The following is a 101,494-nucleotide window of genomic DNA, read 5'->3' on the forward strand; positions in this document are numbered from 1 at the left end:
TTGCGCCGAGCGAAGCGAGACAACGTTGCGAAGGCAACGGCCCGAAGGGCGCGTCCCGCAGGGGCGCGTAATCCTCTCTCGCCGACCATTTTTAAGAAACCTGTCTGAAAAGACAGGTTTTTTTTCGCCTGAATAAAATGAGGATGAGAACCTCCGAAGGCCGTTTGCGCCGGGCGAAGCGAGACAACGTTGCGAAGGCAACGGCCTGCGCCTCATCCCATCCCTTTAGTAAACCGACCCAGGCAACGCCACCGATAGCGGGGTTTTTGCCTGCGCGAGCAGCTAATCGGCCTGGCAAAAGGCGTTCATCTCAACACAGGCAGGGTGAAAAACGCTTTTCAGGCTTTATTGCCCCGCTCTGCTATTAGAATATCTCATGCCAGATTTTTCCAAAAAACCAATAATTCTTCCTTGAAATCAATTTCACCGACAGACAGCCGTTTTTCGGTTTAATCCCGACACAGCCCTTCTCGCCTGAGGGATGTCGGCGGATCAAAGATAAGTTTTGGTTATGCCACAAAAAGAATAATTGTTAATTTTTCACTCAAAAATGACAGCATTTTTCGCTAGATGAACGTCATAACGCACGGGTAATCGTTCAGATATCCAACATTTGGCGCTAAATGATGCACGATTTTTTTTAGCGCGAATCACTACTGTCTGCCGCCTCTCACAGCAGAATAGATGGCGAATAAACCCGTCCCGCTATGCAATGTATGGCATAACGTCAGTAAGGGTTTTTTTTATCGTTGCTTGCTATTCCTCACACTCTGTGTAAATAACTAACCGTTGTATTGACGTTCTTTGCAACTGTTGACAAATTGATGCGTCAATAACAGTGCAGATACAGATTTTTCTGATGGGTACTTATCAATCAGCATTATCAAAAGAAAACTATCTCACTCTTATCACACCCGCTGGGTGGACCGCCTGAACCGCATAAAAAAACCAGAGGTCAGGCAATGCACACAACAACACATCACAATGGAGCAAAAGCATGATCAACTCCCTGGCTAAATCCAGGATGCTGAAGGTCGGTCTGAGCCTGATAGCCATGACCATAGCCGCAAGTGTTCAAGCGAAAACCCTGGTTTATTGTTCTGAAGGTTCTCCGGAAGGGTTCAACCCGCAGCTCTTTACCTCTGGTACGACATACGATGCCAGCTCTGTGCCTATCTATAACCGTCTGGTTGAATTCAAAACCGGTACCACCGAACTGGTGCCGGGCCTGGCAGAAAAGTGGGACGTCAGCGCTGACGGCAAAACCTACACCTTCCATTTACGCAATGGCGTGAAATGGCAAACCACTAAAGATTTTAAGCCTACGCGTGAATTCAATGCTGATGACGTGGTGTTCTCTTTCGAGCGCCAGTTAGATAAAAGCAACAAGTACCACAATGTCTCTGGCGGCAGCTATGAGTACTTTGAAGGTATGGATATGCCGAAGCTGATCAGCAAAATCGAAAAAGTGGACGATCACACGGTACGCTTTGTGCTGACGCGCCCTGAAGCGCCTTTCCTGGCCGATCTGGGTATGGATTTCGCTTCCATCCTGTCCAAAGAATATGCCGACAACATGCTGAAGGCCGGTACGCCAGAGAAAGTTGACCTGAACCCTGTCGGTACCGGGCCATTTGTGCTCCAGCAGTACCAGAAAGACTCGCGTATTCTGTATAAAGCTAACCCGGATTTCTGGGGAACCAAGCCAAAAATTGATCGCCTGGTCTTCTCTATCACGCCAGATGCGTCAGTTCGCTATGCCAAGTTGCAGAAAGGCGAATGTCAGATCATGCCGTATCCAAATCCGGCCGATATCGCCAGCATGAAAAAAGACAGCAAAATTAACCTGATGGAACAGCCTGGTCTGAACGTCGGTTACCTGTCATTTAATACCGAGAAAAAACCGCTGGATAACGTGAAAGTGCGTCAGGCGCTGACCATGGCGGTTAACAAGCAAGCCATTATCGATGCGGTATATCAGGGCGCTGGCCAGCCGGCGAAAAACCTGATCCCACCAACAATGTGGGGCTATAACAAGGACGTTAAAGACTATGCTTACGATCCTGAAAAAGCTAAAGCCCTGCTGAAAGAAGCGGGTATGGCGGACGGTTTCTCTATCGATCTGTGGGCAATGCCGGTTCAGCGTCCTTACAACCCGAACGCGCGCCGTATGGCGGAGATGATTCAGTCTGACTGGGCAAAAATTGGCGTGAAAGCCAAAATCGTGACCTATGAGTGGGGCGAGTACCTGAAACGCGCCAAAGCGGGCGAACATCAAACTGTGATGATGGGCTGGACCGGTGATAACGGGGACCCAGATAACTTCTTCGCCACGCTGTTCAGCTGTGCGGCGGCCAAAGATGGTTCGAACTATTCCCGCTGGTGCTATAAGCCGTTTGAAGATTTGATTCAGCCAGCACGTGCAGAATCCGATCACAACAAACGTATTGAGTATTACAAGCAAGCTCAGGTAGTGATGCATGACCAGGCGCCTGCGCTGATCATTGCTCACTCAACCGTTTACGAGCCTGTCAGTAAGAAAGTCACTGGCTATGTCGTCGATCCATTAGGTAAACATCACTTCGATACCGTCGATATTCAGGAATAACCTTTCGGATTATTGCAGTAAGGGCCGGTTTTGCCGGCCCTCAGGCGATCTCCTCCGATCGCCTGTTATCTGCTCTTTTTTTCCGGCTATTTACTTTTACCTAAGAAGCGCTTCTTGCGTCGCGTCCGGCTTTCGTTGGATGCGGTTAATGAGCAATGTTATCTCTGGCCAGGGCCAGGGGAAAACGACTGAGAATTACGCCTATGCTGCAGTTCATACTCCGGCGTCTGGGGCTTGTCATCCCAACGTTCATCGGTATTACATTATTGACCTTCGCGTTTGTTCATATGATTCCGGGCGATCCGGTGCTTATCATGGCAGGCGAGCGCGGTATTTCCCCAGAGCGTCATGCTGAATTGATGGCGATGATGGGGCTCGATCAGCCGCTGTGGAAACAGTATCTGCACTATATCTATGGCGTGCTGCATGGTGATTTAGGCATTTCACTGAAAAGCCGCATTCCCGTCTGGACCGAATTCGTCCCGCGCTTTAAAGCCACGCTTGAGCTGGGGATGTGCGCAATGCTGTTTGCGGTCTGCGTCGGGATTCCGGTCGGCGTTATGGCTGCGGTGAAACGTGGCTCGGTGTTTGATCACACCGCCGTCGGTATTTCCCTCACCGGCTACTCCATGCCGATTTTCTGGTGGGGCATCATGCTGATTATGCTGGTTTCGGTGCAGCTTAACCTTACCCCGGTTTCTGGCCGTGTTGCGGATACCGTGTTCCTGGACGACAGCCATCCACTGACCGGTTTCATGCTGATTGATACATTGATCTGGGGTGAGCCTGGCGACTTCAAAGATGCGGTCATGCACATGATTTTACCCGCTATCGTGCTGGGTACGATTCCGCTGGCGGTCATCGTGCGTATGACGCGTTCTTCCATGCTGGAAGTGCTGGGAGAAGATTATATCCGCACGGCGCGTGCGAAAGGCCTGACGCGTATGCGCGTCATTGTCATCCACGCTCTGCGTAATGCGATGTTGCCGGTTGTCACCGTGATTGGCCTGCAGGTCGGCACCTTGCTGGCAGGCGCTATCCTGACCGAAACCATCTTTTCCTGGCCGGGCCTGGGACGCTGGTTAATCGAAGCGCTGCAACGCCGTGACTATCCGGTTGTGCAGGGCGGTGTGCTGCTGACGGCAATACTGATTATCCTGGTCAATCTGCTGGTTGATCTGCTGTATGGCGTGGTGAATCCGCGCATACGTCATAAGAAATAAGGGGGCATCATGTCTGTTGTTGATCCCGCAAGCGTAAATATTGCACCCAAGCCGATGACCCCGATTCAGGAATTCTGGCACTACTTCAAACGTAATAAAGGTGCGGTAACCGGCCTGGTTTACATCGTGTTAATGCTGTTGATCGCCATCTTTGCTGATGTACTGGCACCGCACGGCCCAGCCGAACAGTTTCGTGATGCTCTGCTGCATCCTCCTGTCTGGCAGGAAGGCGGAAACTGGAGCTACATCCTGGGCACCGACGATGTCGGCCGCGATATTTTATCGCGCCTGATGTATGGCGCGCGCCTGTCGTTACTGGTGGGCTGCATGGTGGTGGTGCTGTCGCTGATTTTTGGCGTCATTTTTGGTTTGCTGGCCGGTTATATCGGCGGGGCGGTTGATGCCACGATTATGCGCCTGGTGGATATTATGCTGGCGTTGCCAAGCCTGCTGTTAGCGCTGGTGCTGGTAGCCATTTTTGGCCCGTCGATCGTCAACGCTTCTATCGCGCTGACGTTTGTCGCGCTGCCCCACTATATCCGTCTGACGCGCGCGGCGGTGCTGGTTGAAGTCAACCGGGACTACGTGACCGCTTCTGGTGTGGCGGGGGCCGGTATGCTGCGCCAGATGTTTGTGAATATTTTACCTAACTGTCTGGCACCGCTGATCGTTCAGGCTTCGTTAGGCTTTTCCAACGCCATTCTCGACATGGCGGCGTTGGGCTTTCTCGGTATGGGTGCGCAGCCGCCAACGCCGGAGTGGGGCACCATGCTCTCCGACGTATTGCAGTATGCGCAAAGTGCCTGGTGGGTGGTGACTTTCCCTGGGTTAGTCATTCTGCTTACCGTGCTGGCATTTAACCTGATGGGCGATGGTTTGCGTGATGCACTCGACCCGAAACTCAAGCAGTAAAGAGGCACCGAGATGGCGTTATTAAATATAGACAAATTGTCGGTGCATTTCGGCGACGAGAAGGCACCGTTCCGGGCAGTCGATCGCATCAGTTATCAGGTTGAGCAGGGCCAGGTCGTGGGCATTGTCGGCGAGTCTGGCTCGGGTAAATCCGTCAGTTCTCTGGCCATCATGGGATTGATCGATTTTCCCGGCAAAGTGATGGCAGAAAAACTCGAATTCAATCAACGGGATTTGCAGCGCATTTCTGAAAAAGAGCGTCGCCAGTTAGTGGGCGCTGAAGTCGCGATGATTTTTCAGGACCCGATGACCAGCCTGAACCCGTGCTACACCGTGGGCTATCAGATTATGGAAGCCATTAAGGTGCACCAGGGCGGTAATAAAAGTACCCGCCGTCAGCGGGCAATCGACTTACTGGATCAAGTGGGCATTCCCGATCCTGCCTCGCGTCTGGATGTTTATCCTCACCAGCTCTCAGGCGGGATGAGCCAGCGCGTAATGATTGCGATGGCGATTGCCTGTCGTCCAAAGCTGCTGATTGCTGATGAGCCCACCACCGCGCTGGACGTAACGATTCAGGCGCAGATCATTGAGCTGTTGCTGGATCTGCAACAGCAGGAAAACATGGCGCTGATCCTGATCACGCACGATCTGGCGCTGGTGGCAGAAGCCGCACATCACATTATTGTGATGTACGCCGGGCAGGTTGTGGAGAGCGGCAAAGCGACCGACATTTTTAAAGCACCACGTCATCCTTATACGCAGGCTCTGCTCCGGGCGTTGCCGGAATTCGCGGCGGATAAAGCGCGGCTGGCCTCCTTACCCGGTGTTGTGCCTGGAAAATACGATCGTCCGTTAGGCTGCCTGCTTAATCCACGCTGTCCTTATGCCAACGATCGTTGCCGTAAAGAAGAACCTGAACTGCGGACGATTCCGGGACGTCAGTCCAAATGTCACTATCCGCTGGACGATGCCGGGAGACCAACTTATGAGTCCTGATAATACTAAGCACGAGTATCTGCTACAGGCCATTGACCTGAAAAAACACTATCCGGTGAAGAAAGGATTGTTTGGTCAGGAGCGGCTGGTAAAAGCGCTGGATGGCGTCTCTTTTAATCTGGAACGCGGTAAAACCCTGGCGGTTGTCGGTGAGTCGGGTTGTGGCAAGTCTACGCTGGGCCGTTTACTGACCATGATAGAAACACCGACAGAAGGGCAGCTCTATTGGCACGGCCAGGATTTGTTAAAACACGATCCTCAGGCGCAGAAGCTGCGTCGGCAGAAAATTCAGATCGTGTTTCAGAATCCGTACGGCTCGCTGAATCCGCGCAAAAAAGTCAGTCAGATCCTGGAAGAACCTCTGGTGATTAATACCTCACTCAGCAAAGCGGAACGTCGCGAAAAAACGCTGGAGATGATGGCCAAAGTGGGGCTGAAAACCGAGCATTACGATCGTTATCCGCATATGTTTTCGGGTGGTCAACGTCAGCGTATTGCGATTGCCCGTGGCCTGATGCTTGAGCCAGACGTGCTGATTGCCGATGAGCCGGTTTCAGCACTGGACGTGTCGGTACGTGCACAAGTGCTTAACCTGATGATGGATCTACAGCAAGAGATGGGGCTGTCCTATGTTTTCATCTCTCATGATCTTTCCGTGGTAGAGCATATTGCCGATGAAGTGATGGTGATGTATCTGGGTCGTTGTGTTGAAAAGGGCAGCAAAGAGGCGATTTTTGCCAATCCGCGCCATCCTTACACACAAGCGCTTCTCTCTGCCACGCCGCGGCTCAATCCTGACGAGCGCCGCGAACGTATCAAGCTGACCGGCGAACTGCCCAGCCCGCTCAATCCGCCTCCGGGCTGCGCATTTAACGCGCGCTGCCGGCGTCGCTTTGGCACCTGCGTTCAGCTGCAGCCTAAGCTCAAGCAGTACGGTGATCAGCAGATCGCCTGCTTCGCAGTTGATCAGGATGAAAACCAGTTGATTGAATCAGGTGAAACTGCCAGTCAGCCTTAACATACTGGCGGGCGGAATCCTTGCGGGTAGAAACGGCCAGGATTCCGCCATCAAGATGACAGGTTACAGCTACGCTTTCATCGTATTACCCGGCCCGATAACATTACGGGCCTTCCCCTTCTGCCCCGCCTGTCTGTAAGCGCCCCGATAATGCCTGGTGTTTTGTTCAATGCGACAGCTCATCCAGTGAAAAACACCCTGTGACGTATTCGAATGGGGTCATGCCTGGCGCGCTGCGTTAACGCAACCTTTGCGACAAGCCGAATCATTAGCCTCACTGTCCAGAATGGAGATGAAGCGGGTTGGATTAAATGGTCAAACAAACAGCGTTTTTCTCTGTGCTTTTTCAGACTTTGAGTTCCATTCATTTACGAGAGAATAACCTCTCAATTTTTTTAATTTTCTGATGGAAGAAAAAAAGTCACTGTTCCGAAAAGGCGTAAAAGGCAACGTTTTCAACATTGAACGGTTTTTATCCGGTGATAATTAGCACAGTAATACTTTACTAACCATAATTCGATAACGTAAAAGTCTCTCCAGACGGGCACAAAAAGGCCTGTAAAACCCGAAAGCGAATGAGGTTTTTTTTTACCAGTAAATACAAAAGGTTGTAACAGCAGCTATCCTGATGTTAGCGATCGCTAAGATGTTAATCATTTGTGATGATATTTAACTTAAAGTTGTCTCAACAATTTTTAGTGATATATGTGAAAAGGTACTCATTTATTGCTAAAGAATGGCTATTAGCATTAAGCTTTCTTATTGAATATGTCGGTTTTGTAATCAGAATTATCTCACTGTGTTTAAATTATTATGATATATTCCTGGAAAAATCCTCCCTCTGTTGTAGGCCATGGTCTATGAAAAATTACGACGACTTACAGCGTTTTAAGGAAAAGACAAAAACGCTCGACATCGCCTTTCAGGATATGTCAGGCCAATCGCAGGAAGCGGCGGATAAAAGTAAATGGTCTCTCATTCGTCAACTGGCGTGTGAAGAGACGCAAATGCCTTTCAGTGGTGGCCAACGCATTGATCTGCCACAGCCACAACCGATTCAGGGTGATGAATTCAGCACGACTGCTGTGGCCGCGTTATCTCCGAATGTGACCAAGCCCGCAGCGGCGTCTTCCAGCTCCATCATGAGCAGCCTGAACGGCAATGAACCTCATGTTGAAGTGGTGGTGCCCGTTTCAACCTCCTCCACTTCATCTCTGTTCCCGGCACCCACAGCGCAATCCGTCTCTGCAGAGGTGCAGAAAACAGCAGAGGCTTCTCCCGTACAGGAGAACGCAATACCGACACCGCCTGTCACGGCGCAGCCGAATCGTGACGCGCCTGCCGAGACGGACAATGGCCGCTTTAGCGGACTGTTCCGCGCGCGCAACAGTGGATCAGAAAATTTACCGAAAGAAACGTTATTAAAACCGCTACTGGAGAAGATTGCCTTATGCCGTTAGTTTGTGTGTGCTCGCCCAAAGGTGGGGTGGGGAAAACTACGTTGGCAGCCAATCTGGCCTGGAGTCTGGCCCGCTCGGGTAGCAAAGTGTTGGCAATCGATTTTGATGTACAGAATGCATTGCGCCTCCATTTTGGCGTGCCGCTGCATGATGGGCGGGGCTTTGTTGCACGTTCTGAGGAACAGGCGGACTGGAGCCAGTCTATTCTGACCACCGGCGGGAATATTTTTGTTCTCCCCTATGGCAATGTCACTGAATCCCAGCGTGAACGGTTTGAAGAGAACCTGGCGAAAGATCCTCACTTTATCAAGCGAGGTCTCGACACCTTACTGAACTATCCGGGTCTGGTCATGGTTGCGGATTTTCCTCCAGGCCCCGGGCCAGCGCTTAAAGCAATCAAGGCATTAGCCGATATGCATTTGGTGGTGATGTTAGCCGATACCGCCTCAGTGTCGTTATTGCCCCATATTGAGGAAAATCGCCTGATTGGTCAGCCGCTGAATAGTAAACATGGGCATTATTTTGTTCTGAATCAGTGTGACAATCGTCGAAATATTAATCGTGATGTGACCGCTTTTATTCAGCAACGTCTCGGCGATAATCTTTTGGGCCAGATTCATCGCGATGAAAGCGTGGGCGAAGCCAATGCATCACAGCAGTCTGTTTATGATTTTAGCCCTTCATCCGCCGCTGCCTTTGATATTGAACTGATCGCCAAACGTGTCGCCAGTACGCTGAATATCACTGTAGGTAATGGCGAAGTTCAGGCTCAGATTCACACCAGCAACTACTAAATGTAATGACCTGGCTTGCCAGGTTTAAAAAAACAGCTCTTTTCAGGGTGGGACATGAGTAAAATCGGGTTTTACCTGCTGCTGCTGGTGCTTGCACCTGTTGCCGCGGTGATCATTATCACGCCGATGGATAGCCAAAAGCAGTATATTTTTGGCTTGATCAGCATTGGTATGGTGTTTTTGTTAGGGGTAAGCAAAAGCCGTAAAATAACGGTGGTAATGGTTATTCTGTCCGCCCTGATGTCATCCCGGTATATATGGTGGCGAACGACTGAAACCCTGTATTTTAATTCGGAAATCGAAGCGATTCTTGGCATCGGCTTATATATTGCCGAGCTGTACGTCTGGCTGATTTTAATCCTGGGTTTCCTGCAAACCACATGGCCCTTAAAACGTACTATTGAACCCTTGCCGGAAGACACCAGCTTATGGCCGACGGTTGATGTCTATGTCCCGACCTATAACGAAAGCCTCGACGTCGTGCGTGATACGGTGCTGGCGGCTCAGTGCATCGACTATCCACGCGATAAAATAAAGGTTTACCTGCTTGATGACGGTAAACGCAGAGAATTTGCCGTTTTCGCTGCCGATGTCGGCGTGGGTTATATCACGCGTGACGATAACAGCCATGCTAAAGCCGGTAATCTGAATCACGCGATGAAGATCACCAAAGGTGAGCTGATCTGCGTGTTTGACTGTGACCACGTCGCGACCCGCACTTTCCTGCAGGCCACGGTTGGCCCGTTTCTGACCGATCCTAAGCTGGCTCTGTTGCAGACGCCGCACTACTTTTATTCTCCCGACCCTTTTGAGCGCAATCTGCGTGCGGCTCGCAGTATCCCAAATGAGGGATCGCTGTTTTATGGCCCGGTTCAGCAGGGCAACGACAACTGGAATGCGACTTTCTTCTGTGGTTCCTGTGCCGTGATTCGTCGTTCAGCGCTGGAAGAGATCGGTGGTTTCGCTGTAGAAACGGTCACCGAAGATGCGCACACTGCGCTGAAAATGCAGCGTCTGGGCTGGGGCTCGGCGTTTCTGGCGATTCCGCTGGCTGCGGGGCTGGCCACAGAGCGCCTTGGGCTGCATGTGATTCAACGCACCCGCTGGGCACGCGGTATGACGCAGATTTTTCGCGTGGATAACCCATTGTTGGGACGAGGCTTAAAATGGCAGCAGCGACTGTGTTACCTGAATGCTATGTTGCATTTCCAGTTCGGTCTGCCGCGAGTGGCCTTCCTGACCGCGCCGCTGGCCTATCTGTTGTTTAATCTGAATATCATCCATTCGTCGGCGTCGCTGATTTTCGCCTACGTTTTGCCGCATCTGGTGCTGTCTCTGTACGTTAACTCACGCATGAATGGCCGTTTCCGCTACACCTTCTGGGGCGAAATTTATGAAACGGTGATGTGCTTCCATCTGGTTATCCCAACGCTTATCACGCTGCTTTCACCCAAACATGGGAAATTTAACGTGACGGATAAGGGCGGAGTACTGGATCAGGGCTTCTTCGATTTCCATATCGTACGTCCACACGTGATTGTCGCCATTTTGCTTAGCATTGGCATTGTTGCGGGCGTTGTACGTGCCACGATGCATGACTATTTTGGCGTTGACCCCTACGTGATTGCGCTCAATGTAGGCTGGGCTGTCTTCAGCTTGATCATTTTAATGGCGGCGATTGCTGTGGCACGCGAAACCAAGCAGGTACGAAAAACGATTCGTATTGAAGTGCAGATTCCGGCCATTATCCATTACGCCAGCGGTATCTCATCCCGCACCATGACCAGCGACCTGTCGATGGGCGGTGCGAATCTGGATGCACCGGATAACCGTCATGAGCAGGATACGATTGAAGAGATCGATCTGTTACTGAAGTCAGGCACCATTACTATCCCGGCGACTAAAATCTCGGGCGATGAAGAAAGCATTCGTCTGAGCTTTGGCGCGATGCCGCTGGCGCGTCGCCGTGAACTGGTCCGTGTGGTGCTGGCACGTGCTGATGCATGGATCCAGCCTGAATATAAGCAAGACAACCCGTTAACTTCTCTGGGAACCATCATTCGTACGGTTTTCGAACTGTTCTGGCTGACCTGGATAGATCGTCGTGAGAAACGTAAGAGCGGCCCGGACGTTGCGGCGAAAGAGGACAGCGCAGTATGAGGATCTTGATACAGTCGATGCTGGCGGGTTCTCTGTCGGCTGTGCTGTGGGTCATGCCGGCCTCGGCTGAAACGCCTCTTCCAGAGAGCAGCGTAGTGCCGAATAACAGCGCGGCACCGAATAGCAGTGCTGCGCCGAATAACAGTGCCGCACCGAATAGCAGTGATGCGCCGATTAACAGTGCCGCACCGAATAGCAGTGCTGCGCCGATTAACAGTGCCGTACCGAATAATAGTGCTGCACCGAATAGCAGTGATGCGCCGAATAACAGTGCCGCCCCGAACAGCAGTGCTGCGCCGAATAACAGCGCGGCACCGGGCAGCGATCCTGCTCTGACTCGCCACACTGACGGTACGACAGGTAACCCGGCGGCACCGGTTGGCAGTTCGGGTTTGACTGAGAACAGTACGGCACCCGCCAGTAGCACCGCGCCCGTTAATGAAGTGACTTCGGGCGCAACCGCCTCGGATACGCCAAAACCGAACGGCGAAGGGGCACCCGCCTCCGTAGAGACATCGTCCGACAGTAGCCGTTCGCCCGTTACCCAGGACAGCAGCGCGTTATCACATGTTCCACCGCCAGCCGGTCTCGATAATGCGGAACCGGGTCTGGAGGCCGCCGCTGGCGCCACGCCTTACAGGCCAGGCGAGGCCGTTACCGCTGTCGGCACGACATCCTTCGCCAGCAGCATGCTCAACCAACCGGTGAGCAGCACGCTGAACGTGGCACAGATGGGACAGCGCCAGGGCATTACGCTGACCGGCGGTCAGCTACAGTCAGGCATTATTTTTACGCTGCCAGGCGATGAGGTGGTAACCAACGCCCGTCTTAACCTGTCACTGCGCGTCTCTCAGGCGCTGGCTGCGCGCAACACCTCACTGCAGTTGATGTTAAACGGACAACCGCTTGGCACGCTGCCGCTGGGGTCGGGTGACAGCGATGAAAGCGATTATCAGCTAGACATTCCGGCGGCGATGATTGTGTCTAACAACAATTTGAGCTTCAAAATTAACGACGCCGATAAGCTGCTGTGTGAAAAAGACAGTGCAGAGCAGTATCAGGTGACCATTCTGCCTAAAACAATGTTGAGCCTTGAGGGCCAGCAGTTAAACATTGGTACCAGCCTGCGTAATTTCCCGCGGCCATTTGTCGATCCGCAGCGTATGACCGCAGCGGAGGTGACGTTTGGCTTTACCAGCAATGTCGCGCCAGATGCGGTGACGGCGGCGGTGCTGGTGGCTTCCTGGTTGGGCATCCAGAGTGATTACCGTGGCATTAATTTCCCTGTGGTGCGCGGTAATCTGCCGGAAAAAAACGGCATTCTGTTTGGTCACCCCGGTGACAAGATTGGCACGTTAACCTTTCCTGCCAGCAGTGGCCCATCTTTGCAAATGGTCGATAACCCGGGTAATCCGGTTTATAAGCTCTTGCTGGTCAGTGGTGAGGATGAAAGTCAGCTGCGGCAGGCCGCCAATCGTCTGACTATCCAGCCTCTTACCACTGACGGCAACAGCTTGCAGGTCAAACCGCAATCCATAGCCAGCCGTACGCCTTACGATGCACCGCACTGGATCAACACGGCGCATCCGGTACGACTGAGTGAGCTGCTGCGGAAAGATCAAAGCCTTACGGCGACCGGTATCTGGCACGATGCGATGCGGGTGAATTTCCGGGCAGCACCCGACCTGTTCCTGTGGGATGGTGATTCGGTTCCGCTGTATCTGCACTACCGTTTTCCGTCAGAAAACTGGATTGACGAGAAAAACTCGCTGCTTAACGTTACGTTAAACGGCACTTTCCTGCGTAATCTGACGGTCAATAAAGTGGGGTTGCTGGAGAGCGCGTGGCACCGCTTAGGCGGTGATGCGCGTCAGGAGCACTATCAAATCAACCTTGATCCCTATCTGATTTATGGCGACAACCAACTGGCGCTCTACTTCAATATCAAGCCAAAAGCCGATGCGCCCTGCGGTGTATTGTTGAACAACAACATCAAAAGCCGTATTGAAGACGACTCATGGATTGATTTAAGCCATACGCGGCACTTCAGTATGTTGCCGAATCTCTCATACTTTGTCGGTGCCTCCTTTCCGTTTTCCCGACTTGCTGACTTTTCACAGACCACGCTGCTCCTGCCTGCGAATCCCAGTGATGCGGAGATATCAACACTATTAAATCTGTCCGCCAGGGCCGGTAATGCCACGGGCGTGGCGCTGGCACAAAACCAGGTACTCTTTGGCTTGCCAAATGGGGGCAATAATCTGGCCCGCGTTCAGCAAAGCGACTTACTGGCAGTGAGTACCACAGGCAACAGCGCGTTTAACCAGGCAATGCTGGCAAACTCACCCTATGACGCCAGCGGCAGTGCGATAGGGGTGAAAGAACCCACGACGCTCGAAAAGTTACGCAGCTGGCTGATGGGTGACTGGAATCGTCAACCGCTGGATGCCGATCGCTATTTCTCTTCGAATGAGTCCTGGCGTGGCTTTTTAAGCTATCGCTCAATGTGGAATCCGGATCGCCTGGTGGTGATGGCAGTGGCGACTAGCGATGATCAACTGCTGCGTCTGCATGATGATTTGGGCTCCGCCCGCATCAACGCCGCGGTGCGGGGTGATACCGCGATTATGACTGATGAGAACGGTATCCGGAGCTTCCGGGTAGGTCCGCAGTTCCCCAGCGGTGAAATGCCGTGGTACATGATGGTGGTGTGGTATGCCAACCAGCACTCGGTATTGATGGCGCTGACGGCGCTGTTGCTTTCCGCCGTCGTAGGGAGTGCTGCGTGGGTTATGCTGAAACGACATGCTTCGCGGCGACTACAGCCAAAACACGATCGCGATGCCGGTAAGAAGTAAGGGCCATAATAATGAATAAAAACCAAATCAGTGCCGGTATCTGTCGTGCGTTGTTACTGGGTAGCGCGCTCTCACTGTCTCTGCCGCTGCAGGCGGCGGAGAGCAGCAATCCAGCGTTACAGGCGCTCTTTGATCAGGCGGCTTACTGGCATCAAAAAGCCCATGACGATCTGGCAAAAGCGTCGCTGCAAAAAGTGTTAATGGTTGAGCCGAACAATAGCCAGGCGCTTTATCTGCTGGCGCTCTATTCACAGCAAAGCGGTGACAGCGCAGGGGCGATGCAGTATCGCACGCGTCTGAGTCAGGTTTCGCCTGACGATCCGCACCTGTCTGAACTGGATAATGCCCGTCAGTTGCAGACCATTCCTCAGGCGCAGCTCTCTTTGGCTCGCCAGCAGGCAAGAAGCGGGAATATCGCGGCTGCCTTACAGACCTGGCGTAATACGTTCAGCGGCAATGAACCGCCACCCAGCGTTGCCGCCGAATATTACCTCACCATGGCCGGTGACCGCACGCTGCTGCCGCAGGCTATTGAAGCGTTACGTGCTTTTTCAGCGCAGCATCCGCAGGATACGGGTGCCAAACTGGCGTTGGGTAAGGCGCTGACTTATCAGGACGCTACCCGGCGTGAAGGCATTGACTTGCTCAGTACGCTGGCAAGCGGCAATCAGGATGCCGATCGTTCTCTTCGTCAGGCGCTGTTGTGGCTCGGCCCGCAGACGTCGGACGCGCCGCTCTATCAGACCTGGCAGCAGCGGCACCCCCAGGATAATGCGGTAATGGACTATTACCGTAAAAACGTGGGAGGGGCAGAAAAAGGCGCAGGTTTTAGCGCGCTAAACAGCGGCGACGTGAACAGCGCGCAAAGCAATTTTGGAAAGGTGTTACAGGCCAACCCTCAGGACGCGGATGCGCTTGCCGGAATGGGATATGTGGCACAACGAGAAGGTCGTTACCAGGACGCAGCGGATTATCTGGAGCGTGCGGCGCAACTGGGCGGCGATCAAAGCGCCGATCGCCAGAAGCAGGCAGCCGATGCCCGTTTTTATGCACAGTTAGCCAGCGCCCAGCAAGCATTGAAAAATGGCGACAGGGCACAGGCACTGGCGATCAGCGAACCGCTTACGCATGCAGAAGGCGAGAAGGGCGTGGCGGCGGGCTTATTCCGCGCCGACATTTTGCGCCGCAGTAATCAACCCGACCAGGCGGAGCAGGCTTACCGCGCGATACTGAAAAACGATCCCGATAACCGCAGCGCGCGCGAAGGGTTGTTCTATGTACTGCGCCAGCAGAACCGCAGCGCTGAAGCCAATACGTTACTGGCTTCGCTGCCCGAAAGCGTCAGGCAAAGTGTGGCACCGCGAGGCAGCAGCGTTGACCCGATTCGCCAGCAGGCGAAACGTCAGGTTGCGGCAGGTAATATCAGTGCCGCTATTGCAACACTGCAGCAGGGCATTCAACGTTATCCGCAGGACGGCTGGTTGCGTCTCGACCTGGCGCGTCTTTACCGCCAGCAAGGGAATACCATGCTGGCTGCGGGCGTCATGCAGCCGGTCATGCGCAGTGGTGCCAGCATCACAGAACGCTATGCGGGCGCGATTAACGCCAGTGAAAGCGGTGCCTGGCAGCAGGCAAGTTCGCTGCTGGCGCAGATCCCTGCCAGCGGCCAAACCCGTGATATGCGGGAGCTGGCCCAGCGTGTGAATTTCAATCTGCAGATGGCGACGGCCGATCAGTATCTGGCACAAGGATCGAATGCGGCGGCGGCAAACACGTTAAAAGCGCTGGCGGTGAATCCGCCAGATAACCCGGTTGATGCCGGAAACCTGGCGCAGAAGCTGGCGAAAGCGGGCGATATCACCACGGCGGTGGCCGTGGTGCGCGGTAATATGCAGCGCGGTGTTCAGGGTAATGTTGGTGATTATGCTACTCAGGTAGCCGTACTGAATCAGGCCGGCCTGGACAATGAGGCGCAGCGTTTTCTCAGCTTGCCAGAACTGCAGGCACGCAGCACACCAAAACAGCTGGCAGATATACGCGAAGGTTATCTGATTAACGATGTTGATCGGCTACGACAGCAAAAACAGTATGCCGCTGCCTACGATAAGTTGATTGGTGCACTGCAGCGCGATCCGCAAAACCGTGATTTGATGTTTGCCATGGCTCGTCTCTACCAGGACGGCAAAATGAACAAAGACGCGGGCGTGGTTTACGACTACCTGATGACGCAGGATACGCCCTCCCAGGATGCGCGCGTTGGGGCCATCAATGTCGCCCTGGCACAAAACAACGTGCAGCGTGCCAATGAACTGACCCGTGGCCTTACGCAGAGCCAGACACCACAGCGTCAGTTGCTGCTGGCTCAGGTTGCCGAGGCCAATGGCGAACATACGCAAGCCATGCGTTATTTGCGCGCTGCACGCGGGCAGATTATTGGTCTGCAAGGCGCACAGGCTGGCGCAACGCCTACCATTGGTGGACTGGCGCTGGCCGACAATCCCTTTATTGACCGCAGCACCTCCCCTGTTGGACACCCGCCGTCCAGTTATGGCACCGTGCTGCCGTGGCAGGTTGCCCCGGTCTCGGCAGAGGGATCGCAGGATGTCGCCGTTGCCCGTGCCAACACGGTTCCTTCGCAGCAGGCACAGACGTTGCACGACATTGACACCATGATGGAGACCCTGCAGGAGAAAACCGGCACCTGGGCGCAGGGCGCGGTACAGGTCCGCGGGCGTGACGGTGAGTCAGGGCTGAGTCAATTGACGGAAGCGAAAGCACCGTTGACCTTCTCCACCGTGCCGTTTGGCGATGTGCGGTTCAACTTTATGATGACACCGATTTCACTCACCGCCGGAAGCGGTGCAGGCGATGCCTGGCGTCGTTTTGGTACGAATGCGTTGGAACAGGGCAAAGTGGTCGCGTCCCGTGTTGCCAAAGTGGATGATGTCCCGAATGCCTCGACAGACTCGCAAAGCGCATCCGGCGTCGAGCTGAATCTGGCACTCCAGGGCGATAGCTACAAAGTCGATCTCGGCAGCACGCCGCTGGGCCAGGATCTCAATACGCTGGTGGGTGGTGTGCAATGGTCGCCGAAACTCACGGATTTCCTGACGCTGATTCTGACCGGTGAGCGCCGTGCGATTACCGACAGTCTGCTGTCTTATGTCGGCACGGAAGATAAATCCAGCGGTAAACGTTGGGGTAACGTCACCAAAAACGGTGGCAATGCATTACTGAGTTATGACAATGGCGATGCCGGTCTGTTTGTCGGGGCAGGGGCTTACAGCTACGTGGGGAATAACGTGGCCAGTAACAACAACCTGCAGGCTAATGCCGGTGTTTATGTCCGTCCCTTCTATGCTGACGATCGTGAACTCAAGGTGGGCATGAGTTTGTCGTGGATGAACTTCTCGAAAAACCTCAGCTACTTTAGCTATGGTCAGGGCGGCTATTTCAGTCCGCAGGATTACGCCTCGATTTCCTTCCCGATCGACTTCTCGCGCACGTTTGACGATCTTAAAGTCAATATTGGCGGTGCCGTGGGCTACCAGAGCTACAGCCAGGATAAGAGTGCGTATTTCCCGGGCGATGCGGGCCGCCAGGCACAGCTGGAAAGGCTGGCCGCCAGGGGCGATGTGAAAAGTGCCTTCTATGACGGCAACAGCAAAAACGGTGTAGGTTATAACCTGCATGCGGGCGCGGATTATAAAATTGATAAAGATGTCACGATTGGCGGGCAGCTGGGTTATGACACCTTTGGTGATTATAACGAGAGCACCGCACAGCTCTATTTCCGTTATCTGTTCGGAGAGAAGTAATGAGTGAAGCATTTGGCGGGGGAACCCACCCGCATCAGCCCGGCTGGTTTGATCTGGTCAGCGTACTGGTCGAAGGGATGATTGCCAACGCCGGTCAGGAGCAGGCAGAGGCTTTTCTGTACAGCATGGGTGAATCGCTGGCGGCGCGCTATCCTTTACCTGAATCGCGTACCGTGCAGGATCTTGAACGCGAGTTTAACCTGCAACTGGCCCGGTTTAACTGGGGATTTGTTCAGTTACAGCCGCAGGAAAATGCCGTGTTAATTAAGCATTATGCATTACCTGCAGGCGACAGCAATCAGCCGGCCGCACACTGGCAGTCGGCATTGGGCGCCATACTGGCGGGATTGTTTTCCGGCTGGCTTCAGGGGCAGGGCGGCAGCAAAGCAGTGCCGGTTGTGCTGGAACTGAACGATGGCAATACCATGCATTTTCGATATCAATAAGGTGCTCTGATGAGAGTTAAGCCAGTGTGGTCAGGTGTTCTGGTTTGTTTTATGGTGATGTTTTTCAATGCCCAGGCAATGGCAAATGGCTGGGATACGTATAAGAGCCGTTTTCTCCAGTCAGACGGACGCATTATTGATACGGCGAATAATAATGTCAGTCATACAGAAGGCCAGGGTTATGGCATGTTGCTGGCGGTAGCCTACAACGACCGTGCAACCTTCGATCGGCTCTGGACATGGACGCGTACCACCCTGCGCAATCCGCAAAACGATCTGTTTTACTGGCGCTATGTCCCCACCGCTCAGGACCCCATCGCGGATAAAAATAACGCTTCCGATGGCGATGTGCTGATTGCATGGGCATTACAACGTGCGGCGCAAAAATGGAATGTGGCCGACTACCAGCAGGCATCAGATCGTATTCAACGTGCGATAGTCAAACTTGATGTGGCGGACTTTGGTGGTTACACCGTGCTGATGCCTGGCGCGCAGGGATTCAATAAAAACAGTTATGTTGTTTTAAATCCCTCTTATTTCTTGTTTGTCGCCTGGCAGGAGTTTGGTCAGCGCAGCCATTTACAGGTCTGGAACAAGCTGATTGATGGTGGGATGACGCTGCTGGGTAAGATGCATTTTGGCAACAGCGATCTTCCACTGGATTGGGTTGCGCTGAATGCGGACGGTTCAGTGGCCCCCGCGGTCGGTTATTCGAACCGCTTTAGTTATGATGCCATCCGCGTACCGCTGAATATCTGGTGGTACGATCCACAAAGCCTGGCGCTGGGCCCTTTCCAGCGTCTCTGGCAGGGTTACGGTCGTATGAATACGCCGGCCTGGTTCGATGTCCTGGCCAATACGGCAGCACCTTACCATCTGGAAGGCGGCTTGCTGGCGGTGCGCGATCTGGTGCTCAACGAAACGGGCTACCTGAGTGACAAACTGGCGCCTGAGCAGAACTACTTTTCTGCCAGCCTGCAGCTACTGACCTGGATGGCTTATCAGGAAAAGCATTGATAACTGTCTGAAACGCAACGGCGGCATCCTTTCGTTGTTCGACACTGAAAGGATGCGGCTGTGGCAAATTTCGCTTTTGCTGTCTCCGCCTTTCTGAATCCTCTGCTTCCGCCGCCTTAAGCCACAAAAAAACGCTGCGATAGGATATACTTGACGCGCTTTTCTTGACGGATATCTACGCTCTTAGCGAGCCGGGAGTAAATTTTTGCGCGTAAGCCGATCACTTACGATAAAACAGATGGCGACGGTTTCTCTCATTGCGACGGTGACCATCAGCATTTTTATCGTTATTCAACTGTTCCATTTTGTGCAGCAGCGCAGGATTGAATACGCCCAGCAAATGGAAAATATCGCGCACACCGTGCGTCAGCCCCTGTCTGATGCCGTATTAAAAGCTGATATCCCTCAGGCCGAACGCATTCTTAACTCACTTAAACCGGCAGGCATTTTGTCGCGTGCGGATGTGGTGTTGCCGAATGCTTTTCAGGCGCTACACGCGAATTTTGAAAACGAAAAACCGGTGCCCAGGCTGGTGGCCCGCCTGTTTGAGCTGCCGGTACAAATCACGCTGCCGCTCTATTCGGTGGAGCATACGGGCTTACCCAAGCCGCTGGCTTATCTGGTGCTGCAGGCGAACTCATCGCGTGTTTATCAGTTTATCCTGAGTACGCTCTCTACGATGATTGTCACCTATCTGCTGCTGGCGCTGATCCTCTCCGTCTCCATTAGCTGGTGCATCAACCGGTTGGTTGTACATCCACTGCGGCGTATTTCACGTGAAATACAGGAATTGCCGCCCCAGTCGATTCTTACGCATAAACTGACGCTGCCGGCGGAGCACCGCGACGACGAAATCGGTATGTTGATTCGCAGTTACAACCGCAATCAACATGTACTGGAGTCCATTCATGACGAGATGAGTCGGTTAACAACGCATTTTGACGTCACCGACCTGCCTAACCGGGCGCTGTTTGTGGCGTTGCTGGAACAGTTCATCGGCTATCGACGGCAGGCCTTTAGTATCATGGTCATCCGTATTGAGACCTTACAGGAAGCGAATGGCGTACTAAGCGATGAGCAGCGCGATACGCTGATGTTGACGCTGGTCGAGAAAATTCGCAGTACGCTTGATGACCACACCGTATTAGCGCAGATCACCACCAGTGATTTTGTCTTGCTGATGAAATCGGCCAACACGCCGTTCCGCGCCCTGCGTCTGGCCCGCAATCTGATGATTCGCCTGAATCAACCTGTAAACCTGCATCAGCTACAGCTACAGCTGCGGCCAAACGCCAGTATCGGTCTGGCATTAAGCGAAGAGCGCGATACGACGGGCGCCGTTGAGATGCTGGACAGAGCGACCTCGGCAATGATGTCCGCGCGCCGGCTGGGGAAAAATCAGATCCTGTTTTTTGACGCTGCATTGACCGAACGCGCGCAAAAACGGTTGACCCAGGAACACGATATTTTACAAGGCCTGCACGACGACCAGTTTGCCCTCTACCTGCAACCACAGATCGATATGAGGACCGGTAACTTAGCCGGGGCGGAAGCGCTGTTGCGGATGCGTCAGGCTGACGGGAGTTACGGTTTACCCGAGGAGTTTATTGCCAGTGCCGAAGAAATCGGGGTGATTTCTGCCATTGGCCGTTGGGTGTTTGAAGAAGCCTGTCGCATTCTGGCGGGCTGGCAGCGCCATGGCATGACGGTGCCGCTAAGCATCAACATTTCAGCCGTACAGTTACGTGATGCCAGCATCGTCAGCCATTTGCAATCGCTGTTGGCGCGCCATTCTATCGCGCCGGGCTCGCTGGTGCTGGAGATGACCGAAACGGCGGAGATCGGCGATGCTGAACAGGCCATTTCCCTGCTACGCATGCTGCAAAAAACCGGTGTTGCTGTCGCGCTTGATGACTTCGGCATGGGGTATTCCAATCTCAACTACCTTCATCAGTTCAAGTCATTACCTGTTAACAAGCTGAAAATGGATCGCAGCTTTGTCGCCGCCTTACCCGAGGATGACACCATGGTTCGCATCGTTGCTGCCATCGCGGATATTATCGACCTGGATGTGATTGCCGAAGGCGTGGAAACCTGCGAGCAACGCGACTGGCTGCTTGCGCGTGGTATCACGATTGGTCAGGGCTATCTCTATTCTGAGGCCGTCCCGCTGGCGCAGTTTAACGAACAATGGATTGGCAAGCCGCCCCTGCACGAATAACCCTCTGATTCCTTGATTTTGCAAGAATTTTAGTTACAAAACCCCTTGCTGAAGCGTTTCAGTTCAGAATTACGCTTGTATCATTTCCCCTGACTTTGCAGCCCTGTATTAATCACGTAAACAGAGTGTTATTTTCTGTCAACTGTCTGGTCCGGCCTGCCTTGCCAGCCAGTCACAATAAAAAATCCGACAACATTACCCTATTCGTTAGTGGATACCTGTTTATGAAACTATTTAAAAGCCTTTATTTCCAGGTTCTGGTCGCCATTGCCATTGGTGTACTCATGGGCCATTTTTATCCAGAATTAGGTACCCAAATGAAGCCGTTAGGGGATGGCTTCGTTAAATTGATCAAGATGATCATCGCACCCGTTATTTTCTGTACGGTTGTGACCGGTATCGCCGGAATGGAAAGCATGAAAGCCGTGGGCCGCACGGGTGCGGTTGCGCTGCTCTACTTTGAAATCGTCAGTACCATCGCGCTGATGATTGGTCTGATCGTGGTTAACGTCGTCCAGCCTGGTGTGGGCATGAACGTCGATCCCGCGACGCTGGATGCGAAAGCCGTGGCCATTTATGCCCAGCAGGCCGAGCAGCAGGGCATCGTTGCCTTCTTACTGGATGTGATTCCGGGCAGCGTGATTGGTGCCTTCGCCAGCGGTAATATCCTGCAAGTATTGCTGTTTGCCGTTCTGTTCGGTTTTGCGCTGCATCGTCTGGGCAACACCGGCACCTTAATTTTCAACGTGATCGAAAGCTTCTCCAAAGTTATTTTTGGCATCATCAATATGATCATGCGCCTTGCACCTATTGGGGCATTTGGTGCCATGGCCTTTACCATCGGTAAATATGGCGTCGGTTCACTGGTACAGCTTGGGCAGCTCATTATCTGCTTCTATATCACCTGTATTCTGTTTGTGGTGGTGGTACTGGGGCTGATTGCGCGCGTGTTCGGTGGCTTCAGCATCTTTAAATTCATTGCCTACATTAAAGAAGAGCTGCTGATTGTGCTGGGAACCTCCTCATCAGAATCCGCACTGCCACGTATGCTGGATAAAATGGAACGGCTGGGTTGTAAGAAGTCCGTTGTCGGATTGGTGATTCCAACCGGTTATTCCTTTAACCTGGATGGCACCTCAATCTATCTGACGATGGCGGCCGTCTTTATCGCCCAGGCAACCAATGCCCACATGGATATCTTCCATCAAATCACGCTGTTGGTCGTGTTGCTGCTCTCTTCGAAAGGCGCAGCCGGGGTAACGGGCAGTGGCTTTATTGTCCTGGCGGCGACGCTTTCGGCAGTGGGACATTTACCGGTTGCAGGTCTGGCACTGATTTTAGGCATTGACCGCTTTATGTCCGAAGCACGTGCGCTGACCAATCTGGTGGGTAACGGTGTTGCAACGGTGGTCGTGGCAAAATGGGTCGATCAGTTGGATAAAAAACAGCTGGGCGACACGCTGGCGGGCAAAAATAAGGCAAAAAACCCGTCAGAATCGGCGATTTAACGCTTGAATGTGATTTAATCCTCTCAAATGCCCGCTGTCACTTGCCCTGACAGCGGGCATTTGGATAATAAACCCCACTTGTTTTTTTCAACGTTTTTCACTTCGTTGCGTGACATCCCGGTCTTCCTGTGGTCAAACCTGTTGTTAATGATCGGCAGCGCGAATCGGCAATGATCGGTCCGCTTATAAACGCGGCTAAACGTGCCAGTGATAACGATTTTTGAATTGTTTGAGTAGGGGTTCACATGCAGGGCACCAGAATTCGGCTTTTGGTTGGTGGATTAGTGCTGGCAGCGACCAGTTACGGTGTGCCAGCAGAAACGCTGCAACCTGATCCAGCCTGGCAACAGGGAAGACTGGATAACGGATTTAACTGGCAACTGTTGGCAACACCGCAACGGCCAAGCGATCGCATTGAATTGCGTATGGTGGTAAACACCGGCTCACTGGTAGAAAGTGCGCAGCAAACCGGTTTCAGCCATCTTCTGTCACGTCTGGCGATGGTGCATAACACGGCGCTGGATACTAACCAGCAGCGCGCTTTGTGGCAGCAGAGTATCGATCCACAGCGACCTTTACCGCCCGTTATTTCTTCGTATGATTACACGCAATACAACTTAAGCCTGCCTAACAACCGTCCTGAGCTATTGAAAGAAGCCTTGAACTGGCTGGCGGCCACGGCAGGGGATATGGCCATTACCAATCAGGTGGTGGACACAGCCTTGTCCGCTTCTGACCCGGTAAGAACCTGGCCGGCGGATACCCAGGATGTCTGGTGGCGCTATCGGCTGAAAGGGTCGGCATTGTTAGCGCATGACCCGGCTGAAAAACCGCGCGCGCCGGTGGACACCGCGCAGCTGAAAAGTTTTTACCAGCAGTGGTATACGCCAGATGCGATGACACTGTATGTCGTCGGTAACGTAGACAGCCGCAGCCTTTCCGAGCAGATCAACAAAGCGTTCTCTCCGCTGGAAGGTAAGCGCAGCACGCCAGCGGCGATGCCTACGCTGTCGCCTTTACCGCACGATCCCGTCAATCTGGTCAGCGGGGCATTAACGCAGGACAGGTTGTCGCTTGTCTGGGATACACCGTGGCAGCCCATCCGGGATTCGCAGAACTTACAGCGTTACTGGCGAGGCGATCTGGCGCGTGAAGCCCTGTTCTGGCACGTTCAGCGGGCCATGAGCAACAGGAAAGCACAAGGTGTGCAGGTTGGCTTTGACTGTCGGGTGCTGTACCAGCGCGCGCAGTGTTCCATCAATATGGACACGCGCAATGACAGTCTTGAACAGAACATGAATCTGGTCGCTCGTGAGCTGGCTGCCGTTCGCGATAACGGTTTGCCTCAGGACGAGTTTGATGCCCTGATGGCGCAAAAGCTGCTGGAACTGAATAAGCTTTTCACGACCTATGCCCGCACAGACACTGACGTATTGATCAGCCAGCGCTTACGTTCTCAGCGCAATTCAGTGGTGGATATTGCGCCAGAGCAGTATCAAAAGCTGCGTCAGGATTTCCTTGCTGGCTTAACGCGCGATCAACTGAATCAGGAGCTGCGTCAGCAACTCAGCCAGGAATTAATGATGGTGTTGATTCAGCCGGAAGGCGAAACCGAAACCAATGTGAAAAGCCTCAAGTCGGGCTGGGATAAGCTCATGACGCCGCCCGCGACAGCATCTTCACCGACGATCAGCAGTGATGCCAGCCAGCCGGAGAGCAGCGCCGCAGGTGACGCAGCGCCTCCGGCTTCCTGATCCCTCAGGTTTTTGCCCTGAGCCATTCGGTCACTAACATCGGCCAACTGGCGAGGGGCAAATCCGCTACGCCACGGATACCAAAACCGTGCCCGCCCTTCTGGTAGAAATGCACTTCAACTGGCACATTGTGTTCCCGTAATGCGCTAAAAAATACCATGCTGTTGTTAACGGGGACGGCATCATCATCGGCGGCATGGATCAGCAAGGTCGGCGGTACCTGATTGTGCACCCGGGTTTCAAGAGAGTAAGCATCAATGGCTTTCTGATCGGGCCATGCTCCTAATAAGCGGGTGCGTGCACCTTCATGGGCCAGACCGTCACGCATACTGATGACCGGATAAACCAGCACCATAGCGTCCGGGCGGGGTGAAAAGTTTTCAGCACTGTCCTGAACCGGATAGAGTTTCTCGGCGAAACGCGTACCCAGACTCGCGGTAACGTGACCGCCAGCCGAAAAGCCCATCATGACGATGTACTTACCGTTCAGCCCACGCTGTGCACGTTCACGCAGTACGCGAACGGCGCGCTGTGCATCTGCCAGCGGTGCATCTGGCCCTTCATGATGTCCGTCGTAGGGCAGGCGATAGGTCATCACGGCCAGCGTATAACCCATTGAAGTAAAAAAGGTGGCGAGCGCGCTGCCTTCACGATCGATCATGATGCGTTGATAGCCGCCGCCTGGCGCGACCAGTAACGTAATCCCATTAGATTCCACAGGGTGCCAGATAGCCATTTCCGGGCAGCGCACGCCGGTTGCCACGCGATCGTAGGGTTCGTACTCTTTTGCTGTATCCACTATCTGGGGCTGAGCACGAGAATCGCTGGCACCGGGCGCATCACCATTTGGCCAGATATTAATAATTTCTGTATTCATAGCTGTGTCCTGATGCGAGAGATGTTGTCGTTGTTTTGTTCGCGGCCGTGAAAACAGCATCCTGCTTTCGCTGTTTAAAAGATGGCTTCTTTTAGCCTAATCGTCCAACTTAAAACCGCGCAAACGCCGAGATTCAGACTATACCTGGCATCAGTGATATTGCGCTAACCTGATAATTTTAAAGGAATAAAAAATAATTAAGATTAGCGGCTATTAACGGACGAGGGCGGGATGGCGCAAGAATAAAACGGGATGACTGACTTAAGCTAAATGCAGGGGGTTTCATGTTGCCCTGACGGAAACGGCAGACATATTTCCCCCGTTTTTCTTTAAAGAAAGTGATGTGTTCCTGCGCGGCTCGCGTTGTGCAACTGGCAAGCCCGGCGCCGCTGAGCCAGAACTGCGGTGCTATAGGCTTGCATCGATCACCAGCCTGTCCCGATCGCCAGATTGCCAGAAGGATGCCCAGCCAGTCTCCCAGTCATCGCCTCCAGGATCGCGGAAGTATGTTCCCTGGCCACTTCATGAGGCTTTTAAGGTCTTCCCCTCCTGGGCGATGCGCGGCGATTACGTGGGCATCGCTTCCCGCGGGATAATTGCCCCACGAAACTGAATAACCGTGCTGGCTGTGAGATGACCGCGCAACGCGGCATCTTTAACAGATGCGCCCACAAGGCGTTGTGCCAGATAGCCCGCGCTGAACGAATCGCCGGCCGCGGTAGTATCGATTATCTTTTCTTTCGCCAGCGTGATTGACGGAACCTCGGTTACTGGCTGGCCTTCAACGGCAATCAGACAGGATTCTGCTCCGCGCTTGATAACAATCTCACTCACGCCCGCCTGACGCGCCCGTGCAATGACATCCTCCACAGGCTGATTGCCCCATAACAGATGCTCATCATCTAACGTCAGAAAAGCAATATCCGTATTTTCAAGCATTTGTTGATAGGCCTGGCGGGTACTGGCGTTATCTTTCCACAAGCGAGGCCGGTAATTATTGTCAAATATCACCTTGCCCCCGTTCTTGCGGCAGTTTGCAAGTAACTGCATGAGTGCTGCACGGCTCTCCTCAGGCAGAATCGCAAGGCTGATACCGCTGAGATACAGATAGTCGTAATGCTCAAGCTGCTGACAAATCGCTTTTGCCTCAGGGCCATCAAGCCAGTATCGGGCCGCCGCATCGCTGCGCCAGTACCAGAACGAGCGTTCGCCCTCTTCATCGGTTTGGATCATGTACAGGCCTGGCATTTTGTTTTCAAGCCGTTGAATCAGTCCGGTATTGACGTTTTCCTGCTGCCAGCTGGCAATCATTTGTGCGCTAAAGGGATCGTTCCCCAGCGCCGTAACGTAATCCACCTTGATAGTGTGTTGATCGACCTGCCGGGCAAGGTAAACAGCGGTATTGAGCGTGTCACCGCCAAAGCCGCGTTTGATGTTGTCACCTTTCTCGGATAGCTCAATCATGCATTCACCCATAATGGCGATGTTTATGTGCGTCATGGTTTCAGGCCTGTCGTTAACGTTTGCTTCAGTCTCGCGTTTGTCAGCGTTGTCGTCAACGTTTTAAAACGCCGTTTTAATTTAATTTATGGTGATGTAAAGCGATAATTAACCCGATAAAGCGGCTTGTTTCGGCGATTGTCGCAATAAAAGAGGCGTAGACTCGTTGCTTCAACGTGGCCCGGTTTTCACTATGTTATCGAAACTTAAGCGATAATTACCGCTGAGCCGCCAGATGAAGGCGCTTACTATCAACCAGGAAAAGACCATGGTTATGGAGAATATTAGTCAATGGCTACCTTCTTCAACTGACATCAATCCCCAGCAGAAAAAACGTCTCTTCTGGCAGCAGTGTCAACGCCGCTATACCTTTCAGCCTATCTATAAAGTCTCAGGGCGACTATTGGCGGTTGAACTGCTGACGGCGGTTACACATCCGTCTGAACCGACGAAAAATCTGTCTCCTGAAGCCTATTTTTCTGCGCTGGAAATCGCGCAACGCCTTGATATTGTGCAGGAGCAGTTAGAGCTGCTCGCCCAGTGGGAATCTTTTTTTGCCTGCAATAACGTCATGGCTTCAGTGAATATTGACGGCCCTTCATTGTCATTAATACAACATCATTTGCCGATTCGTAGTCTGATTACCCGTTTACCCTGGGTGCGCTTTGAACTGACCGAGCATCATGTCTTGCCTCAGGAAGAGATGGTGGCGCAAATGCCCGAGCTGGGACCCTTGTGGCTGGATGATTTCGGCTCAGGTATGGCGAACTTCTCTGCATTAACTGAGCTTAAATACGACTACATCAAGCTGTCACGTGAACTTTTTATTCTGTTACGCGCGTCAGATGAAGGCCAAGTGTTGTTTCCCATGCTGCTGTCGTTGATCAATCGCTATTGCAACGGCGTGATCGTTGAAGGCGTCGAAACGCAACATGAGTGGGAGCAGGTTAAGTCGTCACCCGCGATGGCAGCGCAGGGATACTTTTTTTCACGTCCGGCGCCTTTTTCCGAACTGGAGCATCTGCCTGTACAACTTGATTGATCCCTTCCCGCGCGCTCTCGACTATCTTTAACGGAGACCGTGAAAGAGCAGGGAGGAAGCCTAATGTCACGCGCCGGAAAAACTGTAAGCTGGATTGGCGGGATTTTAGTCGTGCTGATCGTCGTGGTGGTGGTGGTCATTGCAACATTCGACTGGAATCGCCTGAAACCAACAATTAACCAGAAAGTGTCTGCGGAACTTAACCGGCCCTTTGCCATTCGTGGTGATTTGGGAATCGCATGGCAGCGTAACCGTGAAGAACCCGGATGGCGTGCCTGGATACCCTGGCCTCATCTGCACGCCGAAGACATTATGCTGGGTAATCCCCCTGATATTCCCGATGTCACTATGGTGCATTTGCAACGTGTGGACGCCACACTTGCGCCGCTGGCATTACTGCATAAAGAGGTTTTTATCCCCTGGATAAAGCTGCAGCAGCCGGACGCACGTCTGATCCAAACCGCGGATAAGAAAAACAACTGGACCTTTACCCTCGCGAACAGCGACAGCAAAGACGACAAGTCGCCGCCATCGGCCTGGTCATTTCGTTTGGATAATATCCTGTTTGATCAAGGGAAAATCCTTTATCGCGATGCCGTTAACAAGGCGGATGTGACGCTTAACGTCAACCCACTGGGTAAGCCTGTGCCTTATTCGCAAATCGCGGGCGGTGACGACAGACAAAAAGGGGCAGGTGATTTTGTCTTTGGCTGGCAGGCAACGGGCAGCTACAACAATGAAAAACTCACGGGTGAGGGCAAGATCGGCGGCATGTTATCCCTGCGCAGCCAGACAACGCCTTTCCCGGTACAGGCAGACGTGCATAACGGCAGTACGCGCGTTCAGTTGACTGGCGGCGTGCAAGACCCACTGAATCTGGGTGGACTGGATGTGCGCCTGCGTTTTTCGGGTGATACGTTGGCGAATCTGTATGGCCTGACCGGCGTTTTATTACCTGATACGCCGCCTTATGAAACCGATGGTCGCCTTATCGCTAAATTTACGGGGAAAGAGGGCGGGGTTTTCCGTTACCAGGGGTTTAATGGTCATATTGGCGACAGCGATATCCACGGTTCCCTGACCTACAGCCAGGGCAAGCCGCGACCAAAACTGGTGGGTGAACTCCGCTCGGATCAATTACGCATGGCGGATTTAGGCCCGCTAATCGGGGTTGATTCTGGTAAGGGCAGCGAGAAAACCGCACTGGCCAAGGCGAAACGCGGTGAAAAAACCACGCAGCCTGCCGATCGTGTCCTGCCTCACGACAAGTTTGATACTAAAAACTGGAACGTCATGGATGCGGATGTGAAGTTTAGCGGCAAACGTATCGAACACAGCAATTCGCTGCCATTAAGCGATCTTTATACCCATTTACAGCTGGATAACGGTAATTTGCTGCTTGATCCGCTACGTTTCGGCATGGCTGGCGGTAACCTCAACAGTACGATTCGGCTGGAAGGCGATCGCTCGCCCATGCGGGGCCGGGCTGATATTCATGCCCGCAAACTTCGTCTGCGCCAGCTGTTTCCCAATGTGCAGGCAATGCAGAACAGCCAGGGACAACTGAACGGTGATGCCAGCTTAACCGGCACCGGTAATTCCGTTGCTGACCTGCTGGCTACCAGTAATGGTCAGTTAAAACTGCTGATGAACGACGGGCTGATCAGCCGCAATCTGATGGAAATCGCGGGATTAAACGTTGGTAATTATCTGGTCGGCAAGCTGTTTGGTGACGATGAGGTCCGTATTAACTGCGCGGCAACCGATCTTAAGCTGCAAAATGGTCTGGCCACGCCAGGACTGTTTGTGTTTGATACGGAAAATGCCGTCATCAACGTGACAGGAACTGCAAACTTTGCCAATGAACGCCTGGATCTTTCTGTTAATCCAGAGAGTAAAGGTATTCGCGTCGTGACCTTACGCTCTCCTTTGTACGTTCGCGGCACGTTCAAAAATCCGGATGCTGGCGTGAAGACCGGTCCCTTACTGGCACGCGGTGCGGCGGCGGTAGCGCTGGGTGCCGTCGTCGGGCCCGCAGCGGCGCTCCTGGCGCTGATTTCGCCCAGTGATACGGACGATAACCAGTGCAGCCGGGTACTGCAGCAAATGAAGAAGAAGTGATCAGTTACGATAGAGCACTTTTATAATGTGGTAACCAAAAGCGGTTTTCACCGGCCCAAAAGGTTGTAACAACGGGCAGGTGAACGCCGCTTTATCAAAGGCCGCGACCATTTTTCCCCGACGGAACTCTCCCAAATCCCCCCCGTTCCGGCCAGAGGGACAGAGCGAATGTTTGCGGGCAAGTTGCTGGAAGTTTTCGCCTTTTTGCAGTTTTTCCAGCAGGGCAGTCGCCTGCGCCTCGTGTTTCACCAGAATATGTAAAGCCGCGGCAGTTTTCGCCATGATGATGTCTCTGTTGTGTATAATCGTCCCCCATTATAAACCTGTCTTTTCAAATCGCAGATGCGTTAACGGCGCATATTCATTGAGTCAGTGCTGACGGGCTACCGCCCTCACTGCGGTTCGAAATCGGTCTTCTATTTCAACAGAGCGATTCCCTATGCGTTTAAACTCCAGCCAACAACGAGCCGTCGAATTTGTTACCGGTCCCTGTCTGGTTCTGGCGGGTGCAGGCTCGGGGAAAACCCGCGTGATCACCAATAAAATCGCGCATCTGATTCGTGAATGTGGCTATCAGGCTCGCCATATTGCTGCTGTCACTTTCACCAATAAAGCCTCGCGCGAAATGAAAGAGCGCGTGGCGCAAACGCTGGGACGCAAAGAGGCACGCGGCCTGATGATCTCCACGTTTCACACGCTGGGGCTGGAGATTATCAAGCGCGAATATGTGGCGCTGGGGATGAAATCCAACTTTTCCCTGTTCGACGATCAGGATCAACTGGCGTTGCTCAAAGATCTGACCAGCGAATGGCTGCAAGAGGATAAGACATTACTGCAGCAGCTGATTTCCACCATTTCTAACTGGAAAAACGATCTGGTCGATCCGCCGAAAGCGGCAGCATTAGCCCGCTCAGAGCGCGATAACCTCTTTGCCCACTGCTATGCACTTTACGATCGGCATCTTAAATCCTGTAACGTGCTGGATTTTGACGACTTAATTCTGTTACCGACGCTTCTGCTACAGCGTAATCAGGACGTCCGCGAGCGCTGGCAACAACGTATTCGTTACCTGTTGGTGGATGAGTACCAGGATACCAACACCAGTCAGTATGAACTGGTCAAGCTGCTGGTCGGTGCCCGGGCGCGTTTCACCGTCGTAGGGGATGACGATCAGTCTATTTACTCCTGGCGCGGTGCGCGCCCGCAAAATCTGGTCCTGCTTAATGAGGATTTCCCGGCGCTGGAGGTGGTTAAGCTTGAGCAGAACTACCGTTCTTCACAACGTATCCTTAAAGCGGCGAATATCCTGATCGCCAATAATCCGCATGTGTTTGAGAAACGTCTGTTTTCTGAACTGGGTCTGGGTAGTGAACTCAAGGTCCTCAGCGCGAACAGCGAAGAGCACGAAGCAGAACGGGTGACGGGCGAACTGATTGCCCATCACTTTATCAATAAAACCCAGTATAAAGATTACGCCATCCTGTACCGCGGTAACCATCAATCCCGCGTGTTTGAAAAATTCTTGATGCAGAACCGCATCCCTTACCGCATTTCCGGCGGGACCTCCTTTTTCTCGCGTCCCGAGATCAAGGACCTGCTGGCATACCTGCGAGTGCTGACGAATCCCGATGATGACAGTGCTTTTTTGCGCATTGTGAATACACCACGGCGCGAAATTGGTCCGGCAACGCTGCAAAAGCTGGGCGAGTGGGCCAATGTACGTAACAAAAGCCTGTTTAATGCCAGTTTTGATGTCGGTCTGGGACAAACGCTGACCGGGCGTGGGCTCGAACATTTGCAGCGTTTTACGCATTGGCTCAATGACATTATCCAGCTCAGCGAACGTGAGCCGGTTAATGCCGTGCGCGATTTAATACGCGGCATCGATTACGAAAGCTGGCTGTTTGAAACGTCGGGCAGCCCTAAAGCTGCCGAAATGCGCATGAAAAACGTCAATACCCTGTTTCAGTGGATGACGGAAATGCTGGAAGGTAGCGATCTGGATGAGCCCATGACGCTGGCCCAGGTCGTCACGCGTTTCACGCTGCGCGACATGATGGAACGCGGTGAGAGCGACGAAGAGCTCGATCAGGTGCAGCTCATGACGCTTCACGCTTCTAAAGGGCTAGAGTTTCCCTACGTTTTCCTGGTTGGCATGGAAGAAGGGTTGCTACCGCACCAGAGCAGCATCGATGAAAATAACATTGAGGAAGAGCGCCGTCTGGCGTATGTCGGCATCACCCGCGCGCAGAAAGAGCTGACGTTTACCTTATGTCGGGAGCGCCGTCAGTATGGCGAACTGGTTCGTCCCGAGCCCAGCCGCTTTTTGCTGGAACTGCCGCAGGACGATGTGATCTGGGAAACCGAGCGGAAAGTGGTGAGTGCAGAAGAGCGCATGAAAACCGGCCAGAGTCGCGTGGCCGGATTGCGTGCAATGCTGGAAAAGGCGAAAAAGAGCTAATCAGTCGCTGAGCGGATGAGGTAAGCGGGGTCAGGAAAGCGTCAAAGACCAGTGGACATAGGACTGATAATGGCTTTCCTGTTCAAGCAGCTCGGCCCGCAGCGGATGGACGTCCAGCCAGCCTGCCGGTAGCGTAACATGCAGGGCTTCATCATCTGCCTGCATACGAATGGCGGGTAAGGTGTCATCACGACGGCGAGTGGAGAAGATAATGGACAGTCGCAGCAGACGACACAAACGCTCGGCCAGCCGCGGTGGCAGGGCATTTTGTTGCGTCAGTAGAGCAAGGTCGATGCTGCCACTTTGATTTTGCAGTAAGCAGGCAAGCAGCTTTTTCTGCGCCGGTGTAAAACCCGGAAGGTCGAGATGGCGAACCAGATAGGCCGCGTGCTGCGGGGCCTGACGAAAATCGACACTCAGTCCGATTTCGTGAATCGTACAGGCACTAAGCAGTAGCTCCCGACAGCGCTGGTCTAGCTTCCAGCTAACACTCACCTGACGAAAAAAGCTTTCCGCCAGCTGGCGTACCCGGTCGGCCTGACAGACATCAATATTGAAACGGCGCTGCACATTTTGCAGCGTGCGGCTGCGAATGTCGCGATCGACAGGCAGATGCAGCATACCGTACACCAGACCTTCGCGAAGCGCGCCACCGGCCAGGGTCATGCTGTCAATATTGAGTTCCTGGAAGATGGCAATAAGAATGGAAAGCCCACTGGGGAACACTAACGCGCGTTCCAGCGTCAGGCCTTCAATTTCAAGCTCTTCGAGTTTGCCACACTGAATAGCGCGCTGCTTTAACTGTTGGAGCTTGCTCAGGGTGATGCGCTCATCCATGCCCTGGGCCACCATGATTTCCTGGAGGGCCTGAACCGTTCCAGAAGCACCAACGCAAACCTCCCAACTCTGTTTACGCAGTTCTGCTGTAACAGGTTTTAGCATCGCTTTGGCTGCTTCTTCTGCCTGGTCAAAATTTTCTTTAGCCAGGTGGCGATCGCCAAAGAAACGCTCCAGCCAGGTGACACAGCCCATTTGCAGGCTATACAGCACATTGGCATGCGAACCATCGCCAGTGGCTAACTCTGTGCTGCCACCGCCAATGTCTACCACCAGGCGTTGATCAGAACCCCCGGTGGTATGCGCTACGCCCTGATAAATCAGACGCGCTTCTTCTTCGCCACTAATCACATTGATGGCGCAACCCAGAATCTGCTGTGCCTTATCAAGGAATTCCTGCGCATTCGCCGCGATACGCAGCGTGGCGGTTGCTACCACCCGAATCTGATCGGGGGGAATATCCTGAAGCTGTTCAGAGAAAAGCCGCAGACATTGCCAGCCGCGAGCCATGGCGTCGGCGGACAGACAATTCGATTTATCCAGGCCAGCGGCCAGGCGCACCTTGCGTTTGATTTTAGCGATGGTCTGAATACTTCCCGACACTTCGCTGACTACCAGCATGTGAAAGCTGTTAGAACCTAAATCAATGGCAGCATAGAGAGTCGATGCGCTTAGCATGGTCAACTTAACCCGAACGTTTACGGTTGTTATGACGTGGTGCACCGCGGCGGCCGGTATTGTTGCCTCCACGACGCTGACCGTTGCCTGAACGACTACGCGTCAGACGTTTCGGTGGCGGTAATTCACTTAACAGCGCATCGCTGTTGTACTTGCTCACCGGGATACTGTGACCAATGTACTCTTCAATGCCGGGCAGATTTAACGCGTACTCTTCGCACGCCAGGCTGATAGAGTGACCGCTTGCGCCCGCACGGCCAGTACGGCCAATGCGATGAACATAGTCTTCGCGGTCGTCAGGCAGATCGTAGTTAAACACGTGGGTAACGTCGGGAATATGCAGGCCGCGTGCTGCCACATCAGTTGCCACCAGGATATCAATATCACCTTTCGTGAAGTCATCCAGGATACGTAAACGTTTCTTCTGCGCCACGTCGCCGGTCAGCAACCCGACCCGATGGCCGTCTGCAGCCAGATGGCCCCAGATGTCTTCGCAACGGTGCTTGGTGTTAGCGAAAATGATTGCCCTGTCGGGCCACTCTTCTTCCACCAGCGTCTGCAGCAAGCGCATTTTCTCTTCGTTTGACGGATAGAAAAGCTCTTCTTTGATGCGATGACCGGTTTTTTGTTCAGGCTCAACTTCAACGTATTCGGCACTGTTCATGTGCTCGAATGCCAGTTCACGCACGCGGTAAGAAAGCGTGGCAGAGAAAAGCATGCTCAGGCGTTGGGTCGCGGCAGGCATGCGGCGGAACAACCAACGAATATCTTTTATAAAGCCGAGATCGAACATGCGATCGGCTTCGTCCAGCACCATGACCTGAATGGCACCAAGGTTGACGTGATTCTGCTTGGCATAGTCAATTAAACGGCCGGTGGTGCCCACCAGAATGTCGACACCTTGTTCCAGCACTTTTAACTGTTTGTCGTAGCCATCGCCACCGTAAGCCAGACCTAATTTAAGGCCGGTCGATGCCGCCAGAGGTTCCGCATCGGCGTGAATTTGCACTGCAAGTTCACGTGTCGGTGCCAGAATTAAGGCGCGCGGTTGGTTAACCTGGCGGCCCTCTGGAGCAGGGTGAGAGAGAAGATGATGAAACGTTGACGTTAAAAACGCCATCGTTTTGCCGGTACCGGTTTGCGCCTGACCTGCGACATCACGCCCTGAAAGCGTAAATGGCAGTGCTAACGCCTGGATAGGCGTGCAGTTATAAAACCCTTTAGTATCAAGGGCTTCCACCACCAGAGGGTGCAGGGCGAAGTCGGAAAACTTCTGTTCAGTTAAGTGTGTTTTGCTCATAGTGTGGTAGAATATCAGCTTACTATCGCTTTACGAAAGCGTATCCGATGAAATAAAGTCAACCAACATTGGTTTATATTACGCCGATTCGCCAGGCACAATCTTGTGGAGTAAAACATGAGCAGCGATAAAATCGTTCATCTGACCGATGACAGTTTCGACACCGACGTGCTAAAAGCCGACGGCGTTACACTGGTAGATTTCTGGGCTGAATGGTGTGGTCCTTGTAAAATGATCGCGCCCATCCTTGATGAAGTTGCAGAAGAGTATGATGGCAAACTGACCATCGCTAAGCTGAATATTGACGATAACCCAGGTACTGCGCCGAAATACGGCATCCGCGGTATTCCTACGCTGCTGCTGTTTAAAAACGGTGAAGTCGCTGCAACGAAAGTGGGCGCATTGTCCAAAGGTCAACTAAAAGAGTTCCTGAACGCCAACCTGGCGTAATCAGGCAGAACGTCCGGCAGTGGTTAAATTTTTGCCTGCTGCTGGACGTTCGCTTTCAAGCGTGCTAACTTATTTTCACTGCACTATGAACATACCTTGTAGTTAGCATTCAAAGTTTTCTCTTGTTAGACCCTGTCATACTGTACCTACCAGCGGTTTAGCAATCTAACGACTAGCTCTACTCTGACTAAGTCGACCGTCTCCTCGCTCCCAGTCATTATTCAAGACGATGATCGTTGAGAAGAGTTGAAAAAAGTCATTAACAGAACAGGCATGGATTAACTGCCATACCATTCACGACAAACATTTCGAGTATTACCCCGAGTTTAAGAACCCATCAATATGAATCTTACCGAATTAAAGAATACGCCGGTTTCTGAGCTGATTACCCTCGGCGAGAATATGGGGCTGGAAAATCAGGCTCGTATGCGCAAGCAGGACATTATTTTCTCAATCCTGAAGCAGCACGCGAAAAGCGGCGAGGACATCTTCGGTGATGGTGTGCTGGAGATATTGCAGGATGGATTTGGATTCCTCCGCTCTGGAGACAGCTCCTACCTCGCCGGTCCTGATGATATCTACGTTTCTCCCAGCCAAATTCGCCGCTTTAACCTCCGTACTGGTGACACCATCGCCGGCAAAATCCGTCCACCTAAAGAAGGTGAACGCTACTTTGCCCTGCTGAAAGTTAACGAAGTTAACTACGACAAACCAGAGAACTCGCGTAACAAGATTCTGTTCGAAAACCTCACGCCGCTGCACGCTAACAGTCGTCTGCGTATGGAGCGGGGTAATGGCTCTACTGAAGACTTAACCGCTCGCGTACTGGATCTGGCGTCACCGATTGGTCGTGGCCAGCGTGGTTTGATTGTGGCACCGCCGAAAGCCGGTAAAACGATGCTGCTGCAGAACATCGCGCAAAGCATTGCCTACAACCATCCCGACTGCGTGCTGATGGTGCTGCTGATCGATGAACGTCCGGAAGAAGTCACCGAGATGCAACGCCTGGTTAAAGGCGAAGTTATTGCTTCAACCTTCGACGAACCGGCTTCGCGTCACGTTCAGGTGGCCGAGATGGTGATCGAAAAGGCCAAGCGCCTGGTTGAACATAAAAAAGACGTCATCATTTTACTCGACTCCATCACGCGTCTGGCCCGTGCCTACAACACCGTTGTCCCGGCTTCCGGTAAAGTCTTAACCGGTGGTGTGGACGCCAACGCCCTGCATCGTCCTAAGCGTTTCTTCGGTGCGGCACGTAATGTGGAAGAGGGCGGAAGCCTGACCATCATTGCGACGGCCCTGGTCGATACGGGTTCGAAGATGGATGAAGTGATTTACGAAGAGTTTAAAGGTACCGGTAACATGGAACTGCATCTCGCGCGTAAAATTGCTGAAAAACGTGTCTTCCCGGCGATTGATTACAACCGCTCCGGTACACGTAAAGAAGAGCTGTTAACTTCTCAGGAAGAACTGCAGAAAATGTGGATCCTGCGTAAGATCATTCATCCAATGGGTGAAATCGACGCAATGGAGTTCCTGATTAACAAGTTGGCCATGACCAAAACCAACGATGAATTCTTCGACATGATGAAGCGTTCTTGATCCTTTAAGGCGTCATCCAACCATGATGGCGTTTTTTTGCTTTAAATGATCATAAAATAGCCCTGACGCCACGTTCTGACGTGGCGTTTTTCATTTCCGGGCTATAGGATTGAATCCTGGCAAGCGTAATAATAATGACGGTGGAAGTGGTGGACGTTTAACCGTTCGTGCACCTCTTCATGCCGAATTCGGAATCTGGAACAGTGATATGCGCGATCTTTAGCGTATTGTGAGTTCCAGGATGATAGCTGAGAGCGTTTAACGTGAATTTACTCACTATGAGTACTGAGCTTGGTTTAGTTTTTATCTTTTCCTTGGTGTTTCTTTTCCTTGCTCGCAAAGTGGCCGAAAAAATTGGATTGGTAGACAAGCCAAATCTTCGAAAGCGTCACCATGGCGTCATTCCACTCGTTGGCGGAATCTCTGTTTATGCAGGAATCTGTTTCGCCTTCTTCATTACAGATTATTACTTGCCGCACGCTAAGCTTTACCTGGCTTGTGCGGGGGTACTGGTATTCGTTGGTGCGCTTGACGACCGATTCGATATCAGTGTGAAAATTCGGGCGACAGTGCAAGGTATTGTGGCTTTGGTGATGATGTTTTGCGCCAAGCTCTATTTGCTGAGTCTGGGATTTATTATCGGTCCGGTCGAGTTAACAGTTGGCCCCTTTGGTTATGTCTTGACACTTTTTGCAGTCTGGGCAGCTATTAACGCTTTCAATATGGTCGACGGTATTGACGGGCTCCTGGGCGGCCTTTCAACGGTGACCTTTGCAGCAATGGGGATCATCCTTTATCTGGATGGGCAGCACAGCCTCGCAATGTGGTGCTTTGCTATGATAGCTGCCACGATGCCCTATATTTTACTGAACCTTGGTTTCCTGGGGCGGCGTTTCAAAGTGTTTATGGGCGATGCCGGCAGCACGATGATTGGTTTTACGATCATCTGGATTTTGCTGGAAACCACCCAGGGGTTGAGCCATCCCATCACACCGGTCACAGCATTATGGCTGATTGCCATTCCTCTGATGGACATGGTCGCGATTATGTACCGCCGATTGCGTAAAGGAATGAGTCCTTTCTCCGCTGATCGCCAGCATATTCATCATTTGATAATGCGCGCGGGTTTTACTCCTCGTCAGGCTTTCGTATTGATTACCGCTGCTGCTGCTTTGCTTGCAGGAATCGGTGTTTTAGGTGAATACCTTGCCTTTATTCCTGAATGGGTGATGTTGATACTGTTCCTGATAGCCTTCATGGGGTACGGCTATTGTTTGAAACATGCGTGGCGTGTCGCGAGAAAGGTCAGGCGATTTAAACGCCGCCTAAATAATTTTAGTAATACTAAGAAAAATGAACCCTGATAAGACTTAACAAAGGATGACGCTCTGATGCGCGCTAACGTTGTGGAGAACGAACTGGATATTCGCGGCCTGGGCTGTCGCTTATGGCGTGGAAAACGCTGGATAGTCGGCTGTGCGGTGCTGTTTGCATTGATAGCCTGGATAGCGACGTTACTGATGAAACAGGTCTGGAGCACCACCGCGATAACGGGGCGGCCAACGGTGAATATGCTGGGTTCCTACTATTCCCAGCAACAGTTTCTCAATAATCTGGATATGCGCAGTAACGCGCTGACGTTAAATAGCCCGTTACCTACCGTCATGGACGACGTGTATCGGGAGTTCCTGATGCAGCTCTCATCCTGGGATACCCGCCGGGAGTTCTGGCAGCAAACCGATTATTATAAAAGCCGTAAAAGCGGCAACGCCCATAACGATGCTGCCCTGCTGGACGATATGATTGATAACATCCAGTTTACGCCCGCGGATACCGCACGTAATACCTTCGACAGCGTCAAGTTAAAAGCAGAAACTGCCAGTGATGCCAACAATCTACTGCGCCAGTATATTGCCTATGCCAGTGAGCGCGCTGCGCGCCATCTTAACGCGGAGTTAAAAGGCGCGTGGCAAGCGCGAGAGGGTCAACTTAAAGCGCAGGTCAAACGTCAGGAAGATGTCGCTAATGCCGTGTTTCAACGTCGGCAACATCGCCTGGAACAGGCGCTGAAAATTGCCAGCGAACAGGGCATTAACGAAAAGCAGACGCGCGAAGTGAGTGAGAATCTTGCTGACAGCGATCTGTTTTTAATCGGCCAACCGTTATTGCAGGGACAGTTAGAAACCCTGCGCGCCACGGGGCCGAGCTTTGACATAAGTTACGATCAAAATAAAGCGATGCTGACGACACTGGATGCCGGACCCACACTAAACAACAAATTCCAGACTTACCGTTATTTGCGTACGCCGGAAGAGCCGGTTTCACGCGACAGCCCCCGCCGGGTATTTATGATGGTGATGTGGGGCGCGGTAGGGGCACTGGTTGGTGCGGGCGTGGCGCTGGCGCGTCGTCAGCGCCCGATGTCAGATACACAAGATTGAGAGAAACAGTGTGAAAGTTCTGACAGTTTTTGGCACCCGACCTGAAGCCATTAAGATGGCGCCACTCGTGCAAGCGCTGGCGCAGGACCCTGCTTTTGAATCCCGGCTGTGTGTTACCGCTCAGCACCGTGAAATGCTCGATCAGGTACTGAGCTTATTTCAGCTGCAGCCTGACTACGATCTCAATGTTATGCGACCCGAGCAGGGGTTAACGGAAATAACCTGCCGTATTTTGCAAGGGATGCACACCGTTCTACTCGACTTCAAGCCCGACATTGTGCTGGTTCATGGTGATACCACCACCACGCTCGCGGCCAGTCTGGCGGCGTTCTATCAGCAAATTCCCGTGGGTCACGTTGAAGCCGGTTTACGCACGGGCGATCTGGCATCGCCATGGCCGGAAGAAGGTAATCGTAAGCTGACAGGTCATCTGGCCCGTTTGCATTTTACGCCCACACTGCGTTCCCGACAGAACCTGCTTGATGAAAACCTGGCCGACGACAGCATTGTGGTAACCGGCAATACGGTTATTGATGCCCTGCTGTGGGTACGTGATCGGGTACTGGACGATAACGAGATTAATGCGCAACTGACGGCACGTTATCCGTTTCTTGATGAAAGCAAAAAGCTGGTTCTGGTCACAGGTCATCGCCGTGAAAGTTTTGGTGAGGGTTTTGAACGCATCTGCAGCGCGCTGGCCCAGATTGCGCGCCAGCATCCTCATGCACAAATCGTCTATCCGGTGCATCTCAATCCCAATGTGCATGAACCTGTTAACCGCATTCTGCGCGGTATTGACAATATCGTGCTGATTGAACCGCAGGAGTATTTGCCGTTTGTCTGGTTAATGAACCGCGCCTGGCTGATCCTCACCGATTCTGGCGGTATTCAGGAAGAGGCACCCTCGCTGGGTAAACCCGTTTTGGTGATGCGCGAAACCACCGAGCGTCCAGAAGCTGTCGACGCGGGAACGGTAAAGCTGGTGGGCACGGATACGGCAAAAATTGTTTATGAAGTCAGTGCATTACTTAATGATGACGAGGCCTGGCAGACCATGAGCCGCGCCCATAATCCCTATGGGGATGGCAATGCCTGCGGGCGAATTTTACAAGCTTTAAAAGATAACAGAGCCAACTTATGAGTTTTGAAACCATTTCCGTTATTGGACTGGGTTACATTGGGCTGCCAACTGCAGCCGTTTTTGCCTCAAAGGGAAAGAAAGTCGTGGGCGTCGATATTAATGCTCACGCCGTTGATACCATCAACCGTGGTGCTATTCATATTGTCGAACCCGACTTAGATCTGGTGGTTCAGGCTGCGGTCGCGCGTGGTGATTTACGCGCAACGACGCAACCAGAAGCGGCAGATGCCTTTCTGATCGCCGTGCCCACGCCGTTTATGGCGGAACGTCAACCCGACTTACGTTTCGTTCGCGCTGCCGCCGCATCTGTTGCGCCGGTACTGAAAAAAGGCGATCTGGTTATTCTGGAATCGACCTCGCCAGTGGGTAGTACAGAGCAGCTAGCCGACTGGCTGGCGGCAGCACGTCCTGATTTGCGTTTTCCACAGCACGGCGATGATCCGGATATTTTCATTGCCTACTGTCCCGAGCGCGTTTTGCCTGGCCAGGTCATGGTGGAGTTGATCAGTAACGATCGCGTGATTGGCGGCATGACGCCGGCCTGTTCTGCCCGCGCAAGTGCGTTGTATCGTATTTTTTTACAGGGCGAATGCGTCGAGACAAATGCCCGTACCGCTGAAATGTGCAAGCTGACAGAAAACAGCTTCCGCGATGTGAACATCGCCTTTGCCAATGAGCTGTCACTGATTTGCGCTGCGCAGCAGATTAACGTCTGGGAGCTTATTGCCCTGGCAAACCGCCATCCACGCGTCAATATCCTGCAGCCAGGCCCCGGCGTCGGCGGGCACTGCATCGCCGTTGATCCCTGGTTTATTGTGGCGCAAAACCCTGACTTAGCGCGCCTGATCCGTACCGCCCGCGAAGTGAATGATGCCAAGCCGCACTGGGTTCTGGATCAGGTAAAAAAGGCGCTGGCAGATTGCCTGATGCAGACCGGAAAACGTGCCAGCGATCTGACCATTGCCTGCTTCGGGCTGGCGTTTAAACCGAATATTGATGACCTGCGTGAAAGCCCGGCCATGGAAGTGGTGCATCTGATTGCCGACTGGCATCAGGGCCGTACGTGGGTGACAGAGCCACATATTCAGCAGATCCCCGAGAGTTTAGCGACGCAGGCTACCTTGGTTTCAACGGCGCAGGCGCTGCAAGAGGCTGATATCCTGGTGATGCTGGTTGATCATCATGCGTTCCGCCGTGTTGAAGCTGCGCATATTACTCAGCAATGGGTTGTTGATACGAAAGGTGTCTGGCGCTAAAAGAAGCCACTGGTCAACAAAGGATCCGGTTAACTTATGTCTGTCCACGTGAAGGTTAATCCACTTGCATGGGAGAGCCAGTTCTTCGGCATCGACACCGTAAGGCTGGAAACAGGGGGCGATCTGCCGCTTGAACGCGCACTTCAGCATCCCTGTGCGTTGTTTCAAATTAAAGTGCCTGCCGAACAAACCGAGATCATTGATGCCTTACATCAGCATCAGTTTCATCTGGTGGAAGGTGAAGTGGATGTGTCGTTGACGATCAAGCGCACCGAACGGCAGACAGGTATTCGCATTGCACGGGAAACACAAATTGCCGTACTACGTGAAGCGGCCTCTGTGGCTTTTCGTCAAAGTCGTTTTCGCACGCCGTGGTTTGCGCCAGAAGACAGTGCGCGTTTCTATGCTCAATGGATCGAAAATGCAGTACATGGCACCTTCGATCACCAGTGCCTGGTGGCCAGCGATGAGAGCGGCGCGCTGCAGGGCTTTGTCTCGTTACGTGAAGTAGAAGGCGATGCGCGCATTGGCCTGCTGGCCGTGGTGCCCGAGGCACAGGGGCAAAGTATTGGTCAGCGCCTGATGCTGGCTGCGGCTGACTGGGGTCGCGCACGCCAGCTAGAGCGCCTGCGGGTTGCGACGCAAATCAGTAATCTTACGGCGATGCGTCTTTATTTACGCTGTGGCGCGCGGCTGGAAAGTACAGCGTACTGGTTTTACAGGAGAGGTCATGATTCCCTTTAATGAGCCCCCGGTCGTGGGAAGCGAAATCGACTATATGCAGTCTGCAATGAGCAGCGGCAAGCTGTGTGGCGATGGCGGTTATACTCGCCGTTGTCAGCAGTGGATGGAGCAGCGCTTCGGTAGTGCGAAAGTATTACTCACGCCTTCCTGTACCGCATCGCTGGAAATGGCTGCACTGTTGATCGACATCCAGCCCGGTGACGAAGTCATCATGCCGAGTTACACCTTTGTTTCGACCGCCAACGCCTTTGTATTGCGTGGCGCGAAAATTGTGTTTGTGGATGTGCGTCCCGATACCATGAACATGGATGAAACCCTGATCGAAGCGGCCATTACGGATAAGACCCGCGCTATCGTGCCGGTCCACTATGCGGGCGTTGCCTGCGAAATGGACGTCATTATGGCACTGGCGGCGCAGTATAAGCTGTTTGTCGTTGAGGATGCTGCCCAGGGGGTGATGTCGCGTTACAAAGGGCGGGCATTAGGCACGATTGGCCATATTGGCTGTTTTAGCTTTCACGAAACCAAGAATTACACCGCCGGCGGTGAAGGTGGCGCGACGCTGATTAATGATGCCAGCCTGGTAGAGCGTGCGGAAATTATTCGCGAAAAAGGCACCAATCGCAGTCAGTTCTTCCGGGGGCAGGTGGATAAATATACCTGGCGCGATATGGGTTCCAGCTATCTGATGGCTGACCTACAGGCGGCTTATCTCTGGGCGCAACTGGAGTCCTCTGAACGTATTAACCAGCAGCGTTTACGCCTGTGGCAGCGTTACTACGATGCCTTAAAGCCGCTGGCGGAAAAAGGCGAGCTCACGCTGCCGTCGATTCCGGCCGAATGCCAGCATAACGCGCATATGTTCTATATCAAACTGCGCGATCAGCAACATCGTCAGGCGCTGATCAACTGGCTCAAAGAAGCCGAAATCCTGGCCGTATTTCATTATATCCCCTTACACAGCTCACCTGCGGGCCTGCGTTTTTCCCGTTTTGCCGGTGACGACCATTTTACCACCGCCGAGAGTGAGCGTTTATTACGTTTGCCGCTGTTTTATAACCTGTCGGATAACAATCAGAGTACCGTGATCGGTTCGTTGTTGAGCTTTTTTTCCTGATGTCATTAGCCAAAGCATCGGTATGGACCGCCTCATCAACGCTGGTAAAAATTGTGGCTGGCTTGTTGGTGGTCAAGTTACTGGCCGTCAGTTTTGGCCCGGAAGGCGTGGGCCAGGCGGGTAACTTTCGCCAGTTAATCACCGTACTAGGCGTTCTGGCCGGTGCCGGTATCTTTAACGGCGTCACCACGTATGTTGCGCAATATCAACAGCAACCTCAGCAGCTACGGGCACTCGTCGGAACCGCCTCGACAATGGTAACGGGTTTCTCCACGCTGTTGGCGCTGGTGTTTTTGCTGGCTGCCGCGCCCGTCAGCACCGCGCTGTTTGGTGACGAACGCTATCAAAACGTGATACGTATTGTTGCCTTTCTCCAGTTCGGTATCGCGTGGGCAAACCTGTTGCTGGCATTGATAAAAGGCTACCGTGATGCACGCGGTAATGCGTTGGCCCTGATTTCAGGCAGCCTGACGGGCGTGCTGGGTTACGTGCTGTGTTGGTGGCTGGGAGGCTATGCGGGCGCATTAACCGGTCTGGCGCTGGTGCCGGCACTACTCTTTTTTCCTGCGCTGGTGATACTGAAACGCCGTGTACCGCTTCCGTTACGTTGGCTGCGGCCAACATGGCAGCCGGAAATGGCGCGTCATCTGGCAAAATATACCCTTATGGCGTTGATCACCGCGGTCACACTGCCGGTGGCCTGGGTGATGATGCGAAATCAACTGGCGGCCAGTAATGGTTGGGCTCAGGTAGGTTTGTGGCAGGGCGTAACCAGTATCTCCGACGCTTATCTGCAGTTTATCACCGCAACGTTTAGCGTCTGGCTCTTACCAACGCTTGCCAGGCTAGACAACAAACAGGCTATTGCACGCGAGATCGGGCGGGCGTTACGCTTTGTGTTACCGGCCGTCGCGGTAGCCAGCCTGAGCGTCTGGATCATGCGCGATATTGCTATCAGCCTGCTGTTTTCGGCCGCGTTTCACGACATGCGCGATCTGTTTGTCTGGCAACTGTGCGGCGATGTGTTCAAAGTGGGTGCCTACGTTTTCGGCTATTTGGTCATCGCGAAAGCCTCGTTACGCTTTTACGTGCTGACCGAAATCAGCCAGTTTATTTTGCTGACGCTGTTCTCACGCTGGCTTATTCCGTTACACGGGGCAAGTGGCGCAGCGCAAGCCTATATGTTCACTTACGTTACTTATTTCGCGCTCTGCTGTGGCGCATTTATTGTTTACTGTCGAAAAAAATGACTTTACTTCATGTCCTGGGCTCCAACATTCCCCATCACAATCTCACGGTATTACGTTTTTTTAATGACGTGATGAGCACCGAACTGCCTGCGGCAGCGCCGCGTCACTTTATGGTGGTGACGCAGCAGCCTGAAAACCTGAAAGGTTTTGACGCACTGCACATTGAAACGTTTAGCAGTAAGAAAGCCCTGTCTGACGCAGTGTTACTGCGAGCGAAAAACCGCGAGCAGCGTTTCTTTTGCCATGGACAGTTTAATCCCTGGCTGTGGCTGGTATTGCTGAGTGGCAGGTTACGCCGTTCTCAGCTTTACTGGCATGTCTGGGGCGCGGACCTGTATGAAGATTCGCGTAGCCTGCGGTTTCGTCTGTTCTATTTTTTGCGTCGTATCGCGCAGGGGCGCGTTGCGCACCTGTTTGCCACCCAGGGCGACCTGCACCATTACCAGCAACGGCACAAGTCTGTACCGCACTCTTTGCTTTATTTCCCCACGAAGTTACCCGCTGCAGCGGTCACGCCCCATCCTGACAAGACTTTTACCGTGCTGCTGGGCAATTCTGGTGATGCCAGTAACCGCCATATTGAGGGGCTGAAAGCGATTAAGGCCCAGTTTGGTGAAGATGTTCGCATTGAGGTGCCGCTGGGTTATCCCCCCGGTAACGATGAGTATATCGGGCAGATTCAGCGCGCGGCTGACAGGCTTTTTCCTCAGGGGCAGGTAAGGTTATTACGTGACAACCTTGCTTTTGATGACTATCTGGCGCTGTTGGGGCGTTGTCATGTAGGCTATTTTATGTTCGAACGGCAACAGGGCGTGGGAACGCTGTGTTTGTTGATTCAGGCTAATGTGCCTTTTGTCCTGACGCGTAAAAATCCGTTCTGGCGGGATGTTACCGCACAGCAACTTCCTGTCTTGTTCAGTGATGACGTGCTGACGCCGGATCTTGTTGCAGAGGCGCGTCGACAATTATCAGGATGTGATAAACAGAGCATTGCTTTTCTGGCCCCAGGCTATCTGGCAGGCTGGCGAACGGCGTTGCGCCTTTGCGAAGGAGAGCCCTCATGAGTCTTATGGCGTTTAGTGGTCTGTTGATAGTCTATGTACTGTCACTGGTGACCATTGTGACCCTGAATTTACGCGAGCTAAAGCAGGCGCGATTTAACTTTCACCTGTTTTTTACTTTATTGTTTCTGCTGACCTTTTACTTCGGTTTCCCGCTAACCTCTGTTCTGGTGTTTCGGTTTGATACGCAGGTGGTTTCGGCTGATTTTTTACTGCAGGCGCTGCTTTCCGCCACGGCGTTTTATGCTATCTATTTTGTGAGTTACAAAGTGCGTCTCAGGCCGATAGCGGCACCGCCCGCCAGGCCCAGGCTGCGGATGAACCGGGTAGAGACGCATCTGACCTGTGGATTACTGGCGCTGGTCGCGATTTCTACGGTTACGGTGTTCTTTGCCCATAACGGATTTTTGTTGTTCCGCCTCACGGCCTATAACCAGATTTTTTCCAGCGAAGTGTCTGGCGTGGCGCTGAAGCGATTCTTCTATTTCTTCATCCCGGCGATGTTGATTCCCTATTTCTTACATCCCACACGACGTAACTGGCTGTTGTTTCTTATTGTCACGGTAAGCTTTGGCTTGCTGACCTATGCCCTGGTCGGTGGCACGCGCGCCAATATCATTATCGCCTTTGCGCTGTTTCTGTTTATTGGCATTACGCGTGGCTGGATAACATTGTGGATGTTGGCCGCGGCGGGCGTCATGGCGATTGCCGGGATGTTCTGGCTGGCGTTGCGTCGCTACAACCTGGATGTCATGGGTGATGAGGCTTTTTACACCTTTCTCTACCTGACGCGCGATACGTTTTCGCCGTGGGAAAATCTGGCTCTGCTGCTGGAGAATTACCATAAAATAGATTTTCAGGGCTTAGCGCCTTTGTGGCGTGATTTCTACGTATTTATCCCATCATGGCTGTGGCCCGATCGTCCCATGGCGGTCCTGAACAGCGCCAACTACTTTACCTGGGATGTGCTGAATAACCATTCCGGTTTGGCCATTTCACCCACCTTAATCGGTTCGTTACTGGTTATGGGCGGCGTCTGGGCGATTGTGCCAGGTGCCGTGGCTGTCGGGTTAATCATCAAGGCCTTTGATACCTTATATCAGCGTGGCCGCGAGGAATCGAATCGTTACACCGGTGCGATTCTGCAGAGTTTTTGTTTTGGTGCGGTGTTCAACATGATTGTGCTGGCGCGAGAAGGGCTGGATGCGTTTGGATCGCGTGTGGTGTTTTTCTGTATTATTTTTGCCGCCTGTTTGGGAATGGCGAAATTGCTTTTCTGGTTACTGGATCATGTCGGCCTGATTCGCAGCCGCAGTGAACGGGCGCTTCATAGCCCATCCTGATTAACCTCTGGTCTTTAAGGGAAGAATTAAAAAGAAATGAGCACGGTTTCCGATACGCCACGCTATGTGATTCGCGGTATTACGCTTTACACTTTTAACAGCATGACTGCTTTTGTGGATTTCCTGATGCCGCTGTCAGGTATTCGGACAGGAACGCTGGTGGCTATCAATGCGGAAAAGGTGCTGAATGCCGAGCACGATGAGGCGCTGCGCGCTCAAATTGAGCAGGCTGAATTCAAATACCCCGACGGCATCAGCATCGTGCGCTCTGTTCGCAAGAAATATCCTCACGCCTCAGTGCAGCGCATTGCTGGTGCAGACCTGTGGGAAGCCTTGATGGAGCGCGCGGGCCGCAATGGAACGCCAGTGTTCCTGATTGGGGGCCGGCAGGCGGTACTGGATGAAACCTGCGATAAATTACGTCGTCAGTGGAATGTGAATATTGTCGGTGCTCAGGATGGCTATTTTTCCCCTGACGAACGGGACGCCCTGTTTGCCCGCGTTGCGGCGAGTGGTGCCAGGCTGGTGACGGTGGCGCTGGGTTCGCCACGGCAGGAGCGTTTAATGGCCGAGTGTCGGCATCACTGGCCCGATGCGTTATATATGGGCGTAGGCGGCACTTACGACGTGTTTACGGGGCATGTAAAGCGTGCGCCCTTAATCTGGCAGAAGCTTGGACTGGAGTGGCTCTATCGCTTGATTAAGCAACCCAGCCGCATACATAGACAGTTAAAGCTGGTGAAATATTTGCGTTATCACTGGCGTGGTGATCTCTGAGATCGCTGATTAATGCCAGGTTTTTAGCACTTGTGCTGGCGTAAATGCGTTAATTGTCGACGAAATGCACAAAGCGTAATCAAACGCGCTATTTTCTTTAAAAAGCACTAGACAGGATGGGCGCTTATCTCTAGTATGCACATCCGCAACGGCGCTACGCGCCCGTAGCTCAGCTGGATAGAGCGCTGCCCTCCGGAGGCAGAGGTCTCAGGTTCGAATCCTGTCGGGCGCGCCATTTAGTTTGTGCGTAAGAGCTTCGGTGGTTTGAGTACCGCGTTAGTAACAAAGTTTTAAATGCTGTGGGTTTGACTTGCAACATTCAGTACAGTGGTGGCTATAGCTCAGTTGGTAGAGCCCTGGATTGTGATTCCAGTTGTCGTGGGTTCGAGTCCCATTAGCCACCCCAGATTTTGCTGGGATACGCGAAGGTGGCGGAATTGGTAGACGCGCTAGCTTCAGGTGTTAGTGTCTTAACGGACGTGAGGGTTCAAGTCCCTCTCTTCGCACCAGGCAAAACAAAATAAAAAATCGGCGAGTAGCGCAGCTTGGTAGCGCAACTGGTTTGGGACCAGTGGGTCGGAGGTTCGAATCCTCTCTCGCCGACCATTTTAGAAACCTGTCTGAAAAGACAGGTTTTTTTTCGTCTGAATAAAATGAGGATGAGAACCTCCGAAGGAGGTTTGCGCCGAGCGTCAGCGAGACAACGTTGCGAAGGCAACGGCCCGAAGGGCGCGTCCCGCAGGGGCGCGTAATCCTCTCTCGCCGACCATTTTAGAAACCTGTCTGAAAAGACAGGTTTTTTTTCGTCTGTGTAAAATGAGGATGAGAACCTCCGAAGGCCGTTTGCGCCGAGCGAAGCGAGACAACGTTGCGAATGCAACGGCCCGAAGGGCGCGTCCCGCAGGGGCGCGTAATCCTCTCTCGCCGACCATTTTAGAAACCTGTCTGAAAAGACAGGTTTTTTTTCGTCTGTGTAAAATGAGGATGAGAACCTCCGAAGGCCGTTTGCGCCGGGCGAAGCGAGACAACGTTGCGAATGCAACGGCCCGAAGGGCGCGTCCCGCAGGGGCGCGTAATCCTCTCTCGCCGACCATTTTAGAAACCTGTCTGAAAAGACAGTTTTTTTTCGCCTGAATAAAATGAGGATGAGCACCTCCGAAGGCCGTTTGCGCCGGGCGAAGCGAGACAACGTTGCGAAGGCAACGGCCCGAGTGCAACGGCCCAGGGGCGATTGATATCTTATTAATCAGCCCGCCCAGCAGGCTCAGCGACAGACCTCTCAATGGATCAACCCCGGATCATGCCATAACACAAACTGTCGCAAAACCGAGACGCTTAACGGGTTGTTTTATAAGTAATTGACAGGTCTTTACTTTGTATGTCGCTTATTTGCGACATCCATGCCGGGTTTTGTCGTTATAACCCGACGGATATCACAAATCTCAATCAGCCTGATCATTTTTTGATTTTTAACGTTATGATTTTTAAGAAAAGATAAAATAAAATCTGCAACTGGCATGAATTATGCAATAATCAGAGTGTAGATGCTCATTCCACCTCTTATGTCTGCTTAGGCTACATAAACCTGGGAATGACGCAGAGCCAATTTTGGGTACCTGTTGTCTGCCTGCCTGTATCGCGAAAGTCTTACAGGGTTATCAGACACCACGTTGAGTCGGGTACCTTTCGGTTGTCAAACCGACCTGATCTTACACCTGCTTATGGCAGGTGTTTTTTTTGCCTGAAATAACGGATGTAAAAAAACCGGGCTAACCCGGTTTTTTATGTGATGCGCTAAGGTGCTATCAATCAGGCATCGGGATTGTTTTTCAACGTCAGCAACAGGCCTTCACGGCGCATCTTTGCCGCGTCTTCCGGGCGACGCAGGCGATCGTAAACATCCGCCAGCCAGGCGTAGTCAAATGCGTCAGGGCGCTGAGCCAGCGCCTGCTGAAGTGATTCTGCTGCCTGCTCCCACTCGCCGTGACGCATCAGCAACTGCCCCAGGGTGCTGTGCAGTAAAGGCGTGGCACCATGTTGTTTGATTTGCTGGCGTAAGGCTTTTTCCAGTGCTTCTGGATTGCCGCTCTTGATACGAGGCATCAGCAGTACAAGGCGGTCGTCGTAATGACGCTTCAGCCCATCCAGCAAAATCTCCTGCGCGGTGTCGTGATCATCACACTCAATCAAATGGTCAATCATCGCCACCTGCAATGCTGTCTCATGACGTGTTTTACGGCTCAGATTGCCCCACCAGCGTTTCAACCCTTCGCTGCCCTGATCGGCCATCGCCTGGTTCATCAGGCCCAGCCAGGCTTGCTGCTGTAGCAGGGTGCGCTGCTCTTCGGTTCCGACCTGTGATTTTTCCATGGCGGGAAGAATGTCCAGCAGTGCGCTCCAGGCGTTGGTGCGAACATAAGCCTGCTCAGCCAGACGAAGCACTTCCGGGTGACGTGGCGCCACCTCAAGCAGGCGGTCGATACTATGGCGCGCGGCATGATCTTCATGACGAGCCAACTGAATGCGGGTTCGGGTAATCTCAACCGGAATCACGTCATTGCCTGCCAGCTCAGCCGCGCGTTCAAGATGTTGGTTGGCCCGCATCTCATCGCCACGCTGCTGTGCGGCTTCCGCCGCTAACAGATAGTTAGCCACGGGGACATCAGCATGCTCGGCGTCTTTAGACAGGAGTTTTTCAACCTGCCTGAAATCGCCTTCTGCCAGCTTAAGCAGGGCATTTTGCGTATGGCGCTGGGCACGACGGCGCTTACGACCAGTGAACCAGCCGCGGGTACGCGCCCCGGTACGGAAAAGACGGCGCAGTATCCATTCAACCGCCAGAATCACTAACAGGCTGATAATCAGGATAATGGCCAGGCCTGTTACGCTGGTTTCAACGTTCCAGTTGTCGGTCTGAATCAGCACGTAGCCCTGATGGCCCGCGATCATCGGCCCCAGTACAATGCCGGCAATCAGCAGGACAAAGAGGATAAATACCTTAAGCATGATTAGCCTCCCTGCTGGTTAGCGGCGGCAGAGGGTTGTGCCATCAGGTTACGAACGCGGGTTTGCATCAGCTTATCAAGCAACGGCTGGCTTTCCAGGCTGTCCGGCAGGTCCATATTAATGTTCTGCTGGCTTAATTCATCCAACTGAGCCAGAAACGCTTTCGTCGAGGCATCATTGGTGTCATACCATGCACGTACCCATGCAGAGACGGTTTCGAGCGATTGCTTGTAAATCTCTTCCTGATGGCGCGGCACGGCCTGAGCCGCGATCAACAGGCGAGAGCGGATGTTCTCGCGCAGGTAAACATCCTGATTCGGTGCCAACAGCGGCTGCGCCGTATTATCGCGGCGACGGATGGTAATAAAGTCATCCATAAAATTATGCCAGCTTTTCACCAGGTTCTGACGCCATTCACGAATGGAACTGGATAGCTCACCGCTGTCGCTGTCCATGGGCGCTTCATCGCTATCGTTATCCGCCAGACGCAGGTTATCCACACCGTTTGATAACTGGTTAAGTTTCAGAATGATGCCGTCATAATCCACCTGAGAGAGGGAGGAAAGCGTACTGATATCCTGAGTCAATGCACGACGAACGTTCATAACGCTGGGATCGTTCATGTCTGCCAGGCTGGCATCGGCACTTTTTAGCAGCGCTGCAGCGGTAGTCACATCCTGGTCGCTCCACAATTTACGACCGGCCAGCTTCACCAGGTAATCCGCCTGGGCCACTAACCAACTGCGTACGTCGTTACCTGATATGGACGCCATCTTTTCACGCAACGTTTCCAGCTCTTTCGCCGAAGCAGCCTGTTGCGACTGGGCGGTCTCCAGCGTTTTCTCTGCGGCATTCAACTGCTGAGTGAGTTGCTGTTTGTCGCTGTTCGCCTGTTGCTGCAGCTTTGCGAGCTGGTCGCTCAGATCCTGGTTGGTTTGCGCCTGCCGTTCGGCCTGGTGTTTATCGTTCAGGTATAACCCTGCGCCAATCGCCAGTGCGATGACGATCGCGACTGCACCCAGCACCATGCCGCCGTTATGACGCTTACGCGGTGATTTTTCCTGGGTAGAAGAGGGGCGATCAACCGCTGGAGTGGTTTCTTCAACCACGGCGGAGGTGTCTTTTTGTTCCGTCATATCTGGCACATCCCATTGTTAAGTTCAACATAACGCGCGCAGCAGCGCATCGTTATCGGCACCATCGGCTACCTGAATCGTCTGCCAACCAAGATTGGCGGCCAGGGAAGCCAAACGTTCGCTGACGACAAGCAGTCGACAGCGGAGCAGCCATTCCTCACGATCGACCTCGGGGAACAGCGAATACAGCTGATGCAACATCTCACCGCTGGTCACAACCAGCGTGTCAATATTACGATCGCGCCAGCGACGGCCTTCAATGGCACCGTCATAGTGTTTTTGGCAACGTTGATAGCACTCCGCATAGGTGACCTGTGCGCCGCGTGCTATCAGTGTTTCTGCCAGCAGCTCGCGCCCCTGGTTTCCTCGCAGGATAAGCGCGTGCTTACCCGCCATTTGCTGCAGTGTCGCCAGTTTTATCAACTCTTCACTGGTTTCATGCGCATGAGGATAGGTCACCTGCAAACCACTGATCGTATGAAAAGCCAAAGCGGTACTGCGACCAATTGCATAATAGTCTACGTCGGCGGGCCATGCGTTGATGGCGTGCTGTGCAAAGTGAATAACCTGCTGCGAAAGCAGGAACACCAGGTCGCCGCGTTTCAGTGTGGCAAGGGCTGCCGGTAACTGCTGCAGATCGTTACCCGGGGCGAATTCAATCAGCGGCAGGCTCCACGCCTGTTTACCCTGAGCGTGCAGGCGTGAGACCAGCTCAGCCGCTGCGGGTTCCGGGCGTGTCACCAGAATGGTCATACGGGAGGTTGTCCCTGGTAAACGTCGCGCAGAATTTCACGCGCGCCGCTGTTGAGCAACTCGTCTGCCAGCGAAATACCCATCTGTTCTGCCTGATCGCGTGGTCCACGGCGCTCACCGCTCACCACGACGCTACCATCAGGTGCGCCCACCAGGCCGCGAAGCCAGAGTTCGTTACCTTCAAGCACGGCAAAGCTGCCGATGGGAACCTGACAGCCGCCTTCAAGTCGGGTATTCATGGCGCGTTCGGCTTTCACACAGACCGCCGTATCGTCATGATTCAATGCCTGTAACAATCCAATTAAGGTGCTGTCGTCTAGCCGACATTCAATCCCGACTGCGCCCTGGCCCACGGCCGGCAGAGAAACGTCCGCAGGCAGCGGCTGGCGAATGCGATCGGCAAGCCCCAGGCGATTCAGCCCGGCGGCGGCAAGAATAATGGCGTCATATTCGCCGGCATCAAGCTTGCTCAATCGTGTTCCCACATTACCGCGCAGAGAGCGAATCACCAGGTCTGGACGACGTGCGCTAATCTGACACTGACGCCGTAAGCTGGACGTACCAATAACGGCACCCTGTGGCAGCGCATCTATCGACGCATAGTGATTGGAGACAAACGCATCGCGCGGGTCATCACGCTGGCAAATGGTGACCAGGCCCAGCCCTTCCGGGAACGCCACGGGCACATCTTTCATCGAATGCACGGCCAGATCGGCCCGGTTTTCTAACATCGCCTGCTCAAGCTCTTTAACGAAGAGCCCTTTACCGCCCACTTTTGCCAGCGGTGTATCAAGAATGATGTCGCCCTTTGTCACCATGGGCACCAACTCCACGCGCAGGCCGGGATGGGCACTGAGCAAACGCTGCTGTACATATTGTGCTTGCCACATGGCAAGGGGACTTTGTCGTGTAGCAATTCTGAAAATTTTGTTTAACATGCCGTTAACCATTTAGATCGTTCATCGAATATCCTATCATCGTTGAGGGAATGCTGTCAGTTTCAACGGATTGAAAAGAACCGCCCGTAGATTAAACCTGACATATCAGGCAGTAATCTCAGGCTATGAGCAGAGTGAGCGAAAAGTAGACGAAACCGTGCTAAAATGTCGGTAGCGTAACTTTCTTTACGGTCAATCCGACGAGTGATAGATTGATCACGTTTCCAGCAATTATCTGCACGACACTCAATTAATAAGTAGCAGATAGCGGGAACAGGGTTTTTAACTCCAGGACAACCAGGCGAAACGTCTTGTACCTCTACATTGAGACACTAAAACAGAGACTGGATGCAATTAACCAGCTACGCGTTGACCGCGCTCTGGCTGCCATGGGACCCGCTTTTCAGCGCGTCTACAGTCTGCTTCCGATCTTACTACATTATCAACATCCGCTGATGCCGGGTTACCTTGAAGGTAGCGTTCCCCACGGCATCAACGTCTTCACGCCTGATGAAAACCAGCTGCAACTGCTCGCAGAGTTAACGGGCGAACAGGAACTTTCCCTGGTCGAAGCGCCGAAAGGCGAGTTGCCCATCACCGGTATCTATTCGATGGGGAGCACCTCCTCCGTCGGGCAAAACAGCGTGTCCGATCTGGATATCTGGGTTTGCCATCAATCCTGGCTGGATAACGAAGAACGCCTGAATCTGCAGCGTAAATGTGCGCTGCTGCAAAAATGGTGTGCCTCACAGGCCATCGAAGTCAGCTTTTTCCTGATTGATGAAAACCGCTTCCGCCACAACGAAAGCGGCAATCTTGGTGGCGAAGATTGCGGTTCTACCCAGCATATTTTGCTGCTGGATGAGTTCTATCGCACGGCGGTGAGAATGGCTGGTAAACGTATTCTGTGGAATATGGTGCCTGGCGAAGAAGAGCATCATTACGATGACTATGTGATGTCGCTCTATGCGAAAGGCGTACTCACCCCGAACGAGTGGCTGGATTTGGGCGGGCTCAGCACGCTGTCAGCCGAAGAGTATTTCGGTGCCAGCCTGTGGCAGCTGTATAAAAGTATCGATTCGCCCTATAAAGCGGTGCTGAAAACGCTGTTGCTGGAAGCCTATAGCTGGGAATACCCGGACACCAAACTGCTGGCGATGGATATCAAACAGCGTTTGCACGACGGGGAGATCGTCTGCTTCGGTCTTGATCCTTACTGTATGATGCTGGAGCGCGTGACGCACTACCTCACCAGCATTGACGATCAGCCCCGCCTCGATTTGGTCCGCCGTTGCTTCTACCTGAAAGTTTGCGAAAAACTGACGACCGAGGAGCACCAGCAGCGCAGTGGCTGGCGCCGTGAGATTCTGTCGCAACTGGTTAAAGCCTGGGGATGGGATGAGGAGAAACTCGCCATTCTGGACAACCGCGCAGAATGGAAAATCGAGCGCGTGCGTGAAGCACACAATGAATTGCTGGATGCGATGATGCAAAGCTATCGCAACCTTATTCGTTTTGCCCGTCGCAACAATTTAAGCGTCAGCGCCAGCCCGCAGGATATCGGCGTGCTGACCCGTAAATTGTACGCCGCTTTTGAAGCGCTGCCCGGCAAGGTGACGCTGGTCAATCCGCAAATTTCCCCCGATCTTTCGGAACCCAACCTGACCTTTATTCATGTGCCACCCGGCCGTGCTAATCGCCCGGGTTGGTATCTGTACAACCAGTCGCCGGATATGAGTTCGATCATCAGTCACCAGCCGCTGGAATATAACCGCTATCTTAACAAGCTGGTGGCCTGGGCCTGGTTCAATGGGTTACTGACCAGCAAAACGCGCCTGCACATCAAGGGCAATGAGCTATGCGATTTGGCGCGTCTGCAGGAACTGGTGGACGATGTTTCCAGCCATTTCCCGCTGCGTCTGCCTGCGCCAACGCCTAAGGCGCTTTACAGCCCGTGTGAAATTCGCCATCTGGCCATCATCGTTAACCTTGAGCACGATCCGACCTCGGCGTTTCGTAACCAGGTGGTGCACTTCGATTTCCGCAAGCTTGATGTGTTCAGCTTTGGCCAGCAGCAGCAGTGTTTGATTGGCAGTATCGATCTGCTGTATCGCAACTCATGGAATGAAGTTCGTACACTGCACTTCAGCGGCGAACAGGCGATGATTGAAGGGCTGAAAACGATTCTTGGCAAAATGCATCAGGATGCTTCACCGCCTGACACCGTGGAGGTGTTCTGTTACAGCCAGCATCTCCGTGGATTAATCCGTACCCGCGTGCAGCAGCTGGTGTCAGAATGTATTGAACTGCGTCTTTCCAGTACGCGTCAGGAGCCTGGGCGCTTCAAAGCACTGCGCATGGCCGGCCAGACCTGGGGACTGTTCTTTGAACGCATGGGTGTGTCGGTTCAGAAGCTGGAAAATGCCGTTGAGTTTTATGGTGCCATCTCCAACAACAAGCTCCACGGCCTGTCGATTAAGGTCGAGTCGAATCAGACGCCATTGCCGCCTGTGGTCAATGGCTACGCCAGCGAAGGCATCATCCAGTTCTTTTTTGAGGACACTACCGACGATCGGGGTTTCAACATTTATATTCTGGATGAAAGCAACCGTGTTGAGGTGTATCACCACTGCGAAGGCAGCAAAGAAGAGCTGGTGCGTGACGTTAGCCGTTTTTACTCCTCGTCACACGATCGTTTCACTTACGGCTCAAGTTTTATCAATTTTAACCTGCCGCAGTTCTACCAGATCGTGAACACCGGTGAACGTTATCAGGTCATTCCATTCAGAAATCAGGCACTCACCGAACTCTGTGCCTCGCAGCCTGATAACGACAACAACGATTATCAGCCGCGCTATCAGGTGCATTGAGTTCTACAGGCCCGCTGTGACGCTATCTTTAGGGCTTGCCACAACGCTCACGTGATTTGCTGGCATTTCCTGTTGCTTTTCCACCTTCAACTGCGATGATAAGCATCCAGGTCACAGGATATGAAGAGCATAAAGAATGAAGAAAGTGATAAGCCTGTTAGCGATGACAATGGCACTGATAAGCCTTGCAGGCTGTGGATTGAAAGGACCGCTCTACTTCCCACCGCAGGACACGCCAAAACAAACTGCGCCGACGCCAGCATCAACGCAAAAACAGAAAACCGACGCGTCTAAAGCGGATGTGGGTGGTCTGGTGACGGGTGATTCAAGCTCACAAATGAAATAACACTTATGGCGCATCCGGCGGAGCAAAAAATGCAGTTCTCCAAAATGCACGGTCTCGGCAATGATTTTATGGTTGTGGACGCCGTGACGCAAAACGTCTTTTTTTCGCCGGAATTGATCCGCCGGCTGTCCGATCGCCATTTGGGGATTGGTTTCGATCAGTTACTGATTGTTGAACCGCCTTACGATCCCGATCTCGACTTTCACTATCGCATTTTTAACGCTGATGGCAGCGAAGTCGCGCAGTGTGGTAATGGCGCACGCTGCTTTGCCCGTTTTGTTCAGTTAAAAGGGCTAACCAATAAAAGCGATATTCGCGTGAGCACCCAGGCGGGGCGCATGGTGTTAAGCGTTACGCCGGACGATCTGGTGCGCGTGAATATGGGCGAGCCCAATTTCGAACCCCAGCAGGTGCCTTTTCGCGCCAATAAAGCCGAGAATCTTTATCTGCTGCGCGTCGCGGAGCAAACGGTGATGTTCGGTGCCGTCTCTATGGGCAATCCACACTGCGTGATCCAGGTGGAAAGCACGACCACTGCCCAGGTTGAGCTTTTAGGCCCGGTTCTGGAAAGCCATGAACGGTTCCCGGAGCGCGTCAACGTTGGCTTTATGGAAATCATTAATCCGGAGCACATCCGGCTGCGCGTCTATGAGCGCGGTGCAGGCGAAACGCAGGCATGCGGCAGTGGTGCCTGCGCAGCGGTGGCCTGTGGTATCCAGCAGGGTATTTTAAGCCAGAAAGTACGCGTTGATTTGCCAGGCGGCTCGTTACATATCGCCTGGAAAGGCGTCGGACAGCCGCTCTATATGACCGGCCCGGCCACACATGTTTACGATGGGTTTATTCACTTATGAAAAATATCGAAGAGCAGGCGGAAAATGCTGTCCTGCTGGACGATCAGGCCGTCAGTGATTATCTGCGACAGCATCCTGACTTCTTTATGCGCAACGCGCGTCAGGTCGAACAGATGGCGGTGCCGCATCCGGTTCGCGGAAGCGTATCGCTGGTGGAATGGCACATGGCGCGCCAGCGCAACCACATTCAGCGGCTGGAAGAAGAGATCACGCTGCTGATGGAGCAGGCCACCGCGAACCAGCAGTTATTCGCGCGACTGCTCTCGCTGCAAAGTCACCTGGCCGCCGCCAGCTCATTGCAGGATATGCTTAATCGCCTGCACCGCTGGGCGCGCGATCTTGGCCTTGCGGGCGCTAATATCCGCCTGTTTAATGACCGGTGGCGGCTGGGCGCGCCGTCTGACTTTGTGCAGCTTGGCCTGGCGCGTCAGGCTTTCGAACCTCTTCGCATTCAGCGCTTCGGTAATGAACAGCACTATCTGGGCAGTATTAATGGCCCGGAGCTGTTGCTGTTGCTGCCGCAGGCAAAAGCCATTGGTTCAGTGGCCATGTCGTTGATGGGTGACGACGGTGAGCTTGGCATCATTATCTTCAGTAGCCGTGACAGCCTGCACTATCAGTCGGGTATGGGAACTCTGCTGCTGCAACACCTTTCACAGATGATGCCTGCGTTGCTGGAGCGCTGGGTGGCGCGCGCATGAGCAGCGTGTTGCAGGAAACCGTTGACGGCTTTCTGCGCCACCTGAAGGTTGAACGCCAGCTCAGCCCTCTCACCCTGAGCAGCTACGCGCGTCAGCTGGCCGCACTGGTGACGATTGCCGACGAGATGAAAATCAGCGCATGGTCACAGCTCGATCCGGCTATGGTCCGCAGCATGGCCGCCCGCAGCCGGCGCGCAGGTCTGGCCGCCAGTAGTCTGGCGCTGCGCCTGTCCGCATTGCGCAGTTTTCTTGACTGGCAGGTTAGCCAGGACATGCTGCCTGCCAATCCGGCGAAAGGGATCGCCACACCGCGCAATGGCCGCCACCTGCCAAAAAATATCGACGTTGATGATGTCAGCCAGTTGCTGGATATTGACCTTGATGATCCGCTGGCAATACGCGATCGCACCATGCTGGAAGTCATGTATGGCGGGGGATTACGTCTTTCCGAGCTGGTCAATATGGATTGTCGCCATGTCGATCTTGAGGCGGGCGAAGTCTGGGTGACAGGAAAAGGCAGCAAGGAGCGACGCGTGCCGATTGGCCGCACCGCCGTTAGCTGGATTCAGCAGTGGTTGCCGCTGCGTATCGCGTTTAATCCCGCAGATGATGCGCTGTTTCTCTCCAGTCGCGGCTCTCGTATCTCGGCGCGTAATGTGCAAAAGCGTTTTGCTGAGTGGGGGATTAAGCAGGGTCTGACCAGCCACATTCATCCCCATAAGCTGCGTCACTCTTTTGCCACCCACTTGCTGGAGTCGAGCGGCGATCTGCGTGGCGTGCAGGAATTACTGGGCCATGCGAATCTCTCGACCACACAAATCTACACCCATCTTGATTTTCAGCACCTGGCCTCGGTGTATGATGCCGCCCATCCCCGCGCCAAACGAGGAAAGAGTGAATGAAGTTTTATCGCCCTCTGCGTGACATTAAAGCAATCACTTTCGATTTAGATGACACGCTTTATGATAACTATCCTGTGATTCGCAAAACCACAGAAGCATCCCATGCGGCCCTGCAGGCTTTCCATCCGGCACTGCGTCACGTTACGCCTGACGACGTGGCTGAATCACGTAAACAGCTATGTTTACGTGAACCCGATATCTACCATGATGTGTCTGAATGGCGTCGCCGTTCGGTAGAACATGTTATGTGTCATGCCGGTTTAACGGCAACCGAAGCCGCCAGGGGCGCGGCGCAGGTAATGGATGTGTTTCATCAGTGGCGCAGCCAGGTGGATATGCCGGCTGAAACGCATCACACGCTGAAAGCCCTGGCGGAAAAAGTGCCGCTGGTGGCCATCACCAACGGCAATGCCCAGCCTGAAAAACTCGGTCTGGCAAACTACTTCCAGTTTTCACTGCGGGCAGGACCGGATGGACGCGCCAAGCCGTGGCAGGATATGTATCAGTTGGCTGCGCAACGCCTTGATATCGCCCCAGAATATATTTTGCACGTCGGCGACGATCTCACTACCGATGTTACTGGCGCGATTCGTTTTGGCATGCAAGCTTGCTGGATTAATCTGCGTAAGGGCAACCTGATGCACATTGATGATGCCCGCCTGCTGCCACACGTTGAAATTTCACAGTTGGCATCACTGACCTCGCTGTTATAATGGCTGTAAATTTATCCAGTCTTATGCTTCGCATTTTCTGACTTATTGGTGCTTATGGACGTTTCTGAACTGCTCGACGGTTTGAATGACAAACAGCGCGATGCCGTTGCGGCCCCGCGCAGTAACCTGCTGGTGCTGGCGGGCGCGGGCAGCGGAAAAACACGCGTTCTGGTGCACCGTATCGCCTGGCTATTGTCGGTAGAAAACTGTTCGCCGTACTCCATTATGGCGGTGACCTTTACCAACAAGGCGGCGGCAGAGATGCGCCACCGTATCGAGCAGCTCATTGGCACCAGCCAGGGCGGAATGTGGATAGGGACGTTTCATGGTCTGGCACACCGTCTGCTGCGTGCTCACCATCTTGACGCGGGTCTGCCGCAGGATTTCCAGATCCTCGACAGTGAAGACCAACTGCGGTTGCTGAAGCGCCTGATCAAAGCGATGAACCTGGATGAGAAGCAGTGGCCTGCGCGCCAGGGCATGTGGTACATCAATGGCAAGAAAGATGAAGGTTTGCGGCCAAAGCATATTGAGAGCTACGGCAATCCGGTAGAACAAACCTGGCTACGGATTTATCAGGCCTATCAGGAAGCCTGCGATCGCGCCGGGCTGGTCGACTTTGCAGAACTGCTGCTGCGGGCGCATGAGCTGTGGCTAAACAAACCCCACATCCTGAATCACTACCGCGAGCGTTTCACTAACATTCTGGTGGATGAATTTCAGGATACCAACAATATTCAGTATGCCTGGATTCGCATGTTGGCGGGCGACAGCAGCAAAGTGATCATCGTCGGTGATGACGATCAGTCCATTTACGGCTGGCGTGGTGCGCAGGTGGAAAATATCCAGCGCTTTTTGAAGGATTTTCCCGGCGCGGATACCATTCGTCTGGAACAAAACTACCGCTCGACCAACAACATCCTGAAGTCTGCGAATGCCCTGATCGCCAACAACAGCGGCCGACTGGGGAAAGAGCTGTGGACCGACGGCAGCGATGGTGAACCCATTTCTGTCTACTGTGCCTTTAACGAGCTGGATGAATCACGCTTTGTCGTCAACCGCATCAAAGCCTGGATGGAAAACGGCAATGCGCTGGCGGATTGCGCCATCCTGTATCGTAGCAATGCCCAGTCGCGCGTGCTGGAGGAGGCCCTGCTGCAGGCCAGTATGCCGTACCGTATTTATGGCGGTATGCGCTTTTTCGAGCGTCAGGAAATCAAAGATGCGTTGGCCTATCTGCGACTGATGGCTAACCGCAACGACGACGCGGCCTTTGAGCGTGTCGTGAATACGCCAACGCGTGGTGTGGGCGACCGCACGCTGGATGTGGTACGTCAGACGGCACGCGAAAAACAGATGACCTTATGGCAGGCAACGCGTGAGCTGCTCCAGTCGCGCGCCCTTGCCGGCCGCGCGGCCTCAGCGCTGCAGCGCTTTTGTGAGCTGGTGGATTCACTGGCGAGCGAAACCGCGGAGATGCCGCTGCACGTGCAGACCGACAGAGTTATCAAGGACTCTGGCCTGTGGATCATGTACGAGCAGGAAAAGGGTGAAAAGGGCCAGGCCCGTATCGAAAACCTTGAGGAACTGGTGACGGCCACGCGCCAGTTCAGCTACCAGGATGAAGATGAAGATCTGATGCCGCTTCAGGCATTCCTTTCCCATGCGGCCCTCGAAGCCGGGGAAGGGCAGGCGGACAAATGGCAGGACGCGGTCCAACTGATGACGCTGCACTCTGCGAAAGGGCTGGAGTTCAGCCAGGTGTTTATCGTCGGCATGGAAGAGGGCATGTTCCCGAGCCAGATGGCGCTGGATGAAGGGGGTCGACTGGAAGAAGAGCGTCGCCTGGCTTACGTCGGCGTCACGCGCGCGATGATGAAGCTCACGCTGACCTACGCCGAAACCCGCCGTCTCTACGGTAAAGAAGTCTACCATCGGCCCTCGCGTTTTATTGGCGAGCTGCCCGAAGCCTGTATCGAAGAAGTGCGTTTACGCGCCAGTGTAACGCGCCCGGTCAGTCATCAACGCATGGGCACGCCGATGACCAAAAGCGACACGGGATTCTCGCTGGGGCAACGGGTTCGTCACGCCAAGTTTGGTGAAGGCACTATCGTTAATCTGGAGGGCAGCGGTGAACACAGCCGTCTGCAGGTGGCGTTTCAGGGGCAAGGGATCAAGTGGCTGGTGGCAGCCTACGCCAAACTGGAAACCGTCTAGTCGCGTGTTGACGACTTTTTCGTCTCAGCGTAACATGCGCGCACTATTATCATGAGAGGACAATGCCTTGGACACGCCCAGTCGATGCTGGCTCATTAACCTGGTTTTCAGGAATAACATCTAAGGCTATCTCATTACGCTGGTAGCCTTAGCGGTTATCAGCGACCTCCCTTTTTAATCCGTCGCACGAGTCAGCACTGATTTATCCTTTATCCGTGTTCAGGTTCGCGGGTCTGAATTCAGACCGGCCGACAGCGTTGTCCCATAAAGTCTGCAATGGGGAGTCTTGCTATGCTGAGCGCATTTAAACTTGATAACAGCCGCCTGACGCGTCTGGAACTGGAAGATGAAAGCGATAAACTGACCACGTCAGTTTGGGTTGACCTGGTCGAGCCTGAAGAAGGCGAGCGCGATCGCGTGCAATCCGAACTGGGCCAGAGCCTGGCAACGCGCCCTGAACTGGAAGACATTGAAGCCTCGGCGCGTTTCTTTGAAGATGAAGACGGCCTGCACATTCACTCCTTCTTTTTCTTTGAGGATGCCGAAGATCACGCTGGCAACTCAACCGTTGCGTTTACCATCCGCGAAGGGCGTTTATATACGCTGCGCGAACGTGAACTCCCCGCCTTTCGCCTTTACCGTATGCGCGCCCGTAACCAGACACTGATTGATGGCAACGCTTATGAGCTGCTGCTTGATCTGTTCGAGACCAAAATTGAACAGCTGGCGGACGAGATTGAAAACATCTACAGCGCTCTGGAAAAGCTCAGCCGCGTCATCATGGAAGGCCAGCAGGGTGAGGAATACGACCAGGCGTTATCACGATTAGCCGAGCTGGAAGATATCGGCTGGAAGGTGCGTTTGTGTCTGATGGATACCCAGCGTGCACTTAACTTTTTGGTCCGTAAGGCACGTTTGCCAGGCAACCAACTGGAGCAGGCGCGTGAAATTCTGCGGGATATCGAGTCGCTGTTGCCACACAATGAGTCGCTGTTCCAGAAGGTAAACTTCCTGATGCAGGCAGCGATGGGCTTTATCAACATTGAGCAGAACCGCATCATCAAGATCTTCTCGGTGGTATCCGTGGTTTTCCTGCCGCCAACGCTGGTGGCATCCAGCTACGGCATGAACTTTGAATTTATGCCTGAACTGAAGTGGAGCTTTGGCTATCCTGGCGCCATTTGCCTGATGATGCTTGCAGGCCTTGCGCCTTATCTCTATTTCAAGCGTAAAAACTGGCTTTAATCATCAGCACGGGCTGTTAATTCGGCCCATTTTGCTGGCCTGCCGCCTTAATTCTGCTAATCTACCCGCTCAATTTTCATAATTGATTAATTTTTTTATGGACTCTCTTTCGTTGCGCTGGCAGTGGCTGCTGCTGTTAGTGTCATCTGTATTACTCGGTGCGATCTTCCAGTATTTTCACATGCCTGCCGCCCTGCTGCTGGGGCCGATGATCGTTGGTGTGGTCATGGGCCTGTCCGGTGCCACACTGCGTATTAATAAGCGGTTATTCCTGCTGTCGCAGGCGGTACTGGGCTGCATGATTGCGCAGAGCCTGTCACCTTCTATCCTGACGCCGCTGTTACAGGACTGGCCTGTTGTGTTAGCGGTACTGCTGCTGACGCTGGCGGCCAGTGGCCTGTCGGGCTTTTTGCTGGTGCGTTTCAGCCCGCTTCCCGGTCCCACGGGCGCGTGGGGGTCTTCACCGGGCGGTGCCTCAGCGATGGTGGCGATGGCGGGCGAATTCGGTGCCGACGTGCGTTTGGTTGCTTTCATGCAGTATCTGCGTGTGCTGTTTGTTGCGGGCGCGGCGGCCATGGTGGCGCGTATCGGCCTGGGCGACGGCGGTCATGCGGGTTCACTGATATGGTTTCCCGCGCTTAACGGCGGTTTTCTGGTAACGATGTGCCTGGTCATCTGCAGCGCCTGGCTGGGGCCATGGCTGCGTATTCCGTCCGGGGCATTACTGATACCGGCACTGATTGGCGCCACGCTGCATTCAACCGGCACGGCAGTGCTGCAGATGCCTGAATGGCTGCTTGCGCTGGCGTACGCCATGATTGGCTGGAGCGTGGGGTTACGCTTTACCCGACCGATTTTCAAACTGGCGTTAAGTACGTTGCCGCAGATGCTGTTGTCAATTTTTGGCCTGATGTTGCTGTGCGGTGGACTGGCCTGGATGTTAACCCGCGTTTTGCATATCGATCTAATGACCGCCTATCTCGCCACCAGTCCGGGTGGACTGGACACGGTGGCGATTATTGCTGCCGGAAGCCGGGTAGATATGGCGTTTGTGATGGCGATGCAGACTCTGCGCTTGTTCACCATTCTTCTGACCGGCCCGGCAATGGCGCGCTTTATATCACGCTTTGCGCGCACGGCTCCGCGCTGAAAATGCCACGGCATCCAGAATAAAGACCAGCAGCGCCAGCCAGATAAACCCAAAGGTCACCATTTTATCTGGCGTAACCGTTTCGCCATAAAACAGCACCGCCAGCAGGAACATCAGCGTCGGGCCAAGATACTGAAAGAAGCCCACCGTGGACAGGCGCAGTCGGGTACAGGCTGCCGCGAAGAACATCAGCGGAATGGTGGTGACGATGCCTGCGGCGATCAGCAGCAGGTTCAGGCTCATGGGATTGGCGCTAAGGTGGCTGGTGCTGCTGTCGGCAAAGCCAAACAGGTAGAGTGCGGCCAGCGGAAAAAGCCACAGCGTTTCTATCAGCATGCCGCTCTGGGCATCGACCTGAATTTTCTTTCTCATTAAGCCGTAGAACGCAAAGCTGAACGCCAGGCCTAAAGCAATCACCGGCACAGAGCCAAATTGCCACAGTTGCAAAAGCACGCCGAAGGCCGCCAGGGCCACCGCCAGCCACTGCAGACGACGAAAGCGTTCACGCAGAAAAATCATGCCAAACACAACGTTAATCAATGGGTTGATAAAATAGCCCAGGCTTGCCTCCAGCATGTGCTGGTTGTTCACCGCCCAGATAAACAGCAGCCAGTTCCCCCCCACCGTGACCGCCGTGAGTGCCAGTAGCCACACTTTTTTGGGCTGACGCAGCACGCTTCTGACCTGGCCCCAACTGCAACTCAGTGTGATCAATAACAGCATGAACAGGGCTGACCAGATCACCCTGTGGGTCATGATTTCGGTGGCAGGAACGGCCTTGACTACTTTGAAGTAGGCGGGCGCAATGCCCCAAATAAAATACGCGCCAAGCGCAAAACCTATTCCCTGACGGGTTTGCTGGGTATCCATAACATATCCTGAAAATTCGTCCTGTACCGGAGGGCACTAAGGTGACGTGGCGTGACAGAGGGCCGCAATATTACCGCAGTCTTCGTTATCTCTGTAGCCAGATAGGGTGATAAAACAGGGTCAGTCTTTATCCGGCTCAAGGGCGCGCTGGCGAGCAAGACAAATGGTCTGATGATTGCTGTCTGCCCACTCAATCAGTTGCTGCATGGGTTTGAGAAATGAACGGCCTAAATCCGTCAGGCTGTACTCAACCCGTGGCGGCACTTCCGGATAGAGCGTCCGCAGGATATAACCGTCCATTTCCAGCCGTTTCAGACTGCGCGACAGGACCTGGCGGGCAACATCCCCGATATGACGGTGAAGCTCATTGAACCGCAGCGTCTGTTCGGCCAGCGCCTCAAGAATCAATAAACTCCATTTATCACCTATCCGGTCAAGTACGTCACGGATGGGACAAGGTTGCTCGTAAGTAAAGGTTGCGGGTAAAGATTTTGGCATCGGTGAGTTCCTGCGCAGCGTCAATAGTCACGTTCACGTGACTGGGTCATCACAACGTGACTTCTTGTTAACCATTTTTGGCGAATGTAACATCCACAACGTGACCAGTCTATTTTTGTGACCTGGTGTGATATCAAAACCTGATGGCGAGTCCGGCTCATCTTTGGCGGCCTGTCAGGACTGACTTTCGGGCGCGTAGCGGTTAGCGCCATAACAAATGCGCAAGGAGAAGAATGATGACCACCTTTCTGAAAAACCTGTTGCTGGCGGTAGGTATCCTGACAGCGGGCGCGGTTTACGCCGCGCAACCCGGCGACAGCCGCGATCTCAAGACGGAAGAGGCTAATCGTGCATTGGTGCTCAACTTCTATGATCAATTTTTTAATCACCATAATGTCGCAGAAGCGGCCCGGGTTGTGGCGGACGATTACCGCCAGCACAATCCCGGATTGCCCAATGGTAAGGCACCGCTTGTTAACTTTTTTTCCGATTTTTTCAGGAAAAACCCGCAGTCAAAAGCGCGCATCGTACGCAGTGCAACGGATGGCGATCTGGTGTGGCTACATGTGCACTCAACCAACGGTAAAAACGATCGTGGCCGGGCCGTGACGGATATTTTCCGGGTTAAAAAAGGAAAAATTGTTGAGCACTGGGATGTGGTTCAGGAGGTGCCTGAAAAATCGGCTAATGCGAATACCCTGTTCTGATGCCCATCTGACGTAGACGTGGGATGCCAGCGCGGCAGCCCCACGTTCCTTTTCCCTGTCAGCCTGTCAGATAAGTTGCTGTGGCGGTCGCCAGGTAGTCACCCTGCTGATTGTGTAATTCAACCCGTGCGACAGAGACTTTATTCCCGGCGCGCAGCAAACGGCTGGTGGCAATAAAACGCTCGCCCCGACCGGGACGCAGATAGTCAACCCGCATATCAATCGTTCCCATGCGCGACAGCCGCTGGCGCAGCACCTCCTCGCTAATACTTTCATCACGCGTTAACGCATGACTGACGCATACCATACCTGCTGCCACATCCAGTACGGCGGCGGTCACGCCACCGTGCAGGATCTGCTGAGCGGCATTGCCGACCAGCATGGTTTTGTTCGCAAAACTAATTTCAGCGTAGTCGGCGTCAAGGCGATCCAGTTCCAGGCCAAGCGCCTGATTAAACGGCATGTGATAAATAAAAATTTCACCGACCAGGCGGCGAGCGTCCTGCTGAGTCAATAGCACGGATGACATGGTGTTTAGTCCTGAATAGCTGGTAAATAAACTGTAGATGTTAATAGTTTGTTTATTCTATGCTTCGCTCGACAGGCTTTCCAGTTTAGGAAATCAGCGCTGATGTTCGCTCACATTTGTGTGTAGAATGTCCTGCTTTTTAAGACACCCATTCGCTTTTATGAATACGCAGTTTTCACCGGAGAATCCTATGCGTAAGCATCGCGCCTTGCTGGCGGCAATGTTACTTCCTGCTTTGGCGCAGGCGGACGAAGCCACGATCAAACACGTTCACGACGCACCGCAGGTGAGGGGCAGCATTATTGCCAATCTGCTGGAGCAGCACGACAATCCGTTTGTGCTTTATCCTTACGAAAATAACTATCTGCTCTACACGTACACCAGCGATATCAATAAAGAGGCGATTTCCTCTTATAACTGGGCAAAAAACGCACGCAAAGACGAAGTGAAATTCCAGCTCAGCCTGGCATTCCCGCTATGGCGCGGCATCGTGGGTGATAACTCCGTGCTAGCGGCGTCTTACACGCAGCGCTCATGGTGGCAGGTATCGAATAAAAAAGAGTCGTCACCTTTCCGGGAGACGAACTACGAGCCACAGATTTTCCTGGGCTGGGCGACCGATTACTCTCTCGCTGGCTGGACGCTGCGTGATGTTGAAGTGGGCGTTAATCATCAGTCCAATGGTCGCAGCGATCCGACTTCCCGCAGCTGGAACCGCGTTTATACCCGCCTGATGGCGCAAAACGGTAATTTCCTGGTGGAGGTCAAACCCTGGTTCCGTATTTCTGAAAGCGCCAGTACGGATGATAACCCCGATATTACGAAATACATGGGCTACTACCGTGCCAAAGTGGGCTACGCGATGGGTGACAGCATTTTCAGCGTGGAAGGCAACTATAACTGGAATAGCGGCTATGGCGGCGCTACGCTGGGCTGGAGCTACCCGATTACTACGCACGTGCGTTTCTACACCCAGCTGTTCAGCGGCTATGGCGAATCCCTTATTGACTATAACCACCGTCAGACACGTTTGGGCGTAGGTGTAACGCTTAACGATTTGTTCTAATTAACCATTAAGTCAGGAATACAGTGGCAACCTCGGCAGTTCTTAATCAGGAAGCGTTGGCTAAGCAGGTATTGCAGGATACTTTTGGCTACCAGCAGTTTCGTCCCGGTCAGCAGGCCATTATCAATGAAGCGCTGAGTGGGCGGGATTGTCTGGTGGTGATGCCAACCGGCGGCGGTAAATCACTCTGCTATCAGATCCCTGCGCTGGTGCTCGAGGGGCTGACGCTGGTGGTGTCACCATTAATCTCTCTGATGAAAGATCAGGTAGATCAACTTCTGGCGAACGGCGTGGCCGCAGCCTGTCTGAATTCGACCATGACGCGCGAGCAGCAGCAGGCCGTGATGGCGGATTGCCGCAATGGGCGCGTTAAGCTGCTTTATATTGCGCCAGAACGTCTGATGATGGACAACTTCCTTGAAAGCCTGGCGCACTGGCAGCCCTGTATGCTTGCCGTGGATGAGGCGCACTGTATTTCGCAGTGGGGGCACGATTTCCGTCCGGAATATGGCGCGCTGGGTAAGATGCGCCAGCGTTTCCCCGATCTGCCTGTGATGGCCCTGACGGCGACCGCTGACGAAACGACCCGTCTTGATATCGTTAACCTGCTTCATATGCAGGACCCACTGATTCAAATCAGTAGCTTTGACCGTCCGAACATTCGTTACACCCTGGTGGAAAAGTTTAAGCCGACCGATCAGTTGCTGCGCTACGTGCAGGATCAACGGGGTAAGTGCGGCATTATCTACTGTAACAGCCGGGCAAAAGTCGAAGATACGGCAGCGCGTCTGCAAAGCCGTGGCCTGAGCGTCGGGGCATATCATGCCGGTATTGATAGCGCGCAGCGCGCCAGCGTACAGGAAGCATTCCAGCGCGACGATCTGCAAATCGTGGTGGCGACCGTGGCATTTGGGATGGGCATCAACAAGCCGAATGTGCGTTTTGTGGTGCACTTCGATATTCCGCGCAATATAGAATCTTATTATCAGGAAACAGGACGCGCCGGACGTGATGGCCTGCCTGCGGAAGCCATGATGCTCTACGATCCTGCTGATATGGCCTGGCTACGTAAATGCCTTGAAGAGAAGCAGCCCGGCCCGTTACAGGATATTGAACGTCATAAACTGAATGCGATGAATGCGTTTGCCGAAGCGCAGACCTGTCGTCGTTTGGTGCTGCTGAACTACTTTGGTGAAGGACGACAGCAACCCTGCGGAAACTGTGATATTTGCCTCGATCCGCCTAAACGCTATGACGGCCTGGTGGAGGCCCAGAAGGCGCTTTCCAGTATTTACCGTGTCGGCCAGCGTTTTGGTATGGGCTACATTGTTGAAGTATTGCGTGGTGCCAATAATCACCGCATCCGTGAGCAGGGACACGACAAGCTGCCCGTGTATGGGCTGGGTAAAGAAAACAGCCATGAGCATTGGGTCAGTGTTTTGCGTCAGTTAATTCATCTGGGACTGGTTACGCAAAACATTGCCATGCACTCCGCGCTGCAGCTGACGGAAGCCGCCCGACCGGTATTACGCGGTGAAGTCCCGCTGATGCTGGCGGTGCCAAGACTGATAACCGCCAGACCGAAAAGCAGCGGGTCGGCAAAAGTCTATGGTGGCAACTATGACCGCAAGCTGTTTGCTAAACTGCGCAAGCTGCGTAAAGCGATTGCGGATGAAGAGAATATTCCTCCCTATGTGGTATTCAACGATGCCACGTTGCTGGAGATGGCTGAGCAGATGCCGGTCAGTGCGTCTGAAATGTTGAGCGTGAATGGGGTAGGTCATCGCAAACTGGAACGTTTTGGTAAGCCCTTTTTGCTGATGATTAAAGAACATCTCGATGAAGAGTAAAGAGGCGTTACCATGTTGATCTTGTTCAGTACCATTGCCCTGGTCCATCTTGTTGCGCTGATGAGCCCCGGCCCCGATTTCTTTTTTATCTCGCAAACCGCCGCCAGTCGTTCGCGCAAAGAAGCCATGTTGGGTGTTTTGGGCATTACGCTGGCCGTTATGGTCTGGGCTGGGGTGGCATTAATGGGCCTGCATCTGATTCTGCAAAAGATGGCCTGGTTACACCAAATCATCATGGTCGGAGGCGGACTCTATCTGTTATGGATGGGATGGCAGTTAATCAGCTCAGCGCGCCAGCGTCATAAGCAGCCCGTCCAGCAGGAACCTGTCGCCGAGCTGCCAAAGAAAGGCAGAAGCTTTATTAAAGGCCTGCTGACCAACTTGTCTAACCCGAAAGCGGTGATCTACTTTGGTAGCGTCTTCTCATTGTTTATCGGTAACGACATGGGCGAGCTGGAACGCTGGGGGCTGTTCGTGCTGATAAGTGTCGAGACTTTTGCGTGGTTTTCTCTGGTCGCCGCTATTTTTTCCCTGCCGTGGATGCGGGATAAATATCAACGTGCTGCGAAGTGGGTGGATGGCGTGGCGGGCGTGCTGTTCGCTGGTTTTGGCATTCACCTGATCCTGTCGCGCTGATAGCCAATTATCGGTCACTTCAGCGCCACTGCGGTAAGCCGCCGACAGGGTCACTGTCAGCGGCAGTCTCAGCCCGGTCAGGCGATACGTCTGGCGCTGGCCAGCAGTCCCCCAATCGCAATGAATAAGCCGCCGAAAATGCGGTTCATCAGCTTCATCTGCTTAGGTCCTTTAATCCATCCTGCAATGCGCGTGGCTAACGTGGCATAGCCAATCATAACCACGATATCCACCAGGACGGTTGTTACGCCCAGTACCAGATACTGCAGCATGAGTGGCTGGTGAGGCAGGATAAACTGGGGAAACAGCGCCGCCAGAAACACAATGCTTTTCGGATTGGTGAGGTTCACCATCACCGCCCGTTTGAACAGACGACGACGCGGCATGGCTTTCGACATGGCGTTAAGGTCAATGGCACCCGCAGTGCGCCACTGTTGGATGCCCAGCCAGACCAGATAACCTGCACCAGCCCACTTTAAAATCTCAAACGCCAGCAGCGACTGGGAAAAGAGCGCCCCAAGACCGATCCCCACCAGGGCGATATGCAGTGCAAGACCAACCTGCAAGCCAGAAATAGACGCGACCGCGCCACGATAACCGTGACTGATGCCGGTGCTCATGGTGTTAATGGCACCAGAGCCGGGCGAAAGGCTAAGAATTGTGGTGGTAAGAAGATAGGTCAGCCACCATTCGATGGTCATGGGTTGTACTCCCTGTCGCGTCTGAAGTGTGACACAATACGCCAGAATGATGCGCAGGGCTACGGGCATCATGCGGCCGTTCAGACTCTTTTTTTTCGGCAACCAGGAGGGCGGATGAAGCAACACAGAGCAAGCTGGCTGCAACGTGAACAGGCGTTTGCCGCCTTTGCTACCGGCCCATTGCTTGATTTCTGGCACAGCCGTGAAGAGTGTGAATTTACCGGCGTTGAAAATCTGACGTTACGTTATGTCCGGTTCATTTCACCGAAACACAAGCGCGTTATTTTGATCGTACCCGGGCGCATTGAGAGCTACGTTAAATACCCCGAGCTGGCTTACGATCTGTTCCACTGCGGATTTGACGTGATCGTGCTCGATCATCGGGGACAGGGACGATCGGATCGCCTGCTGGACGACTCTCATCGTGGACATGTCGTGGAGTTTTCCCACTATGTTGATGATCTCGAAACGCTTTATCTCAAAGAGATTGTAAGCCGTCATTATCAGCAGCGTTATGCGTTAGCCCATTCGATGGGCGGGGCGATTCTGGCCCTGTTTCTGGCGCGTCAGCCTGGTGCGTTTCATGCTGCGGCACTGGTCGCGCCGATGTTTGGCATTGCTTTGCCGTTACCCTCTTTTCTGGCGCATAAAATACTCGACTGGGCGGAAAAAAGGCCTGCCGTGCGCGATGGCTATGCGTTAGGCACAGGGCGCTGGCGGGCGCATCCTTTTGGCATTAATCGCCTGACACACAGCCATGAGCGTTATCGGCGCAGCCTGCGTTTTTATGCGGACGATCCGGCCATTCGTGTTGGCGGACCCACTTATCACTGGGTTCGGGAAGGCATTCATGCCGGACGTAACATCTTCAGTCAGGTGGATAAAATGACGACCCCGCTGCTGCTGCTGCAGGCCAGCGAAGACAGCGTGGTAGATAACCGCTCACAAGATCTTTTTTGTACCGCCATGGCGGCGGCGGGTCATCCCTGTGAGGGACGCAAACCCCAGATCATTAAAGGTGCGCGCCACGAGATCCTGTTTGAAAAAGACAGCATGCGTGCTGAAGCACTCAATGCGATCGTCGATTTCTTTTTGTCGCATCATTAGTACTCCGTTTACATTACCGGCTACGGCCAACCGACACAGATACCCGAGGTTTTCATGTACCACATTGTTGTGTCCGACCTGGACGGCACACTGCTTTCCCCCGAACATCGCCTCACGCCTGATGCCCGCGAAACCTTGCAACAGCTGGTTGCACAAGGCATTCACTTTATTTTCGCCACGGGCCGCCATCATATTGATGTTGGGCAAATGCGCGACAAGCTGGGTATTCCGGCGTATATGATTACGTCAAACGGCGCGCGCGTGCACAATCCCGCAGGAGAGCTGATTTTTAGCCACAATCTGGATATGGATATTGCCCAGGATCTGTTTGGGCTGCAGTACCATCATCCGGAAGTGCTGACGCACGTTTATCGCGATGATGAGTGGTTTGTCAGCCGTTGCAGCCCGGCAGAGAAAGACTATTTTCGCGAATCCGATTTCCATTATCAGGTTTATGAACCGGGTATATTGCCGACTGACGGCATCAGCAAAGTCTTTTTCACCTGTGAAGAGCCTGAGCATCTGATTCCTATGGAGCTGGCGATTGAAGCGCGCTGGGGCGATCGCGTTAACGTCAGCTTTTCACTGCCGACCTGTCTGGAGGTGATGGCGGGCGGTGTTTCTAAAGGTCATGCGCTTGAATCCGTAGCGAAACAGTTAGGCTTTACGCTGAAAGACTGTATTGCCTTTGGTGATGGTATGAACGACGTAGAAATGCTGAGTATGGCAGGCAAGGGCTGCATTATGGCTAACGCGCACCAGCGTCTGAAAGATACCCTGCCGGAGCTGGAAGTGATTGGCAGCAACGCCGAGGATGCGGTGCCGGCAACGCTCAGAAAGTTGTATTTATCGTAGCGCGCCTGCGCAGAAGGCCGGCGAACCGGCCTTCTGACGGTTACGCCCGTTTTTGTTTGTGTTTATGCTCGCTGACCATGGTGAGCAGTAACAAAATCACCGCCAGCACACAACCCACAATCATCACCAGGAAGCCGCCATCCCAGCCAAAATAGTCCACCGTGTAACCCACAATGGCGCTGGCTGCGACCGAACCGCCCAGATAACCGAACAATCCGGTAAAACCGGCTGCCGTCCCGGCGGCTTTTTTCGGTGCGAGTTCCAGCGCATGTAGCCCTATCAGCATCACCGGACCATAGATCAAAAAGCCAATGATTATCATGCAGGCCATATCTACACCGGGATTTCCTGGCGGATTAAGCCAGTAAACCACCGTCGCGATGGTGACCAGCGTCATAAAGAACACGCCCGTCGCTCCACGGTTTCCGCGAAAGACTTTATCTGACATCCAGCCGCACAACAGCGTGCCGGGAATTCCTGCATATTCATAGAAGAAGTAAGCCCACGATGACTTATCCAGGGTGAAGTGTTTTACCTCTTTGAGGTACGTCGGCGACCAGTCCAGAATGCCGTAACGCAGCAGATAAACAAACACGTTTGCCAGGGCGATATACCACAGTAATTTGTTTGGCAGGACATACTTCATGAAGATTTGTTTTGCGGTGAACTCTTCTTCATGGCTCGCGTTGTAATCCGCCGGATAATCGTCTTTATAAGCCTCAACAGGCGGTAGGCCACAGGACTGTGGTGTATCTCGCATCAGCGCAAAGGCCAGGATTGCAATGGCAATCGCGCCGAAGGCGGGCATATAAAGGGCCGCTTTCCAGTCGTTAAACCACGCCATTCCCAGCAAAAACAGCAGGGGCGGAATTCCCCCGCCGACGTTATGCGCACAGTTCCACACCGACACGATACCGCCACGTTCTTTTTGCGACCACCAGTGCACCATGGTGCGTCCGCAGGGCGGCCAGCCCATTCCCTGGAACCAGCCACAGATAAACAGCAAGACAAACATCACCATAATGCTGGAGGTCGCCCAGGGAACAAACCCCATGAACAGCATCACGACAGCGGCCAGAATCAATCCGGCAGGTAAAAAAACGCGGGGATTAGAGCGATCCGATACCGAACCCATAATGAACTTGGAAAAGCCGTAAGCGATAGAGATGCCCGAAAGCGCAAACCCCAGATCGCCGCGCGAGAAGCCCTGTTCAACCAGATAAGGCATGGCCAGGGCAAAATTTTTCCTGACCAGATAGTAAGCCGCATAGCCAAAGAAAATACCGATGAAGATCTGCCAACGCAGGCGGCGATAGAGGGGATCGACACGCTCCTCTGCCACCTGGGGCTGGTGTGGTGCAGGTTTAAAAATACTTAGCATTATGGTGGCCCTCCGGGCGCATTATGGTTTTGATTCCCCAGCAGGTTGGGTCGAAACATAAAAAAAATGGTGCTCGCGATGCACCATTTCGCGCAGAGAATAGACAGAGACAGTGCTGTTTACTGTGATGAATGACAAATTTGTTACAGTTTTATTACAGTAAAGCGCGAAAATGCCAGGCAGATGCGCTTTTTCGCACATTTTTGGCGGCAACAGGCGTGGTGTGGGAAGGATAAAACAGGCAGAGAAAAAGGATAACGCCTGAATGCCTGGTAAGTAACCAGATGTCAACCAGATAAATCGGCTCTGATTCAGGACTTTGTTTACACTGACGCTCTGTTTATTTCGGGGTTGTTACCGTGCTTTTATTGATCGTTACTACCATTCTGTGGGCATTTTCTTTTAGCCTGATCGGTGAGTACCTTGCCGGGCAGGTCGACAGCTGGTTTTCCGTATTGATGCGCCTGGCGCTGGCCGCCATTGTCTTTCTGCCGTTCCTGCGCTGGCGTGGATACCGGCCTTCAACGCTCTTGCTCTATATGCTGGTCGGGATGCTGCAACTGGGCATTATGTATTTACTGAGTTTTGAAGCCTATTTGTATTTGAGCGTGTCAGAATTCCTGCTGTTTACCGTGATGACGCCGCTCTATGTCACCTTGATCTACGACCTGATAAGTCGAAGGCCTCTGCGCGTCGGATACATTTTCAGTGCCTTGCTGGCCGTTGCGGGCGCGGCGATTATTCGCTACGACAAAGTCAGCGAAAACTTCTGGTTTGGTCTGCTGTTAGTGCAGTTAGCCAATATCTGCTTCGCGGCCGGGATGGTGGGCTATAAGCGTTTGCAGGAAACCCGGCCGATGCCGCAGCACACGGCGTTTTCGTGGTTTTATCTGGGCGCGGTGCTTATAGCTATTATTGCCTGGGCAGCCTGGGGCAATCCCAACAAATTACCCACGACGACGCTGCAATGGGGAATCCTTGTGTGGTTGGGCGTTGCGGCGTCGGGACTGGGTTATTTTATGTGGAACTATGGGGCAACGCAGGTCGATGCCGGCACGTTGGGCATTATGAATAACATGCACGTTCCGGCAGGATTGCTGGTTAACCTTGCGATATGGCAGCAAAAACCGCACTGGCCAAGCTTTATCGCTGGTGCCCTCGTGATTATGGCGTCGCTGTGGGTACATAAGCGCTGGGTAGTCGGTAACAGCGCGAAATAGCCGGGCTGACCTTAGCGGGAAAAAAGATCAGTGGGGGATGAGAAGGCGCGCCGGGCGCCTCGTCAGGCGAGTGATGCCTGATGCGCTAAAGGCTGAACGGCTTATGCTTACTCGTGATGACATATTTCGCGAGCGAGCGACAGGACACAGCCTCTGCGCCTCAGGCAGGAAAGCAAACGGGCACGGATGTCTGCTTTCCCGACCGGGTGAAATACCATCGAGCTGCGTTTTAAGCGGGTTTGCCTGTGGCGGGCCGATGAATCATCGTCAGCCCTTTAAGGAAATTACGCAGAATCTGGTCACCGCATTCACGGTAATTTTTATGATCCGGTTTGCGGAAGATCGCGCCAATCTCTGCCTGAGAAACCGTAAAATTGGCCTTTTTTAGCACATCAGGAATATCCGTCGTTTTTAAATCAAACGCGATACGCAGCTTTTTCATGAAGATGTTGTTGTTCATCTTGCGTTCAATGGACGGCGCGGGCGCGTCGTCACTTTTGCCACGGCGATGAAAAATTAAACCGTTAAGGAAATATCCCATCACAACATCGGGGCAGGGACGGAATGCCGCATCCTCATCTTTCTTCAGCCAGCTGGTGATATCAGCCTGAGCAACCTCACATTCAGCCAGCGCAAAAATCGCCACCATTTTGGCATCGTTCAGATCGAGCATATAGCGCACGCTGCGCAGAATATCGTTGTTAGTCATGGTGAGATCTTCTCATGGTAAATCGACAGGCTGCGCATTATAGGGGATTTTGCCTGCTACCGTGCAGCTTTGTCACTCACGCGATAAAACCTTAGCAGGATGCGCGGCGTCCCTGACGAACGGCAGATGCTCGCAGGCATGCTGACGGGCAAAACGCATAAAGGCTTCCAGTACCGGCTGACGCTGTTCCCCGTCGCGCACGGCGGCATAAAGGCGGCTCCATAAGCCGTCGCCCAGCGTTTTGGTGATCACCAGTCCCTGTTTTTCAAAGCTTTCTACCACCCAGTGCGGCAGTGCCGCAATTCCCATGCGCGCCGATACCATCTGAATCATTAACAGGGTGTTATCGACGTTCTTAAGTGCAGGGCTGATGCCAGCGGGTTGCAGAAAGTGACGCCAGATATCCAGCCGCTGGCGTTGTACCGGATAAATCATCAGGACTTCATCCGCCAGATCGTCAGGGGAAATATGTTCAACCTGTGCCAGAGGATGATCCGGTGCCAGCACCAGTCGGACTTCGAAATCGAACATCGGAGAATAGAACAAGCCTGAGCGCGGCAGGATATCCGAGGTTAATACAATATCCAGTTCCCCCTGCTGCAGGGCAGGCTGCGGATCAAAGGTCACGCCGGATTTAAAATCCATCACCACCTGGGGCCAGCTCTGGCGAAACTTATCTAATGCCGGCGTAAGCCACTGGATACAGCTGTGACACTCAATCGCTACGCGCAGGGTTGTCTGATGCGGCTCATGGCAGGCCTGAAGTGCCTGCTGAATCTGCGGCAGTATCTGCTCTGCCAACTGCAATAAAATTTCGCCCTGCGGCGTAAAACGCAATGGCTGACTTTTACGGACAAACAGACGGAATCCCAGCCGCTGTTCCAGATCGCTGAACTGATGTGATAACGCCGACTGTGTCTGATGAAGCTGAGCCGCTGCCGCTGCCAGCGAGCCCGTATTCTGCAGAGCCTGAAGCGTCCGGAGGTGTTTGAATTCGATCATGAGAGTCCTTCACATCGAAACTGAATAATTTGCGCTTGAGGAACATACAGTACCCGCAGAATATAGCGGTGTAAACATCTGGACGGCTAAACATCTTTAGCGACCCGCTAAAGCCGAAGAATTTCTGGAGAATAGTGAATGACTATCCTGAATCATACTCTCGGTTTTCCACGTATTGGCCTGCGTCGTGAGCTGAAAAAAGCACAAGAAAGTTATTGGGCTGGCAACATCACGCAGGAAGAACTTCTGGCGGTGGGTCGCGAACTGCGCGCCCGCCACTGGCAACAACAGAAAGAGGCCGGCGTCGATGTGCTGCCGGTCGGTGATTTTGCCTGGTACGATCATGTTCTGACGACCAGCCTGATGCTGGGCAATGTGCCTGCTCGCCATCAAAACAACGATGGCTCCGTTGATCTGGATACGCTGTTCCGCCTGGGCCGTGGTCGTGCACCGACGGGTGAGCCGGCGGCAGCGGCGGAAATGACCAAATGGTTTAACACCAACTATCACTACATCGTGCCAGAATTCACTCAAGGGCAGTCGTTTTCGTTAACCTGGACTCAACTGCTGGATGACGTCGACGAGGCGCTGGCGCTGGGTCATTACATCAAGCCCGTATTGTTAGGCCCGGTAACCTACCTCTGGCTGGGGAAAGTAAAAGGCGTGCCGTTTGATCGTCTGTCACTGCTGAACGACATTCTGCCCGTTTATCAGCAGATCCTGGCCGAACTGAAAAAGCGCAACATAGAGTGGGTACAGATTGATGAGCCCGCCCTGGCGCTGGAACTGCCGCAGGCATGGCGTGATGCGTTTAAACCGACTTACGCTGCATTACAGGGGCATAGCAAACTGCTGCTCACCACCTATTTTGACAGCATCGGTCAGAACCTGGATGTCATCAGGTCACTGCCCGTACAAGGCCTGCATGTGGATCTGGTGCAGGGCAAAGATGACATTCAGCGGTTGAACCAACAACTTCCCGCAGAGTGGCTGCTGTCTGTCGGTGTCATCAATGGTCGTAACGTCTGGCGTGCCGATCTTAGCCACTGGTTTGAACGCCTGCAGCCGCTGGTGGGCTCACGCAAGCACCTGTGGATTGGTACCTCATGCTCACTGCTGCACAGCCCCATCGATCTCAGCGTAGAAACCCGTCTGGACGATGAAGTGAAAAGCTGGTTTGCCTTTGCGTTGCAAAAATGTCGTGAGCTGTCGCTACTGAGCACGGCGCTTAATCACAACGATCCCGGCTCCCTGGTGGAGTGGAGCGCGCCGGTTCAGGCGCGCGCTCACTCAAGCCGCGTTCACAATGCGGCTGTTGCGCAGCGTCTGGCAAACGTTCAGGCCAAAGATACCGCGCGGGCCAGTGCTTACCCCGAGCGGGCCAGAGCACAGCGCCAGCGTTTCAATCTGCCCGCGTGGCCGACCACTACCATCGGCTCCTTTCCACAAACCCCCGAAATTCGTGGCCTGCGGCTCGACTTCAAAAAAGGCGCAATAGATAGCGCGCATTACCGTACCGGTATTGCCGGGCACATCAAGCAGGCGATTGTTGAACAGGAGCGCCTGGGGCTGGACGTGCTGGTTCATGGCGAGGCCGAACGCAATGATATGGTGGAATACTTCGGCGAGAACCTGGATGGCTTCGTGTTTACGCAAAATGGTTGGGTACAAAGTTACGGTTCACGTTGTGTTAAACCGCCGGTGATCATTGGTGATGTCAGCCGTCCGGAAGCCATTACCGTCGAGTGGGCCATGTATGCTCAGTCCCTCACCGATAAGCCGGTAAAAGGCATGTTGACGGGTCCGGTAACGATTCTTTGTTGGTCATTCCCGCGTGAGGATGTGTCACGTGAAACGATCGCCAAACAGATTGCGCTGGCGCTGCGTGATGAAGTTGCCGATCTGGAAGCCGCCGGTATTGGCATCATTCAGATTGATGAGCCTGCACTGCGTGAAGGCTTACCGCTGCATCAGTCAGACTGGGCCGACTATCTGCGCTGGGCAGTAGAAGCGTTTCGGTTAAACGCCGCCGTCGCCAAAGACGACACTCAGATTCACACGCACATGTGTTATTGCGAGTTTAACGACATCATGACATCCATTGCGGCACTGGATGCGGACGTGATTACCATCGAAACGTCGCGTTCTGATATGGATTTGCTGGATGCATTTAACGCGTTCGAATATCCAAACGAAATCGGGCCCGGTGTTTACGATATTCACTCGCCCAACGTACCCGATGTCGAGTGGATAGAAAATTTGTTACGTAAGGCGGCACAAAGTATTCCAGAAGAACGTCTGTGGGTGAATCCGGACTGCGGCCTGAAAACCCGTGGCTGGCGCGAAACCCGACAGGCACTGGCTAACATGGTTAAAGCGGCAAAAAACCTGCGGGGTGAAACCGCCTGATTTCCTGGTGTTGTGTCAATACGTTGTCAGTATGTTGGGGCGCTTGCGCGCCCCCTTTTTTTGATCACGTCGCGGGTGCAACGCCGTATTGCGTAAACCAGGCTAACATGCGCGCCCAGCCATCGGTTGCCGATTCTGCGTGGTAGCTCGGACGATAATCAGCGTTGAAAGCATGTCCGGCATCGGGATAAACAATAATCTCAGCGTTGGCATTGGCCGCATGCAATGCCTGACGCATCTGCTCGACGCTTTCCAGCGGAATGCCGTCATCCTGACCACCGTATAATCCCAGAACCGGTGCGTTCAGATCGACGGCGATATCGATAGGGTGCTTTTGCTGCTTCATGGTTTTTTCGCCAACCAGCCGACCATACCAGGCCACGGCGGCGCGCAGCTGCGGGTTGTGCGCGGCATAAAGCCAGCTGATGCGTCCGCCCCAGCAGAAGCCGGTAATCCCCATGCGGCGAATATCCCCACCGTTACGGGCAGCCCAGTTCGCTGCGTGATCGAGATCCGCCAGCACCTGACTGTCAGGCACTTTGCTGACCAGCTCTTTAAACAGCGTCGGAATGTCATTGTAGTCATTCGGATCGCCTTCACGGAAGTACAGTTCTGGCGCGACCGCCAGATAGCCTTCCAGCGCCAGCCGACGACAGATATCGCGGATGTGTTCGTGAACGCCAAAAATTTCCTGTACCACCAGCACCACCGGCAAAGGACCGTCTGCTGACTGTGGTTTCGCATAAAAAGCCGGCAGGTTTTCGCCCTGACTCGGAATAGAGGTTTCCCCCGAATGGATGGTGGGGCTGTCGGTAATAATCGTGGTTGATGCTGTGGGCTGAACTGCCGGAGCAAACGCGCCTGCAGCTGATTTTTGTGTCATATTATCGTCGGTCTTCATCATTCTCTCCGTGCAAGCATAGGCGCAATCACGTAACTATAGCCTGGCCACCTGTGACAGGTTCCAGACAGGGAGTAACAGAGTGGTTAACCAATAAAATTACACTTCTCTTTAACATTCCCGCGATAGCTTCCACATCACCATATGTAGCAATACACAAGGCGATGAATGGATGTGTGATATTGATCACCCTATTTTTCTTAGAAAATGTAACTTTCATTTTCTTAAGTGAATTTAGTCACATATTTACCTCGCCCGGTGACGTAAAGTGGCGTGAAAATTTTCCTTAACCCGGAGTCTGATATGACACAGTCTGACGTTTTCCATCTTGGCCTGACCAAAGCTGATCTGCAGGGGGCGACGCTGGCCATTGTTCCCGGCGATCCTGAGCGCGTAAAAAAGATTGCCGGGCTGATGGAAGATGCACAGCACCTGGCTTCTCATCGTGAATTCACCACCTGGCTGGCTAAGCTGGATGGCAAGCCGGTTGTCGTGTGTTCCACAGGGATTGGCGGGCCTTCGACATCGATTGCCGTCGAGGAGCTGGCGCAGCTTGGCGTGCGTACCTTCCTGCGCGTGGGCACCACGGGGGCGATTCAGCCGCATATCAACGTCGGGGATGTTCTGGTCACAACGGCATCAGTACGCCTGGACGGGGCAAGCCTGCATTTCGCCCCCATGGAATTCCCGGCGGTGGCGGATTTCACCTGTACTACAGCATTGGTGGCGGCCGCAGAAGCCTGTGGTGCCAAAACGCATATCGGTATTACGGCCTCCTCTGACACCTTCTATCCCGGTCAGGAACGTTACGATACCTTTTCCGGTCGCGTCGTTAATCGTTTCCAGGGATCGATGCAGGAGTGGCAGCAGATGGGCGTGCTGAACTACGAGATGGAGTCGGCGACCCTGTTAACCATGTGTGCCAGCCAGGGGCTGAGAGCGGGAATGGTGGCGGGCGTGATCGTCAACCGTACGCAGAAAGAAATTCCGGATGCCGTGACGATGAAGCAGACGGAAAGCGATGCGGTGAAAATCGTGGTAGAAGCCGCGCGCCGTTTACTGTAATCCCCTGTTTTAACAGGCAGGCGAGTGATCAGGCCTGCCTGTCTCATCCCAGACAGATTGTTGCGTCACTGCTTCCAACGCTTCCAACGCCAGTAAATATATCTGGACATTCATACAGTGCGAATTTACCTTTTCCCTCATTAGTCTGACCAGCGGGGAAAATATGGATCAGCACATCATTATCAGCATCTGCCTGGCGCTTGTCGGCCTTGGTGTGGGCTGGATACTGGCGCAAATGCGCATCGGCCATCAGTTAGCCAGCTTTTCCACGGAACGCCGCTTGCTCAACGAGGCGCAGCAGCGTCAGCAACAGCAAATCGAACAACTTCAGCAGCAGGTGCAGCAGCGCGAGCACGAGTTGAGGCAGCTTCATGGTTCATTAAGTGGGGCCAGTGAGCGCCTGCAACAGCTTGATTACTGGCGCAACGAGAGTGAACAGCTCACACGTGAACTGCGGAACCAGCTGGAAGTGAACAGCGCCCAGGAAGCGGAACTGCGTGAGGTCACGATTCGCCTGGAAGAAACCCGCTTCGCAGCGGAAGAAAAACAGCGCCTGCTGACAAACAGCGAGCAGCGGCTCAGCGCGCAGTTTGAAAACCTTGCTAACCGAATTTTTGAAAACAGTGGACGTCGGGTCGATGAACAGAATCGACAAAGCCTGAACAGCCTGATAGGGCCGCTCCGGGAACAGCTTGATGGTTTTCGTCGCCAGGTGAATGAAAGCTTTGGCGCGGAAGCCCGTGAGCGGCACACGCTGACCCATGAAATTCGTCAGTTACAGCAGTTAAATGCCCAGATGGCTCAGGAGGCGCTTAACCTCACTAAGGCGCTGAAAGGCGACAACAAAATTCAGGGCAACTGGGGCGAAGTGGTACTGAGTCGGGTACTGGAAGCCTCAGGGCTGCGTGAAGGCTATGAGTATGATATTCAGGTCAGCATGCAGAACGAACAGCAAAGTCGTATGCAGCCTGATGTGATTGTCCGCCTGCCGCAGGGAAAAGATGTGGTTATCGACGCCAAAATGACGCTGGTGGCCTACGAGCGTTATTTTAATGCCGATGATGACGTTGAGCGTGAACAGGCCATTCAGGAACATGTCAGCGCCCTGCGTGGGCACATTCGTCTACTGGGCCGCAAAGATTATCAACAATTACCCGGTTTACGCTCGCTGGATTATGTGTTGATGTTTATTCCGGTTGAACCGGCCTTCCTGCTGGCTATTGATCGTCAGCCAGAATTAATCAGTGAAGCCCTTCAGCAGAACATCATGCTGGTCAGCCCGACTACACTGCTGGTGGCCCTGCGGACGATTAACAATCTCTGGCGCTATGAGCATCAGAGTCGTAATGCACAGCGCATTGCAGAGCGGGCCTCCCGGCTGTATGACAAAATGCGGCTGTTTGTTGATGATATGAGCGGGATTGGTCATAGCCTTGATAAGGCGCAGAACAGCTATCGCGAGGCAATGAAAAAGCTGGCAGAAGGGCGGGGCAATCTTATCGCACAGGCGGAAGGCTTTCGCGATCTGGGCGTAGAAGTCAAACGCGCCATTAACCCGCACCTGGTCGAGCAAGCTATGCCTGAAAATGAGCACGACAGCGCGCCAGATGACGAGAACCATCCAGACGAACATCATGAGCAGGTCCGGCACCTCCGCGAATAAGCAGGTCGCCAACGTGCCTGACCTCCATGACTCTGATACACTTCGGTAAGTATTGTTTGTGGAGCAGGTAAAACCGATGGCAGATGAATCACAGCAGGAAACCACCCATTTTGGCTTTCAGACGGTCGCCAAAAGCGAGAAAGCCGACAAAGTCGCGGACGTGTTTCACTCCGTAGCGGCAAAATATGACCTGATGAACGATTTGATGTCGTTTGGCGTCCATCGAGTCTGGAAGCGTTTTACCATTGACAGCAGCGGCGTGCGCCGTGGCCAGCGTGTGCTGGACCTGGCGGGCGGGACAGGCGATTTAACCGCAAAATTCTCGCGCCTGGTGGGCGAAACCGGTCAGGTCGTTTTGGCTGACATTAACAGCTCAATGCTGAAGATGGGCCGGGAAAAGCTGCGCAATCTGGGCGTGGTAGGTAACGTCAGCTATGTGCAGGCTAACGCCGAGGCACTGCCGTTCCCTGATAACTATTTTGACTGCATCACTATCTCTTTCGGCCTGCGTAACGTGACTGAAAAAGAGAAGGCGCTGGCGTCGATGTTCCGCGTGCTGAAGCCGGGTGGACGTTTGCTGGTGCTGGAGTTCTCCAAACCGGTTATCGAACCGCTGAGCAAAGCCTACGATGCCTATTCTTTCCACGTTCTGCCACGTATCGGGCAACTGGTCGCTCAGGACGCGGAAAGCTATCGTTACCTTGCTGAATCCATTCGTATGCATCCCGATCAGGAAACCCTGAAAGCGATGATGAATGACGTAGGATTTGAAAACACCACCTATTTCAATATGACAGGTGGCATCGTGGCGCTTCATCGTGGGTTCAAATTTTAACCATTATGGCGATGACCTTAACACCCGTAATCACCGCCGGTATTGAGACGGCGTTAAACCGCATACTGTATCGTGACCGTGGCCTGAAAAGCGCACGCCAGCGCCTTGTCGGTAAGGTACTGACGTTACGTTTAACTGAGCTATCCTGGCCGCTGGTGCTGGTATTTAGCGAACAGCAACTGGACGTGCTCAGTGACTGGCAGGACAAGAGTGACTGCACGGTCATTACACAGCTCAAATCCTTGCCAAAATTACGCGATCGCCAGCAGCTTACGACGCTGATTCGCAGCGGTGAGTTACAGGTTGAAGGTGACTTGCAGGTGGTTCAGCACTTTTCTGCGCTAATGGATCTGGCCGAGCTGGACCCCGCTGAATACCTTGCCCCCTGGGTCGGTGACATCGCCGCTCAGGGGATGAGTCAGGGTGCACAGCGTGCATTGCGTTTTTTCAAAGCAGAAACACAACGGCGTCAGGACTACCTTGGTCAGGCATTAACAGAAGAGTGGCGGGTGGCGCCTGGTGCGCTGGAGTTTGCCTGGTTCTCTGAGGAGGTTAGCGCGATGGAACGTTCGCTTGAGGCGCTTGATGCGCGTCTGGCACAGCTGGAGGCGAAATGAGTTTTGGAGAGATCCGCCGGTTATATTTTATTATTAAGGTGTTTTTGACGTACGGCCTTGATGAACTGATTCCACAGATGCGTCTGACGCTTCCACTGCGACTGTGGCGCCGCTGTATTTTCTGGATCCCCAACCAGCACAAGCAAGAACTCCTTGGCGTACGTTTACGTATGGCCATGGAGCAGTTAGGCCCGGTCTGGATCAAGTTTGGGCAGATGCTGTCAACGCGTCGTGATCTGTTTCCGCCGCTGATTGCCGATGAACTTGCGGTCCTGCAGGACCGCGTTGCCCCCTTTGATGGGGTCAAGGCTAAAGCGCAGATCGAAGCCTCAATGGGCGCACCGATTGAATCCTGGTTTGATGATTTCGAGATTATCCCACTGGCTTCGGCCTCTATCGCTCAGGTTCATACGGCAACGCTAAAATCCACAGGTAAAAAAGTCGTCATCAAGGTCATCCGTCCGGATATCCTGCCGGTCATTAAAGCGGACATGAAGCTCATTTACCGCATTGCCCGCTGGGTGCCCCGTCTGCTGCCCGATGGCCGCCGTCTGCGCCCGGTTGAGGTGGTTCGGGATTACGAGAAAACCCTGATTGATGAGTTAAACCTGTTACGCGAAGCGGCCAATGCGATTCAACTGCGACGGAACTTTGAAAACAGCCGCATGCTGTATGTGCCGGAGGTTTACTCAGACTATTGCAGTGAAACCATGATGGTGATGGAACGCATTTATGGCATTCCTATCTCTGATGTGGCAACGCTGGAGCAGCACGGCGTTAACATGAAGCTGTTAGCGGAGCGCGGCGTTCAGGTGTTCTTTACGCAGGTTTTCCGCGACAGTTTCTTCCATGCCGACATGCACCCCGGCAATATCTTTGTCAGCTACGATCATCCTGAAGACCCGCAGTATATTGGTATCGACTGCGGCATTGTCGGATCGCTCAATAAAGAAGATAAGCGCTATCTGGCAGAGAATTTTATTGCCTTCTTCAACCGTGATTACCGCAAAGTCGCGGAGCTGCATGTCGACTCGGGCTGGGTGCCAGCCGACACCAATGTTGAAGATTTCGAGTTTGCCATCCGTACCGTGTGCGAGCCTATTTTTGAGAAACCGCTAGCGGAAATCTCGTTTGGTCACGTGCTGCTGAATCTGTTTAACACAGCGCGTCGCTTTAATATGGAAGTGCAGCCCCAGTTGGTGCTGCTGCAAAAAACCTTACTGTATGTCGAAGGGATTGGTCGCCAGCTCTATCCGCAACTGGACTTATGGAAAACGGCAAAACCGTTCCTTGAGGACTGGATTAAGGATCAGATCGGTATTCCGGCGATTATCCGTGCCGTGAAAGAAAAAGCCCCTTACTGGGCAGAAAAATTGCCAGAGCTGCCAGAGCTGTTTTACGACAGTTTGCGTCAGCATAAGCAGCTACGTCTCAGCGTGGATAAACTCGCGAGCGATATAAGTGTCCAACGTACACGTCAGCATCAGGCTCGTTACCTGTTTGGCGTAGGTGCGACACTGCTTATTAGCGGAACGGCGGTGCTCCTCAGCAGGCCTGAATGGGACCTGTTCCCGGCGGCATTAATGGCGGCGGGCTTTGTCAGCTGGTTAATTGGCTGGCGTAAGACAAACTGATTGTCACTTGCGCCAGAAACACGGTAATGTCGCTGATTCGGGCCCGAATAAATACGGGTTTCTGTAGGGCATTACGCCACAGCGTTTAACAAAAAAATCGAGGCTATCTCATGGGCGGTATTAGTATTTGGCAGCTGTTAATTATTGCCGTGATTGTGGTTCTTCTGTTCGGTACCAACAAATTACGTAATCTGGGTTCGGATTTAGGTTCTTCTATCCGTGGTTTTAAGAAAGCCATGGGCGATGAAGACGATAAAAAGGATCAACCGAAAGAGCAGGACGCTGATTTCCATGCCAAAACGCTGGCGGATAAACAGCCAACGTCGGCTCAAAAAGACGAAGTCAAGAACGACAAGCAGGTGTAAACCGTGTTCGATATTGGTTTTGGTGAATTGGTATTGGTATTCGTGATCGGGCTGATTGTTCTTGGCCCGCAACGGCTCCCGCTTGCGGTTAAAACGGTCATGGGCTGGATCAGAGCGATTCGCTCGCTGGCCGCCAACGTTCAAAGTGAGCTGGCGCAAGAGCTTAAGCTGCAGGAGTTGCAGGACAGCCTGAAAAAGGTGGAGGAAGCCGGTCGGGGCACGCTGTCGCCCGAGCTTAAAGAATCCATGGAAGAGCTGCGTAAAACGGCTGACTCAATGAAGCGCTCGGTAAAGCAGAGCATTGATATTGAAAGAGACGAAGACGAAGCCAATACCATTCATTCTCCACAACATACATCGACAGCTGATACGCTGCACCCGGTTACCCCCGCGACCAGTGAGCATCAGGCGCAGGCACCTGTACAGGCACCACCGGCGACACCTGAACCTGTTGCCTCTCAACCGACTGACAGCCGTGCTGAGCCCGCGCCGGTCCAGTCGTACCCTGCACCTGTACAGGCACCGCCGACGACACCTGAACCTGTTGCTTCTCAACCGACTGCCAGCCGTGCTGAGCCCGCGCCGGTTCAGTCGTATCCTGCGCCTGGGCTCGCCAGTGCACCGGCACAGTCGCCAGCGCGTGTCGATGCACAACCTGCGGTTAAGCCCGAAAGCGCTGCGCCGTCAGCAAGTTCAGTTTCTACTCCTTCTGCAAGTGATGAACGATAATGGCCGTTGAAGATACCCAACCACTTATCAGCCATCTGATTGAGCTGCGTAAGCGTCTGTTGAACTGTATTGGTGCTGTGCTGGTCATCTTTCTGGCCCTGATCTACTTTGCTAACGACATCTACCACGCGGTGGCATCGCCGTTAATTAATCAGATGCCTGCGGGTGCCAGCATGATCGCGACTGATGTCGCGTCACCCTTTTTTACCCCGATTAAGCTGACGATGATCGTGTCGGTGTTTCTTGCCGTGCCGGTTATCCTGTATCAGGTCTGGGCCTTTGTCGCGCCAGCCCTTTATCGTCATGAACGCAAGTTGGTCATGCCGTTACTGTTCTCCAGCACCCTGCTGTTTTACGTTGGCGTGGCGTTTGCCTACTTCATCGTCTTTCCGCTGGCTTTTGGCTTCTTCGCTAAAACGGCTCCGCAGGGCGTGACCATCGCAACAGACATCACCAACTATCTCGATTTCGTGATGACATTGTTTATGGCATTTGGTGTGGCGTTTGAAGTGCCGGTTGCGATTGTGCTGCTCTGCTGGACGGGCATCACTAACCCCGACGATTTAAAAAAGAAACGCCCCTATATTTTGGTTGGTGCGTTTGTTGTTGGGATGTTGCTCACACCGCCAGATGTTTTTTCCCAAACTTTGCTCGCTATTCCGATGTACTGCCTGTTTGAAGTCGGCGTATTCTTCTCACGTTACTATGTGGGGAAAGGCCGTCAGGCAGAGGATGAGGAAGATAACGCCGACTCCTGATGTCAGATCCAGCATCCCGCACAGGCGGGAGAGTCAAGTCAAAAACCGCCGCCAGGCGGTTTTTGTTTATGGTGTTAATGATAAAGAGTGAAAAAATATGTTTGATATCGGTGTAAACCTGACCAGCACGCAGTTCGCCTCCGATCGGAAAAAGGTGATCTCACGCGCGCGCGAAGCGGGCGTCACCGGCATGTTGATTACCGGCACCAACGCGCTTGAAAGTCAGCAGGCGCAAAAACTGGCAGAGGCCCATCAGGATTATTGCTGGTCAACTGCTGGCGTGCATCCACATCATGCCAGTGAATGGTCAGCGGAGATTGCGAGCACGTTGCGCCGCCTGGCTGAGAAAAAAGAGGTGGTGGCAATCGGTGAATGCGGACTGGATTTCAATCGTAACCTGGCCGCTCACCAGCAGCAGGAGTATGCGTTTGATGCGCAGCTGGCGCTGGCCGCTGAGCTGAATATGCCCGTGTTTCTTCACTGTCGGGAAGCGCATGCGCGTTTTGCCGCCGTGCTTGAACCCTGGTTGCCTAAACTGCCTGCCGCCGTCATTCACTGCTTTACCGGCACGCGTGAAGAGTTAACGGCCTGCCTGGAAATGGGGCTGTCAGTAGGCATTACGGGTTGGGTATGCGATGAACGCCGTGGTATCGCGCTGCGTGAGATGTTGCCGCTGATTCCCGCCGATCGATTATTGCTGGAAACGGATGCGCCCTATCTGCTGCCACGTGATATGCGCCCCCGTCCTACATCAAGACGGAATGAACCCTGCTTTTTGCCGCATATCCTGCAGCAGGTCGCAATCTGGCGCGGCGAAGATGCCGGGACGCTGGCAAAACAGGTGGATCACAATGCGCGTAAGCTATTTAGGCTGATCTAAGCTTTGCGGAACTGCCGGTTGTCCACGCTGCGTACGACCTGTTTGTTCAGCAGATTCAACAACAGGATTGAGCGCGCTTCGCCATCCGGCTCTGAAAAAATCGCCCGCAAGCCTTCAAACGTTCCCTCGGTGATGATCACCTCATCACCGTTTTGCGGTGTTTCGGGATCGAGCAGCGTTTGAGGCACGTCGGTTTGTAACGCATCAATAACCACGGCAGGCACGGTAGCCGGCGTCGTACCAAAGCGGACAAAATGGCTGACGCCACGCGTGCTGCTTATGGTTGTGGTATGAATGGCTTCCGGATCAAACTCAATAAACAGATAGTTTGGAAACAGCGGTTCACTGACGGTAGTTCGCTTACCACGCACGATTTTCTCCAGCGCGATCATCGGACTCAGGCAATTTACGTCTTGCCGCTCAAGATGCTCTTTCGCACGCAATAGCTGCCCACGTTTGCAATAGAGTAAATACCAGGATTCCATAACTGCTCCCAATGAATGGACGCTAAGAATAGCAAACCTCCAGCCAGAGTTATAGCGCATTGGGGGTTGGAAAGCGGCGTTGCATGGAAAATAAACTAAGATTGTTCTGAATGGTGAGTACCACCGCATAAAGTGAATAACTGTGAATTATTCGCAACCAACGGGGCAAAAATTATTGCCGCAAGCCGCCTGATTGACGTCAGTGACAGGTAAGGGAGAGGATGCGGTGCATAAAGCTCAACACATCCCCCACAATCAGCCCTATAATGACCCATTCACTCTGGCCGGAAAGTTGAAGCCGCATGAAATATCAGGATTTAAGAGACTTTATTGCGCTGCTTGAACAGCGTGGTGAACTGAAGCGTATATCGCACGAGATCGACCCCGAACTGGAAATGACGGAAATTGCGGACCGCACCTTACGAGCAGGTGGCCCGGCACTGTTGTTTGAAAACCCAAAGGGTTACGACATGCCCGTCCTGTGCAACCTGTTCGGTACGCCAAAGCGCGTTGCCATGGGAATGGGACAGGAAGAGGTCAGTGCACTGCGTGAGGTGGGTGAACTGCTGGCATTCTTAAAAGAGCCTGAGCCGCCGAAAGGCTTCCGTGACCTGTTCAGCAAAATTCCGCAGTTTAAGCAGGTGCTGAATATGCCCACCAAAAGGTTGCGCAATGCACCCTGCCAGGAAGAGGTTTTCAGCGGCGATGACGTCGATCTGACGCGGATTCCCGTCATGAAATGCTGGCCCGGCGATGCGGCTCCGCTGATTACCTGGGGGCTCACCGTAACCCGCGGTCCGCACAAAGAGCGGCAGAACCTGGGCATCTATCGCCAGCAGGTTATTGGTAAAAACCGCCTTATCATGCGCTGGCTTTCTCATCGCGGCGGCGCCCTTGATTATCTGGAGTGGACCAAAGCCCACCCAGGCGAGCGTTTTCCGGTCTCCGTTGCGCTGGGCGCCGATCCGGCAACCATTCTTGGCGCGGTGACGCCCGTCCCGGACACCTTGTCAGAATATGCCTTTGCGGGTCTGCTGCGGGGTAACAAAACCGAAGTGGTTAAATGCATTTCCAACGATCTGGAAGTGCCTGCCAGCGCGGAAATCGTGCTGGAGGGTTATATTGAACCCGGCGATATGGCCCCAGAAGGTCCTTATGGCGACCACACCGGTTACTATAATGAAGTCGACAGCTTCCCGGTCTTTACCGTTACGCATATTACGCAGCGGCATCAGCCTATTTATCATTCAACCTACACAGGGCGTCCGCCAGATGAACCTGCCGTTCTGGGCGTGGCGTTAAATGAAGTGCTGGTGCCTATTCTGGTTAAACAGTTTCCGGAAATCGTCGACTTCTATTTGCCACCGGAAGGATGCTCCTACCGTCTGGCGGTCGTCACGATTAAAAAACAGTATGCCGGTCATGCCAAGCGCGTGATGTTTGGCGTTTGGTCATTTCTTAGGCAGTTCATGTACACCAAATTTGTTATTGTGTGTGACGACGATGTTAATGCCCGGGACTGGAACGACGTTATCTGGGCAATTACTACGCGAATGGACCCGGCGCGCGATACCGTATTGGTGGAAAACACGCCAATCGATTATCTTGATTTTGCGTCACCGGTTTCAGGACTGGGTTCCAAGATGGGCCTGGATGCGACAAATAAATGGCCGGGCGAGACAGAACGAGAGTGGGGCACGCCGATTGTTAAAGATCCGGCAGTCACTGCGCGTATCGACGCTATCTGGGATGACCTCGGTATTTTTGAACAGCCATCACAGCGTTGATGGCGCGCAATAACCATAAAGACGACCCGACAGAGGGAACGCATGACAACGTTAAGCTGTAAAGTAACTTCAGTTGAAGCGATTACCGACACGGTGTATCGCGTTCGTCTGATTCCGGAGGCGGATTTTAGCTTTCGTGCAGGACAGTATCTTATGGTAGTGATGGATGAGCGTGATAAGCGCCCGTTTTCTGTAGCCTCTACGCCAATGGAAACCGAAATCATTGAGCTGCACATCGGGGCGTCGGAGCTCAACCTCTATGCGATGGCCGTGATGGACCGCATCCAGCAAGACGGGCAAATCGTTGTTGATATTCCTCACGGCGATGCATGGTTACGTGAAGAGAGTGACAAGCCCTTGATTTTAATTGCGGGTGGCACGGGCTTTTCCTATGCGCGCTCCATTTTGTTGACGGCACTTTCACAGAAGCCCGACCGTGATATTGCGATCTACTGGGGCGGCCGTGAACTGAAACACCTGTACGATATGGATGAGCTAGACGCGCTGGCTATCAAGCATCCTAATCTCAAGGTGATTCCGGTGGTGGAACAGCCTGAAGCTGGCTGGCAGGGGCGTTCAGGTACCGTATTAACGGCAGTGATGCAGGACTTTACCACCCTGAGTGAGCATGAGATCTATATCGCCGGGCGCTTTGAAATGGCTAAAATTGCCCGCGATCGCTTCTGTTCAGAGCGTGGCGCAGTCGAATCACAGATGTATGGCGATGCTTTTGCCTTTATCTGATCGCACGCAGAAAGAAAAAACCCGCCCCTGACAGGCGGGTCAATCCCATAATAACGTCCCAACGTATCAAACGCGCTCAATCACGGTGGCGATGCCCTGACCCAGGCCAATGCACATTGATGCCAGGCCAAACTGCGCATCGCGGCGTTCCATAATGTTCAGCAACGTCGTACTGATACGTGCGCCTGAGCAGCCCAGCGGATGGCCCAACGCGATAGCACCGCCATTTAAGTTGACCTTCTCATCCAGTTTGTCTGACAGGCCCAAATCCTTAATGCAGGGCAGAACCTGTGCGGCAAAGGCTTCGTTAAGCTCGAAGATGTCAATGTCGTTCACGCTCAGCCCCGCGCGCTTCAAAGCCAGCTTGCTGGCGGGTACCGGACCGTAACCCATGATCGAGGGATCGCAGCCCACCACCGCCATACTTTTAATACGGGCGCGTGGTTTCAGGCCCAGTTCCCGTGCGCGGCTTTCACTCATAATCAGCATGGCGGCTGCCCCATCCGACAGGGCTGAGGATGTGCCTGCAGTGACCGTCCCGGTCACGGGATCAAATGCAGGTCGCAGTGCCGCAAGCCCTTCCAGGCTGGTATCTTCACGGATCACTTCGTCGAAGTCGTAGCGTTTCAGCACGCCGTCGGCGTCGTGGCCGTGTATCGCAACAATTTCATTTGCGAAATCGCCGCGCTGTGTCGCCTGCCAGGCACGTTGATGGGAGCGCAAAGCGAATGCATCCTGCTGCTCGCGACTAATGTGGTGCATGCGCGCCAGCATCTCTGCGGTTAATCCCATCATCCCTGCCGCTTTCGCAACAGTGCGCCCTAAGCCGGGATGAAAATCAACGCCGTGGCTCATGGGGACATGTCCCATGTGTTCGACACCGCCGATCAGACAGGCATGAGCATCACCGACCATAATGGCGCGGGCGGCATCGTGTAACGCCTGCATTGACGAGCCACACAGGCGATTGACTGTCGTAGCCGGGACGACATGCGGGATTTCTGCCAACAGCGCGGCGTTGCGGGCAATATTGAAACCTTGCTCCAGCGTTTGCTGTACGCAGCCCCAGACAACGTCATCCAGCGTTGCTGCATTGACCGCCGGCTGGCGGTTTAGCAGCGCCCGCATAACATGCGCAGACAGGTCTTCAGCACGCACGTTGCGGAAAGCGCCGCCTTTGGAACGACCCATTGGTGTACGCACCGCGTCAATAATGACTACATTTTCCATTTTTATTCCCTCAGGCGCTTCTGAACGCGGCTTCATCAATCGGTTTGACGGCGGGATACCAGCTTTCATGGTGGCGCGCTTTTTCGGACAAAAGGGCCGGTAGCGCATACAGACCGCCCAGTGCCGTATAGCGTTTCGCCTGGTCCACGACGTTACTGTTACCCAGCGTATCGAGATAACGGAAAGCCCCTCCACGGAATGGTGGGAATCCCAGACCATATACCAGCGCCATGTCCGCCTCGGCAGGGGAGGCAATGATTTTCTCTTCAAGGCAGCGGACAACTTCATTCAGCATCGGCAGCATCATGCGGTTCATAATCTCTTCGTCACTAAATATCCGCTTCGGCTGACAGGCAGGTTCAAGCAAGGCATCTACCTCAGCATCAGGCACTTTTTTGGGCTTCCCTTTTTTGTCTTCTTCCCAACGCCAGAAGCCTTTACCGTTTTTCTGACCAAAGCGTTTTGCTTCAAACAGAATATCGATAGCATCGCGATAATCCTTTTTCATTCGCTGTGGGAAACCATCCGCCATCACGCTTTGCGCATGATGTGCTGTATCAATCCCCACCACGTCCAGCAGCCAGGAAGGCCCCATCGGCCAGCCAAACTGCTTTTCCATCACTTTATCGATCTGACGGAAATCCGCGCCGTCTCGTAGCAACATGCCGAAGGCAGCAAAATAAGGGAACAGGACACGGTTAACGAAGAAGCCCGGACAGTCATTGACCACGATGGGGGTTTTGCCCATTTTACTGGCCCATGCCACAACTTTCCCCAGGGTGGCTTCGCTGGTTTTCTCACCGCGAACCACTTCTACCAGCGGCATACGAGGGACCGGATTAAAGAAGTGCATCCCACAAAAGTTTTCAGGACGTTGCAGCGCCTGGGCCAGCTGGCTGATGGGAATTGTAGAGGTATTCGACGCCAGGATAGCATCGGCACGCATGTGTTTCTCAGTCTCCGCTAACACACTGGCTTTGATCTGCGGGTTTTCCACCACGGCTTCAACCACAACATCGGCCTGATCGAACCCGGAATAATCCAGCGTGGGCTGAATGGTCGCAATGACGGCGGCCAGCTTATTCCCGTCTATCTTGCCTCGTTCCAGTTGTTTGTTCAGAAGCTTACTGGCTTCATTCATGCCCAAGGTAAGCGCCTGCGGATTAATATCCTTCATCTTGACCGGCACGCCTTTCCACGCCGACTGATAGCTGATGCCGCCACCCATAATACCGGCGCCCAGCACGGCTGCCTGTTTGGGCGCGCCGCTTTCACTGCTGCGTTTTTTGGCCAGGCCTTTGATGTACTGATCGTTGAGGAAAATGCCCACGAGCGCGCGGGCCACATCAGACTGTGCCAGAGGAACAAACGCTGCCGTTTCGAGTTTTAATGCATCGTCACGGCCTAATGCGGCTGCGGCTTCAATCGTCTTAACGGCAGAGATCGGCGCGGGGTAATGTTTTCCGGCCGTTTGCATGACCATGCCTTTAGCGATCGTAAAGCTCATTGCGGCCTCAACAGGGCTCAGCTTTAACGGGGCTAATTTAGGGGCGCGACGTGCCCGCCAGCTGCCATCACTGGCTGCCGCTTTAAGCATCGTCAGCGCGGCATCGCGCAGTTTATCAGGGCTGACAACCGCATCCACCAGGCCAAGCTTCAGTGCGGCTAAACCGTCAATGTCTTTACCTGCCGCAATGATTTCCAGCGCGCTGTCAGCGCCTAACAGGCGAGGTAAGCGAACACTGCCGCCAAAGCCTGGCATAATACCCAACCTGGTTTCGGGTAAGCCTAAGCGGGCGGTTGGTGTGGCAACTCGCAAATCGGTTGCTAAAACGCATTCACAGCCACCGCCCAGCGCGTAGCCATCGATCGCGGCGATGGTGGGGACCGGCAAATCTTCCAGGCGATTAAAAATGCTGTTGGCGAAGGTCAGCCATTGGCTCAGCTTTTCCGTTGGCGCATCAAAAAGCGCCAGAAATTCGGTAATGTCAGCACCCACGATAAAGGCGGGTTTGGCTGAACTTAGCAGCACGCCGCGCAGATCGGCATGTTGCTCCAGCACGGCAATCGCTTCACCGAGGCTGGCGACGGTTTGTGTATCCAGCTTATTAACGGAGCCGGGGGCATCAAACACCAGCTCGACGATGCCATCATCCAACTGGTTAAGAGTGAGGTTAGCGCCTTGGTAGAGCATGTACGTCTCCTGAAACCGCGAAAGGTGATCTGGTCATACCAGATGATCGTGAGTTTGGGAGTGATGTTAATATTTTGCAAACAAGTCTTTGTTTATTTGCTAACAAGATCACAGCTGCGCTGAACCCGGCATCCGCATTTCGGCTGTGATAAACTGCGGCTTTTCTGGATACTGGAGAGGCGGCAATGGATTCATTGAAAAGCTTGTATCACGCGCATATCGCTACTTTGCAACAACGTGCTCAGCAGGTATTAGCACGTCATAAACTGGATGCAATGCTGATCCATTCTGGCGAGTTGCTCACCGTGTTTCTGGATGATCATACCTATCCGTTTAAGGTTAACCCGCAATTTAAGTCCTGGGTGCCCGTGACACAGGTACCAAACTGTTGGTTGTGGATTGATGGCGTGAACAAACCGAGATTGTGGTTTTATTCGCCCGTGGACTACTGGCACAACGTTGAACCTCTCCCGCACAGTTTCTGGACCGATGACATTGAGATTGTCGGCCTGGCAAACGCGAATGCCATTGGCGATCTCCTTCCTACCCAGCGTGAAAACGTGGCCTATATTGGCCCGGTGCCCGAACGCGCGGCACAGCTGGGTATCAACGCGGGGAATATCAATCCAAAAGGGGTGATCGATTTCCTGCATTATCACCGCAGTATTAAAACCGACTACGAACTCAGCTGTATGCGTCAGGCGCAAAAAATTGCCGTGGCCGGGCATCGTGCAGCGAAAGAGGCCTTTTCAGCGGGCCTGAGTGAATTCGATATCAATCAGGCTTACCTGACGGCAACCGGGCATCGTGATACCGATGTGCCCTATGGCAATATCATCGCTCTGAATGAACATGCCGCCGTGCTCCACTACACCAAACTGGATCATCAACCGCCAGCTAAACGCTACAGTTTCCTGATTGATGCAGGCGCGGAATATCAAGGCTATGCCGCCGACCTGACGCGCAGTTATGCCGCACAAAGCGGAACGCTGTATGCCAAAATGGTTGAGGCGATGAACGCGGAAGAGCTGGCTTTGATTGCCACGCTGAAAGCGGGCGTGCGCTACACCGATTATCATCTGCAAATGCATCAGCGTATTGCGAAATTGCTGACGACGTTTGATTTGGTCCACGGTATAAGTGAAGAGGCATTGGTCGCCGACGATCTGACGGGCCCTTTTATGCCGCACGGTTTAGGTCATCCGCTGGGTTTGCAGGTGCATGACGTCGCCGGCTTTATGCAGGATGAAAGCGGTACGCACCTTGCTGCGCCTGCGCAATATCCTTACCTACGCTGTACCCGGGTGATCCAGCCGGGAATGGTGTTAACCATTGAACCCGGCTTCTATATTATTGATTCGCTGCTGGACCCGTTGCGTGCAGGTAAATTCAGTTCGCATTTTAACTGGCAGGCACTGGATGCGCTTAAGCCTTATGGCGGTATCCGCATTGAGGACAACGTGATTATCCATGCGAACCGCGTCGAAAACATGACGCGCGACCTGCACCTTGCCTGATGGAGGCTTTTGATATTCCTGCTCAGGCGCTGAGCGTCAGTGAAGAGACGATCAAGAAGAGCCGGTTTATTACGCTGCTGGCTCACACCTGTGGCGTGGAAGCGGCGCGTGCTTTTGTCCAGCAGGTAAAGCAGGATCATCCCACTGCCCGCCATCATTGCTGGGCCTGGGTCGCGGGTGCGCCCAACGACTCACAGCAGTTGGGCTTTTCCGATGATGGTGAGCCTTCCGGTACGGCAGGTAAACCCATGCTGGCGCAGTTAATGGGTGCCGATATCGGAGAAATTACCGCAGTGGTTGTGCGTTACTACGGCGGCATCATGTTAGGCACGGGCGGCCTGGTGAAAGCGTATGGCGGCGGCGTTCAGCAAGGATTAAAACAACTGGCGCGTCAACGAAAAGTGCCGGTAAAGCAGTTTACCCTGCAATGTGATTACGGCCAGTTGAGTGATATTGAGCGTTTGGTGCAACGCTTTGAAGGCAGCATCACAGAAAGTGAGTATCTTGAGCGTATCTTTCTGACACTGGCGCTGCCTTATGGACAAATTGATGGATTCAAGCAAAATCTGTCAGACTTCAGCCGGGGTGCGTTAATGCTTCTTCCGCTTACACCATGATGTTCTTCTCTTTGATTAAAGGAACGGCTTAATGCACTTTCGCGCCATTACCCGCATTGTCGGTCTGTTGGTGATCCTCTTCTCGGTAACGATGATTTTACCCGGCCTTGTTGCGCTGATTTATCGTGACGGTGCCGGACGAGCCTTCAGCCAGACTTTTATGATGGCGTTGGTGATCGGTTCGTTACTGTGGTGGCCGAATCGTAAGAAGAAAACGGAGTTGAAACCCCGGGAAGGCTTCCTGATTGTTGTGCTGTTCTGGACCGTGCTGGGCAGCGTCGGTGCCATGCCGTTTATCTTCGCCGAGCAGCCGCATCTTTCCGTTACGGACGCCTTTTTTGAATCCTTTTCCGGCCTGACCACCACGGGCGCGACCACGCTGGTGGGGCTGGACTCCTTGCCCAAGGCCATCTTGTTTTATCGCCAGATGTTGCAGTGGCTTGGCGGCATGGGGATCATTGTGCTGGCCGTGGCTATCCTGCCGATTCTGGGCGTCGGTGGCATGCAGTTGTATCGTGCTGAAATGCCTGGCCCGTTGAAAGACAACAAAATGCGCCCGCGCATTGCGGAAACGGCCAAGACGCTCTGGCTCATCTATGTGTTACTGACAGTCGCCTGCGCGCTGGCCCTGTGGTTCGCCGGGATGCCTGCCTTTGATGCAATTGGCCACAGTTTTTCTACTATCGCCATTGGCGGTTTTTCAACGCACGATGCCAGTATCGGCTATTTCCAGAGTGGAACGATCAACACCATTGTGGCGGTGTTCCTGCTGATCTCCGGTTGTAACTACGGCCTACACTTCTCATTACTCAGTAACCGCAGCCTGCGGGCTTACTGGCGCGATCCTGAGTTCCGTATGTTTATCGGGGTGCAACTGACGCTGGTGCTGATTTGCACCATCGTCTTGTGGCTCCACAATGTGTATGACAGTGGCTGGCAAACGCTGAACCAGGCCTTTTTCCAGGTCGTATCCATGGCAACCACTGCGGGATTCACCACAGACAGTATTGCGCGCTGGCCGCTGTTTCTACCGGTGTTGCTGTTGTGTTCTGCATTTATTGGTGGCTGTGCGGGTTCTACGGGCGGCGGTTTAAAAGTGATTCGTATTCTGCTGCTGTGCAAACAAGGTAATCGTGAACTTAAGCGCCTTGTCCATCCCAATGCGGTCTACACCATTAAACTGGGCAATCGCGCACTGCCGGAACGTATCCTTGAAGCCGTATGGGGATTCTTTTCGGCATACGCGTTGGTGTTCCTGATTAGCATGCTGGCGATTATTGCCACCGGCGTTGATGATTTCTCTGCGTTTGCTGCGGTCGCCGCGACATTAAACAATCTTGGCCCGGGTCTGGGCGTGGTCGCTGATAACTTCACCTCTATGAACGATGTAGCAAAGTGGATTTTGATTTCTACTATGCTGTTTGGTCGCCTTGAGGTATTCACATTGCTGGTGTTATTTACGCCGACCTTCTGGCGAGAATAACTAATAAGGATGCAGATGATGAAAGCGTTAATTCTCTTTTCGACCCGTGATGGTCAAACGCAAAAAATAGCTTCTGCTATCGCAGATGAGATCAAGGGGCAGCAATCTTGCGATGTCATCAATATCCAGGATGCAAAGGCCATTGACTGGCAACAGTACGATCGGGTGTTGATTGGTGCTTCAATCCGCTATGGCCATTTCCAGCCAGTGGTAAGTGAATTTGTGAAGCATAATCTGGCTGCGTTGCAGCAGCGCGTAAGCGGTTTCTTCTCCGTTAACCTGACGGCGCGCAAGCCAGAGAAGCGTACGCCCGAAACGAATGGTTATACCGTCAAGTTCTTAACGCAGTCGCCCTGGCAGCCTGATTGCTGTGCTGTTTTCGCTGGTGCGCTCTATTATCCCCGCTATCGCTGGTTTGACCGGGTCATGATTCAGTTAATAATGCGCATGACCGGGGGGGAAACTGATGCGACGAAAGAAGTGGAATATACCGACTGGCAGCAGGTACAGCGTTTTGCCAGGGATTTTGCACAGTTACCAGGCAAATCGTACTGAAATAACGCGATCTGGCGAAATTTGAGACGAACAGTAATATTTTTGCAATTAACCCTTGTCAGGCCGCGCGAACGCCCTATAATGCGCCTCCATCGACACGGCACAACGGCTTACGGAATGCGGTGTCGGGAGGTTCAGGAAACTGAGCCGCCGGAGAAAAACTTCTGAAAAAGAAGTTGACTCTGAAGGAGGAAAGCGTAATATACGCCACCTCGCGACAGACGGTTAACCCGCTGTTCGCACTGCTCTTTAACAATTTATCAGACAATC

General features: G+C 53.4%; 84 protein-coding genes, 4 tRNA genes and 4 other RNA genes. 71 read left to right on the forward strand and 21 right to left on the reverse strand.

Features of this window, described 5'->3' with window-relative positions; translation table 11 throughout:
- Window positions 1-997 precede the first annotated feature (997 nt).
- From dppA to FBY13_RS15660, 15 genes are all read left to right on the forward strand, one after another.
- Entirely contained in the window at window positions 998-2,608 is a 1,611-nt protein-coding gene (dppA, locus tag FBY13_RS15585; protein WP_063877856.1) for a dipeptide ABC transporter periplasmic-binding protein DppA, read from the forward strand.
- Between the two features lie 203 nt (window positions 2,609-2,811).
- A complete protein-coding gene (gene dppB / locus FBY13_RS15590) occupies window positions 2,812-3,831 on the forward strand; it encodes a dipeptide ABC transporter permease DppB (protein WP_063877857.1) in 1,020 nt (339 codons plus the stop codon).
- 9 nt (window positions 3,832-3,840) lie between these two features.
- Window positions 3,841-4,743 (forward strand): dipeptide ABC transporter permease DppC, encoded by a 903-nt coding sequence (gene dppC, locus FBY13_RS15595; protein ID WP_063877858.1) that lies wholly within the window; start codon window positions 3,841-3,843, stop codon window positions 4,741-4,743.
- A 12-nt stretch (window positions 4,744-4,755) separates the two neighbouring features.
- Window positions 4,756-5,742 (forward strand): dipeptide ABC transporter ATP-binding protein, encoded by a 987-nt coding sequence (dppD, locus tag FBY13_RS15600; RefSeq protein WP_063877859.1) that lies wholly within the window; start codon window positions 4,756-4,758, stop codon window positions 5,740-5,742.
- Window positions 5,732-6,760, forward strand: a complete 1,029-nt coding sequence (gene dppF, locus FBY13_RS15605; protein WP_096012917.1) for a dipeptide ABC transporter ATP-binding subunit DppF — start codon at window positions 5,732-5,734, stop codon at window positions 6,758-6,760. The genes dppD and dppF overlap by 11 nt, the downstream gene beginning before the upstream one ends.
- A gap of 860 nt (window positions 6,761-7,620) precedes the next feature.
- Window positions 7,621-8,220: a cellulose biosynthesis protein BcsO gene (gene bcsO / locus FBY13_RS15610; protein ID WP_145394598.1), complete on the forward strand. Its 600-nt coding sequence runs from the start codon at window positions 7,621-7,623 to the stop codon at window positions 8,218-8,220.
- The gene (gene bcsQ, locus FBY13_RS15615; protein WP_063877863.1) at window positions 8,211-9,014 is read left to right on the forward strand and encodes a cellulose biosynthesis protein BcsQ; all 804 of its coding nucleotides are present in this window, start codon (window positions 8,211-8,213) and stop codon (window positions 9,012-9,014) included. The genes bcsO and bcsQ overlap by 10 nt, the downstream gene beginning before the upstream one ends.
- Window positions 9,015-9,068: 54 nt before the next feature.
- Complete coding sequence (gene bcsA / locus FBY13_RS15620) at window positions 9,069-11,174, forward strand: UDP-forming cellulose synthase catalytic subunit (RefSeq protein ID WP_063877864.1); 2,106 nt, start codon at window positions 9,069-9,071, stop codon at window positions 11,172-11,174.
- Window positions 11,171-14,032 carry a cellulose biosynthesis cyclic di-GMP-binding regulatory protein BcsB gene (gene bcsB, locus FBY13_RS15625; protein WP_145394573.1) on the forward strand — a complete coding sequence of 954 codons (2,862 nt, stop codon included), beginning with the start codon at window positions 11,171-11,173 and terminating at the stop codon, window positions 14,030-14,032. Before bcsA ends, bcsB begins: the two co-directional genes overlap by 4 nt.
- Before the next feature lie 11 nt (window positions 14,033-14,043).
- Window positions 14,044-17,850, forward strand: a complete 3,807-nt coding sequence (locus FBY13_RS15630) for a cellulose biosynthesis protein BcsC (RefSeq protein WP_145394574.1) — start codon at window positions 14,044-14,046, stop codon at window positions 17,848-17,850.
- Window positions 17,850-18,296: a cellulose biosynthesis protein BcsD gene (gene bcsD, locus FBY13_RS15635; protein WP_096012921.1), complete on the forward strand. Its 447-nt coding sequence runs from the start codon at window positions 17,850-17,852 to the stop codon at window positions 18,294-18,296. The genes FBY13_RS15630 and bcsD overlap by 1 nt, the downstream gene beginning before the upstream one ends.
- A 9-nt stretch (window positions 18,297-18,305) precedes the next feature.
- Window positions 18,306-19,313, forward strand: a complete 1,008-nt coding sequence (locus tag FBY13_RS15640) for a glycosyl hydrolase family 8 (protein ID WP_063877870.1) — start codon at window positions 18,306-18,308, stop codon at window positions 19,311-19,313.
- A 205-nt stretch (window positions 19,314-19,518) separates the two neighbouring features.
- Window positions 19,519-21,534, forward strand: a complete 2,016-nt coding sequence (gene hmsP, locus FBY13_RS15645; RefSeq protein ID WP_145394575.1) for a biofilm formation regulator HmsP — start codon at window positions 19,519-19,521, stop codon at window positions 21,532-21,534.
- Window positions 21,535-21,752: 218 nt separating this feature from the next.
- Complete coding sequence (locus FBY13_RS15650; protein ID WP_172823917.1) at window positions 21,753-23,042, forward strand: dicarboxylate/amino acid:cation symporter; 1,290 nt, start codon at window positions 21,753-21,755, stop codon at window positions 23,040-23,042.
- Between the two features lie 245 nt (window positions 23,043-23,287).
- Window positions 23,288-24,796, forward strand: coding sequence for a pitrilysin family protein (locus tag FBY13_RS15660; protein ID WP_063877874.1), 1,509 nt, complete (start codon window positions 23,288-23,290; stop codon window positions 24,794-24,796).
- Between the two features lie 4 nt (window positions 24,797-24,800).
- Here FBY13_RS15660 and FBY13_RS15665 read toward each other — a convergent pair whose 3' ends face one another.
- Both FBY13_RS15665 and FBY13_RS15670 read right to left on the reverse strand, forming a co-directional pair.
- Complete coding sequence (locus FBY13_RS15665) at window positions 24,801-25,673, reverse strand: alpha/beta hydrolase (protein WP_063877876.1); 873 nt, start codon at window positions 25,671-25,673, stop codon at window positions 24,801-24,803.
- Between the two features lie 567 nt (window positions 25,674-26,240).
- Window positions 26,241-27,173, reverse strand: a complete 933-nt coding sequence (locus FBY13_RS15670; protein ID WP_096012925.1) for a sugar kinase — start codon at window positions 27,171-27,173, stop codon at window positions 26,241-26,243.
- 268 nt (window positions 27,174-27,441) lie between these two features.
- Here FBY13_RS15670 and pdeH point away from each other — a divergent pair, with 268 nt between their 5' ends.
- Window positions 27,442-28,215, forward strand: a complete 774-nt coding sequence (gene pdeH, locus FBY13_RS15675) for a cyclic-guanylate-specific phosphodiesterase (RefSeq protein WP_063877878.1) — start codon at window positions 27,442-27,444, stop codon at window positions 28,213-28,215.
- A 63-nt stretch (window positions 28,216-28,278) separates the two neighbouring features.
- Complete coding sequence (locus FBY13_RS15680) at window positions 28,279-30,336, forward strand: AsmA family protein (RefSeq protein ID WP_096012926.1); 2,058 nt, start codon at window positions 28,279-28,281, stop codon at window positions 30,334-30,336.
- Here FBY13_RS15680 and ppiC read toward each other — a convergent pair whose 3' ends face one another.
- Window positions 30,337-30,618: a peptidylprolyl isomerase PpiC gene (gene ppiC, locus FBY13_RS15685; RefSeq protein WP_063877880.1), complete on the reverse strand. Its 282-nt coding sequence runs from the start codon at window positions 30,616-30,618 to the stop codon at window positions 30,337-30,339. It lies immediately after the preceding gene.
- A gap of 157 nt (window positions 30,619-30,775) precedes the next feature.
- On the opposite strand from ppiC, the gene rep reads away from it, so the two are divergent.
- Entirely contained in the window at window positions 30,776-32,797 is a 2,022-nt protein-coding gene (rep, locus tag FBY13_RS15690; RefSeq protein ID WP_063877881.1) for a DNA helicase Rep, read from the forward strand.
- 30 nt (window positions 32,798-32,827) lie between these two features.
- Here rep and gppA read toward each other — a convergent pair whose 3' ends face one another.
- Window positions 32,828-34,312: a guanosine-5'-triphosphate,3'-diphosphate diphosphatase gene (gene gppA, locus FBY13_RS15695; protein WP_145394576.1), complete on the reverse strand. Its 1,485-nt coding sequence runs from the start codon at window positions 34,310-34,312 to the stop codon at window positions 32,828-32,830.
- A gap of 7 nt (window positions 34,313-34,319) precedes the next feature.
- Window positions 34,320-35,612 (reverse strand): ATP-dependent RNA helicase RhlB, encoded by a 1,293-nt coding sequence (gene rhlB / locus FBY13_RS15700; RefSeq protein ID WP_145394577.1) that lies wholly within the window; start codon window positions 35,610-35,612, stop codon window positions 34,320-34,322.
- Between the two features lie 117 nt (window positions 35,613-35,729).
- Between rhlB and trxA the strand changes: the two genes are divergently transcribed.
- The 20 genes from trxA to FBY13_RS15800 all read left to right on the forward strand — a co-directional run bounded on the left by trxA (window position 35,730) and on the right by FBY13_RS15800 (window position 50,046).
- A complete protein-coding gene (trxA, locus tag FBY13_RS15705; protein ID WP_003851963.1) occupies window positions 35,730-36,062 on the forward strand; it encodes a thioredoxin TrxA in 333 nt (110 codons plus the stop codon).
- Window positions 36,063-36,404: 342 nt separating this feature from the next.
- A complete protein-coding gene (gene rho / locus FBY13_RS15710) occupies window positions 36,405-37,664 on the forward strand; it encodes a transcription termination factor Rho (RefSeq protein WP_063877884.1) in 1,260 nt (419 codons plus the stop codon).
- A 278-nt stretch (window positions 37,665-37,942) separates the two neighbouring features.
- The gene (gene wecA, locus FBY13_RS15715; protein ID WP_063881071.1) at window positions 37,943-39,028 is read left to right on the forward strand and encodes a UDP-N-acetylglucosamine--undecaprenyl-phosphate N-acetylglucosaminephosphotransferase; all 1,086 of its coding nucleotides are present in this window, start codon (window positions 37,943-37,945) and stop codon (window positions 39,026-39,028) included.
- 27 nt (window positions 39,029-39,055) lie between these two features.
- The gene (gene wzzE, locus FBY13_RS15720) at window positions 39,056-40,105 is read left to right on the forward strand and encodes an ECA polysaccharide chain length modulation protein (protein WP_063877885.1); all 1,050 of its coding nucleotides are present in this window, start codon (window positions 39,056-39,058) and stop codon (window positions 40,103-40,105) included.
- 10 nt (window positions 40,106-40,115) lie between these two features.
- Window positions 40,116-41,246: a non-hydrolyzing UDP-N-acetylglucosamine 2-epimerase gene (wecB, locus tag FBY13_RS15725; protein WP_145394578.1), complete on the forward strand. Its 1,131-nt coding sequence runs from the start codon at window positions 40,116-40,118 to the stop codon at window positions 41,244-41,246.
- A complete protein-coding gene (wecC, locus tag FBY13_RS15730) occupies window positions 41,243-42,502 on the forward strand; it encodes a UDP-N-acetyl-D-mannosamine dehydrogenase (protein WP_096012929.1) in 1,260 nt (419 codons plus the stop codon). Before wecB ends, wecC begins: the two co-directional genes overlap by 4 nt.
- A gap of 36 nt (window positions 42,503-42,538) precedes the next feature.
- Entirely contained in the window at window positions 42,539-43,246 is a 708-nt protein-coding gene (rffC, locus tag FBY13_RS15735; protein WP_145394579.1) for a dTDP-4-amino-4,6-dideoxy-D-galactose acyltransferase, read from the forward strand.
- A complete protein-coding gene (gene rffA / locus FBY13_RS15740) occupies window positions 43,233-44,363 on the forward strand; it encodes a dTDP-4-amino-4,6-dideoxygalactose transaminase (protein ID WP_145394580.1) in 1,131 nt (376 codons plus the stop codon). The genes rffC and rffA overlap by 14 nt, the downstream gene beginning before the upstream one ends.
- Window positions 44,363-45,613, forward strand: coding sequence for a lipid III flippase WzxE (gene wzxE, locus FBY13_RS15745; protein ID WP_145394581.1), 1,251 nt, complete (start codon window positions 44,363-44,365; stop codon window positions 45,611-45,613). The genes rffA and wzxE overlap by 1 nt, the downstream gene beginning before the upstream one ends.
- The gene (locus FBY13_RS15750; protein ID WP_145394582.1) at window positions 45,610-46,677 is read left to right on the forward strand and encodes a TDP-N-acetylfucosamine:lipid II N-acetylfucosaminyltransferase; all 1,068 of its coding nucleotides are present in this window, start codon (window positions 45,610-45,612) and stop codon (window positions 46,675-46,677) included. The genes wzxE and FBY13_RS15750 overlap by 4 nt, the downstream gene beginning before the upstream one ends.
- Complete coding sequence (gene wzyE / locus FBY13_RS15755; protein WP_145394583.1) at window positions 46,674-48,017, forward strand: ECA oligosaccharide polymerase; 1,344 nt, start codon at window positions 46,674-46,676, stop codon at window positions 48,015-48,017. Before FBY13_RS15750 ends, wzyE begins: the two co-directional genes overlap by 4 nt.
- Window positions 48,018-48,053: 36 nt before the next feature.
- Entirely contained in the window at window positions 48,054-48,794 is a 741-nt protein-coding gene (gene wecG / locus FBY13_RS15760) for a lipopolysaccharide N-acetylmannosaminouronosyltransferase (RefSeq protein WP_145394584.1), read from the forward strand.
- Window positions 48,795-48,952: 158 nt separating this feature from the next.
- Window positions 48,953-49,029, forward strand: a tRNA-Arg gene (locus FBY13_RS15765).
- 95 nt (window positions 49,030-49,124) lie between these two features.
- Window positions 49,125-49,200, forward strand: a tRNA-His gene (locus FBY13_RS15770).
- A gap of 16 nt (window positions 49,201-49,216) precedes the next feature.
- Window positions 49,217-49,303 (forward strand) — tRNA-Leu (locus FBY13_RS15775).
- A gap of 20 nt (window positions 49,304-49,323) precedes the next feature.
- Window positions 49,324-49,400: transfer RNA gene (locus FBY13_RS15780), tRNA-Pro, on the forward strand.
- Window positions 49,401-49,433: 33 nt separating this feature from the next.
- A non-coding RNA gene (locus FBY13_RS15785) (RtT sRNA) lies at window positions 49,434-49,563 on the forward strand.
- A 33-nt stretch (window positions 49,564-49,596) separates the two neighbouring features.
- Window positions 49,597-49,725: non-coding RNA, RtT sRNA (locus FBY13_RS15790), on the forward strand.
- A gap of 33 nt (window positions 49,726-49,758) precedes the next feature.
- Window positions 49,759-49,887, forward strand: a non-coding RNA gene (locus FBY13_RS15795) — RtT sRNA.
- A 32-nt stretch (window positions 49,888-49,919) separates the two neighbouring features.
- Window positions 49,920-50,046, forward strand: a non-coding RNA gene (locus FBY13_RS15800) — RtT sRNA.
- A gap of 557 nt (window positions 50,047-50,603) precedes the next feature.
- Here the strand turns inward: FBY13_RS15800 and hemY are convergent.
- From hemY to hemC, 4 genes are read right to left on the reverse strand one after another with little or no spacing between them, the layout of a single operon-like run.
- Window positions 50,604-51,800, reverse strand: a complete 1,197-nt coding sequence (gene hemY, locus FBY13_RS15805; RefSeq protein WP_063877894.1) for a protoheme IX biogenesis protein HemY — start codon at window positions 51,798-51,800, stop codon at window positions 50,604-50,606.
- A 2-nt stretch (window positions 51,801-51,802) separates the two neighbouring features.
- Window positions 51,803-52,936, reverse strand: coding sequence for a uroporphyrinogen-III C-methyltransferase (hemX, locus tag FBY13_RS15810; protein WP_096012935.1), 1,134 nt, complete (start codon window positions 52,934-52,936; stop codon window positions 51,803-51,805).
- Between the two features lie 24 nt (window positions 52,937-52,960).
- Window positions 52,961-53,689, reverse strand: a complete 729-nt coding sequence (hemD, locus tag FBY13_RS15815) for a uroporphyrinogen-III synthase (protein WP_063877896.1) — start codon at window positions 53,687-53,689, stop codon at window positions 52,961-52,963.
- Window positions 53,686-54,627 carry a hydroxymethylbilane synthase gene (gene hemC, locus FBY13_RS15820; RefSeq protein WP_109717960.1) on the reverse strand — a complete coding sequence of 314 codons (942 nt, stop codon included), beginning with the start codon at window positions 54,625-54,627 and terminating at the stop codon, window positions 53,686-53,688. The genes hemD and hemC overlap by 4 nt, the downstream gene beginning before the upstream one ends.
- A 311-nt stretch (window positions 54,628-54,938) precedes the next feature.
- Between hemC and FBY13_RS15825 the strand changes: the two genes are divergently transcribed.
- From FBY13_RS15825 to FBY13_RS15865, 10 genes are all read left to right on the forward strand, one after another.
- Window positions 54,939-57,497: a class I adenylate cyclase gene (locus FBY13_RS15825; RefSeq protein ID WP_096012937.1), complete on the forward strand. Its 2,559-nt coding sequence runs from the start codon at window positions 54,939-54,941 to the stop codon at window positions 57,495-57,497.
- A 136-nt stretch (window positions 57,498-57,633) separates the two neighbouring features.
- Window positions 57,634-57,843 (forward strand): lipoprotein, encoded by a 210-nt coding sequence (locus FBY13_RS15830; RefSeq protein WP_145394585.1) that lies wholly within the window; start codon window positions 57,634-57,636, stop codon window positions 57,841-57,843.
- Window positions 57,844-57,872: 29 nt separating this feature from the next.
- Complete coding sequence (dapF, locus tag FBY13_RS15835) at window positions 57,873-58,697, forward strand: diaminopimelate epimerase (RefSeq protein ID WP_063881073.1); 825 nt, start codon at window positions 57,873-57,875, stop codon at window positions 58,695-58,697.
- The gene (locus FBY13_RS15840; protein ID WP_145394586.1) at window positions 58,694-59,398 is read left to right on the forward strand and encodes a DUF484 domain-containing protein; all 705 of its coding nucleotides are present in this window, start codon (window positions 58,694-58,696) and stop codon (window positions 59,396-59,398) included. Before dapF ends, FBY13_RS15840 begins: the two co-directional genes overlap by 4 nt.
- A complete protein-coding gene (gene xerC / locus FBY13_RS15845) occupies window positions 59,395-60,300 on the forward strand; it encodes a tyrosine recombinase XerC (protein ID WP_063877900.1) in 906 nt (301 codons plus the stop codon). The genes FBY13_RS15840 and xerC overlap by 4 nt, the downstream gene beginning before the upstream one ends.
- Window positions 60,297-61,013 carry a 5-amino-6-(5-phospho-D-ribitylamino)uracil phosphatase YigB gene (yigB, locus tag FBY13_RS15850; RefSeq protein WP_145394587.1) on the forward strand — a complete coding sequence of 239 codons (717 nt, stop codon included), beginning with the start codon at window positions 60,297-60,299 and terminating at the stop codon, window positions 61,011-61,013. Before xerC ends, yigB begins: the two co-directional genes overlap by 4 nt.
- Window positions 61,014-61,067: 54 nt before the next feature.
- The gene (gene uvrD / locus FBY13_RS15855; RefSeq protein WP_063877902.1) at window positions 61,068-63,230 is read left to right on the forward strand and encodes a DNA helicase II; all 2,163 of its coding nucleotides are present in this window, start codon (window positions 61,068-61,070) and stop codon (window positions 63,228-63,230) included.
- 67 nt (window positions 63,231-63,297) lie between these two features.
- Window positions 63,298-63,354, forward strand: a complete 57-nt coding sequence (gene ysgD, locus FBY13_RS23920; protein ID WP_349887138.1) for a YsgD/CorL family protein — start codon at window positions 63,298-63,300, stop codon at window positions 63,352-63,354.
- A 167-nt stretch (window positions 63,355-63,521) separates the two neighbouring features.
- Window positions 63,522-64,475, forward strand: coding sequence for a magnesium/cobalt transporter CorA (gene corA, locus FBY13_RS15860; RefSeq protein ID WP_014606985.1), 954 nt, complete (start codon window positions 63,522-63,524; stop codon window positions 64,473-64,475).
- Window positions 64,476-64,572: 97 nt separating this feature from the next.
- Window positions 64,573-65,625 (forward strand): AbrB family transcriptional regulator, encoded by a 1,053-nt coding sequence (locus FBY13_RS15865; protein ID WP_145394588.1) that lies wholly within the window; start codon window positions 64,573-64,575, stop codon window positions 65,623-65,625.
- Here the strand turns inward: FBY13_RS15865 and rarD are convergent.
- Both rarD and FBY13_RS15875 read right to left on the reverse strand, forming a co-directional pair.
- A complete protein-coding gene (rarD, locus tag FBY13_RS15870; protein ID WP_145394589.1) occupies window positions 65,596-66,495 on the reverse strand; it encodes an EamA family transporter RarD in 900 nt (299 codons plus the stop codon). The two genes, FBY13_RS15865 and rarD, sit on opposite strands and share 30 nt — an antisense overlap.
- A 120-nt stretch (window positions 66,496-66,615) precedes the next feature.
- Entirely contained in the window at window positions 66,616-66,993 is a 378-nt protein-coding gene (locus FBY13_RS15875; RefSeq protein WP_096012942.1) for a helix-turn-helix domain-containing protein, read from the reverse strand.
- Window positions 66,994-67,226: 233 nt separating this feature from the next.
- On the opposite strand from FBY13_RS15875, the gene FBY13_RS15880 reads away from it, so the two are divergent.
- The gene (locus FBY13_RS15880) at window positions 67,227-67,700 is read left to right on the forward strand and encodes a nuclear transport factor 2 family protein (protein ID WP_145394590.1); all 474 of its coding nucleotides are present in this window, start codon (window positions 67,227-67,229) and stop codon (window positions 67,698-67,700) included.
- Window positions 67,701-67,758: 58 nt separating this feature from the next.
- On the opposite strand, the gene FBY13_RS15885 is transcribed toward FBY13_RS15880, so the two are convergent.
- Window positions 67,759-68,229: a thioesterase family protein gene (locus tag FBY13_RS15885; RefSeq protein WP_145394591.1), complete on the reverse strand. Its 471-nt coding sequence runs from the start codon at window positions 68,227-68,229 to the stop codon at window positions 67,759-67,761.
- A 190-nt stretch (window positions 68,230-68,419) separates the two neighbouring features.
- On the opposite strand from FBY13_RS15885, the gene pldA reads away from it, so the two are divergent.
- Genes pldA through rhtC form a run of 3 tightly spaced genes read left to right on the forward strand, consistent with a single transcriptional unit; the run spans window position 68,420 to window position 71,781 of the window.
- Entirely contained in the window at window positions 68,420-69,295 is an 876-nt protein-coding gene (gene pldA / locus FBY13_RS15890; protein ID WP_109717892.1) for a phospholipase A, read from the forward strand.
- A 23-nt stretch (window positions 69,296-69,318) separates the two neighbouring features.
- Window positions 69,319-71,145 carry an ATP-dependent DNA helicase RecQ gene (recQ, locus tag FBY13_RS15895; RefSeq protein ID WP_063877909.1) on the forward strand — a complete coding sequence of 609 codons (1,827 nt, stop codon included), beginning with the start codon at window positions 69,319-69,321 and terminating at the stop codon, window positions 71,143-71,145.
- Window positions 71,146-71,157: 12 nt separating this feature from the next.
- Entirely contained in the window at window positions 71,158-71,781 is a 624-nt protein-coding gene (rhtC, locus tag FBY13_RS15900; protein ID WP_109717891.1) for a threonine export protein RhtC, read from the forward strand.
- Window positions 71,782-71,858: 77 nt separating this feature from the next.
- Here rhtC and rhtB read toward each other — a convergent pair whose 3' ends face one another.
- A complete protein-coding gene (gene rhtB, locus FBY13_RS15905) occupies window positions 71,859-72,482 on the reverse strand; it encodes a homoserine/homoserine lactone efflux protein (protein ID WP_063877911.1) in 624 nt (207 codons plus the stop codon).
- A 114-nt stretch (window positions 72,483-72,596) separates the two neighbouring features.
- On the opposite strand from rhtB, the gene pldB reads away from it, so the two are divergent.
- Together pldB and yigL are read left to right on the forward strand one after the other, a co-directional pair.
- Complete coding sequence (gene pldB / locus FBY13_RS15910) at window positions 72,597-73,589, forward strand: lysophospholipase L2 (RefSeq protein ID WP_063877912.1); 993 nt, start codon at window positions 72,597-72,599, stop codon at window positions 73,587-73,589.
- 54 nt (window positions 73,590-73,643) lie between these two features.
- Window positions 73,644-74,444, forward strand: a complete 801-nt coding sequence (gene yigL, locus FBY13_RS15915; RefSeq protein ID WP_063877913.1) for a sugar/pyridoxal phosphate phosphatase YigL — start codon at window positions 73,644-73,646, stop codon at window positions 74,442-74,444.
- A 40-nt stretch (window positions 74,445-74,484) separates the two neighbouring features.
- On the opposite strand, the gene glpT is transcribed toward yigL, so the two are convergent.
- Window positions 74,485-75,825: a glycerol-3-phosphate transporter gene (gene glpT, locus FBY13_RS15920; protein ID WP_145394592.1), complete on the reverse strand. Its 1,341-nt coding sequence runs from the start codon at window positions 75,823-75,825 to the stop codon at window positions 74,485-74,487.
- Between the two features lie 359 nt (window positions 75,826-76,184).
- Here glpT and FBY13_RS15930 point away from each other — a divergent pair, with 359 nt between their 5' ends.
- Window positions 76,185-77,045: a carboxylate/amino acid/amine transporter gene (locus FBY13_RS15930; protein ID WP_063877915.1), complete on the forward strand. Its 861-nt coding sequence runs from the start codon at window positions 76,185-76,187 to the stop codon at window positions 77,043-77,045.
- A gap of 229 nt (window positions 77,046-77,274) precedes the next feature.
- On the opposite strand, the gene FBY13_RS15935 is transcribed toward FBY13_RS15930, so the two are convergent.
- Together FBY13_RS15935 and metR are read right to left on the reverse strand one after the other, a co-directional pair.
- Complete coding sequence (locus FBY13_RS15935; RefSeq protein ID WP_109717889.1) at window positions 77,275-77,754, reverse strand: DUF1456 family protein; 480 nt, start codon at window positions 77,752-77,754, stop codon at window positions 77,275-77,277.
- 72 nt (window positions 77,755-77,826) lie between these two features.
- Window positions 77,827-78,756 carry an HTH-type transcriptional regulator MetR gene (metR, locus tag FBY13_RS15940; RefSeq protein WP_063877918.1) on the reverse strand — a complete coding sequence of 310 codons (930 nt, stop codon included), beginning with the start codon at window positions 78,754-78,756 and terminating at the stop codon, window positions 77,827-77,829.
- 138 nt (window positions 78,757-78,894) lie between these two features.
- Between metR and metE the strand changes: the two genes are divergently transcribed.
- Window positions 78,895-81,165 (forward strand): 5-methyltetrahydropteroyltriglutamate--homocysteine S-methyltransferase, encoded by a 2,271-nt coding sequence (gene metE, locus FBY13_RS15945; RefSeq protein ID WP_145394593.1) that lies wholly within the window; start codon window positions 78,895-78,897, stop codon window positions 81,163-81,165.
- Between the two features lie 64 nt (window positions 81,166-81,229).
- On the opposite strand, the gene FBY13_RS15950 is transcribed toward metE, so the two are convergent.
- Complete coding sequence (locus FBY13_RS15950; RefSeq protein ID WP_063877920.1) at window positions 81,230-82,066, reverse strand: dienelactone hydrolase family protein; 837 nt, start codon at window positions 82,064-82,066, stop codon at window positions 81,230-81,232.
- Window positions 82,067-82,369: 303 nt separating this feature from the next.
- On the opposite strand from FBY13_RS15950, the gene udp reads away from it, so the two are divergent.
- The 9 genes from udp (at window position 82,370) to tatD (ending at window position 90,612) form a co-directional block, all read left to right on the forward strand.
- The gene (udp, locus tag FBY13_RS15955; RefSeq protein WP_063877921.1) at window positions 82,370-83,131 is read left to right on the forward strand and encodes a uridine phosphorylase; all 762 of its coding nucleotides are present in this window, start codon (window positions 82,370-82,372) and stop codon (window positions 83,129-83,131) included.
- A gap of 163 nt (window positions 83,132-83,294) precedes the next feature.
- A complete protein-coding gene (gene rmuC / locus FBY13_RS15960; protein ID WP_145394594.1) occupies window positions 83,295-84,794 on the forward strand; it encodes a DNA recombination protein RmuC in 1,500 nt (499 codons plus the stop codon).
- 76 nt (window positions 84,795-84,870) lie between these two features.
- Entirely contained in the window at window positions 84,871-85,629 is a 759-nt protein-coding gene (gene ubiE / locus FBY13_RS15965) for a bifunctional demethylmenaquinone methyltransferase/2-methoxy-6-polyprenyl-1,4-benzoquinol methylase UbiE (protein WP_063877923.1), read from the forward strand.
- A gap of 11 nt (window positions 85,630-85,640) precedes the next feature.
- Window positions 85,641-86,246: an SCP2 domain-containing protein gene (locus FBY13_RS15970; protein ID WP_063881074.1), complete on the forward strand. Its 606-nt coding sequence runs from the start codon at window positions 85,641-85,643 to the stop codon at window positions 86,244-86,246.
- Window positions 86,243-87,880, forward strand: a complete 1,638-nt coding sequence (ubiB, locus tag FBY13_RS15975) for a ubiquinone biosynthesis regulatory protein kinase UbiB (RefSeq protein WP_109717886.1) — start codon at window positions 86,243-86,245, stop codon at window positions 87,878-87,880. The genes FBY13_RS15970 and ubiB overlap by 4 nt, the downstream gene beginning before the upstream one ends.
- Before the next feature lie 110 nt (window positions 87,881-87,990).
- Window positions 87,991-88,245, forward strand: coding sequence for a twin-arginine translocase TatA/TatE family subunit (gene tatA, locus FBY13_RS15980; RefSeq protein ID WP_063877925.1), 255 nt, complete (start codon window positions 87,991-87,993; stop codon window positions 88,243-88,245).
- Between the two features lie 3 nt (window positions 88,246-88,248).
- Complete coding sequence (gene tatB, locus FBY13_RS15985) at window positions 88,249-88,974, forward strand: Sec-independent protein translocase protein TatB (protein WP_096012948.1); 726 nt, start codon at window positions 88,249-88,251, stop codon at window positions 88,972-88,974.
- On the forward strand, window positions 88,974-89,732 hold the full coding sequence (gene tatC / locus FBY13_RS15990; RefSeq protein ID WP_063877927.1) for a Sec-independent protein translocase subunit TatC: 759 nt from the start codon (window positions 88,974-88,976) through the stop codon (window positions 89,730-89,732). Before tatB ends, tatC begins: the two co-directional genes overlap by 1 nt.
- Before the next feature lie 97 nt (window positions 89,733-89,829).
- The gene (gene tatD, locus FBY13_RS15995; protein WP_096012954.1) at window positions 89,830-90,612 is read left to right on the forward strand and encodes a 3'-5' ssDNA/RNA exonuclease TatD; all 783 of its coding nucleotides are present in this window, start codon (window positions 89,830-89,832) and stop codon (window positions 90,610-90,612) included.
- On the opposite strand, the gene rfaH is transcribed toward tatD, so the two are convergent.
- Complete coding sequence (rfaH, locus tag FBY13_RS16000) at window positions 90,609-91,097, reverse strand: transcription/translation regulatory transformer protein RfaH (protein WP_063877928.1); 489 nt, start codon at window positions 91,095-91,097, stop codon at window positions 90,609-90,611. The two genes, tatD and rfaH, sit on opposite strands and share 4 nt — an antisense overlap.
- 302 nt (window positions 91,098-91,399) lie before the next feature.
- Between rfaH and ubiD the strand changes: the two genes are divergently transcribed.
- Together ubiD and fre are read left to right on the forward strand one after the other, a co-directional pair.
- Window positions 91,400-92,884, forward strand: a complete 1,485-nt coding sequence (gene ubiD, locus FBY13_RS16005; protein WP_096012949.1) for a 4-hydroxy-3-polyprenylbenzoate decarboxylase — start codon at window positions 91,400-91,402, stop codon at window positions 92,882-92,884.
- A gap of 42 nt (window positions 92,885-92,926) precedes the next feature.
- The gene (gene fre, locus FBY13_RS16010) at window positions 92,927-93,628 is read left to right on the forward strand and encodes an NAD(P)H-flavin reductase (RefSeq protein ID WP_063877930.1); all 702 of its coding nucleotides are present in this window, start codon (window positions 92,927-92,929) and stop codon (window positions 93,626-93,628) included.
- 66 nt (window positions 93,629-93,694) lie between these two features.
- On the opposite strand, the gene fadA is transcribed toward fre, so the two are convergent.
- Together fadA and fadB are read right to left on the reverse strand one after the other, a co-directional pair.
- A complete protein-coding gene (gene fadA, locus FBY13_RS16015; RefSeq protein WP_145394595.1) occupies window positions 93,695-94,858 on the reverse strand; it encodes an acetyl-CoA C-acyltransferase FadA in 1,164 nt (387 codons plus the stop codon).
- Between the two features lie 10 nt (window positions 94,859-94,868).
- Window positions 94,869-97,052, reverse strand: coding sequence for a fatty acid oxidation complex subunit alpha FadB (gene fadB / locus FBY13_RS16020; protein WP_109717883.1), 2,184 nt, complete (start codon window positions 97,050-97,052; stop codon window positions 94,869-94,871).
- 185 nt (window positions 97,053-97,237) lie between these two features.
- Between fadB and pepQ the strand changes: the two genes are divergently transcribed.
- Genes pepQ through hemG form a run of 4 tightly spaced genes read left to right on the forward strand, consistent with a single transcriptional unit; the run spans window position 97,238 to window position 101,224 of the window.
- A complete protein-coding gene (gene pepQ, locus FBY13_RS16025; RefSeq protein ID WP_145394596.1) occupies window positions 97,238-98,569 on the forward strand; it encodes a Xaa-Pro dipeptidase in 1,332 nt (443 codons plus the stop codon).
- A complete protein-coding gene (locus FBY13_RS16030) occupies window positions 98,569-99,186 on the forward strand; it encodes an IMPACT family protein (RefSeq protein WP_109717881.1) in 618 nt (205 codons plus the stop codon). Before pepQ ends, FBY13_RS16030 begins: the two co-directional genes overlap by 1 nt.
- 31 nt (window positions 99,187-99,217) lie before the next feature.
- On the forward strand, window positions 99,218-100,669 hold the full coding sequence (gene trkH, locus FBY13_RS16035; protein ID WP_063877935.1) for a Trk system potassium transporter TrkH: 1,452 nt from the start codon (window positions 99,218-99,220) through the stop codon (window positions 100,667-100,669).
- An 18-nt stretch (window positions 100,670-100,687) separates the two neighbouring features.
- Window positions 100,688-101,224, forward strand: coding sequence for a menaquinone-dependent protoporphyrinogen IX dehydrogenase (gene hemG, locus FBY13_RS16040; protein WP_063877936.1), 537 nt, complete (start codon window positions 100,688-100,690; stop codon window positions 101,222-101,224).
- Between the two features lie 76 nt (window positions 101,225-101,300).
- On the opposite strand, the gene FBY13_RS23575 is transcribed toward hemG, so the two are convergent.
- Window positions 101,301-101,494: hypothetical protein (locus FBY13_RS23575; RefSeq protein WP_222430271.1), on the reverse strand; the 194-nt coding region annotated here is incomplete at its 5' end.

The organism is Pantoea sp. SJZ147, assembly GCF_007828605.1.
Lineage (GTDB): Bacteria > Pseudomonadota > Gammaproteobacteria > Enterobacterales > Enterobacteriaceae > Pantoea > Pantoea allii.

Bases quoted from the DNA above. Each gene is read 5' to 3' on its own strand.
- bcsO (WP_145394598.1), top strand. From the start codon at position 7,621: ATGAAAAATTACGACGACTTACAGCGTTTTAAGGAAAAGACAAAAACG.
- FBY13_RS15680 (WP_096012926.1), top strand. From the start codon at position 28,279: ATGTCACGCGCCGGAAAAACTGTAAGCTGGATTGGCGGGATTTTAGTC.
- ppiC (WP_063877880.1), bottom strand. From the start codon at position 30,618: ATGGCGAAAACTGCCGCGGCTTTACATATTCTGGTGAAACACGAGGCG.
- pldB (WP_063877912.1), top strand. From the start codon at position 72,597: ATGAAGCAACACAGAGCAAGCTGGCTGCAACGTGAACAGGCGTTTGCC.
- FBY13_RS15750 (WP_145394582.1), top strand. From the start codon at position 45,610: ATGACTTTACTTCATGTCCTGGGCTCCAACATTCCCCATCACAATCTC.
- ubiB (WP_109717886.1), top strand. From the start codon at position 86,243: ATGAGTTTTGGAGAGATCCGCCGGTTATATTTTATTATTAAGGTGTTT.
- rhlB (WP_145394577.1), bottom strand. From the start codon at position 35,612: ATGAGCAAAACACACTTAACTGAACAGAAGTTTTCCGACTTCGCCCTG.
- tatC (WP_063877927.1), top strand. From the start codon at position 88,974: ATGGCCGTTGAAGATACCCAACCACTTATCAGCCATCTGATTGAGCTG.
- dppD (WP_063877859.1), top strand. From the start codon at position 4,756: ATGGCGTTATTAAATATAGACAAATTGTCGGTGCATTTCGGCGACGAG.
- xerC (WP_063877900.1), top strand. From the start codon at position 59,395: ATGAGCAGCGTGTTGCAGGAAACCGTTGACGGCTTTCTGCGCCACCTG.
- wzyE (WP_145394583.1), top strand. From the start codon at position 46,674: ATGAGTCTTATGGCGTTTAGTGGTCTGTTGATAGTCTATGTACTGTCA.
- tatD (WP_096012954.1), top strand. From the start codon at position 89,830: ATGTTTGATATCGGTGTAAACCTGACCAGCACGCAGTTCGCCTCCGAT.
- rhtB (WP_063877911.1), bottom strand. From the start codon at position 72,482: ATGACCATCGAATGGTGGCTGACCTATCTTCTTACCACCACAATTCTT.
- fadA (WP_145394595.1), bottom strand. From the start codon at position 94,858: ATGGAAAATGTAGTCATTATTGACGCGGTGCGTACACCAATGGGTCGT.
- fre (WP_063877930.1), top strand. From the start codon at position 92,927: ATGACAACGTTAAGCTGTAAAGTAACTTCAGTTGAAGCGATTACCGAC.
- metE (WP_145394593.1), top strand. From the start codon at position 78,895: ATGACTATCCTGAATCATACTCTCGGTTTTCCACGTATTGGCCTGCGT.
- yigL (WP_063877913.1), top strand. From the start codon at position 73,644: ATGTACCACATTGTTGTGTCCGACCTGGACGGCACACTGCTTTCCCCC.
- rfaH (WP_063877928.1), bottom strand. From the start codon at position 91,097: ATGGAATCCTGGTATTTACTCTATTGCAAACGTGGGCAGCTATTGCGT.
- FBY13_RS16030 (WP_109717881.1), top strand. From the start codon at position 98,569: ATGGAGGCTTTTGATATTCCTGCTCAGGCGCTGAGCGTCAGTGAAGAG.
- trxA (WP_003851963.1), top strand. From the start codon at position 35,730: ATGAGCAGCGATAAAATCGTTCATCTGACCGATGACAGTTTCGACACC.
- wecA (WP_063881071.1), top strand. From the start codon at position 37,943: ATGAGTACTGAGCTTGGTTTAGTTTTTATCTTTTCCTTGGTGTTTCTT.
- hemG (WP_063877936.1), top strand. From the start codon at position 100,688: ATGAAAGCGTTAATTCTCTTTTCGACCCGTGATGGTCAAACGCAAAAA.
- rhtC (WP_109717891.1), top strand. From the start codon at position 71,158: ATGTTGATCTTGTTCAGTACCATTGCCCTGGTCCATCTTGTTGCGCTG.
- rep (WP_063877881.1), top strand. From the start codon at position 30,776: ATGCGTTTAAACTCCAGCCAACAACGAGCCGTCGAATTTGTTACCGGT.
- pepQ (WP_145394596.1), top strand. From the start codon at position 97,238: ATGGATTCATTGAAAAGCTTGTATCACGCGCATATCGCTACTTTGCAA.
- FBY13_RS15880 (WP_145394590.1), top strand. From the start codon at position 67,227: ATGATGACCACCTTTCTGAAAAACCTGTTGCTGGCGGTAGGTATCCTG.
- FBY13_RS15670 (WP_096012925.1), bottom strand. From the start codon at position 27,173: ATGACGCACATAAACATCGCCATTATGGGTGAATGCATGATTGAGCTA.
- hemX (WP_096012935.1), bottom strand. From the start codon at position 52,936: ATGACGGAACAAAAAGACACCTCCGCCGTGGTTGAAGAAACCACTCCA.
- FBY13_RS15935 (WP_109717889.1), bottom strand. From the start codon at position 77,754: ATGACTAACAACGATATTCTGCGCAGCGTGCGCTATATGCTCGATCTG.
- gppA (WP_145394576.1), bottom strand. From the start codon at position 34,312: ATGCTAAGCGCATCGACTCTCTATGCTGCCATTGATTTAGGTTCTAAC.
- dppB (WP_063877857.1), top strand. From the start codon at position 2,812: ATGCTGCAGTTCATACTCCGGCGTCTGGGGCTTGTCATCCCAACGTTC.
- FBY13_RS15840 (WP_145394586.1), top strand. From the start codon at position 58,694: ATGAAAAATATCGAAGAGCAGGCGGAAAATGCTGTCCTGCTGGACGAT.
- pdeH (WP_063877878.1), top strand. From the start codon at position 27,442: ATGGTTATGGAGAATATTAGTCAATGGCTACCTTCTTCAACTGACATC.
- bcsQ (WP_063877863.1), top strand. From the start codon at position 8,211: ATGCCGTTAGTTTGTGTGTGCTCGCCCAAAGGTGGGGTGGGGAAAACT.
- tatA (WP_063877925.1), top strand. From the start codon at position 87,991: ATGGGCGGTATTAGTATTTGGCAGCTGTTAATTATTGCCGTGATTGTG.
- yigB (WP_145394587.1), top strand. From the start codon at position 60,297: ATGAAGTTTTATCGCCCTCTGCGTGACATTAAAGCAATCACTTTCGAT.
- rarD (WP_145394589.1), bottom strand. From the start codon at position 66,495: ATGGATACCCAGCAAACCCGTCAGGGAATAGGTTTTGCGCTTGGCGCG.
- FBY13_RS15640 (WP_063877870.1), top strand. From the start codon at position 18,306: ATGAGAGTTAAGCCAGTGTGGTCAGGTGTTCTGGTTTGTTTTATGGTG.
- FBY13_RS15660 (WP_063877874.1), top strand. From the start codon at position 23,288: ATGCAGGGCACCAGAATTCGGCTTTTGGTTGGTGGATTAGTGCTGGCA.
- dppF (WP_096012917.1), top strand. From the start codon at position 5,732: ATGAGTCCTGATAATACTAAGCACGAGTATCTGCTACAGGCCATTGAC.
- hemC (WP_109717960.1), bottom strand. From the start codon at position 54,627: ATGTTAAACAAAATTTTCAGAATTGCTACACGACAAAGTCCCCTTGCC.
- metR (WP_063877918.1), bottom strand. From the start codon at position 78,756: ATGATCGAATTCAAACACCTCCGGACGCTTCAGGCTCTGCAGAATACG.
- rmuC (WP_145394594.1), top strand. From the start codon at position 83,295: ATGGATCAGCACATCATTATCAGCATCTGCCTGGCGCTTGTCGGCCTT.
- dppA (WP_063877856.1), top strand. From the start codon at position 998: ATGATCAACTCCCTGGCTAAATCCAGGATGCTGAAGGTCGGTCTGAGC.
- FBY13_RS15630 (WP_145394574.1), top strand. From the start codon at position 14,044: ATGAATAAAAACCAAATCAGTGCCGGTATCTGTCGTGCGTTGTTACTG.
- ubiE (WP_063877923.1), top strand. From the start codon at position 84,871: ATGGCAGATGAATCACAGCAGGAAACCACCCATTTTGGCTTTCAGACG.
- wecC (WP_096012929.1), top strand. From the start codon at position 41,243: ATGAGTTTTGAAACCATTTCCGTTATTGGACTGGGTTACATTGGGCTG.
- bcsA (WP_063877864.1), top strand. From the start codon at position 9,069: ATGAGTAAAATCGGGTTTTACCTGCTGCTGCTGGTGCTTGCACCTGTT.
- wzzE (WP_063877885.1), top strand. From the start codon at position 39,056: ATGCGCGCTAACGTTGTGGAGAACGAACTGGATATTCGCGGCCTGGGC.
- fadB (WP_109717883.1), bottom strand. From the start codon at position 97,052: ATGCTCTACCAAGGCGCTAACCTCACTCTTAACCAGTTGGATGATGGC.
- bcsB (WP_145394573.1), top strand. From the start codon at position 11,171: ATGAGGATCTTGATACAGTCGATGCTGGCGGGTTCTCTGTCGGCTGTG.
- FBY13_RS15875 (WP_096012942.1), bottom strand. From the start codon at position 66,993: ATGCCAAAATCTTTACCCGCAACCTTTACTTACGAGCAACCTTGTCCC.
- rho (WP_063877884.1), top strand. From the start codon at position 36,405: ATGAATCTTACCGAATTAAAGAATACGCCGGTTTCTGAGCTGATTACC.
- FBY13_RS15970 (WP_063881074.1), top strand. From the start codon at position 85,641: ATGACCTTAACACCCGTAATCACCGCCGGTATTGAGACGGCGTTAAAC.
- dapF (WP_063881073.1), top strand. From the start codon at position 57,873: ATGCAGTTCTCCAAAATGCACGGTCTCGGCAATGATTTTATGGTTGTG.
- rffA (WP_145394580.1), top strand. From the start codon at position 43,233: ATGATTCCCTTTAATGAGCCCCCGGTCGTGGGAAGCGAAATCGACTAT.
- hemD (WP_063877896.1), bottom strand. From the start codon at position 53,689: ATGACCATTCTGGTGACACGCCCGGAACCCGCAGCGGCTGAGCTGGTC.
- wzxE (WP_145394581.1), top strand. From the start codon at position 44,363: ATGTCATTAGCCAAAGCATCGGTATGGACCGCCTCATCAACGCTGGTA.
- ubiD (WP_096012949.1), top strand. From the start codon at position 91,400: ATGAAATATCAGGATTTAAGAGACTTTATTGCGCTGCTTGAACAGCGT.
- glpT (WP_145394592.1), bottom strand. From the start codon at position 75,825: ATGCTAAGTATTTTTAAACCTGCACCACACCAGCCCCAGGTGGCAGAG.
- FBY13_RS15950 (WP_063877920.1), bottom strand. From the start codon at position 82,066: ATGAAGACCGACGATAATATGACACAAAAATCAGCTGCAGGCGCGTTT.
- udp (WP_063877921.1), top strand. From the start codon at position 82,370: ATGACACAGTCTGACGTTTTCCATCTTGGCCTGACCAAAGCTGATCTG.
- pldA (WP_109717892.1), top strand. From the start codon at position 68,420: ATGCGTAAGCATCGCGCCTTGCTGGCGGCAATGTTACTTCCTGCTTTG.
- FBY13_RS15665 (WP_063877876.1), bottom strand. From the start codon at position 25,673: ATGAATACAGAAATTATTAATATCTGGCCAAATGGTGATGCGCCCGGT.
- FBY13_RS15885 (WP_145394591.1), bottom strand. From the start codon at position 68,229: ATGTCATCCGTGCTATTGACTCAGCAGGACGCTCGCCGCCTGGTCGGT.
- bcsD (WP_096012921.1), top strand. From the start codon at position 17,850: ATGAGTGAAGCATTTGGCGGGGGAACCCACCCGCATCAGCCCGGCTGG.
- hemY (WP_063877894.1), bottom strand. From the start codon at position 51,800: ATGCTTAAGGTATTTATCCTCTTTGTCCTGCTGATTGCCGGCATTGTA.
- uvrD (WP_063877902.1), top strand. From the start codon at position 61,068: ATGGACGTTTCTGAACTGCTCGACGGTTTGAATGACAAACAGCGCGAT.
- corA (WP_014606985.1), top strand. From the start codon at position 63,522: ATGCTGAGCGCATTTAAACTTGATAACAGCCGCCTGACGCGTCTGGAA.
- wecG (WP_145394584.1), top strand. From the start codon at position 48,054: ATGAGCACGGTTTCCGATACGCCACGCTATGTGATTCGCGGTATTACG.
- FBY13_RS15830 (WP_145394585.1), top strand. From the start codon at position 57,634: ATGAAGAAAGTGATAAGCCTGTTAGCGATGACAATGGCACTGATAAGC.
- FBY13_RS15865 (WP_145394588.1), top strand. From the start codon at position 64,573: ATGGACTCTCTTTCGTTGCGCTGGCAGTGGCTGCTGCTGTTAGTGTCA.
- dppC (WP_063877858.1), top strand. From the start codon at position 3,841: ATGTCTGTTGTTGATCCCGCAAGCGTAAATATTGCACCCAAGCCGATG.
- trkH (WP_063877935.1), top strand. From the start codon at position 99,218: ATGCACTTTCGCGCCATTACCCGCATTGTCGGTCTGTTGGTGATCCTC.
- rffC (WP_145394579.1), top strand. From the start codon at position 42,539: ATGTCTGTCCACGTGAAGGTTAATCCACTTGCATGGGAGAGCCAGTTC.